This is a genomic window from Bacillus sp. 1A (assembly GCF_052682215.1).
The window spans coordinates 971,199-1,086,541 of the sequence record NZ_JBQYLZ010000001.1 but is presented as its reverse complement, the minus strand read 5'-3'; the positions used below and the strand labels follow the sequence as shown (position 1 = coordinate 1,086,541).

Sequence of the window (115,343 nt, the reverse complement as noted above, 5' to 3'; positions counted from 1 at the left end):
CAGCTTGCGTAACTACGCCTTTACATTCGCCATCTTCAACGATTAAACGCTCAACCATTCCTTGGAACAACGTTAAATTTGGTGTTTCTTCAATTGTTTTCTTTAATTCATGCTGGTAAGAGAACTTATCTGCTTGTGCGCGAAGCGCGCGTACAGCTGGTCCTTTACCTGTATTTAACATACGCATTTGAATATATGTTTTATCAATGTTGCGTCCCATTTCTCCGCCTAATGCATCAATTTCCCGAACAACAATCCCTTTTGCTGGTCCACCAACAGAAGGGTTACATGGCATAAACGCCACCATATCTAAATTAATTGTTAACATTAATGTTTTGGAGCCCATTCGTGCTGCCGCAAGACCAGCTTCACATCCTGCATGACCTGCACCGATTACTATGACATCGTATGAACCGGCATTGTATCCCATTGTTTATTCCTCCTAAAAATCTCTATCTTTCTAAAACATCGCTATATTATTTTCCTAAACAAAATTGAGAGAACAACTGGTCAATTAGGCTTTCATGGACGGTATCACCAGTAATTTCACCAAGTATTTCCCACGTTCTTGTTAAATCAATTTGCACCATATCAATTGGAACACCATTTTCTATTGCCTCAATTGCATCTCCAATTGTTTTTCCTGCTTGTGTTAATAATCCAATATGTCTCGCGTTAGAAACATATGTCACATCTGCAGAATCAATTGTTCCTTCAAAGAATAAATCAGCTATTGCCTTTTCAAGCTCATCTATTCCTTGTTCCTCAATTAACGATGTTGTAATAATACGATTTCCCGCTGCCAATTCTGTAACACGTTCCATATCGATTACTTGCGATAAATCTGTCTTATTTACAATAACAATGAAATCTTTTCCTTGTACGGCACGGAATAGATCTTCATCCTCATGCGTTAAAGCCTCGCTATAATTAACGACAACTAACACTAAATCAGCTTGGCTCATCATTTCTTTTGAACGCTCTACACCAATTCGTTCAACAACATCTTCTGTTTCACGAATCCCGGCTGTATCTATAAGTTTAAGTGGTACACCACGCACATTAACGTACTCTTCAATAACATCACGAGTTGTTCCTGCAATATCAGTTACAATTGCCTTTTTCTCCTGAACAAGACTATTTAATAGCGATGACTTCCCAACGTTAGGTCTACCGATGATTGCAGTAGCAATACCTTCACGTAAAATCTTTCCTTGCTTCGATGTTTCTAATATTTTTGCAATTTCCGTACGAACATGTGTAGCTTTCTCAATTAAAATATTATGTGTCATTTCTTCCACATCATCATATTCCGGGTAATCTATGTTTACCTCAACATGAGCCAACGTTTCTAATATGTCCTGACGCAGACGGCCGATTAATTTAGATAATCGTCCTTCCATTTGATTAATCGCTACGTTCATTGCACGATCTGTTTTTGCACGGATTAAGTCCATAACAGCTTCTGCTTGTGATAAATCAATACGTCCATTTAAAAAAGCACGTTTTGTAAATTCACCAGGCTCCGCTAATCGTACTCCTTGCGCTAAAATAAGCTGCAATACTTTATTTACCGAAACAAGTCCGCCGTGACAGTTAATTTCCACTATATTTTCACGTGTAAAAGTCCTTGGTGCACGCAGAATAGATACCATCACTTCTTCAATAACCTGATTTGTATCTACATCGACAATATGACCATAATGAATCGTGTGAGAAGGAACCTCTGTTAAATCCTTCCCTTTAAAAATACGATTAACTTTTTCAACCGCATCATCCCCACTTACTCGAACAATGGCAATTGCACCCTCTCCAAGCGCTGTGGAAATCGCGGCAATTGTATCAAATTCCATGTCCTTTCACCTCATTTGCTTATTTATCTCTATTTCAACATGATTATTTTCTTCACTAAATTATTAGAATACCATAACGAACCTATCTACAAAAGAATAATAACTCATTTTATTATGTCCTCATGTAAAAAACACTAAACTTATTCACAGTGGATAAGTTTAGTGTTTTTTAGTTATCCACACCTATTTTCCCCTCAAAAAAACCGGCACTCAATTGAGTAACCGGTCACTTGGAAGATATTACAACATGTCGATGTGGTTCTTTTCCTTCAGAAGTTGTAATGATATTTTGATGATTAGATAATGCTTGGTGGATAATCTTTCGTTCAAAAGATGGCATAGGCTCCAACACAACTCTTTTTTTCGTACGTACTACTTGTTTTGCTAATCGATAAGAAAGTGCTTCTAATGTACCTTTTCTTTTACTACGATAATTTTCAGCATCTAGTGTGATGCCAATATACTGCTTCGTACTACGATTCGCCACAAGTTTTGTTAAATACTGCAAAGAATTCAAGGTGTTTCCTCTTTTCCCAATCAAAACACCTATGTTTTCGCCAGAAATTGTAAATTCAACCTCGCGTCCTTTTACAATTTTACTAATCTCAGCTTCCACACCCATATCATGAATAATATTTTTTAAATATTCTTCACATTCTTGAATCGGATCTTTCTTCAATACAACTTCTACTACTGCAGGTCGATTCCCAAATAAACCTAGGAACCCTCTTTTACCCTCATCGATAATATTTATATCTACACGGTCTTTTAGAACATTTAGTTGCCTTAAAGCATCTTGTACTGCCAGCTCGACTGTTTGTCCTTTAGCAGTAATTACACTCACTTGCTTGATCCTTCTGCCTTACTAGCCTTAATTTCTGGCCCCTTGATCAAGTACATTTGAGCGATACCAAAGATATTACCAACAACCCAGTAAAGTGATAATGCAGCTGGGAAGTTAATTGCAAAGACTAAAATCATAATTGGCATAAGCCAAATCATCATTGCCATTTGCGGATTTTGACCAGCTGTTCCTGCCATTGCAAGCTTTTGCTGAATAAATGTCGTAATTGCCGCAACAACCGGTAAGATATAGTACGGATCTGCCTGCCCTAAATCGAACCATAAAAATGTATGCTTACTAATTTCTGCTGTTCTCATAATCGCATGGTAAAACGCGAATAAAATAGGCATCTGAATGAATATTGGTAAACATCCTGCTAATGGGTTTACACCATTTTTTTGATATAACTGCATCATTTCTTGTTGTAGTTTTTGCTGTGTTGCTTGATCTTTAGAACTATATTTCTCTTTTAACTTAACCATTTCTGGTTGTAACGCCTGCATTGCTTTCGTACTCTTCGTTTGTTTAATCATTAATGGTAATAATGCAAAACGAATGATAAGAGTTGTAACAACGATTGCTAAACCGTAATTACTACCAAATAAGTTGGCAAAATACGTAATTAACTGAGAAAGCGGATATACGAAATATTCATTCCAAATTCCAGTACTTTTCGGTGTAATCGGCTGATTCACTTCACTACAGCCAGTAGCAATTGCCATTAATGCAATAACCATGGCTAGTAAACCTATTTTCTTTTTCAAAGCCTGCTCCTCCTTGTTTCGGTATGTATATAGTGTAATTCATTTCCTTACGCTACTTTTTTATTCTTTTCATACCAGAGCGTTTAAAGACATGAATTAAGCTTTTCTTTAATTCTTCATATGTCATCTCTGCACAAGGCTTCCTTGCTATTATAACAAAATCTTTTCCAGAATCTATCTCATCTTTTAATTCTGTGATCGACTGGCGAATCATACGTTTAATTCGGTTACGCACTACTGCATTTCCTATTTTCTTGCTGACAGAAAGGCCAATACGAAAGTTTGGCTGCTCTCCCTTATCTAGTTGATAGACAACAAGCTGACGGTTAGCATTCGATTTTCCTTTTTGAAAAACCGTCTGGAATTCATCATTCTTTTTTATACGATATTTTTTCTTCATATCAATTGACACTCCTGTAGTTCATCAGTGGAAATTCACTATTATTAGAAAAAAAGACCACTGAACGATCAGTGGTCTACGCAGATAATACTTTTCTTCCTTTACGACGACGAGCTGCTAGCACTTTACGTCCGTTCGCTGTGCTCATACGGCTGCGGAAACCATGTACTTTGCTGCGCTTACGTTTATTTGGTTGGTAAGTTCTTTTCATTATATGACACCTCCCTGAGGAATATCTGTTAAAGACAGTCCTATAAATTATAGTTAATCAACTAGGAAAATGTCAATGGTTCTCGAAATTTTCATCAAATATTCATTTTGAACCTATTCACATACTTTTTCACAGACCCTATATTTCCTTGTGGATAAATGTTTTTTCTTGGTTTTTATATCCACAAACCCTTTTCGTACTTTTACACAGTATATCGTGTTGTGGACAAGTTTATTCCACAAGGTATTGATTTTGTGGATAACTTTCTTAAATTCATTGCTATAGCTACTTTTTTTTGATATTATAGTTGTGTTTTCACTTTGAATAAGTTTTCCACACCTTTATCTTATCCACAATTTGTGTATAACATGTGGACAGTTTTAATCACATGTGGGTAAATGCTTATCCACATTTGCTTTTTTTGTCGAAAACCCTATCTCATATACAAACGACGTTTTTAGGTTTTAAAATACGTTTCGTATAAATATACATTTTATATTTATTTAGGTTGTACATTTGTTGCGCAACCTTATTCTTTTACCATCTTAGTAAAGGAGGGACACCTTTGGAAAACATCTCTGATTTATGGAACAGCGCCTTAAAAGAACTAGAAAAAAAGGTCAGTAAACCAAGTTATGAAACATGGTTAAAATCAACAACCGCACATAATTTAAAGAAAGACGTGTTAACAATTACAGCTCCAAATGAATTCGCTCGTGATTGGTTAGAATCTCATTATTCAGAGCTAATTTCGGAAACACTTTATGATTTAACGGGGGCAAAATTAGCTATTCGCTTTATTATTCCCCAAAGTCAAGCTGAAGAGGAGATTGATCTTCCTCCTTCTAAACCAAATTCAGCACAAGATGATTCTAATCATTTACCACAGAGTATGCTAAATCCAAAATATACGTTTGATACATTTGTTATTGGCTCTGGTAACCGTTTTGCTCACGCTGCTTCATTGGCCGTAGCCGAAGCGCCAGCTAAAGCATATAATCCACTCTTTATTTACGGGGGAGTTGGACTCGGAAAGACCCATTTAATGCATGCAATTGGTCATTATGTAATTGAACATAACCCAAACGCAAAGGTTGTATATTTATCATCAGAAAAATTTACAAATGAATTCATTAATTCTATTCGTGATAATAAAGCGGTCGATTTTCGTAATAAATACCGTAATGTAGATGTTTTATTGATAGATGATATTCAATTTCTAGCAGGAAAAGAACAAACTCAAGAAGAGTTTTTCCATACATTCAATGCATTACACGAAGAAAGTAAACAAATTGTAATTTCAAGTGATCGGCCACCAAAAGAAATTCCAACTTTAGAAGATCGTCTTCGTTCTCGCTTTGAATGGGGACTCATTACGGATATTACGCCACCAGATTTAGAAACACGAATTGCAATTTTACGTAAAAAAGCAAAGGCTGAAGGACTCGATATACCAAATGAGGTTATGCTTTATATTGCAAATCAAATTGATTCAAACATTCGTGAACTAGAAGGTGCACTTATCCGAGTTGTAGCTTATTCATCTTTAATTAACAAAGATATTAATGCTGATTTAGCAGCTGAAGCACTTAAAAATATTATTCCAAATTCTAAACCAAAAATTATCTCCATTTATGATATTCAAAAGGCTGTCGGGGACGTTTATCAAATAAAACTGGAAGATTTCAAGGCGAAAAAGCGAACAAAATCAGTTGCCTTCCCTCGCCAAATTGCAATGTATTTATCACGCGAACTTACAGATTACTCCTTACCTAAAATCGGTGAAGAATTTGGTGGACGTGATCATACAACAGTTATCCATGCTCATGAAAAAATTTCTAAGCTGCTTAAAACGGATACGCAATTACAAAAACAAGTTGAAGAAATTAACGATATTTTAAAGTAGTAGCTGAATAGTGTGAATAACTTCCCTTGTTTTACGCACAGTCTATCCACATGTAGATAGACTGTTTTTACATCGTTTAACGGGGTTATCCACATATCCACAGGTCCTATTACTATTACTACTATTTTTTATCTTTATTAATTAAATAAAATATTATACTTACCGGAGGTTTTTCTTTATGCGTTTTACAATACAAAAAGACTATCTTGTAAGAAGTGTACAAGATGTAATGAAGGCTGTTTCTTCTCGTACAACAATTCCGATCCTTACAGGAATTAAAGTTGTCGCTACGGAAGAAGGAGTTACGTTAACAGGAAGCGATGCTGATATTTCTATTGAATCTTTTATCCCAGTTGAAGACAATGGAAAAGAGATCGTAGAAGTAGCACAATCAGGAAGTATTATTTTACAAGCAAAATATTTTAGTGAGATTGTAAAAAAATTACCTAAAGAGACTGTCGAAATTTCTGTGGAAAATCATTTTATGACAAAAATAATTTCTGGAAAATCAGAGTTTAATTTAAATGGTTTAGATTCTGCTGAATATCCATTGTTACCACAAATTGAAGAACACCATGTTTTTAAGATTCCAACAGATTTACTGAAACATATGATCAGACAAACTGTATTTGCAGTTTCCACTTCTGAAACAAGACCGATCTTGACAGGTGTAAACTGGAAAGTATATAACAGCGAATTAACTTGCATTGCTACAGATAGTCACAGGTTAGCTCTTCGAAAAGCAAAAATCGAAGGAATCGCAGATGAATTTCAAGCGAGTGTTGTTATTCCAGGTAAAAGCTTAAATGAATTAAGCAAAATTCTAGATGAGTCTGAAGAAATGGTAGATATCGTTATTACGGAGTATCAAGTATTATTCCGTACAAAGCATTTATTATTCTTCTCAAGATTGTTAGAAGGTAATTATCCGGATACAACTCGTTTAATTCCAGCCGAAAGTAAAACAGATATTTTTGTAAATACAAAAGAATTTTTACAAGCAATTGATCGTGCATCTTTATTAGCAAGGGATGGTCGTAATAATGTTGTAAAATTATCAACTTTAGAACAGGAAATGCTAGAAATTTCTTCGAATTCACCAGAAATTGGGAAAGTAGTAGAAGAAGTTCAATGTGAAAAAGTGGATGGGGAAGAGTTAAAAATATCTTTTAGTGCAAAATATATGATGGATGCACTAAAAGCTTTAGATAGTACTGAAATTAAAATTAGCTTTACTGGTGCGATGAGACCATTCTTAATTCGTACAGTAAATGATGAGTCCATTATTCAATTAATTTTACCGGTTCGTACTTACTAAGTAAGAAGTAAGGGTTGCTAGTTTTCAGATACTAGTAGCCCTTATTTGATTTTTGGGTATTACTTTCCTAATGTTAGTTTATTTAGTACAATGAAAGAATGAACACTTTCAGAAAGTGAGCGATTTTATGAAACGTATTAAAATTTCAACAGAGTATATTACACTAGGACAATTTTTGAAGTTAGCCGATGTAATTGATACAGGTGGCGCTGTAAAATGGTTTTTACAAGAATATGAAGTGTACGTGAATCAAGAACTTGAAAATAGAAGAGGTCGCAAATTATATGCGAACGATATTATTGAAATTCCAGGAAGCGGAAGTTTCCAAGTTCAGGCATAAAGGGGGAGCCCTTTGTTTATTTCAGAAATACAATTAAAAAACTATCGCAATTATGAAAAGTTAGAGCTTTCCTTTGAAGATAAAGTGAATGTGATTATCGGTGAAAACGCACAAGGGAAAACGAATTTGATGGAAGCTATTTATGTTTTAGCGATGGCGAAATCTCATAGAACCTCTAATGATCGCGAGCTTATCCGTTGGGATGAAGACTTCGGTCAAATTAAAGGGAAATTACAAAAGAGAAATAGTTCTTTGTCTTTGGAATTAAATATTTCGAAAAAAGGTAAAAAGGCAAAATTAAATCAACTTGAACAACAAAAATTGAGTCAATATATTGGTATGATGAATGTTGTCATGTTTGCCCCAGAAGATTTAAATCTTGTAAAAGGAAGCCCTCAAGTAAGAAGACGCTTTTTAGATATGGAATTAGGCCAAATAGCTCCAATCTATTTGTATGAATTGAGTCAATATCAAAAGGTGCTCACGCAACGAAATCACTTGCTGAAAAAGATGCAAGGGAATAGTAAGAATGAGGAAACGATGTTGGATGTATTTACACTTCAACTTATTGAGCATGGTGCAAAAATATTGCAAAAACGGTTTGAGTTTTTGCATTTACTACAAGAATGGGCAGCTCCAATTCATCGCGGTATAAGCCGCGGATTAGAAGAATTAGAAATTGTCTATAAACCAAGTGTAGATGTATCAGAATCAATGGATTTGTCGAAAATAAAAGAAGTATACTATGAAAATTTTCAATCTGTGAAACAACGTGAGATTTTCCGTGGTACGACTTTAATTGGTCCTCATCGTGATGATTTACAATTCTTCGTTAATAGTAAAAATGTTCAAGTCTTTGGTTCGCAAGGACAACAACGAACGACCGCACTGTCCCTAAAATTAGCTGAAATTGAATTGATTTACTCAGAAGTTAAGGAATATCCGATTCTTTTATTGGATGATGTATTATCAGAATTAGATGATTATCGTCAATCGCATCTGTTAAATACAATTCAAGGAAAAGTGCAAACATTTGTGACAACGACGAGTGTCGACGGAATTGAACACGAAACATTAAAAGAAGCGAAAACAATTCATGTAACGAACGGCACGGTAGATTGTGAAATAGATAGGGCGTAATCCCTATTTAAATGGAAAAGTAGGTGATCTTTGTGTCAATGGAACAAAAGCAAATGGAAGAAAACTCATATGATGAAAGTCAGATACAGGTACTTGAAGGATTAGAAGCGGTTCGAAAACGCCCTGGGATGTATATTGGATCTACAAGTGGAAAAGGACTTCACCATCTTGTGTGGGAAATCGTCGATAATAGTATTGATGAAGCACTTGCAGGGTATTGTGATGAAATTAACGTTAGTATCGAAGAAGATAATAGTATTCTTGTAACGGATAATGGACGTGGTATTCCAGTTGGTATACAAGAAAAAATGGGACGTCCTGCTGTAGAAGTTATAATGACCGTTCTTCATGCTGGTGGTAAGTTTGGCGGTGGCGGTTATAAAGTTTCTGGTGGTTTGCATGGTGTTGGGGCATCTGTAGTAAATGCTCTATCAACAGAACTAGAGGTATTTGTACATCGTGAAGGCAAAATCCATTATCAAAAATACGAAAGAGGTATCCCGGTTGCGGATTTAAAAGTCATTGGTGACACAGATCAAACAGGGACGATAACTCGATTTAAACCAGATCCAGAAATTTTTCAGGAAACAATAGTATACGAATTTGATACGTTAGCAACTCGTATGCGCGAATTAGCATTTTTAAATCGTAATATTAAATTAACAATTGAAGATAAACGTGAACATAAACAGAAGAAAGAATTCCATTATGAAGGTGGAATTAAATCATATGTTGAACATTTAAATCGTTCAAAACAGCCAATTCATGAAGAACCTGTATATGTAGAGGGTTCAAAAGATGGTATTCAGGTTGAAGTTGCGCTTCAATATAACGAAGGATACACAAATCACATTTACTCATTTACAAATAATATTCATACGTATGAAGGTGGTACACATGAGGTAGGATTTAAAACAGCCTTAACTCGTGTGATCAACGATTATGGTCGTAAAAATAATATTTTAAAAGATGCGGATAGTAATTTAACTGGTGAAGATGTTCGTGAAGGTTTAACAGCGATTGTGTCAATTAAACATCCAAATCCACAATTCGAAGGACAAACGAAGACGAAACTTGGAAATAGTGAAGCAAGAACAATTACAGAGTCAGTATTCTCAGAGGCATTTGAAAAGTTCTTACTGGAAAATCCGAATGTTGCACGTAAGATTATAGATAAAGGGACAATGGCAGCGCGTGCGCGTGTAGCAGCTAAAAAGGCTCGTGAGTTAACTCGCCGAAAGAGTGCTTTAGAAGTTTCAAGTTTACCAGGGAAATTGGCAGACTGTTCTTCTAAAGATCCAGCAATTAGTGAAATCTATATCGTAGAGGGTGACTCTGCGGGTGGGTCTGCAAAACAAGGGCGTGATCGTCATTTTCAAGCAATTTTACCGCTGAAGGGTAAAATTATTAATGTTGAAAAGGCACGCTTAGATAAGATTTTATCAAATGATGAAGTTCGTACAATTATTACGGCGATTGGTACAAATATCGGCGGAGACTTCGCTATTGAAAAAGCACGCTATCATAAAGTTATTATTATGACGGATGCCGATGTTGATGGTGCGCATATTCGTACCCTATTATTAACGTTCTTCTATCGCTATATGCGTCAAATAATTGAGTGCGGTTATATATATATTGCACAGCCACCTTTGTTTAAAGTACAACAAGGTAAGAAAATTCAATATGCTTACAATGATAAGGAACTTGAAAAAATCTTAGCTGAATTACCAGCCCAACCTAAGCCGGGGATTCAGCGTTATAAAGGTCTAGGGGAAATGAATCCAACTCAGTTATGGGAGACGACAATGGACCCAGAAGTACGTTCATTACTTCAAGTTTCACTTCAAGATGCAATTGAAGCGGATGAAACATTTGAAATTTTGATGGGAGATAAAGTAGAGCCACGTCGTAACTTTATCCAAGAAAATGCAAAATACGTGAAAAACCTTGATATTTAAATGGGTAATGACAGGAATCTAAGTATTCCTGTCTTCTACATATAAATCAATGTATGTGTAACGGAAATGTAAGAGGAGGTGCTGGTTGATGTCAGACAATCAACAACAAGCACGAATTCGAGAAATTAATATTAGTCATGAAATGCGTACCTCGTTTTTAGATTACGCAATGAGTGTTATCGTATCTCGTGCATTACCAGATGTTCGTGATGGATTAAAACCTGTGCATCGTAGGGTTTTATATGCGATGAATGATTTAGGAATTACAGCTGATAAAGCGTATAAAAAATCAGCGCGTATTGTCGGTGAAGTAATCGGTAAGTATCACCCTCACGGTGATTCAGCTGTTTACGAGACGATGGTACGTATGGCGCAAGATTTTAGTCAACGTTATATGCTTGTTGATGGGCATGGTAACTTTGGTTCTGTTGATGGTGATTCAGCAGCAGCGATGCGTTATACAGAAGCAAGAATGTCTAAGATTTCTATGGAATTAATACGTGATATTTCAAAAAATACGATTGATTATCAAGATAACTATGATGGTTCTGAAAGAGAGCCAATTGTATTGCCAGCGCGTTTCCCTAATTTATTAGTGAATGGTACGACGGGTATTGCGGTAGGTATGGCAACGAATATTCCACCGCATCAACTCGGTGAAGTAATTGATGGTGTATTGGCACTAAGCCATAATCCCGACATTACGATTGCGGAATTAATGGAGTTTATTCCAGGACCAGATTTTCCAACAGCAGGTTTAATTTTGGGACGAAGTGGGATTCGAAGAGCGTATGAAACAGGTAGAGGCTCTATTATGCTTCGAGCTAAAGTTGAAATTGAAGAGAAGTCAAATGGTAAACAATCTATTCTCGTAACTGAACTACCTTATCAAGTTAATAAGGCGCGATTAATTGAAAAAATTGCAGAATTAGTTCGTGATAAGAAAATTGAAGGTATTACGGATTTACGTGATGAGTCAGATCGAAACGGTATGCGTATTGTTATGGAAGTACGCCGTGATGCCAATGCCAATGTACTATTAAATAATCTATATAAACATACAGCACTTCAAACAAGTTTCGGTATTAATATGTTGTCTCTTGTAAATGGAGAGCCACAAGTACTAAATTTAAAACAAAATTTATATCATTACTTGGAGCATCAGAAGGTAGTAATTCGTCGACGTACTGCTTATGAATTAGAAAAAGCAGAGGCGCGTGCTCATATTTTAGAAGGATTACGAATTGCTCTAGATCATCTAGATGAAGTTATTACGTTAATTCGTAGTTCGAAAACAGCAGATATTGCAAAACAAGGCTTAATGGAACGTTTCGGTTTAAGTGAGAAACAAGCACAAGCAATTTTAGATATGCGTCTGCAACGTTTAACGGGATTAGAACGTGAAAAAATTGAGCAAGAATATCAAGACTTAATGAAGTTAATCGCTGAATTAAAAGCAATCTTAGCAGATGAAGAGAAAGTTCTTGAGATTATTCGTGAAGAATTAACGGAAGTAAAAGAACGCTTCAATGATAAGAGACGAACGGAAATTACAATTGGTGGCATGGAATTTATTGAAGATGAAGATTTGATACCAGAGCAAAACATCGCTATTACGTTAACTCATAATGGTTATATTAAGAGGTTACCGGCTTCTACGTACAAAACACAGAACCGTGGTGGACGTGGTGTACAAGGAATGGGAACAAATGATGATGATTTCGTAGAGCATTTATTAACTACTTCTACGCATGATCACATTTTATTCTTTACTAATAAAGGGAAAGTATACCGTACGAAAGGATATGAAATCCCAGAGTATAGTCGTACAGCAAAAGGTATACCTATTATTAACTTATTAGGTGTAGATAAGGGTGAATGGATTAACGCCATTATTCCAATTCGTGAATTTGGTGATGATGAATTCTTATTCTTCACAACAAAACAAGGTATTTCTAAGAGAACGCCACTTTCATCATTTGCAAATATACGTACGAATGGTTTAATCGCCATCTCTCTTCGTGAAGAGGATGAAGTAATATCTGTACGTTTAACATCTGGTGATAAGGATATTATTGTAGGAACAAGCAATGGTATGTTAATTCGCTTTAACGAGCAAGATGTGCGTTCTATGGGACGTAATGCGGCTGGTGTAAAAGCAATTACATTAGGTGATGAAGATCAAGTTGTAGGCATGGAAATTGTCGAAGAGGATGTAAATGTTCTAATCGTAACGAAAAATGGTTATGGAAAACGTACACCTATTGATGAATACCGTCTACAAAGCCGTGGTGGTAAAGGTCTGAAGACTTGTAATATTACAGATAAAAACGGTAAATTAGTAGCTGTTAAATCTGTAACAGGTGAAGAAGATATCATGTTAATTACGGCAGCAGGTGTTATTATTCGTATGCCAGTTGATCAAATCTCTCAAATGGGACGTAATACACAAGGTGTTCGTCTAATTCGATTAGAGGATGAGCAAGAGGTAGCGACGGTAGCAAAAGCACAGAAAGATGAAGAAGAGGAATCTAATGAAGAGGTTTCTTCTGAAGAATAAGAGGGGGATTTTTCCTCCTCTTATTTTTTTATAATAATACTTGCATAGCAATGGAAAACTCTATATAATAGGCAGAGTCAGCAAATGAGAGATGCAAATTATCTTAAAAAACTTGTTGACGAAAATAATATACTATGATATATTATAAAAGTCGCTGAAACGCGATGTTGAACTTTGAAAACTAAAAACGTGTCGCGCAAATAAGAATTTTATTTATTTTTCTAGTTACTCTGGATTTCCATAAATGCTACCGAAAACTTAAGCCTTCTATCTCATCCTAATCAAATACCGTGTAGCATAGCTCCATGTACTCGTTACATCCTACCTTATAATCCCATTCATCATTTGGACCTTGGAATAGTTGATCACTAAATCACACAATATCTTCCTCATAAACTTCCTTACCATTTTTATTTTTTAAACCTGTGTATCGTAGTATTTCACAGTTATCATATTAATCATGAAGGGATAAAACCGGAAAATGACTTCTAATAGTCCAAGCACTTCATACTGCTACCCCATACAATATAAAATGTTTGGAATTTACTACATTATTAAAAATTATAGTTAGGAGGGTTTAATATGGCAGCATGTAAAGGTTTAGCTTGTGTTATATTCTCTGCATGGCCAGTGGGAACAGTTGTTACAGTTACTACTAGATCAGGTCAAATTATTGGTCCTGCTACTTTTGCACAGTTCATTCCGCAAAATTGTGCGGTGATTTTAGTTGAAGAAGATGTGCTAACCCCCTCTTCAACCAATACTATATTCATAAGTTGTGAAGATATAGAAAGCGTTACATTAACCACCCCTTAAGATGATTCAAATGGTTTTAGTTCGATCTATAATTAAGGCATTCATTAGAATGTCTTTTTTTATTTCAATAATATTCTTTAATTTAAATTCCCCCCCTTCTAAAGGTTACTTGTCTACACATCCTTCTACATACTTTCATATGATACAGTATATTGTTTAAAGGAGGGACAAATTTGTTCTTATGCAATTTATTTCGTTGTTCAGGTGGAGTATGTAGTATTTTTAAAAATTTACAACCAGGCGAAGTGGTTACTGTGACTGGTAAATCTGGAAATATTATTGGACCTGCTGTTTTTACAAATTTTAACCCTAATACTTGTATCGTCACATTAGAAGAGGAAAATTCGATTACTCCTCCTACTATAAGTATTACTAAGATCAGTTGTAAAGAAATAGAAAGTGTTACGTTTAGCTCATAATATATTTTATACCTAAAGCAGGGAGTGAAATATGAAACTCTTATACATTACTTCTGGTTACTCAAAAATCTATCAATATCTAGATCAAAGCATACAGAGAACACTTATCAATCAAAATTTCGAATGGTTAGCAGTACAGCCGAGTGAATTAGTAGAGCAATTGGATTTCATTACAGCAACGTTTCATCCTAATATTGTTTTCACCTTATTAGGTAATTATCTACCGCAAAAAGCAATTCAATATTTTAAAAAAAGGAATATTAAATTAGCTGTCTGGTTAACTGAGGACCCATTTTATATAGATACTTCTCTTCCTCTATTAAATAACTTTGATTTTATATTTACTATTGATAGCGAAGCACTTAAATATTACACAGCTTTAGGATATACCAATGTATATCATTTACCCTTAGCAACTAATATAGATGTATTTAAACCTGGTCTAAAAAATTCAAAATATAAAAGTGAAATATTGTTCATTGGATATCCTTATCCAACCCGAGTGAAATTGATACAGTTTCTTTTGGAAAAAACCCCTTATCACTATACTGTTATCGGTCAACACTGGCGAAATAAGTTAATTAAAAAATGGAAAAATCACCGAAGAATTAAGATTATAGAAGAATGGATTCCACCTCAAGAAGTTGCGTTCTATTATAATAACGCTAGTCTTATATTAAATCCTCATCGTAGTTATCTATTTCCACAGAATAAAAATAAAAATAGAGTAAAAAGTAATACCATTAATAATCGTACATTTGATATCGCAGCTTGCCAAGGCTTTCAAATTATTGAGGAAAAACCCGATCTTTCATCTTTTTTCAATAAAGATGAAATTATATCCTATAACAGCTTTGATGACTGTTTAAATAAGATATCCCTTCATTTGAATGATACGATTTCAAAAAGATTAATGATTGAAAAAATTCACACAAAAGTTATTACACAACATACTTTTCATGAGAGAATCAATTTTATAACGACTATATTACAATCACAACTTTATTGATTTAGTGAACTACCCGCCACTTAACGTCCTAACGGACTGTTTGAATTGGGGGCTTCTCGGTTAATCATTACTTTTGATAGCTAACGAATTTGTCCTTAGACAGCCGAGCTAACTCCCTTGTTCCAAAGGTTATTTTATTGCAATTTATCCTAACGCTAATAGGCGTATTGCTTCATTTTTGATATTGATAGCTGCGTTATAATCTCTATCGAGATTTACACCGCATATACAAGAATAGACTCGTTCAGACAAAGTCATATTTTTCATATTTCCACAATTGCTACATGTTTTGGTGGAAGGAAACCATTTGTCTATTTTCACAAGTTGTTTTCCTTGTTCGTTTAGTTTATAAGCTAAGAAAGAAATGAACATACCCCACCCATTATCAGCGACACTTTTTCCAAAATGAAGTGCTTGCGACATTCCTTTCATATTTAGATCTTCAATAGCTACAACATCAAAATGAGCAGCTAATTTTTTAGACTCATGATGAAGGAAATTCTTACGTTGGTTAGCTACTTTCTCATGTAACTTAGCTACACAAATACGTTGTTTATTCCAACGCTCAGAACCTTTATTGCGCCTTGATAATACTCGTTGTGCCTTTGCTAATTGGTCCAACATGTTACGATAGAAATTAGGATAATTGGCTTTCTCATCCTCAGAACTAACGTATAATCCATCCATCGCAAAATCTAACCCCACAACTGTTTCTACTTCTTTTTGTACAATCTCTTTTTCATATTCAGTCAAGATGGACACATAGTATTTACCAGTAGAGGTCATAGAAATCGTACATGACTTGATTACATGGTCTTGTGGTATCTCTCTATGTTGTTTGATACGTACCATTTTCAGTTTTGGCAATTTGATATGACCATTCAGCAACATAATATTTTCGTTTACTACATTCGTTGTATAAGACTTTCTTTCTTTTTTGCTTTTGAATGCTGGGAAGTCATTTTGACCACGAAAGAAATTCTTATAGGCAGTTTGCAAGTTTAGTTGAGCATTTGCCAAAGCTAATGAATCAACTTCTTTTAACCACTCAAATTGTGCTTTATATTTTGCGGGAGTTGGAGGCTTTTGTTTCTTGAGTAGTTCCTTATCATCTTTATATTTTTCGTACGCTTCTTTTCGTTCAGCTAACATTCTATTATACACGAAACGTACACAACCAAAGGTTTTACGCATAAGATATGCTTGTTCTTCTGTTGGATACAAACGGAATTTATATGCTTTATTATGCTTTGTCATATCATTTCACCTCACTTTTCACCTTGATTTTCAATATATTTCTTTACTAGCTCTATTGACGAACCACCAGTAGTTAATAAGCAAAAACTTCTTGACCAAAACATCTCTTTCCAAAGTTTCGTTTTCACTTGTGGAAAGTCTCTCTTGATGAGTCGAGAACTTGCACTTTTATAAGCATTAATAAATTTTGTCATTTCTGTATTCGGATGAGCCTTGAACAAAATATGAACATGGTCTACATCATGATTCCACTCTACCAATGTTATGTTGTAATTCTCGGATAACCTGACAAACATGTCTTTTGCATAGTCTGATATATCATCATAGAGCACATTTCTTCTGTATTTTACAACCAATACAAGGTGATAATATAGCAAGAATACTGAATGATTATTATTATCTAATTTCATTGAAATACCAACCTTTATTCTTTATAAGACTGATTTTATCAGAGGGAAAATAAAAAGCAAAGCCTTTTGGCTCCGCCAAACCGAAATTCATCTCCCACCTATCGTCGTGCTACGCCCTTCACACGATTGAGGAAGGAGAATTCTTTCGGGAAATACGTTAAATTAAAAATTTATTTTATAATCATTCTAAATAAATTAAAATGCCTTTTCAATTTTATGAAAAGGCATTTTAATTTATCTTTTTCCGCCAGAAGACTCCCTCCTTAATTTTCCTGCAGGTGTACTAACACCAACAAATAGATAGGAGATACATTTCGGTTAGCACAAGCTAACATGTTTGCTACTATATACTTGAAATGAATTCTTATTAGTATTTCAGTATACTCTATCAAATTAAATCCCATGAAATAGGTGTTCCTTTTTTGATATCTTTACTCGCTTTCTTTCCAATAATTTTGGATAGGTGTTTTGGCAATAAGCCATTACCTGGTCTAATAGCTTTAATATTTTCATTCGTGAATACTTCTCCCGCTTTTATGTCTTCTACAACATATAATGACCTTCTAAACTTTAAAGAGTCTTTTTCTAAATTAGTTGGTCCATAATATACATTACCTAAAGATTCCCATGCTTTTTCAGTTTCACTTACTAATAATTTAAATTCAGCAGGTTCCATTGAAAATTCAGCGTCTACACCTCCGTCAGACCTCGAGAGTGTTAAATGTTTCTCAATTACTGTGGCCCCCAAAGCAACACTTGCTACAGATACCCCTACTCCAAGTGTATGATCAGATAAACCTATTTCACATTTAAATAACTCCTTCATATGAGGTATAGTAGCTATGTTTGTAGATTTTGGTGATGCAGGATACGTACTTGTACATTTTAATAGAATTAATTCTTTACATCCCTCTTCTCTCGCAGCCCTTACTGTTTCATCTAATTCAGCAATCGAAGCCATACCTGTCGAAATGATTATTGGTTTTCCTGTTGCGGCTACTTTACGTATGAGGGGAATATCAGTATTTTCAAAAGATGCGATTTTATAACAAGAAACATTTAATGATTCTAGAAAATCTACAGCCGTTTCATCAAATGGCGTACTAAATGGTATCATTCCTAATTCTATACAGCGATCAAAAATGGGTTTATGCCACTCCCATGGTGTATAAGCTTCTTTATATAAATGATAAAGTGATTTACCTTTCCATAAGCTTTTTGTATCTTGAATTAAAAAATCACCATTTTCTATATTTAAAGTCATTGTATCTGGTGTATATGTTTGAATTTTAAATCCTTGTGCCCCAGCCTCCGCAGCTGCCTCTACAATTTGCAACGCCCTATCTAATGATTGATTATGATTCCCCGACATTTCTGCAATTATAAATGGTGGCAAGCTTTCGCCAATCTCTCTACCTCCGATATATACATTACTCATTTTTTTCACCTTCAAGTTCTTTTTTTATGGCTTCTTTTCTTTCCCTCCATTGTTCATGAAACAGGGTCATTGTAATGACATCAATATAATCATTATCCCTGCAAATATAGTTTTCATATCTTCCATCTTCTTGGAAGCCAAGTTTCTGATGGAAGTTTAAACTAATACGGTTTGATTCTATTATTTCTGCACACACTTTGTGTATGCCTTTTGTTTCAAAAATATAGTCTAATGCTAATAAACCTAATACAGTTCCAGCACGTCTTACGCTTTGCTTTTCACCTATATAAAATCCCCAATAACAAGTCTGATTCATTTCATCTATTTTTGTAAAATTAACAAATCCAATTGGCTTTTCTTTATATGTTAATAATCTTGCAACCTTTGTATCATCCATTTCTAGTTTTTCATACCATTTTAAATGTTCGTCTATTGTAATTTCATGATCTTCATACATAATCGTACGTATTTCTTTTGTATTCCTCCACTTTAAAATAAGTTCTAAATCTTTCTTTTCTAAATTTCTCAATTGAAAATCCCCAATATCTAACATACTATCCTCCTAAAATAATTTTTACTATTTCATCTGAATTACTGGCACACTGTATAGAAAGAGCTTTCTTAGACATTTCTTTCACCATATAAGAATTTGATAAAAGTTTGCTTAGACATTTCGTAATCGTTTCATCCGAAACAGTTTCAGCTGTACCAATATTCCATGTAGCTCCAGCGTTTGCCACAGCCCTAGTTACTTCTATTTGATTTTGAGCAGTTGTAATAGTTATAGAAGGTAATCCAAGAAAGCAGCGTTCCCAGGTAGTTGTGCCTCCAGCTCCTATCCCTAAATCCGCTCGTGCGAGAAGCTCTTCCATATTCTCTATTTGACAATAAAATGAAGCGTTAGAAACACTCTTACAATAAGTTTGAATCTCCTCTTTATGCGGATTTTGACTTCCTACCACAACGTCTATTTTTAAGTTATCTTTATTTATATTTTGTAAGGCTCTTAACGTTTTTAATGTCTCATTTGTTGCATCATGTCCACCAAAAAAAATAAAGATTCGCTCAATTTCTCCTGTTCTTTTTCGTGAAAATTTCTTAGCGGCATGAAACTCTGGCCGTAATACGGCGTATTTAGGTCCCAATTTCACTAATGAGTGCTCTGGTATTAAATCTTTATAGCGAACATTAAGGTTATCATATAAATTTTGGTCTAGTAATAAATCACAGTCATGCATTCGATTTGCAAGATCATCGATTACCATAATCTTTCTTACAGTTTTTCTTAAAGCAGTCTCCCACTTATTATCTAATCCATAATGATCAACAATTAACCAATCAAACTTGGGAAGTTGCGACAAAATATCATTGGTCTGTTGTGCATCAACAAACCAATGATATTTTAGCCAATTTAAATAACTCCCGTGTACTGTACTTAAGAAATTCGTATTTTCACCATCTGCATCTAATAAAAACACATGAAATCCTTTATTTAAAATATATTGATACAAATCACCTTGCAGCTTACGACAAATGAAATATACTTGAGCACCTTTATTCCGTAACTCATGGGCAAGTGTTAAACAACGCATAATATGACCTGTACCTATTTCAATAGATGCGTCGGCGCGAAAGGCAATTTTTTTCTCAAGCAAGTTACTCCCTCCTCATGAAAAGTACTACGGTTTATTAATTTACAATTTTGTTTCTTTATTTAACTCATCTACTAATGATTGGTGATTTGCCCATTTCAATTTCACGTGACTATTGATTTTAATGAGTTCAGGATTTTGATGAATATAATCTTTTATTTGCTGAAAAAGTAAAGGTTCGGCTTTTACATCAAGACTTTTATAAAGCTCATTAAACATATCTAAATCTGGTTGTTCATCTAGTGTTAAGCGCCAAGTGGGGTAACTAAATTCAGAAGGTGTTTTTACGATATTAACCGAAAAAAGATGTGGATTATTAATAAAATAAAATGAAAGGTATTCAGTATACATTAATTGTTTAGATTGCTGAACCAGACGATGAAGTGCTTCAACAGTTATTATGTCGCTATTAATTCCTATCGCGTTGTCCTTAGGTTGTGTGAAATCCGCACCACTTTTTAAATGTTGTTGAATTAAATAGCTAGTGAGTTCAGGCGAAACCGCTGGACAGTCTCCTGTTACACGAATAACAATATTTGCATCTGTCAAATTAGCTGCTTGAATCATGCGTTCGGCAACGTTATCTGGATCTCCTCTTACAATTTTCACTCTGCCATCCATTGTGAATTCTTCAAGAGGATTATCTTCTGAGAGGTGTGAAGTAGCTAGCACTACATTATCAACTTCAGGAATAGCCAAACAATTTAACAAACAACGTTTAATAGAAGGTATTCCATTTATTTTGAGTAATGCTTTTTTTGCTAAACGTGTCGATTTTAAGCGGCATATAACAACAAGGGTAATTTTTGGTTTTTCAATCATATTTGCTGTTATAGGTTCATTAAATTGGATTGTATTTTTTGCAATCTGGGGTAGCAATTTTTCAGCATCTAAGGGCATGAGGGCTTTTTCATTATCACATCTTTTGTAAGTTGTTTTTTGAATCGGAATAACCTCTCCTTTATTTATTTCTTTATTAGCAATAAGTCTCAATGAGGCATTTTCTATATATTTTCTTTCTGAATTGCTAATTTCAATCTGTCCCATAACAACTTCACTCTGCCGTATTTTCGTTACCATTCTTTTAAATTCATGAGGCTCTAATGAAGAATAATAATCGTAGCCTTTATCTGACCGTTTCAGAGTAATATGTTTTTCTATGACAGTAGCTCCTGCAAAGTATGCGTAAGAAGGTAACTCTATAGCTAAAGGTTTATCAGCATCTTCATGATCAGCAAAACCAACTTCTAAATTGTAGCGATTCTTCAAATAAATAATTCGTTTTAAGTTGACATCTTCCGTTCTAGTCGGATAGCCTTGAAATCCATGCATCAAAATAAATTTATTATTTAAATGTTTCTCAATAAAAGATAACATTTGATCAATTTCAGTATCGTACCATCCCCCTACACCAATAAGAATTGTTTTATGAAAGTACTTCAATTCTTTTATCAGATCATTTGATTGTAAAACAGTAGATGGAAGTTTAATTCCATCAATTAAATCTTTAAAAGAATGTAAAAGTTCTATTCCCCACGAATCAAATATATCCACCCATACTTCTAACCCTAATTTCTTTGCCATCTCTACACTGTTCTTCCATGTTTTTTTATCTATAAACAATTTAAGATAATCTTTATAGTATGAATAGTCAGGAACAGCCAAATGATCATATTTAAACCATTGAAATTTCACACCGTCAGCTCCACAATCTGCTGCAGCTTGAATTAATTCTTTTAAATATTTTTCATTTCCCTGATGGGCATTAGCAATTTCAGCAATAATCTTTACTTGATTCATACGATCCTCCTATTTTGAATTTTTAGAATAATATTTTAACACCTTCCTCACGGCAGTTATAACATGTTTTACATCATCCTTTGTCATTTTAGGAAATAGGGGAAGCGTAATAATTTCCTCATATAAATTTTCTGCTTGCGGACAAAGACCTTTTCTGTAACCTAATTTTTGATAAAACGGTTGTAGATGTACGGGTATATAGTGCACATTCACACCGATATTTTCTTTTTGTAATGCCTCGTAAATTTCTTTTCGGTTACATTTTAATAACTTAGTATTTAAACGAATAATATAAAGGTGCCAACTTGAGTCGGTTTGGGGCAATTGCTTTGGTATGATGATTTCAGATAAACAACTAAATTCTTTATTATAGATGTCTATATATTCCTTTCGAATCTTAATAAAAGATTCTAATTTACTTAACTGTGATAAGCCAAGAGCAGCTTGTATATCAGTTATTCTGTAGTTGTAACCTAAGAATTGCATTTCATAATACCAAGATCCATGATTTTCAAGAAGTTTTTGAGGGTTCCTTTCAATTCCATGTGTACGGAATTGGACAAGTTTTTCATAAAACAGAGGATTATTTGTGGTAATTACTCCGCCCTCTCCTGTAGTAATATGTTTCACCGGATGGAAACTAAACATTGTCATATCACCAATAGAACCAATCTTTCTATTTTTATATGTGGCTCCTAATGCGTGGGCTGCATCTTCAATAATAATCAAATCATTTTCTTTTGCTATTTTTTGTATTACATCTAACTCTACAGGCTGCCCAGTAAAGTGTACGGGAATGATGGCTTTTGTTTTGTTTGTAATCTTTTCCTCTATAGATTTAGGACTAATGTTATATGTTTCATTGTCAATATCGGCGAATACCGGCTTTCCACCCTGGTATAAAATACAATTTGCACTTGCTACAAATGTCATTGGAGTTGTAATTACTTCATCTCCGTCAGTTATGCCAGCTGCATAGCAGGCAGCATGCAAAGCTGCTGTACCATTTGAAAAGGAAACAGCGTAAGTTGCTCCCACATATTTCGCTATAGCATCCTCAAACTGTTGAATTGTTGGTCCTGTCGTTAAAAAATCTCCTTGTAATACATCTACCACTGCCTGAATGTCATGCTCATCAATTTTTTGCTGACCATATGGCAAATAAGTTTCTCTAACAGGCTTTCCTCCATGTATACCGAGAATTTCCCTGGTCATTATTCTTTCCCCTTAGAGTTAATTTTTAAAGCTTTAATCCACTCTTCTGTTTTAATAATTCCATCTTCTAAAGAAACTTTCGGTTCCCAATTTAATATTGTTTTTGCTTTTTGATAGTTACATAATAGTTTTTGAATTTCACTTTGTGGATGGATATGAGTTACATGTTGAATACTTACTTTATTTCCCGAAATCAATTCTGCTAATTTATTAATAGCTATATCCTGTCCTGTTCCAGCGTTGATAATATGACCATTTGCTTTTGAAGAGTATCCTGCTGCCACAACAAAATCTGCACAATCTTCAACATATAAAAGGTCTCTCGTTTGTTTCCCATCTCCATAAATATTTAGTGGTACATTATCTAATTTATTATTTATAAAAATGGCAACAACCCCACCTTCACCACCAGTTTTCTGGAATGGTCCATACGTATTAAACGGACGAATTACCACAACTGGTAGCTGATAAGCATAATAGTAAGATAAGACCATATTTTCAGCAGCAATTTTTGCTCCTGCATATGGAGAAGCAGGTTTAATTGGATCTGATTCTGATATTCCTTGTATATTAGTAGCTTTATCATATACCATACATGTACTCATAAAGACCATTTTGACATTATACTTGAGACATTGTTCTAATAAATTAAAAGTGCCTATTGTATCATTTTCAAAAGTTGTTCTAGCATCATTTATACTATCTTGAACATTGATACTCGCTGCTAAATGATAACAAAGGTCAAATGAATAATTTTCAAATAATTGAGCAACTAATTTTTTGTCTTTAATATCACCTTGAATACATTGCTTTAAATTTAAATCGTGTGCAAACTCGGTAATATTTGCAGTAGTTGAATTTGCTAAGTTGTCTAATATCCATACTTCATGCTTATCCTGCAATAATTTATTTACAACCCACCTACCAATAAAACCTGCACCACCAGTTACTAATATTTTCATAGTTTCTCCCCTCCTGCTAATAGTTGCTGGTTTATAATCAAATTTCTAAGCTCTTCTTTTGAAATTGCATCTTGATGATCAGAGCGATAAAATCCTGCCTTAGCTTTATTGGCATTTTCATATTGAGCTTCCTTTTTTAATGGACTTGGTATGATAAACATATCTGGTAATTCAAAAGCCTGTAAAGATTCGTCATGTGTCATAAGTTCTTCATACATTTTTTCACCAGGTTTTAACCCAATCTCTTCAATCTTAATATTTTCCTTTGGCAAACCATACAACTTTGTGACTTCTTCTATCATCACTTCACTTAAATCTTTTAATGAAATAACTGGCATTTTTAATATAAAAGTTTCACCACCTTTTGCTATTTTCATTGCTTCAATTGTTAACATAGTTGCTTGCCTCAGTGTCATCATAAATCTACTCATACTAAGATCCGTTACAGTTATTTTTTGATTTTCTTTAATTTGATTTTCAAATAAAGGAATAACAGAACCTCTTGATCCCATAACATTTCCGAAACGGACACTTGCAAATATAGTCTCACTCGAACCTTTTGAATATTCCGCTGACGTAATTAATCTTTCAGCAGTTAATTTTGTTGCACCATAATTATTTGTTGGTGAAATTGCTTTATCAGAGCTTGTGAAAGTTACCCTTTTTACTTTCTGGGCAATTGCTGCTTTTATTACATTTTGTGTTCCAAAGATGTTGGTCAATACCGCTTCAAATGGATTATATTCACAAAATGAAACATGCTTCATCGCCGCAACATGGAACACATAATCAATATTTTCCATTGCAGTATATAATCGATCGTAATTCCGAATATCTCCAATTAAATATCGAATATTATGATTTTTACCTCTGAACTCTTCTTGTAATAAAAATTGATTATATTCACTTCTACTAAAAATCCTTACAACTTTTGGATTGTCTGCTAGAACGTAAGAAAGAATGCTTTTGCCAATTGTTCCTGTTCCACCAATAATTAAAACATTTTTATTTTTAAAGAACATATACATAAATACCTCCTCTTTTTAAAATAATTTTTAAATTTTTCGCATATAGACTTTTATCGTTTTCTGACAGAAGACTCCTTCCTCAAAAATGTGAAGGTGTGAAACACCAATTTTAGTGGGAGATGAATGTGAGTAAGCGTAAGCTTACGTTTTTTGTATACTGTAGATATATTATGAAAAAGTGAGGTGCAACCTATCTTAGTAAATAAAGCATCTAAATTTCGTATCTACCCAAATAAGAAAAAAGAAATATTAATTGCTAAAACGATTGGTTGCAGTCGCTTTGTATTTAACCATTTTCTTGCTCTTTGGAATGATACGTATAAAGAATCAGGAAAAGGATTAACCTATCCTTCTTGCTCTGCCGAGCTTACGCAACTAAAAAACGACAAGATACGCTGTGGTTAAAAGAAGTAGATAGTACCGCTCTTCAATCCTCATTGAAAAACCTCGCAGATTCCTTTTCACGTTTTTTCAAGAAACAAAATGATATGCCACGATCAGACTAAATCCAAGCGGTAGACACTTTGTGTCTATTCTTACAGAAACAGAAGTGCAACCGTTAGAAAAAACAGGTTCTTCTGTTGGTATCGATGTGGGGTTAAAAGATTTTGTCATTCTTTCTGATGGCATAACATACAAGAACCCTAAATTCTTCCGTACATTAGAAGAAAAGTTAGCGAAGGCACAGCGTATCCTTTCTAGAAGAACAAAAGGCTCTTCTAACTGGAATAAACAACGTGTGAAAACTGCACGAATCCATGAACATATTGCAAATGCAAGAGCTGATTACTTACATAAACTTTCTACTGAAATCATCAAAAACCACGATGTTATCGGTATGGAAGACTTACAAATCAGTAACATGCTCAAAAATAGAAAGCTTGCAAAAGCGATTAGTGAAGTATCTTGATCGCAATTTCGGACTATGTTGGAATATAAAGCAAAATGGTATGACAACCAAGTTGTTATGGTATCTAAAACATTTGCTTCTAGTCAATTATGCTCTAATTGTGAATACAAAAACAAAGGTGTTAAAAATCTAACCATTCTTGAGTGGGATTGTCCTTCTTGTGGCACACATCACGATAGAGATCGAAATGCAGCGCTCAATCTTAGAAAAGAAGCAATTCGTCTTTTAACCGTAGGAACTACGGGGATAGCCTACTGAATTAGAAACCGTTAGGTTTCTGTACTTAGGAATCTCCCACTTCAAACAATCCGTAAGGATATTAAGTGGCAAGTAGTTCAATCTTGTATACTTTGAATTAAGCTTTGCAACTTTTTCGTACTTACTTCTTGAGGATAATTTTTGTGAATAAATTGTTTACCTAATTCTTTTGCTAGATCTGACTGCAAAGAATTGTTTAAAACCTTTTCAATCGTGCTCAGCATATCTTCAATAGAGTGATTTACAAGCCAATCTAATTCATCATAATATTTATAATTTCTCTCTTCTAATAACGATTTATAAACAATTACAGGTATATCTAATAACATTGCCTCTAACCCTACTGTTGAATTAGAGATAACCACAAGATTTGCATTAAAAATAACATCATACATGTTCACTTCATTTGTTATATATTTAACATTAGGGTATAAGTTACTTAACCGAACATACTCACTCACTAGGTTACGCGCTTTTTCCCAAGGATGAGGCTTTATAATAACTGTAATATTTTTGTCTTTCACTAATTCTTCTATTAGTTCAATATAAAATGAAGTTTTAAATGGCTGTGTTGCAATAAAAACCACTTTTGTAGAGGGGTCTATTTTTAATTTTTTTAAAAGATTCTTTTTATCCATATATGCTCTATCGAAAATCTCATCATATCGGGGGTGTCCTATTATCTCAATTTGAGATTCGCTGACCCCTTTTTGTAGGTACCAATCTCGCTCATATTTTCCATATACGACCTGCTTTGTTGCAAAAACCGGAAAGTATGCTTCTTCTCCCATTATTGCACCATGCTGCAGACAATAACTTGGTATCCCCTCACTACTAGAAAGAAAAGTAAGAGCTCTACTTGTTATATCTTCCGTAGTACCAACAATCACACCAGAAATCTCTTGTTCTTTAAAAATAAAATAAGCCATATTAAGTTTCTCAATCATGATAGGAAGGTCGCTGAGTAATTTTTTTTGAAAAAACATGTTTGATAATAGTGGGTGTTTATTAAACTTTAAAAAGAGTTCTTTAGCTTTTTCTATGAAAACATGTGCGGTATTAGAGGCTTTATTTATATAATCTGGTGCACAAATTGTAGGAAGACCGTAAAGTTCTGTCTTTTTTGATCTTGTTAATATCTTTGTTTGATTTGGATTAAAGTGGGTAAAGTTACTTACTGAAAAACGGAGATAATCTGAATTTAGGAGGATTGCTCCATTTCGATTTTTTCTTTTTATTTTTGATTGAAATGAAGACATTCTTTTTTCAAACTCTAACTGTAACTGTGTTTCCTCTATGGGTTCAATTGACAATTGCTTATAAAAATTATTTTCTTTCATTTTATTTTTTACATCTGCATCTAAATATTGATAAAAATTACTCAGTAATGGTAAAGGAATGTTATAATGCTTTAACTCGGAAAAAATATTTATATACTCTAGATTTAATAACCAGTAATTTTTCAAATAAATGTCACTCAATTTTTCACCCTCTTTTTCTTCTTAAGTCTTCTCTTAATTCTTTACATGTTCTTTGTGGTGGTAATAATTGTACAAATTCATTTTTTTCTTCGGCAAATAACTGTGCATGTATTGAATAAGGAGTAATATAATTGATATCTAAAATTTCATCTAAAGGATAAAAATCCCAATAGTGATTTAATCTCCAAAAAAAGCGTGCATCTCCTAGCCGATAAAACTGAGGATCTTCATCCCAGTAAGAATTCCACCTTTTTTCAATAATTGGTAAAACAGAGGCTCTATGCATAATAGAACAATGATCAATGGTACATGGGGCATTATTAGTAATTTTTTTAGCAGGTCTTTCAACCGTTTTAATAGGTAAATCTGATTCATCTATATGAATCGTTTTTGATGCAGAGTAAATAATTTGAACATCTTTATTCTCATCAAGATAACTAGACATCTTTTCGAGTCGTTCTTTTTCATATTGATTATCATCTGTAATATAAGTAATATATTCCCCTTTCGCATGCTTAAGTGCCTCATTAATTAAAGCAGCATATCTGACTTTTTTTGTCCGTTCAGAAATATGGGCCACATTACTTTTATAAAAATGTACATTTTTCTTATTTATGAATGGCTGAATTACCTTCTGGGTCATTTCATTAGAATCATCATCCATTATAAAAAGCTCAAAATCTTGAAAACTTTGGTTTAATACACTTAATATCGATTTTTCAACAAACGTAGGCTTATTGTAACTTGTCATTATTACTGAAATTTTAGGCAAATCTCCCTCTCCTCCTTATCAACGAATACAAAAACAGTTACGTTATTATATAAACAGAAAGGACAATCCGTTCCAATAATTTTTAAAAAGATTTATACATCTATTAAAGTCTTTAGCAGTATTTATATTCACCCATGTACCTTTTTCACTCCACTATAGTCCATACCATATCTATGAAAAAGTAATAAACTATTCAAGCACAAAAAAGAGAGTATCAATAAAGGATTTTTATTTATTATTCTCAGAAGAGGTGAAGACTTTGCAACCGCTAATTTCAATTATCCTTACTAGCTATAATAAACCAACATTAATAAATCAAGTTATTGAAAGTGTTCTAATGCAAACTTATAACAAATGGGAACTTTTTATTATGGATGATAACTCCTGTCCAGAAACTATAAATATCATAAAAAATTATTTAGATGATCCTCGAATTAATTATAAGAATAGTTTTATACAAGATAATGAGAGATATAAAACCACAAGATATGCAACACTTATCAATGAGGCACTTCCATTAACCCGTGGGGATTATATTTGCTATTTAACGGATGATACTATGTACCTTCCAAATAGATTAGCTGAAATGTTATCTTTCTTAGAAAAACATCCTGAAATAGATGTAGTGTACTCTTCTCAATACGTAAAATATGTTGATTATAATCTACAACCTATACATGAATTTGTGAGAGAAGCTTCAGAAATTTTATATACAGCTGCAAATATTGTAGATCACTGTTCAGTTATGCATACTAGAAGAATATTATTAAAAGCTTATGAAAAATACTGTGAATATTGGGATACAAATCCTTTATATTGGTTTGTTGGAGATGCAATGTTTTGGAAACGCCTAAATACATTCCAACCTTTTTATCCCATTAGCAAAGTACTCGATATTACTTTTAAAACACCATTTTCTTTCCAAAACCTATATGTTAACCTCCCTTCAAAAGATTTAAATGGTATTTTGTTTAGTAATTCACAAGGTGAAGTGTTTTTAATTGATAATTTAAAACGTAGGCTCATTTCGAAAGACATGCTTTCCTACTTCAAATATAATCAAAATGAAATTGTCTTAATCCCCGATCCATTTATCTACAAATATGCAGAAGGTCCCCCCATAACCCTTACAGAATCAATTCCAAATCTACGGGTTGTGCAAAATGAAAAAAAAGAGTTATTTTATATAGAAAATAATCAAAAACGTCCTTTCATTAACACGATAGCATTTCGCAAATTTAAATTTACAGTTCAAGAAATTATTAAAGTTTCAAAACGTAGTTTAGATCAATTTTCAGATGGGCCACCTATTTATGCAAACTTATCTAATCACACAATTCTACCCGAAGGAAAAATATTTATCTATCATCACAATTATTTCATAATGACAGATGGCATGCTTCATCCCATAGATAAAGACATATTGCAAAAACTGTATTTATTAAAGAACTGTATACCGATTTCAAAGACCAATTTATCCCACTTTAAGATTGGTCCTCCTATTTCGTCATATCCCTCTCACTTAGCTGAAGAATACCGAGAAGAATGACATACGAGGATAGTGCCCATAAGAGATATTGCTTCAAAAAATAAAATGAGTTAATACAGCTAGTGTGCAAAGGTAACCAATCATACGTGGGAATTGGAATCGACGTATAGTTTGTTCAATCAGTTTGTATGTATCTCGTGGTGTTAACGCTGCTTCTGTAACGCCTCCTTTCGAGTTCGTCTAACTTTTTTAGGAATGCCAATTCCGCTTCTAAAAACGCAATACGCGCTTCCGCTTTTTTTAATTTTTCATCAGAATGTTTTACCATTATTCGTTCGGGTTTTATCTTGAGAGTAATAACCACAATATGTCCAAGCATTAGAGAATATGCAACATAATATAGAACAGTGCTATGTATTTGTATGTTGTATCAAATAGAAAATGCCTTTCAAACATGATTATTTTACTAAAAAGCATAGTTTTTTAAATTTTTGTCTTAATACGGTATGTAATCAATTTTATATACCAAATTGATTAGAACATAATATTTGATAAAGGAAGTGAGGTCCATGTTACCTTGCCAAGGTACGTGCAATCAATATGTAGATTTTGAGGTTTTAATTACAGCTCCTGAAGGATATATAATTAATGATACGAATTATACCGGTGCTGTCACCTGGAATACAAACCGATTAAAATGTGCATTTGAACCATGTACGCTGCAAACACCGAACCCTTGCCTTCTTCAAACTGATCTACCAGATGGTTCCTATCCAGTACACAGTGTTCGCATATATGGAGTACTTACAATGCTTGTTAGTATTTCTCCTGTTCAAAATCAATATGGACAAGGAGATGCAGCTTTTTCTAAATGGCATAAATTCTCTATCAATCAGATTGTTTATTATACAACTGATCCGAATTGCTGCTTTGATTTTAGTAGCTTTAAACTTAAGAGTTTAACAGTTACGCCACAAGATGAAAATACATTTATCTTAAATGGCACCCTTTCTGTTTTACCAGTGCCACCAAATCCTCCGGTTTATGCTTTTACAGCAAATAGAGATGATAATACTCTTTCAGTAATTAATACAGCAACAAAGACTGTCCAGCATGTAATCAATCTTCCATATCAGCCAATTAAAGTTGCTGTTAATCCAAACAAAACATACACTTTAGTTTTGCACTCAAATGATAATCGTGTTTCTACAATTAATAATGAAACACTTACCATTATCTCTACTTTCTCAATAAACAATCCAATTGATATTGGGTTTTCTCCGGATAATCAGTTTGCGTATATACTAAATTTTTTAACTGGTTCAATGGGCATTACTGTTATTAACCTCTTAACTCAAACCATTACTAATACCATCTCACTTGGAGGATTTGGATTTTCAAGTATAGCAATTGATCCGAATGGACAATACGCCTACATCGTAAATTATACAACTTGGAGTATTGTAAAGGTTGATCTAAATACAGGAGAAATTATAGTAGATCTTCCTACTTCAATGGATTATCCAAGCATCATAGAAATTAGTTTGCTTGATGGCTTAGCTTATGTTACAGAAGAACTTCCGGGGGCTGGGACCCTACTTGCAGTTATTGACTTGTCCACTTTTCAAGAGATTGGCAGTATTATTACTGGAACGTATTACTACTCGTTCCTTGCTCTTTCACCTAATCAACCTGTAGCTTTGCTAGGAGAAGAAACTATAGATGAAATCAATATTATTGATACAGCACAACACCAATCCACAGGAACTATTTCCATAAACGACCCAAAAAGCGCTGCGTTTACACCTGATGGAGAATTTATCTATATTGCTCAACCAGAACAAAACACGGTTACTATCCTTAACTCCGTTGACTATACCGTAAATACAGTAGTAACAGTTGGTGCATCACCTATAAGTATCGCAATATAAAATTTGATGCTTATTAATATTCAAGAGATACTCAGGATTCCACACTCTACTTATATTAATTTCCTACTCCCCATTATTTCATCTATACAAATAATCGATGCCCTTCTCTCTATTTAATGACTAATCGTTTATTTTGATATGTAATAATTTATACACGCGACTCTTCTTAAATACTAAAAAACATATTATCTAATAACTCCTTAAATATTTCCTATAGTTCTTTCCATTACAATTCTCTTTAATTTTGTTTATCTATCCATTCCCTCCGTCAATCAAATCTCCCTCAAGGAACCCAATTTAAAATTCATTTTACAAGTAAACAACCGTTCCATAAGTAGATTATTTAAGGGAAAGGAGTCAGACTTACTGGCTTCCGCTTTCTTCTCATCCTTTTTTGAAGCTCTTTTAAGTCTAATTCTATTGTATTCCAGCTAAATAACATTCCCACTAACAAATAACATGTTATATAACTATATAAAAACTCTAGCAAATCATTAAAGGAATCTCCTTTCCCCTATCGAATTATTGTAGAGGAAAGGAGAGGAATACATGGAAATTCTAGGATTAGATCCTCGCGCATTAGCGACTCTAGGTGCACTTGAATACACCAATCGTCGCAATAAATTAATTAAAGACTCGAAGAATAACATATACGAGTGTAAAGAAATAAAAGAAATACTTCAATCACTCCCTAAAGAGAAGCAGCTTGAGGTTCTTGAGAATCAAGCTCACTTTGAAGCTGTGGCAAAGATGATTGAACAAAACAATTTAATTCTTTTAGAACAGATGAAAGCTCTACAGCTAATTCAGAAATAACAAACTTATGATTGATTAATTCTACATATGCTTCCATAAATAATGTGTCTTTATTTATACCATCAGCCTCTGTTTTTATAGGGGCTTTTGTTATGCTCTTGTTCATGTTTTGGATTTGTATAGTTTCTTTCACATGTATGAATAGATCTTCTAATAAACCTGGAGTAGACTCTAATTCTTGTTTTTCAATTTCCTCTGTGACAGCACTTATAAATTCCCATAGTACCTTTGCACCTAATAGTTCTGCTAAACGTTTTTCACGCATTTCAAATGTTTTCATATTCATATTGAACACTTCCTCTTCTGTATTTTTTACTATTAATTGGACTATCTAAATTATGATGGAACAGCTATATTGGCAATCAAATTCTCTACCTCTATTATTGTAAACTATAGTTTACAAGAGGAGCTAAAAATAGATTCCACACTTGTTCCTAAAACTTTTGCTATTTTTATAGCTAACTTAACGTTAGGTTGTTTTTTATTATTCTCTATCTCAGAAATATAAGTGCGCGATAAACCAACTTGTGCCGCTAACTTTTCTTGTGATATTAGTTTTTCTTTCCTTAATTCAGCTATCTTATTCATTGCTCTACTCCTCTCCATTTATGTATTCATATGATTACAAAACAATTGTAAACCATAGTTTACTTAAACGTCAACAATGTTTTACATGTTTTTTCTCTATTTTAGTTTCTTTTTGTAAATTATTGTTTACAATTGTACTAGGAGGATTATATATGAAGAAAACTCTTGGTGAAATTATAAAAAATTATCGTTTAACAAATAAACTATCCTTACGCGAGTTTGCTCAAAAATCTGATGTTAGTCATACTTATATAGACAAACTTGAAAAAGGTGTAGATTCAAGAACTGGAAAACCTGTAGAACCCACGCTTTTAGTAATAGAAAAGATATCAAATGCCATGAATATAAGCACAAAATCCTTATTAGAAGAAATAGGATTCATTACAAGAGATAATATTGAGGTAACTGATACAGAATTAGAACAGTGGTTTAAAGCTATTAAAAGTGCCTCTCCTCAAAAGCAGGAGGAATTAAAGAAGTTTTGGGAGTTTTTAATACAAAAGGAAGACTAAATTAGCTAAAAGGCCTCCACCTTGATAGGGTGGAGGTCGTAAGTTCGAGCCTCTCCGGGGTCATAAGTACAGAAACCGTGTCAACTCAACGTTTGATGCGGTTTTTACTTGTTTACTTTCATACTCAAAAACATCAGTGGTCACAGAATTGGTCACATTACCTACAAAATCTCTTCTATTTTGTTAACTGCATCTTCCTGCATCGTTGGCAAAACATGTGAGTAAGTGTCTAATGTAATTTTGATGTTGCTGTGTCCTAACCGCTTAGAAATCACCTTCACATTCACACCTTTAGCCAATAACAAGGTTGCATGTGTATGGCGTAAATCATGGAATCGAATCTTAGGAACAGCTGACTTCTTAATCAAAGCGCTTAAAATTCTTCTTACATTTGCAGGATTAATTGGTGTTCCAGAAGGCGTACACATCACCAAGTCATTGTCTTGGTATTCCTCACCTTGACTCAGCTTCTCTTTCAATACGGCTGATCTATGCTTCTTTAGCTTCGCTAGTGTTGATACAGGTAATAGTATTTTTCTTAAACTTGATTTAGTCTTTCCTCCAAGCAAAAACGTCTTCCCATCATGACTTAACGTTTGGCTAAATCAATATCTTTCCACCGCAATCCCAGCAGTTCACCTTGTCTCATTCCAGTTACAAGAGCCATATGAAAGACAATAGAATACCTGCTATCCTGCGCAGCTTTTAAGAATAACTGTACTTCCTGTTCATTCCAAACAGTTAACTCTTCCTTATCACCTTTAGGCAACTTGGTTTTCGCTGCAACATTTTTAGTAATTAACTCCAAATCTATTGCATGTTCAAGAGAGTTCCGAATGATTTTGGTTATCTTCTCGATTGTCCCTCTCTTTAAACCTTCGTCTCGCAGCGAATTAACGTAGTTTTGCATGTGCAATGATGTTAACTTAGCTATTTTGATATTGCCTAGAGAAGGAATGATGCGACTGTTTAAATATCCTTTCAGTACCTTTGCGGTTTGAATACCAACACTATGCTTCTTCGTATTAAACTAACTCTCAAGATATTCACCATAAAGTAACTTACTAGGTTCTACATATGTTCCAGTATGGACTTCTGACAGCAGCTTTGTTAAAACATTTTTCGCTTATTTTTTAGTAATGAATCCCCTTTTTTTCTTTTGCTTTCGTTTACCTGTTAATAGGGCAATACCAATATCAACAATATAAAGTTTTCTTATCTTTTTTGACGCTTCCATTCATCGTTAAGAGCCTCCTTGGGGTCCTTAACTGTGCTGTATATGGCAATTTTATCATAACTAATAATCTTGGTATTGTGGATTAGAATTTTACTTCATACCAGTATAAAGACACACTAAACGTTGCTTTATATATATTTTCTAACAAACTGAAAGAAGATAACGAGAGCTTCAATCCACTGAATAAGCTACTCTAATACTCATTTAAAAGAAGCATCTCCTCAAATTAAATTTTAGAACTGCAAACAAAGGGGCATACAAAACCATCCATCCCCTATATACTTTTAGAATAATGAATCATTGAAGAATGTGAATTTAAAATACATAAAGTACCACACGCTCTTTACTTTGCAGACCAAATTCAGCTCGCAGAAGGAAAGAATTCATATGTACTATGATAAGTGAAGCCGACATACTTACGTTTTAGAAGGTATTATTTAAGGAGAAGGGTCTAAAATTAACACTATTGAATTTATAAACCTGATACCATTTCCAATATACAACAATCCCAGTGCAATTTATATGATATATAGAATGTTAATAAAAATAGGATACAAATCTTTACTATTACTTAGTTTATAATTTTCCACCAAACGTTATCGTATAAGTACACTCTAACGATAGCAATTATACAAATCAATTTCGCTCCTTTATAAACGTAAAAAAACAGCCATTGATAAGGCTGTTTTTAGAAAGAATCTCGTTAACTAGTTCGCATTTTCGATATGATACAGTGTGTACTTTTTTTAACCATAATATTATATTCAATCTAAGCTGGCAAGATTATGCTTTCTTAATAATTTTAAGTTTTTCTGGATAATATTTAATCTTTATTACATTTTTTATTCTTTCGTCTTATGAATTTATAGTTTCTTGTTCATTATCCTGAACGCTATTAGTACAAATTGATTCATTTTTCTCTGTTACAGGATAACTTTGTTTGAGAAATTGTAGTACGGTAAAAGCATTTTCCCAATTTAATTTTTCAAAGAAAACATCCTTCGAGAATCTTGAATTTAATCGTTCTAGGAAAGAGTCAATCCATCTGAAATACTCTAATCTATGTTTAAGAAAGAAGTTCTTGACCTTGAAACGAATATTTATTACTAATTTAATTTCAAAAACGTTAAAAAAATAGTCCATAGATTCTTTTTGTAAATAATACTTCATAAATCCCTCAGGTAAACTTGCTTGCCCGTCAACAACAGTTTTAATATTTAAATTAAACCTTTCAGTTTCTATACTTATGCTATGCTTATCCAATCTCTTTACCTTGGTATTTAGCGACAGAACAAGGTCAAATCTTTGATATATTGCCCCATTTGAGCCAGAGCTCATTACTGTTTCTCCCCTAGTAAAAGTTACCTTTTTCCCATCAATAATAAACTCTTCTTTATCATTAACCTGTTTTTTTTCATTATTTTCCCTTTGAATATTTCTTTCAAAAGCAGCTCTTTCCTCCATTGGTTTTGAAAACAACTGTAAAAATCTATTTTCATATAAAATTTCTGGAATATCATTTCGTCCGATTTCTCGGATATTATCTTTTTCAAACGTTTCATTATTAAAATACGAAGAAAGGTGTGTTGATAATTCCTCGATAACAAAATATTCCACTGCTTCGTGTACAAGTTGCCTTGACCGATTGTTACTCCACTTCACATGGTCTTCCATTGAACGTATTTTTAACGGTTCTCTCTCCCAAATAGCTTTTATATCTGGACTCTCTGCAAAAGCTGCGTTTAGATATTCTGCTATTTCATTAGAAAATGGATATCTAGCAATTTTTAAGATTGAATTTTCTTTTTCATCCCTCACAATGAACCCTGTTATTACTTTAGTATTTGATAAATTTCTATAAATCTTTAAAATAAAATAAAGCAAAACAATGGCAAATAGAATAAATCCAACATATATTCCCACTGAAGCTTTAAACCCCTGTACTAAGGTAATACTACTCGCTAAGATACTAATGGCAAAAGCGCTCACAAATGTCACTGCAACAAACTCAATTGCATTAGAACGCTTTAGTAATAAAGAAGACAACACTCCTAGGCTTTTTTTATTCATTAAAACACCTCTTCACCCTACAATTTTTAAGTGAACCCCATTACCACTTTCATTTAAAAATGTATATTTTCCTGAAAGTGTTTTTGGAGTTTTGATATAATTAAGCTAATAAAATCAAAATTTCATTACAAAAATATAAAAAACAGAGAGACTTCATTTTTTATTAAAAGTCAACAATATTTTTATAATAATTTAATTAAAAGTGTTTTTATAAGATATCAGACATGTTATAAAGAAAAGAAATAGAAGTATAGAGTAGACTAAAAGATATCAACCTACTCTATACTTTCCCCACTATATAAGACCTCATTATTTCTATTTAATCATTTACATAAAGTCAGATTAAAACAGTTACCTAACTTCTTCTAAAAGATACATTGCTTCGATTCGAGAGGATAATTTTCGGTTCAATTCATACTCGAATTCCCAAACGATTGTATTTGTTTGTGCTACATCAAAATGTCTTTTTTCAAATTCATCTTTCCTACAAGTGAAAATTACCTGTTTACCAATGCCTTTTGCATATCCCGCTTCATAATAAACTCCCGCTTTATGATGAGTTAAATCGGCGATGACAAACTCTGCCCTTTCAATTTCATAGAATATCTCAGGAACAATTTGATTGTTATGTTCTTTAGAATCAATGATAATTGGTTTAAAGCCATTTGCCTCAATAACTTCGCAAAGTTGTTTTCTTAATTCTTTTAACTCGTCATTAAATGACATTGCAACAAATACTCTTTTTCCGTAATTAGGTATTTTGATATTTAGTTGTCTTAAGACCTGTTTAACCCTTAGAGCAATACCACTCCAAACCTCATAATTCTCCATGTTCTGCGCTATATAAACCATAGTTACAAAATATGTGAAATGGTCTAATTCTTTGAACAACTGTAAAACATCTTGATAATCATATAAATACACTGTTTCCTCATATTCTCCGTCTCTATCATATCTCTTATATGGATAAGAAGGTATCTTTTCAATATGTATATTTATACCATTTATTAAAGGTAGGACTTCATCAAATGTGCTTCTATCGCATTCAAATTTATGGTCCTCAAGTGCTTCTTCAACAGTTTTATCATCCTGTATATGTAGACCTGCTAGGATATCAGCTTCAATAGATTTTAGATGAATATTTAAAATCTCTAGTTCATTTTCGACTCCATTATAAAACATTTGTAATAACTCTTTGTTTTCACTGTAATGTAGTAATTTTTCTTTTAATTGAAGCACTTTATAACACTCCTCAAAAATGTGATATTTTAATACTAATGTATAATTAAGGGAATATAAATACTTTCAGATTAATAAATCATTATGTAAAAAAGAATTCTTAACAAGAATAGCTTTCTTTTAACAATATTAGATAGAGTTCGCATTTGTTATTATATCTTAAAATGTAATATTATGGTTGTTTTTTATAAACTTAATTGGTTGAAATTAACCAATCCCCAACATTTAATCATTAAATAAAATCTAAGACAATTATATACAAATAAAAAGAGGTAGCTATTTAGAGTAGCTACTTAGTCTCTTCACTTAATAAAGTTACAAAATGTATGATAACATTTTTTCAAAAAGATTATTTCTTACTGTAGAGAGTTCATCAAAATCAATTTCAATATCAACGGCTCTATATTTAGTCTCCCCTTTTTTCAAACAAACATAGTTCCAAGTTTTATCTGTCTTATCAAGTAGTATCAAACCAATAATATTTTCATCAATGGATATATACCATTCAACTTCAGTTGCGTTAGGAGGAACTGGTAAATATGAAATTAAATTATCAAGTTCTGATTTGTATAATGTTCTTATTTCTTGTGACAGCTGTCCCCTTTCATATTCAGCAGAAATAGTAAGTGTCTCCGAACTATAAGGATGAAAACCTATTATATCCGCAACAGTATTACCATCTACCACATAGTATTGAACAGCATCAACAAAGAAGTCCTGTGGAATTGGATATTTAGCATTTGGATTTAAGCAAACCACTAGTCCTTCACCCCAACTCTCATTCGAACGTTCTGCTAAATTATGAACAAAGTATTCTGGAGTTAACGCATTAGGAGTATAGTCATACGCCATGCCTCTTCGTATTACATTCATATGTGTTGTATATAATCCCTCTTGATAACCCATTCTCTTAAACTTGGCAGTCGTTCCACTATTACTAAATATTATTGCACTTATATTCTCCACATTAGGTTGATAAAAGAAGCCAGAAGGAATTGTCTTTTTCCCGACTTTATGTTCGTAGATTTTTTCTTTCTCAACAACTAAACTCCCTTCTTCGTTAATGTGTCCTTTGTCCTTTTCACCATATAAATATTGAATTAAGGAACTACTTGAGTATCTGAGTGAACCCTTTTCATGAAAAGCTTCAATTGCTAATACAAAGGGAATCTCCTTACAATGTTCAAGCCCCCAATAACGCTTGTTGAGTTTTGAAAATAAAGGACTTCCAAATTTAATTGATAACTCGTGGTCTTGTTTATACTCAAGTTCCTTTTTAGTAAGCATTTCTTGTTTATCTATATTTATTTTTCCTGCAGTAGGATTAATAGTAGTAGCTTCAATTGCAACTCGTAATCCATTTTGTTGAATTATAAAATCTGGTCTATCAAATAATGGCGATGTGATGACTCTTCAAAATATATTAGGACATTCATCAATTGAGATGGTTAGAAAATATATTAATATGACAAGTAAAGATCTTGTAAATCAACACAATAAACATAGTCCGATTAATAATTTGTAAACTAAAAAGTGATTAAAGCGTGTACTCTTTTTCAAGACATTATTGTATATAACGAATAGAATTTTGATTGTCACTTTTTTCGTCACCAAAACAATGATTTGTTTGATAAAAAAATAGAGAAGCAGATGTATTTATATATATTGTTTAACATGCGAATTAAGTAATTTTAAAAAACCTATCAACCTTATAGCTTTTTTATATGAGGATTTCACAAGTGAAAAATAAACTCTATTACTATTGCTTTCCCTTTATCTTATAAAGTAACGATTTTTAATTTAGATTGCAGAAGTAGTAAAACTATTAACACTATTCTCCGCATCAGTTGCTACATTTAATCACACATTACCCTATTTCAAAAGAAAAAGACACCCTTTACTAAAGTGACCCCTGTCAAGTAGACAGTATTCAAAAAACACAACTAAGCAACCTGAGTTCTATATTTATAGGGACTCAGGTTATTTAGTTTCTTCTGGAACCTTTGGTGATTATAAAAGTGTATATATTTGCGCACAGCAAACTTAACCTCATCAGCTGTGCGAAAAGAGTATAAGTGAAAACACTCTGACTTAAAGTGACTGAAGAAGCTTTCTATACAAGCATTGTCCCAACAGTTTCCCTTTCTGGACATACTAGCCTTCATCTGATATTTTTTGAGTAGTTGATGATATTGACGAGATGTGTACTGGAACCCCTGATCACTATGCAGGAGAATCCCTTTCACGTTTCGTTTTTTTCTTGCCTTTTTAAGTGTGTCTAGTACTAGTTTCAGGTCATTTCTACGGCTAATTTCATAGGCAACAATTTCATTGTTGTATAGGTCTTTAATAGCGGATAAGTACAATCTCTGTCCATTGAAAATCAAATAGGTAATATCTGTTACCCATTTTTCGTTTGGTTTGGAAGTTTGAAAATCCCTGTTCAGATGGTTATCTGAAATCACGTAAGCCTCTTTCTTCCCGTAATAAGGTCGTTTTCTCCTAATAATGGCTTTGATACCTAGTTCACCCATCAACCTTTGTATACGTTTGTGATTAAAATGAAGGTTATAAGTGGCTTTCAGCCAAACTTGTACTCTCCTGTATCCATAAATCCCTTTAAGTTTTTTATGACACTCCAATATCTTCTTTTTTATTTCGGTATCCTCCAATTGTTTTTCAGAAGGCGTCAACTGTCGCTTTATCCATTTGTAGTACCCACCTCTAGTTACTCCAGCGATATCACATAGAATGGTAACTGCATAACCTTTTTCTGATAGCCCTTTGATGGCTTCAAACTTCTTCGTTTTTGGTACAGATTCCACTCCTCCTTTTACATCCCTAAGAGCTTTTTTAACATTTCATTCTCCGCTTCTAATCGTTTCATTTTAGCTTCTGGATCTTCTGGATTGGTTTTTGGTCTACCTATACCTGGACCTTTCGTTTTACCACGTTTTTCTTCTAGTCCTTTGATACCTTCAGCTTCAAAGTGTTTCACCCAACGTCTTACTACCGAGTGATCAATTCCTAATTCTTTAGCAACCGTTTTGTATCCCATTCCTTCTTTCAAGTATAAATCTACTGCTTTTTTCTTACATTCTATATCATAAGTTACTCTAATTTTGCCCATAGAAAAATCCCCTCCATAGTAAACAGATTAATGTGCTTTCTTTTTACTGTCTACTATAAGGGGATCATATCAGAATGAAGGTGTTTTTTTCTTATAAGTCAGCGTGTGTTTGTAATAAATAATCTGGTCTTGCTGGTGCACCTCCACCGTCTCCTATATTTACAGCTTGATTTTTAAAAGAGTCGTTTAACCCTAACGATAGGATACTAATTAAAGATATTCCAAGTATAGTTAGATAGATTTTTTTCATTATTTTAACGCTCCTTTTTCTAATTCATTTTTTTGAGCTGTATTGCTCATGTAAAAATATTGACTTGCTTTGTTATGGTTATTTTCTTCATAAAACTTTAGAGCTAAGATATCAGCATATTCTTTTACGCATTCCCATAGTTTTTCTTGTTTGAAATAAGTAATACCTTCTGAAATCGATATTTCTAAAGTTAATGTAGGGACGTTGTTGTTGAGGGCTTTTAAAATTTTAAAACGATGTTGGAATTCTTGATTGTTAAAATCGTTACTAAGTTTTAATCCTTTTTGAATTAGTTGATCGCTGTAATTATGGTCATTTATCTTATAGTATTCATATGCTTCTACGAAAAATGCTTTGAAATGGTTTGGATTGTTCTTTGTTACTTCAGATACATGACGAATCGCGAGTTTAGATAAATTTTGTTTTGAATATAACCAAGCTAAATTATGTCTTACCATAAGGATAGAATTTTTATGGTTATTTTTTTGGAATGTGTCTAGTGCCTTATTAAATGACTCCTCAGCTAATTCGAAATGTTTTAAATCAATACAACACAGACCTATAAAATTGTCACATAGTGCTACATTTATTTTATAATCTTCATGTTTTAAAAATTCTTCTTTAGCTAATTTTATATAATCAAGTGCTATTACTTGTTTATAGATTTGATAATAAAAATATCCCATTCGATAATTAAATTCAGCATGTTCTATTGGATCAGGAATGTGTATTAATAGTTCTTTTGCTTTTTCATAGTGTTCACTTGCTTCAGTGTAATTGGATGTTAAAGTACAATGGAATGCTTTAAAGAAGTGATAATAATAAGCCAGGAAGTCATCTGCTGGAGTTGTGAAATTATCCATTTCATCAAAACTGCTTTCGTTAATACTTATCCAATCTGTTAATGCTTTGTATCTAAAATCTAATAAAGAATAATATAAGAGTAAGTTTTGATTTTCTTTGACATTGTTAATTTCATTGTCTATATACTCTTTTAATTGGTTTGCTTTAACTAATTGTTGTTTTAACATGGATTGATACCAGTCGTTTAATAATTTTGTTATTTGTTCATTTTCTAATTGAACATTCATAGAATCTTCCCCTTTTCCAAAATTATCTATATCTAATGTAAAACAATGGTATCATGGTATTACATTAGATTAACCTTTAAATAAGTTGATATATATAATATTGAATATTCCGTGTATTTCACCTTTAATTTTATTGCGACCCTTATTTAGTATGGTTTTAGCAAAAGAAATACTAATAAATCCAGGGCACATTTATGGACAGGATGAAGGATATTACATACGTTTATCATACACCTATGCTTCAATTTTATATTTATGAAAGTTAATATACGAATTAAAAGAAATTATCCATACACTTTAATGTGAGGTCATTGCCATCAAGTTAAGAAATTCATTATCCTCAAAACGAAAAAAATGTATTCTCATAAATTGGTGTAGAGAGATAAAAATTTTCTTTTTGTGGGTATTTCAAAATTTTAGCTTGATGGACATGTGTCACGCCCCCTATTACTGATTGTTGTTAGAACTGCTGCTCCCACAAGGAGAATATCTGAAAAAAATTATTTTTAAACAAAACCTCTTTATAAAAGAATACAAGTTCGTATATGATAAGAACAAACGTTCTTTTGATTTAGGGAGGAATAACAGTGTATAACTATTCTATCTTACCGAATAGAATCCTCTTATGTGTTGATTTACGTAGCTTTTACGCTTCTGTAAGTTGTATCAAAATGGGGTTAGATCCTATGTATACAAAATTGGCAGTAGTCGGTGATGTAAATAGAAACGGTTCAATTGTTCTAGCTGCCACTCCACCATTACAAGCATTGGGTGTAAAGAAGATGGCAAGATTATACGAGATTCCTCGCAGAAAAGACATTCTTGTTGTAAATCCGATTATGGGAACATACATTAAATGCTCTAATTACATAACAAAGTTAGCTTTGCAGTACGTTCCTATTGAGGATTTTCACCAATATTCCATCGACGAGTTCTTCATGGATATTACGGATAGTATTCATTTGTTTGCTAACAATCCCTATGAATTTGCGTTGAAATTTAAACGTGAAATATATGCAAAAACACGGATCGAATGCACAATAGGAATTGGCCCTAACCCTTTAATGAGCAAAATAGCTTTAGATATTGAAGCCAAGAAGAATAAAAATGGCATTGCTTATTGGAAATATGAAGATGTCCCAACAAAATTATGGAGCATACGTCCACTAAATAAATTTTGGGGCATATCATATAAAACAGAAGAGCAATTAAATAGAAAGGGAATACACTCTATTGGAGATTTAGCAAATTATCCTCTTAAATACTTAAAACAGAACTTCGGAAAAATTGGAGAAGAATTACACTTACATAGCCATGGAATTGACTTTAGTTGCATTTCAGAAAAATATGTTCCTGCCACAACTTCTGTTGGAAAAAGCCAAATACTCATGCGCGATTACACAATAGAAGAATTTCCGATTATTCTACTGGAACATATTGAAGAAGTTTGTTATCGGCTTAGAAGACAAAATAAACTTGCTCAAACTGTTCATTTTTCTGTCGGTTATAGCAAGGTTTACAGCGGTGGTATTAGAAAAACACATACTTTAAGCCGTCCGACTAACTTAACAATGGATATTTATAAGATTTGTACATACTTTTTACATAAGCAATATACTGGCGAACCCATTCGTAGCATAAACATCTCCTTCACAAACCTGCTCCAAGAAGGAGAAGAACAAATTTCTCTTTTTGATAATATAACGCAGCGAGAACAAGAAGTGAAGTTAATAAAAGTAATGGATGAAATACGCACAAAGTTTGGGAAAAACAGTATTTTACGTGGGATTTCCTACACGCATAGCGCTAAAGCTAGATACAGAAACACACTGATAGGAGGACACAAATCATGAGTAACGCCAACATGCCAAAAGGAAGAAAGATGGTAAAATGGACTCCGTTCGCCGCATTAACGTCTCAATTTGATGGGATTCGTGAAATGATTAAGGAACAACACAAAGTACCCCTACCAATCTTAACAACTGAAGAAAAAGAACTGATTGAAAATATGTTGTTATGTTCTTTGTTATCGGAAAAAGAAATACTAATTACATATTATGAAGATGGTTATTTACTCTCTGGATATATGACTGTTGTTGATATTGACCAGCAAAGTAGTTCTGTTATATGTACTGATGCTTTTTATAATAAAATGAAACTACAATTTTCTAATATAATAGATGTAAAATAGAATAAATTTACGTAAACATGTTTAAATCATTATAAAGGAGCATAAAAGAATGCAAGAGTCTCAAATAAGAAAGAATGCAGTAGGAGCAATTATTCATAATGATATAAAAAACTATCTCTATTTAAATATACCTATGGTTATTAAAGAGAAAGATGGACAGATTTATGAAGTTTTAAACACCGGTTTTCACACTAATGATGCAGTAAGAATGATAACAACGGACGATTTTGCTACAACCAGAGTAAATGCACCGATTGTAACTGTAAAAAACAGTGATGGTAATATTCAAGTATATCGTTTGCCTTTAGAATTGGAATCTTGGGTAATTTCTTGTATGCAAGCTGCTTCTGCAGGAAAAATTCCATTTCCATGTAAAGTTTCCTTTGGGATTATAGATACAAAATATTATGTTGAATTCATTTAAAATTGGAATACATTTAACATTTGATGTAAATAAAGAAGGAACACCAACATTTTGCGAATTCTATACGTCAAGACTAAATCCCTTAATCAAACCATATTTTATTATAAGTACCAAAACTCATTACCAACAACAAAGTAGCCTAAAAAATATTAAACATCCTTTATTATCGGTATTATTGATGTCAAATAAAAAAAGAAGAGAGAAAACATTCTCTCTTCACCAATAATATTTTACAGAGTAAGTAGGGTAAAAAACTATTTAGAGATGAACCACGAAAATACTTTACCTAGTGAATTATATCATAAATCACTCTAAAAAAATACATATCACATACAATTTTGTTTTACTTATGACAAAATTGTTAAATATTTGAATACAAAAAGGCTTTATATCTAAATGAATAGAAAGGTGTTGGTGTGGTAATAAAATTTAAGGGGGCTTTCTATTATGTTTTCAAAAAAACAAAAATTATTAACAGTAGTTACAACATTAACATTAGGGTGCGGATTTACTTTTGGCTTAACACCTGCTTCTGCAGATACTGCCAATAACACTTCTCCAATTAAGGAGGAACAGGTACGAATACAAATACCTTTCACGGGCTATGTTATTTCAGCAGACGATAATTACTTAATTGTTGCTGATACTTTTACAAAAGAAGAAGCACTTTATTATCAGAATAATTGGTGGGAGCTAGTTTCCCAAAATAAGATTTTAAGAGTACCTGTATCCCATGGTGAAAACTACAAATTAGGTGAAAAATTAAACGTATACGCTGCTGCTTGGACTTACTCTTTACCACCAATCGCTATAATGCCAATAATTGAAAAAGTAGTTGATTAAATACTGCTTATCTAACAAAAGAAACATTGCCCTAATTAGAGCAATGTTTCTTTTCCTTATTGAACATTAGAGATTGAAATGGAAGAGAACAGATTTGGAATGCTATTCTCAAAAGCTAATGTAAAGGAAGGGATTAATTCATGTATTCTTTCTTGCAGTGATCTCTTATCTACTTCTCCAAGTTCGTTCAAAAGTTCATTCCCTTCCGAAGACTCATCTCCAGTGATTAACATGTTTAACATATCTGAGTTAATGATTTCATGAGGAGAATGAACTAGCCCATTCATCATTATATATTTTTGGAGCATGGTAGAATTACCATCCCTTGCTCGCTTTAAAGCTTGTTTAAGATATAAGTCAAAATATTTCTGTGCAAATTTCACACCTTTTAGTGGAACGGCACCTACATGTTCAACACCTTTCCAACGTAAATCCGCAATTGAACTCAGCCACCATGCCGGCTCAATAGCTTGTTGCATACGTTGCAGCACTTTGCGTTCGAATCCAAGTTTACGAGTAGAATGTTCTTTTAAACAAGTATCTAACATTTCAGCTTCAATGGCGGCTACAGTCATCCCTTGTCCATAAATGGGATCAAAGTTACAAAAAGCATCACCTAACACTAATAATCCAGATGGCCAATTTTCCATTTGTTCAAAATGTTGACGAGTTGACTCATGCGCTCTAAATCCTCTTGGGACACTAATTGGTTCTAACTCTTTAATTAACTCCCTCATCATAGGGGTAACTAATGAATCCAGTTCTTTTTCATATTCTGTTGAATTAGTTGGTGGATAGTGCGTACCTCCAGCAACAAATAGTAGCGCTTGAGCCATGTTATCTTCAATATATAATAGCCCTACAGCTCCAACATTTTTAGCAGGATCTCCTTCAGAAATTGCACTCAATTTCTCTTTGATATGTGACGGTACTTTATAATATCTCGTGCTATATCCAAAATTCACCTTTAAACGTTCTGGTTCTGGAACATCATATCCCATAGATGTAAGCCATTTATTGAGTTTAGATTGACGACCACATGTGTCAACTACCAAATCAGTTAACACAGTTCGCTTTGTTTTTAATTCGTCTCGTTCTTGAATATTAATTCCAATAACACGCTTGTTATCAGACGAAGTTAAAAGACCTGTGACAGCTTGCTTTGAATGAAAATGTACATTAGGAATTTCTTGCACACGTTGGCGGATTGTCCATTCTAACAATGCTCGACTGCTCGCTGCACCTTTTCGTTCTATAACTAGTTCAAGTGCCCCATAAGGAGAAAATCGAATCATTTTATCATTCTTGACATTATGGGCCCCTAAATTTAATAAATCATCAACATATCCAGGAAAGAAACGATTCATAATTATTTCTCCGCGTGGTAATACACGATGAGGATGAAAGTCTTGGGGTGTACCTGGACGTTCAGATGGTTTTTGAGGTAACTCATCTTTTTCAACAACTATCACTGTCTCAAAATAACTAGAAAGCACGCGTGCAGTAAGCAAGCCTGCAATACCAGCTCCAATCACGAGTGCCTTTTCTCTTTTTTGATGTTGATATGGTAATTGACTATCCATTAATAATCTCTCCTCTTTCTAAAAAGTATGTTTGTTCAGCATGAATCTATTAACACTTTTCCAGAAATCAGAATAAACAAATGATGATTCTTCATTATTTTAGTAAGGAGCCCGTTGATAGAATAGTTAATATAGGGAAGCTAAAAGTAGGACAACAACTCCAGATTGAGCCCAAATTTTCATTTCGATTTGTTGAATTCTTTCATCCGAGTGTGTACTAAGTGAAAACCATTTTTTTAGTTTTTCCATATTAAAGTTCCTCCCAAAATAATTTATCTAAAATTTTATCTGATGTTTTAGCTACATGAATACAAAGTTTTAAAGAAAGGTTATATTTATTACTCTCAATAAGACTAATGGTTTATCGCGTAACGTTAACAATATCGGCCAACTCCTGTTGAGTTAGACCTTTTTCAACTCTTGTAATTTTCACTTTACTTACAGACTTTAGATATATCTCATTTGTAAAGATAACTTTATACCTTTAATCTTATATTCTGTATATTAAATTATTTAAAAAATAAATGAAATATATATATATTACTAACATCTGTATTTTTGTATCTAAAACTATCCTACAAATATAAAAATAGGCAATACTTTCTGTAGAATCATAGGAAAATATTGCTTTTTTATGTCTGTTTTTGTGTATGATGAATTAGAACTATTTGCTCAAGAGATTCAAAGTTTTTTATCTCCAAATACCTTACGGGATCTTGCTAGAGATTTTGGTTTTGTACGACGAAACAGTAAATACCAAGAAAAAGATTTAGTAGCTTTATATGTATGGGGTGGCCAAAATATAGCTATGACTTCTTTTACTCAGTTATCTAGCTGTTTAGAAGCATCAACAGAAGTACTCATCAGCCAAGAGGGACTGAATCAACGGTTTAATAAAGGGACCGTACTACTTTTACAACTCCTACTTTTTGACAAAGACCGGCTTATGTTTTGTTTTGCGGATATTTGCTTTTGTTAGTTTGATAGTAATTGGTTATCTTCAACATTTCGAAGAAAACTCATGCTAAGAAATAATGAAATGAGCCGTCCATATGGACAGCTCATTTACATAATTTTTGTTATTGGGAGCTATTGCAAACCACTTCTATTTTGAGTAAGGTCAATCTTTGTTTTGTTTTTCTAAAAGTTGAATAACTTTATCTAACTTTTGCTCAACTGAATCTTGCTTTTTGTAATTACTAGTATGTTGAATTAAACGTATAATCCCCCCAAGCAGTGTACCGATGATCACTAATATAATAGTAACTCCAATGTAATAAATAGAGTTTTCTAAAGGCATTATACAGGACCTCCTTTTCCCTATTTTACCATTTATAAGAAGTGATTTGTTGTTTGATTTTGGTTGTATACTCTATACATGTCAAGTTAGTATAACGTCTCATTATCGGTACCAAGAGCAAAGAGTCCCCCCTACTCTCAGAAAGAAACCTCCTTTTTCTTTTAGTTATTTGCTTATCCCGAATGTAACCACAAGGGATTTATGTATCCGAGTTTTGGTGTACTTTATATTAAATATGCATAATTACATATTTATTCTTTATATAATGATATTAAAATTTACATTTTTAACCTGTAAAATACAGGATGTTAAATAAATACCTAAGGGGTTATTAATATGAAAAAATTTATAAGCATGTTAGCTATGTGTTTTGCACTTACACTAGCATTTTTACCAACTATTTCAAAGGCGGATTCTTCTCCACTACGAAGTGTTAGCATTAGTGCTGTAGGCGATAATAACAAAATGTATAGTGCAAGTTCTTACTTAACTATTCCTGTTCTTAAAGGCGATTACCTTTATGTGAAAGTTAGTGAAGTAGGTACACCGGATTCATATTCTGAGGCTTTAACTGTTAATGGTGTTAGATATGCGGGAAGTTCTTTAGACGAAGTCAGTTCTTACACTGGTCCATTCGGATCTGAAAAAACATTTAGATTACGTATTAAGGATTCTTACATCTTCTCAAACACACCAAATTCAACAAACACTATAGCTTTTGAAGCTAGAGTTCCTTTCTCAATGCAAGTATTATCTAAAAGTATATCGGTTCATGTAGAATAATTTATAACATTTTTATTTAATTGAAGAAAAGACGATGCATACAATATCCAAATTTAATTAACATATCATTTGATTATCGGTAGCAAGATCAAAGATGCCCCCTACTCTCAGAAAGAAACCTCCTTTTTCTTTTAGTTATTTGCTTGTCCCGAATGTAACAGCGAGGAATTTATATATTCGAGTTTTGGTGTACTTTCATTTGAAATGCAAATACCAATACATTGCAACTTCATCGCTTTCTTCATGTATCCCTTTATATACTAAAAAATCCAACCCACCTATTACAAACCCACATTTTTCATAGAACCTACATGCTGCTACATTATTATTTTGTGTTTCGAGCATTATACCTGGCATATTGCTTTCTTTTGCCCACTGCGTTGCTTGCTCAATTAACCTCCTACCAACTCCAAGTGAACGATATTTTTTATCCACCTTTATATCTTCTATGTAAGCATAGTAATTCCAATTCTTTTTCAATACCATTACTCCTATAATTTGGTCATGTAAAATTGCTATGTAAATTACTTGATCAAGCTTATTTATATATTCAGTGTATACTAGTTCATCATCATATTGATCTTGTAAATAACTTTTCTCATAACTTGGAACGTCTTCTACTGTATATTCTATTTGCTTATTTACTTTTGAAAGAGAAAGAATTAACCGAGAGTTTACTATAAAACTATCATCAATCTCCGGTAAATTGTCTAAATCATCTACTTCTAATTCTCTAATTAAAAGGTTCATCGTATTCTCCTTTACGTGGGACCTCCAATTCATATTATTCTCCCTAGTTCTTTCCATGTCCCTTATTAAATTCTAATTTACTAACTGATTAGCGTTATTGCAAATCAAGATAATAAAACCGCATCTCCAATTGTTAGATAACTATCTAATACATTGGAGATGCGGTTCACTTAGGTCATTGAGGATTCATCTATCCTCTTTATTCGAAGATTACATTTATCATACTAATTTAATATTATATTCCTGAAGCCAACTATTAACTTGAAGTAAATAATCTATTATACCTCGTGCATCATTACCTGAAATTACTTCGTCTTTTCCTTCTGCAATAGCACGAACTCTTTCTACATTAATTAATGGCAAAATAGGTGATTGAGGATCGTTCAACACATGTAACATCCAATCACTAATACCTTGTAGATAAGAGGCATCCTTTGTGCTTGGATATGCACTTTTTTTGCGATAACGTACATCCTCTGAAAGTACATTTTCAAAAGCTCGACGTAAAATACCTTTTTCAATATTGTCTATGCTTTTCATTTCGAATGGGACATTCCATAAGTATTCTACAAGCCGATAATCGCAAAATGGAACTCGTACTTCAAAGCCATTCATCATACTTGTGCGATCTTTTCGTTCCAGCATAAATGGCAAGAAACGTGTAATAAACATGTAAGACATTTGACGTTGCTTCCTTTGCAGATCACTTTCACCTTCTAAAAAGGGAACCTCAGCAACCGCATCTTCAAATTTTTGTTTTTGATATTTTTCAGGACTAATCTTCGCTTTAAAATCTTCTGATAAAATTTCTGTACTATACCATAAATTAACACTCCAAGGGAATATTTCTGCATCTAGAAACTTCTCTTGATGGAACCATGGATATCCTGAGAATACTTCATCTGCGGATTCACCTGAAAGTGCAACTGTTGCGTCTTTTTTCATTTCCTTGAATAGCAAATAAAGAGACGTTTCTAGTTCTCCAACTCCAGGTAGATCACGCGCTCGCATTGGAGTTAATAAATACTCTATTAAACTATCTGATCCTAACTCTATAGAATGATGCTTTGTTCCTACATATTCAGCCACACGTTTCACCCAAGGTTCATCACGATCAAAACGAAGGAAGTCTTGCTCAAAGTCTTTTTCATCATTGATGAAATTCAGGGAATATGTATGAAGACGTTCCCCTCTATTCCCAAATTCGTTTCCTGCTAAACCTGTTAAACCACTGGAATCTAAACCTCCGGAAAGCATAGATACCACTGGTTTATCAGCAATTAACTGACGTTTAACCGTATCTTGTAAAATGGAGCGGATTGTCTCGACTGTTGTATCAATATCATCTACATGTTTTTTACTTTCAAGTTTCCAATACTGTGTCGTAGTCGAGCCATTAGGGGTAAACGTCATATAATGGCCAGCACGCACTTCATGTATATCCTTGAAAATAGCATGACCAGGAGTACGTGTTGGTCCAAGACAAAATATTTCAGAAAGTCCTTCTTTATCTACCTCTGCATCTACAAGTGGATGCGAAAGTAAAACTTTTAACTCTGAACCAAAGAGAATTGCGCTTCCCCTTTGAGCGAAAAATAAAGGCTTCACACCTAGATGATCACGACCAAGCATCAATTTTCCAAATCTTTCATCCCAAATACCAAAAGCAAAAATCCCATTTAAGTGTTGAACACAATCTTCTTGCCATTCTAAGTAAGCATGTAGTAATACCTCTGTATCCGACTTGGTCTGAAATTCATGACCTTTCTCCTCAAGTTCTTTACGTAATTCTTGATAGTTATAAATCTCTCCATTGAACGTAAGGCCAATCGTACCATTTCCATCTTTATACAGCATAGGTTGAAGGCCACCTTCAGGATCAATGACGATGAGACGTCGATGACCTAATGCCGCTCGTTTTGAAAACCAATGCCCCTCTGCATCAGGCCCTCGGTGAATGATAGCATCTGTCATTTTTTTTAACGTTTCTTGTTCATTAGACAGGTCTTTAGACCAGTCTATCCACCCTGCAATTCCACACATAGTGTCTACCTTCTCTCAAATAGTATAGAAATCGACCAAAATCATATATCAGTCGGTTTTTCGTAAAAAAAATCCGACTAAAAGCATCTTTTAGTCATGTTTATATAATAAAATGAATTAAATAAAAAATCAAATTATTCAATCAAGAAAGAAATCAATGTCTCCTTTCACTTGAATTCTCATCATCCGATTAAAAAGTTATTACCTTAAACTTTCATTTTTATCCTAAGTTATAAAGCTGCATTCTATTATAGTTATATACTAGAAATAAGAATGGTGTATGTTATTCTATAAGAAGCAAATAGAGGACTTTCTATTAGGAGTTAAAAAATTGCAAATGGACTGATACAGAATGTAATGAAAAAAAACTTTGCTAAATATTTCAAGGATAGGGTGTAGACAATGATCAAATTAGAAAAAGAAAATAAAAAAATGAAAATCATTCAATCTGCCACAATACTGTTCTCTACGCGTGGAGTCCGTAACACAACGGTTGATGAAATTGCAAAGAAAGCTAAAGTTGGTAAAGGTACTATTTATTATTACTATACAGATAAAACTGAAATATTATGTGACTGCTATATGCGTCATATTCAGCTTAAACGCTCACAATTATTTGATTTATATAAAGAGGAAAAAGATGTTTTAGTTCGAATACAAAAAATCCTTCATTATATCAGCCTAGAATATCATCAAGATCCGTTTGTTTCTACACTCTTTCAAGAATATAAAGAGTACCATTCACCTGAAATTACAGCTTGTTTTAAAAAATCTGAAGAAGAAGCAATTAAAATGATAAGTAATTTGCTCGAAAAAGGTTATCAGCAAGGAGCTTTGCATAAGGTACCATTACCGCTAACAGCTTTTATGTTAGTGCGAATGATTTTTAACTATGAACAGGATTATATAAAAAATGATAAAAGTGATAAAGAATTTCTGCAGTTACTAAAGCATATGCTTCTTAAAAACTAGTTTTAACCACATACAAAAAATAATTGTGGTACAAATATATAAAGAAAAGCACGAATAATGGTGTTTTTAATGAGCTCTTTTCAGTCTGGACAAATATAAGAAATATCCAATGTTTATTTAGGAATAACTGATAAAATCCCCATCCGTATGATTGTCCATAGAGTAATAAATTTTGTAAAGGATCTTTTGATAAATTATTGATTTGCTTACCTGAAGAAATTTCTTTAGTTAGGGATTTGCCAACCTTTCTTGTTTACTATCAATCAATTTTAAAAAAATTCTTCGTTTAGGGGCTACTTTAAAGTCTTAAGTTGATGGGCATGTGGTGGACCCCTACTAATATTCTTGCTTTTAAATTATTTTCAGTATATTATATTCATATGTTAATATGGGAATTATGGTATACAGAAAGGGATCTAATCTATTTGTAAGATTTAAATCCTTTTGAAAGATAAAAAAATTCCACCAGAACGTCATATAACTTATGCTTGTCTTTTTAAGATGTATCTAATAAACACACATTTTTTATCAATACAATTGTGTTTTCAATATAAATGGAAACTTTTAAATAGAGGTTTATTTACTTGCAATGATAGGAGTTAGTGTCTAAAACATAGAGAAATAAGGCACCATACATAGTACCTGACAAACTTGAGAGGTTTTGTATATAGTTTGCTCATTACAGATAACAAAAAAGCCTTACCTATCTAGGCAAGACTCTACTAGTTTAGTTATATAATATTTACATAACAACTAAGAAACTAAAAACATATAGCACCAAGTAGCAGAACCCTAATATTCCTCCTACAGCTAATACCTGTTTAGCCCAACTTTTAATTTTCAGATTACTGTAAATCACTTGTACTCTTTCCATATTTCCTCCTATTAGGGCGAACCCTTAAAGACTCTCACCTCCGTATGGTACCATTAAAGAATGACTAGTAGAGATATAATTTTTGTCGAAACGTATAAATATGCAATATTGCATACAAAAATGTATTGTTATAAATGTAAGCGCTTACTATAATAAGGTTATAAAGATTCAACACATCTTAATACAAAAACAGAGGAGAGAATAATATGGAAATCGCAATGGCAGTTTTAAAATTTATAGGTGGAGCAATACCATTAATTCAAGAACTTCTAAAAGCATTTATGTAATTCCATGGTTTAGCAATTCTTTATAAATATTATCATACAAATGATCTGTATATCAAAGATAAATTGATTTACAGATCATTTGCGTGAGCAAGGTCCCTTTAACATTATTGAGGGACCTTTTTAAATTTTTAAGCACTTAAGGTTACATCACATCAACATTGAGTTAGTATAGCAAAATTAAAATACGCCACCCATTCCTATGATTCTCCAAAAAGTTTTGGAGCATTATAAAACTTTAACTTGATGGTGATGGGGTAACAGTTGTGATTTAGAGATATGATCAGATTATACAAAGATACCCCACCGATATGTGGAAGATTAAGAATACACTTGCGAAATTGAAATGATTGAATTAAAAAATTTGATATTTTCATTGTTGCATAGGTTTCCTTTTAAATGATATACGTTGACTTTACCATCGATAAGCAATGACTAATGTCTCCTATTCAATCGTACAGATTACCCATGCCATGTTCTAAAGGAACCCTCTTGGCTAAAACGATAAAAATAAAGAGAGACACTTGTCCCCCTCTCCATAAGTACTTTTATTTTTAAATTTTAAATCATGCCTTTTAATATTAAACCCAAAACCGACATAGTGATTGCGCTAATAATAATTCGTAGAATCCAAGTTGTATTCATACTAATCTTTTCTAATTGCTTATTAATTGTAGCTATGTCTTTCTCATTAATTGTTGTGCGAGTTTCTAAATTACGAATATCTCGCATAATTTCTTTTTGTTCTGCTTTTAAACTGTCAATTTTTACATAAACATCTTCCAATACGTTCACATCCTTTTATAATCTTAATAAAGCAATCTTTACATAATATGAGACAACCCTATTCATGGTGAATTCATTGCAGGAAATTCCATACAAAATCCGTATTTTGTTAAAAATAAAAAAAGAGACAGTTTCGTCTCTTTTAATACATAAAACTTGATTTTATCCAGCTTTATTATTAATACCGTTGATTTGTTGCTTTAATTTCAATCCACTTAACTTGCGTCCTATTTGAATTGAATGTTTCTCAATTGAATAATACGTAATGCTATACACTGCGATTGATATTAAGACTGTTTTTGTGAGGGTTTCGTATAAGTGTGATTTAACTGATTAAGGCTATTTTCAAAGACGACATATCAGCAATAATTTTTGTCTATTCTATATAAGTGTTAGCAAGTTCGTTTGCAAACTTGTTAGCACTTATACATTATTTTTAACTCTAATAAAATAACATGTTCCAAATCATGCAAATTCGACTTTGGTTTGGCATAAATGATTTGAGTAAAACCATATTCATCTGACTCTTGTTTCACCACTTCCTCTACTTCAAGACCAGGTATTATCTTCGTACTTAAACTAGATGTAACAAATTTATCACCTTTTTTAATTTTTTCAGCCTTATCGTTTGGATTTTTTCCATTATAAGAACTTTCTTCTTCTCATCGTACCCTGTAATAAACCCTAGAATAGATTGATCAGTTTGTAATGTTACTGCCAAACGATTCGTTCTTTCACCTTTAGACATCTGGGTGCACCCCTTTTCGAATCCAACCATGCCTTTTTTTCTCAGCCAGTTCCTTGTACTTTATACCTTTCATGAAATCTTCTTGAGCTAACACGTGTTTTTGCTTTACTTCATATCACCCACCACTTTCTATACAACTAGGAAGAAATTCGTTTATTTTCCTCTTCGAATAAATTTTTTACAAAGAAAAAAGACCTTGTAAATTACAAAGCCTTTTTTCTTATATATAAATTTACAACTTTTATTTTAGTATTAGTTAAATCCCCCCACCAAGCTCTGTATTAGCTGGTGCTCCTGTATTTCCATGTGCGTAACTAGGAGACCATGTATCTCCTTTATTATGAGCCGGTGCCCCTCCTGTATTCCCATGTGATTCTAATTTCGGTGCAGGGAAATATCCATGAGTATAAGTTGGCGCTCCCCCATGATCCCCATCAGCTTCTAACTTCGGTGCAGGAGTATCTCCTACATTAAAAGAAGGAATTGGATAGTCTCCATATCCATAAACTGGTGCTCCTGTATGCCCATGAGTATAGGACGGTGCTCCACCTGTATGTCCATGTGCATAACTCGGAGACCAGCCCTCTCCATGAGTATAAGTTGGTGCTCCCCCATGATTTCCATGTGCATATGCAGGCGCTCCTCCTCCATCCCCTACTGAAGCCGCTTGAACAACCCCTCCACCATTTCCATGAGTAAAACCAAAAATTCCAAATCCTAAAACAGATAAACCTACGACTGCTGTACCAATTTTCCTTTTCATAATCGCTCTCCTCTATGTGTATTTCATGTTAATTGAAATGAACATATTATGGATATCAGTCATGATGAAAATTCGACTCATTTCATTATCATATATTTATATTTCTATGTATTTTTTTGTAAAACCTTCTTGAAATCTGAAGAAAATGATTATTTTTTGCAAAAATTAAAATATAGTAACAAATTATTTACTTTAGAATTTAGGCTTTGTTGACTAGTTATACTCACCACCTCACGGTAATTTCTTTTAATCATATTATTACATCCTATCCTTGTTAATTTGTTTATTTAAATATAAAATTATATATAAGTTCTAACATTTTGAATCGAGGTGAAAATTATGAGAAGTTTTAGTTCATTATTGATCTCTACTATCTGTTCAACAATCCTTTTAGTTTGGAATTCCCTTTCTTTTTATACCGAATTCACAACAGGACATACATACTACTGGATTTACGGTATCATAGCCTTGGTTTTCCTTCTATTCTTTGTCTTAAACATGCGGGATATCATCAAGAAAAACTACAGAACCTCATAACAATAGGAGTTGATACATATGTGGAAAAAGATTAATAATTATAAGTTTCAACTAAAAGATTTGAAATTTATGACTTGGCTCTTTCCAATTGTCGGGTTGTTATACGCTTATGAATTCTTCTCTGGACTAATGTACTACCAGGAGTTTCGTTGGCTCAAGTTAATATGCATGGCTATAATGATTATAGGATTTATGGATATTAAAAAGAAGCTTAAAAACAAAGATTATAGAGTGGCTTAAATCAACAAACAATCTTGAACTCATTTTCAAATCATTGTGATATATTTTCGGGTCTTACTTCATAAATCATTACCAGGAGAATCTGCAGGTTTGCAGGTTCTTTTTTGGTAAAATAAAAAAGAACCTGTTAGGCTACTTAAAGTTTGTCTTATCACCAAATAAAATGGTATCTATATTCACCCGTTACACTTTCATCAACTCCAGCAACCCTAGCAAATCTCATCACGTCAGCACCCTGAAGGAAATACATTGTTAGCATAACTGGCACCCGTGACCACATAAACCGATATAGCTCATTCGCAGGTCCATTAATCCACGCAGAGGTTCTAACTGAAGTAAACGGAAGATCTTTCCCATTCGCCACTATTCTCGCCATAATATGTGTTATATCCACATCGATACCCTCATTCCAAGCATCAAATCTGTTTCCCATATTCACATAAGTATTCGATGCTATAAGAAATGTTTAAAATGCTTTTTTATCAAATAAAAAAGCAGCTGATTCGCTACTTTTATTTGCTCCAACCTTCAAAATCTTTATATTGCTTTGGATATTCATTTTTGAACATTTTTTCATGCCATGCATCATCTGCGTCCGACCTTGACTGCTTATTATTGTATTCATTCACATCACCATTTCCATTGAACCACTCAGGATTCCTATGAACGTAACGGTAAATAAACTGTCTTGCTTCTTTTAATGAGTTAAATTCTCCAAGGTATATCTTTTTTTCTATCCCTTTCTCATAACCATGTACAAAGTAAGTCGTTCCCTTTTCTCCATGCGTTTCAAAAAAAGGGCTATTTGACTCATCTATTTTTCTCACATCAACATCCCCTTTTCAATTCACTTTAGATTTATTATACAAAATAAAAATAGCTAATTTTGAAAAGTTTCACATTTTATTTAAAATTAAATGTAATAAAATACAAATCTCATATATCGCAGTTTTTTCGTTCATTGATTTCGTTTATTTTGTTAATCCTTATCTTTCTTTAACAACTAACAAGACGCCCGACAGATCACGGTAGCGCCTACGATAATGGCTATAAACTCAATCAAAATCAGTTATCCTCACATTATTTATTTTTTGCTTCCATTCTCTTTACGATACGTATTCTTGTCATTCATGAAGTTAGCTGTATTACCAGAAACGCTATATTTCTTATAAAAATTTAAATAATTCCTAAAGCAGTAGCTATCAAACCGATAGCTATTTTTTTATTCTCATAAAAACTATCACGTCTCATCATCAATCTGTTATAAACATAGAAATCTTTGACTTTCTTACTTCCCAGATACTTCAACTCAATTATCTAACGCTGATTGTTAGCAAGAGCGTTTTTCAATGTCCGTTCAATTTGTTTAAAACGTATCTCATGATTCTTATCGTCATCTTTCATTTTCGGAAAAAGAACAACATCTCCAGCTTAAGCCTGTTCTTCTTGATTTTTCATTCGGACACACAATGCTTTGTAATTTTTCAGCTCCTTCACCACAAGTTTTCGCATCTCTTTTCCATCGATGTCTTCAAAAAATGACAATTGATTCATCCGATACGGTTCCCCTCCGTTCAATCTATTTACTTATGAATGGGTTATTTTTTTGAGTTCTAATATGCAATAGTGCATATTTCGTACTTTCAATTTTTATACATGCAATAATTTATTTATAAAAATACAAAGTATTAGTAAGGATGATTTATATGAACAAATTCCGAAAGAAGATTATTAACTCGTTACAAACATTTTGGGGAGGCTTAGCATTCGGTATATTAATTTTTGCTATCTTTTTAATTATGGATCTAACAGATACACCTTTAAATACATTAAGCTTGAGAGACTGGATAGGTTCTGCAGTAGGCGCAGCCATTATATCTGTAGGGATATTTACTTTAAGTAAATTGGATTTAAAATAAATTTCCCGTCAATACTGTATATAGGCTGTATGCCATAACTCATTTGAAGTAGTTTTCTTTGTATCTCCTTGTATTGAGCAGTTAGCTTTTGCTTGCTGCTCTTTTATTTACGAAAAAAGATGAGGTTCTTTATAATAATTCTTCTTTATTTCTCAATATAAAGAGCCTTGGATTTTCGTTAACAATCTTTTACTATATGAACAAAGAGTAATTAAAAGACTTACTCTTTGCTATTGAGGGAAGAGCCTGAGAGCCATATCAGGCTCTTCCTTGTTTATATACGCTGTAACCAAATAAAGATTTTATTAAAATTTAATTCACGCCTTATTTTCAATTTCCATATACTTATACGCACTATAAAAAATATACAATATAGTTCTTGGTCAAAGAGCGCCATACGCCCTAACGGTGCCCTTCTTTATTCAAATAATGATTTTGTTAAAAACTTACATGTACATACTTTTCGTTATATAATCAAATTATCAATATATTAGGAGTGTTAATTATGACAGAAACAATTATGATTTTGTTATATATATGTTTCGTAATGAGTGCAGTTTTTAGCTTGATAAAGGAATTTCGAAAACCACAAAAAAAACAATTCTTGATTTTAGTTGATTCTCTAATTTTGCTAGGAGCTTTATTCCTAGTAAGTAGTATTTTCATCTAAATTACATAACGAGAACTCCATTAAGGAGCAAAGCAGCCTAGCGCAAGCTGACTGCTTTTTTTATTAAATTAACTATTTTTTTGAATTTCTCAATTCACAAAGTACTAACTTTATAAATATGTCAAGTCAACCGCTAGTTATAACCCTTCCTCCTATTTCAAAAACCAAAATTACATTCTATTCTTCTTCCGGCCAAGTAATTAACCACACTTTTTTAACAAATAAAACTTTAGAACCTATCATAACGTTTGCATATTGTCCTGTAGACTTTGAAAGACTTGAAACTAAAAGAATGCCAGTCCTTATAAAATAATTTTTCATTCTCATTTAAGAATAATCTTTTTTACTTTACACATACTATCTGCAAGTCAGCTTCCCAGAGCCACTCTCTTTCAAATCGGAGCTCTTTACTCCGTATCGTTTGGTGCATGGCAGGTAACTTAGTCAATTACCTGCCATTTTTACGTATAAGCATAAATCTTTTGTACAACAAGCAGTTAGCTAATTGCTTTGTTGTGCTGAATGAATTTTTAATTTAGTTTTCTTTCCTGCATAATATTTCGATAGTTGTTTAAACTATAGTTGTAACTTTTTGTTACAACATATATCTGTATCCAGTGCAACTTCTAAAATTGTACAACTGAGCAGTTAGCTACTTTGGCTAGCTGCTTTGTTGTGCAAAATGATTTTTTAACTTGTCACCATTTAATTAAACGAGCATATATATTATTAACATAGTTTTCTTTCGCTAATAGGGTCTCCTTTTTAAGAGCACTTGTGTATAGTGCTCTTTTTTGTGCGAAAAACTTTTCTCAACAACTATCGTGTAGAATACAACTCCATTTTTGGTAATATATAGGCAATCTCTATTATGCTTAGTTTTTATAAAAGGACCCACCCCCTCCAATGTGGGTTCTTTTAAATTTTTTCTACAAAATAACGTTTTTGTTTAAAATAATGCTCCCATTAATTTGGACACATTTTCCACTATTTTTACCAAAAAATTCATGATATGGTTAATTAGTCGAGTACGTCATTGCTTGACACTTACCCTTAGAAGCCCCGTAGATAAACGAGGTTTCTTTTATTCAAATAACTATTTTATTGAATTTTCCAACTCATATTCCGCATATCATGCGCTAGGATGCTCCACGATATTATACAGTACTCCATCGTTTTTAAATTCCCCAATTGCATACCACCAATGATCAACTGTAACAACTTTAACTGTTTCTTTAATCCTTACCGTTTCACCATCCTCAAAAAGATGTGTTCTATATCCCATTTTCGCAAATCTTTTTTATCATAAAATTCAAACAATCAGTTTAATCTTTGAACAAGTTAGTGTATTAATGCTAAAGGTGAATTAATAATATTTCTTTATACACTCTCATAAGAGTTCTCAAGGTTCAGCCCCTCGAAGCGTAACGTTAGGGGCTGAACTCTTTAGTTGCGCTAGGTAAGACTTTGAAGTAATCTCCATCTTTTCCCCACTTAGCACTGTACGTGCGACTTTCTTCGCATACAGCACCCCATCTTATTCTTTTATACTAAAGAACTAGATTATAAACTTTACGAAGTTTGTTTATTTTCATCAATTAATTCTTTTCCTATGAGAAATCCTAGCCTTTTTTTATTTGTCTCATATCAGTTGGACCTTTCCAAACACCTGCTTGCATGCATTGTTTTTTTCTTTTTCCCGACATACAGGGGCTAAGATCATACATAATCCCAATATCTTTATCCGGTATACCTTGCATATTTAAATCCCTGACAACCTCAGGTGTTTAACAACACGGCGCTTCCCTTCTAGGTCCACCATTCTTTTTAGGCTGTGTATCAAAATATCTACCCAATTGGCGTAACTCATCACCAGTCGGGCATACCCTTCTTTATTCAAATACTAAATGTATTCTTTCCCTTGCATTGTTTTGCTCACATATGGCTTTAAATCTCCCATAATACTTTTTGCATTTCAGATACTACCCATATCATGAATACTCATTAAATGTCTTCTTGTTGCAAACCTTAACTTTCTAATCGTAGAAGGTATCACCACCTAACGATTGATGTTCATGTTTATCCATCTCATATTCTTTTAGATGTTTCCACATGACCTTGTCGTCAATATACGGCACTTGCAGTACGGTGGAGTTTTCCTTCATATATACCTTCCTTGAATAGATTGCAGTTTCTCTAATCCAAATCGATCTATCACTACTTCTGATGCAGTAAGATTTGGTAAACAAAAACTGAGCTTTGCATTTGCCATCTTTTTTACTATCCTAAGCAAGGTTTCTCCTGTAGGATACTATACTTACAAAAGACAATACGAAATCCAAGTCCTCTTCAACGCGCGTATTATGCAGTGAATAAAAATATTGAGCTCATCGATGTAGATGCTCTTATTAGCATAATGAAGGAATAAATATTAAAGAGCTAATTCTATACAAGGATTAGCTCTTTTCTTACGACCAATCGAATATCCATTATTTTTGTAAAATACCCCTATAACATCTGTTATACTGTATATTGAAATTTAAAATACTTAAGGGGGGGATTAGGATGGCAAAAGCAATTAATGAAAAAGAAGAAAAAAAGCGCAGAGGGTGCGGATGTTTTGGGTGCCTAGGTATTATTATTTTATTAATTATTTTAATTGGCTCGTGCGCTAAAGACTCGGATAACGATAAATCCGACAAAGCCGCTACTACTATTAAACAAGAAGAAACAAAGAAATCTGAGGAATCAAAGGAAGACGAGAAAAAACAACAAGATCTTCAGAAGCAACAAGAGGAACAAAAGAAACAAGAAGAACTTAAAAAACAAGAAGCTGAACAAAAAAAACAGCAGGAACTTCAGAGACAACGTGACGAGCAGCAAAAACAACAAGAATTGAAGAAACAACAAGAGCAACAAAAGAAACAAGAATCTGCTACTCAACCCAAAACAAATCAAGTAACAGAACAAAATGGTACTTGTACTATCAAAGGCAATAAAAATAGTAGGGGCGAGAAAATTTATCATATGCCTGGTCAACAGTTCTATGATAAAACGAAAGCTGAAGAGATGTTTTGTTCAGAAGCCGACGCAAAATCTGCCGGTTATAGGGCATCAAAAAAATAAATTAAAAAACCGGCTCCTTATGAGTCGGTTTTACTATTACTTCACACTCATATACTTCTCACTAGCAGTAAATAAAATGTCTTCCTATTAGAATTATATGTTTGTATTTCTATTTCATTTCCGATTGTCATCCTTTTTCATAATTTTCGTATGGTCAAACAATCCACTTGCTGACAATCCGATAATCATTCCTTGAAATATATTCATTTTGATATCTTGAGACAAAAATAAAACACCTAGCATAATGCCAAGCGTCAAATTTAATATCGGGATATATTTCGTTTGCAATCCATTTGTTTTTGCAATTTGTGATAATCCTACAACAACCCCAATTATGGCCGTGATTTCAATCATTACATACCGCCACCTTTCAAGAGGAAAGTCAGAGCTGCTCCAACCACCAATAATAAGGCGTAAGATCCATGTTGTATTAGCACTAATCTTATCTAATTGCTTATTGATATTAATAATGTCTTTTTCATTACCTGTTGTCCGCATTTCTAAACTTCTAATCTCTAATCGTATGTCCTTAATATCTTGCCTTATTTCCTGAACATCACCTTTCATCTCCTGTATATCATCCATATTGCCACCTCTTTCCCATTTCTTATTTGATTTAAAATAAAAAAGCCTACATTATATATGCTCGACTTTCCGTTTCATTATTTAGTTCCTTCTTTTTTATCTGCCTCATCTATATGTTCCTCGATAGAATTCCCAGCATCAACTTCTACAGGAACTTCTACTACTGGATCCCCAGATTTGACAATGGAAACCGTAATTGGACTACCTCTAAATAGCTCCACGTTAACATTAAAATTGCTAGCGGTAATAATCCCAGCATTCACTAAATTATCTACAACATCATCAATTTCCATGAATTTATTGTAATTACCTGGAATCACATCCTCATTCGGGGCTGGATTTTGAATGAATTGCATTACTAACTTCTCTAAGATTGGAATGATTTGATTGATAATTTGGCTCTGTAATTGATTTTCCTCTGGATGTTTATTTTGGATAGGATTTTTCATCTTGTTCTCTCCCGCTAAAACAAAAATAGAGCAGCTTATAGCCACTCCGTTTGTATTTTCTTTTCAGTTGTTATTTTTGTTAATTCTTCAGTTTTTAATTGTGCTTTAGAGATCTTCTATTTATACCTTTAACATTCTCGTCTGATGTGTTTAATTTATTTGTGATTTCACTATCTTTTTTCTTTATTTTTTCTATAGATTTGTTAAATCCTTCATTTGGCTGTCTCATTTTAGTAACTGCTTTTCTATTTCTACTTGTGTGTTTTTCACTGGAGTAAGAGTTTGTATAATCTCTTTAATATTTTTGAAACTTCATTGTATTACCACGATACTTTTTTAGCACCTTCTACTTTTTAATTTCATTATTTTTTTGTGTATGCAATATCTATATTAGCTAAATCAATTGTTTCTTTACTAATTCTACATCAAGTATAATATGCTCCTAACCTGTGCCACTCATACGAGTGGACCTTAACCTTTTATCGAATATCTACAATGTCAAAATGTTTCTCTGGTGCCCAACGATTCCCACCAATATCAATCCAGCCTTCTTTACGGAAGAATATGTAAGAGGCTCTTTTGAGTTAATACTGCCTTTGTATGCGCCGTTAATTCCATCACAATAGCTTACTTCATATCCTTCTGGAAATTTTGATATTGCTTTGAAGGGTCTCCAATAATAATGCTCTGCTTTTACCCAACGGCTTCTACCTAAATCTAACCAAACATCATTATCTTCTCCCCAGTATAATACTTCTGCTGCTTTCGTAAAGTCCCCCAGATATTTACCGTGTGGTCCATCGTTACAGCATAAGAAATGAAATAGTATCTATTGTTTAAGATTATGTAAGTCTTCTTTTTTGTGCTATACTTTTTTTGAGTCTAGTAATCGTCATTTTACGGTAGCCCTCAAAACATATATAATAAGGGCTGCTATTGTTAGTTAACTGAATTTTCCGACTCTTATTGAGAAATGGTATATGATGGATTTAGTCTTATCTAATTTCTGTTATGATATTTATTAAGATATATCATATATATATGGGATGAGGAGGATACTATGAACGTTTCAGTTAAGGGGAACGATAAGATTACACAGCTTTTAAATGAATGGTATATAGAAATCCGTGCAAGAAGAATTAGTCAAGCGCATAGACTGAAAGAAGAGATTGATAAAAAGATTAACAATATAGAAGAAGATCAGAATCTACTATTATATTACTTCCTTTTAGACTTCCGCTTCCAATACATTGTAGATAACTTAGGTGTCTCTGCAAGTAGCTTTGATAAGGTTGAAGCATTTGAGATTCCAACAAACAACTTTTTAACTTACTACTATCATTTCTTTAAAGCAATACATACTTCGGGTATTGGTAACTATACAATCGCCAAAGAACAGTTTGACAAAGCAGAATCTCTTCTTGAATTAGTACCCGACGAGATTGAAAAGGCGGAGTTTTACTATAAATTAGGTGCTTTTCATTATGATATTTATGAATCACTTAACTCAGTTAAATATACGGCCAAAGCAAAAGAGATTTTTGAACAACACGAGAACTATGAACGTAACGTCGGGTTCTGTGAGAATCTTCTTGGAACTGCATGTACAAAATTAAAAGAATGGGCATTATCAGAAGAACACCTTATCAAAGCTATGGATATATTTCAAAAGCTTGATGAGGAAAAGTATATTCTTATGGTTAGACATAACCTAGGGTATATGTACTCTAGTCAAAACCTCTCTCCTTTGGCGATTAGATATCTTTCAGAAGTAATAAACCATAATCCTAAACATCACAAGGCAATCTTCTTAAAAGCTAGAGAACATTATAAATTGAATGAACTTGATATTGCGAAGGATTTAGTCGATAAAGGTTATAGCATATGCCTCGAATTAGGCAATACAGAGTATATCCATCTATTCTCTATTTTAAACTGCCTCATCTCAAATGTATCTGGAGAAGATTTAGAAAAGACTGCACTTGAAGGAATATCTTACTTTGAAAGCGAATCACTATATGAGTATGTGGAAGATAGCCAAGAGTATTTGGCTGTTAAATTCTATGAAGAAAGAAACCATATTAAATCAAGTGAATACTTCTATCTGGCTACGAAGACACGACAAAAAATCAAAGAAAGGGAGTCCTTAAAATGAAAAAACTAGTATTAGGATTGATGGGCGTTTTAACAGCCTTAACTTTGACAACAGGTATTTCCTCTGACAAGGGTAACAATGAATCTGTTACACCTGTTATTATGATGATGGAACATGGAGATCACGGTGGTTGATATCCTATTTTAATGTACACAGAATAGATACTAATGCAAAGGGAAGAATGTTTTCTTCCCTTTTTATATTGCTCCACTTTGTATATGCTATCAATTCTTTTTAGCGAAAAATTTTTGTGATTTATAAAATAGCCCTCTTCCTGTAACGCGATTTTCATACGTGGATAACCATATTCTTTGTGCTTTACGTGAATCAATCGTAGTACCTTTATTAATCATTTCTCGGATTCTATTCGCATGTTTTTAATACCTTTGGTATGAATACTTATAGTAACTTGAACGATATACACCCGCAAATTTCGTAAACCATATAACTGGATATTTTGTCTTTAATGATTCAATGACATCTCTCTTTATATTTTAGTACGCCTTCATTTAGAGATTTGGATACTACTGTTGTGAACTACCCGCCACTTAACGTCCTAATGGACTGTTTGAAGTGGGGGCTTCTCGGTTAGTCGTTACTTTTGATAGCTAACGAATTCGTCCTAAGACAACCGAGCTAACTCCCTCGTTCCAAGGGTTATTTTATTGCTATCTATGCCAACGCTAATAGGCGTATTGCTTCATTTTTGATATTGATAGCTGCGTTATAATCTCTATCGAGATTTACACCACATATACAAGAATATACTCGCTCAGACAATGACATGTTTTTCACATTTCCACAACTGCTACATGTTTTTGTGGAAGGAAACCATTTGTCTATTTTCACAAGTTGTTTGCCTTGTTCGTGTAGTTTATAAGCTAAAAAAGAAGTGAACATACCCCAACCATTGTCAGCGACACTTTTTCCAAAATGAAGTGCTTGCGACATTCCTTTCATATTTAGATCTTCAATAGCTACAACATCAAAATGAGTAGCTAACTCTTTAGACTTGTGATGAAGGAAGTTCTTACGTTGGTTCGCTACTTTTTCATGTAACTTAGCTACACGGATACGTTGTTTATTGCAACGAATAGAACCTTTTGTTCTTCTTGATAATACTCGTTGTGCCTTTGCTAATCGGTCTAACATTTCACGATAGAACTTAGGATAATTGGCTCTCTCATCCTCAGAACTAACGTATAATCGATCCATCGCAAAGTCTAATCCAACAACTGTTTCTACTTCTTTTTGTACAATCTCTTTTTCGTATTCAGTCAAGATAGACACATAGTATTTACCAGTAGGTGTCATAGAAATCGTACATGACTTGATTACATGGTCTTGTGGTATTTCTCTATGCTGCTTGATACGTACCATTTTCAGTTTTGGCAATTTAATATGACCGTTAAGCAACATAATATTTCCGTTCACTACATTCGTTGTATAAGACTTTCTGTCTTTTTTGCTTTTGAATGTTGGGAATTCATTTTGACCACGAAAGAAATTCTTATAGGCAGTTTGCAAGTTTAGTTGAGCATTTGCCAATGCTAATGAATCCACTTCTTTTAACCACTCAAATTCTGCTTTGTATTTCGCAGGAGTGGGAAGCTTTTGTTTGTTTAGTTGTTCCTTATCATCTTTGTATTTTTCGTACACTTCTTTTCGTTCAGCTAACATTCTATTATACACGAAACGTACACAACCGAAGGTTTTACGCATAAGATATGCTTGTTCTTCTGTTGGATACAAACGGAATTTATATGCTTTATTATGCTTTGTCATATCATTTCACCTCACTTTTCACCTTGATTTTCAATATATTTTTTTACTACGTCTATTGATGAACCACCAGTAGTTAGTAAGCAAAAACTTCTTGACCAAAACATCTCTTTCCATAGTTTCTTTCTCACTTGTGGAAAGTCTCTCTTGATGAGTCGAGAGCTTGCACTTTTATAAGCATTGATGAATTTTGTCATTTCTGTATTAGGGTGTGCCTTGAACAAAATATGAACATGATCTATATCATGATTCCATTCAACTAATGTGATGTTATAGCTTTCAGATAGTCGAACAAACATATCTTTTGCATAGTCTGGCATATCATCATTAAATACATTTCTTCTGTATTTCACGACCAATACAAGGTGATAATACAACGAGAATACTGAGTGGTTATTACTATCTAATTTCATTGATATACCAAAATTTATAATTTATAAGACTGATCATATCAGAGGCAACATAAAATGCAAAACCTTTTGGCTACGCCAAACCGAAATTCATCTCCCACCTACCGTTGGTCTACGCCCTTCACACGCTTGAGGAAGGAGAATTCTTTCGGGGAATTCGTTAAATATTCAACCTTTGCCTTATAGTAGTCACGTTCCTCTTCAATCTTTTTTAGTCATGAAAAATCCCCTCCAGTTAATAGTGTAACATCCATGTGTTTACATGGTCTTTTTTACACTGTCCACCTAAAGGGGATAATATCACAGTAGATCTTTTTCAAAAAATCTCTAAGCTCTAATATTGTCTATACTTTACTGTACGAAAATCTATACACTACTTAAATATTACTTTCCTTGTACAGAAATTCCTAATACATAGTAATCTGGATGTAGAGTAACTACAGACTCTCCAGGGCTCCCCCACTCTAGAGGACTTACATTTAATTCAACGCTATGATTATCTTTTTCAAAACGATTGATATAATCCTTATTATTTTTTATAAAACTATCAATTTCTTTTTTTAATTCTGGATTTGGATTTACTAATTTATCAATCTCTTTATCAAGTGTGAAATTCGGATTTATCATATGCATCCAGTTTTTCGCTAGCTCAACAGTTGATTTGTCAACGACAAACACGAAATCGAAATTATCTTCATCCTTCCCAACAAACGAAAATGAACCATGAGAATCAATCATTCTTGGCAAATTAGGAGTATATAGATCAATTTCTGATGCAACGTATCTATATCTGAAATTTGCATTATATTTCTTATTTACTTCAGTAACAAGATTTTGACCTTGCTTAGAAATAGATTTCTCTCTTACAGGTGAAATTTCAATTGAATATCTATCAAAGAAAAAATCTTCTGTCACTAACGCATTGGGAATACCTATTGGCGTTACTCCTGGTTTTGTCTCTGGCTTCGTTTCTGGCTTTGTTTCTGGTTTTGTCTCTGGCTTTGTTTCTGGTTTTATTTCTGGTTTTGTCTCTGGTTTTGTTTCTGGTTTTGTTTCTGGTTTTGTTTCTGGTTTTGTCTCTGGTTTTGTCTCTGGTTTTGTCTCTGGTTTTGTCTCTGGTTTTGTCTCTGGTTTTGCTTCTGGTTTTGTTTCTGGTTTTGTTTCTGGTTTTGTTTCTGGTTTTGTCTCTGGTTTTGTCTCTGGTTTTGTTTCTGGTTTTGTTTCTGGCTTGTTCACACTTTTAATTCCATTGTATAGAAACTGTGCATATTGCTCACGTGTTACAACTCTTTTTGGCTCGAATAAGTTACTTCCTGTACCAGCAGCAATTTTACTTTCCTGCACTGCACTGATTGCCTTCGTAGCCCAATAATTCTTGTCAACATCTTTGAAAGTTGTGACAGTTGTTGTTTTTAATTGAAATGCTTGTGTTAGAACAGCTGCCAATTGTTCCCGATTTAAGACCTCATTTGGTCCGAACTTTCCATCACCATATCCACTCATAATCCCTGCTTTTGTGATTGCTAAGATTTCTTTTTCGAACATAGAACCTTTTATATCCGTAAATGGATTTTGAAATTTAGCATCTACATCTACTGGTTTCAAGTATACATAAAGCAATCTAGCAACTTGACCACGTGTAATACTATCGCCGAAACCAAAAATGCCATTTCCATAACCAGCTACGATATTTTTCTCTTTTAGATCCATAATTGCTTTATATGACCAATGATCAGTAGGAACATCTTTAAATGTTGTATCTGCCTGTACATTTGTTAAAGATGTTAAAGTTGTTGCTGCAAGTACTGCACCTGTTAAAATCATTTTTTTCATTTTCATGCTATTTCCCCTTCTTATCCTAATTATTTTTACGAACAAAAATATACTTTATTTTCCAACATAAACATAATAACACAAATACATTATATTTATATATAATTATTTATCGTTATTAATGAAAAAAAAACTACTTCCCTCCAGAATGCTATAGACTCACTAAAAAAACTCTTCTTGCCTATAGAAGAGTTTTTACTACGATGTGACTCTTACATCAAGAGTCTTATCAATTTTATTACGTATAAATTAAACCTCATTAAAACAAATGTTGAGTTGAAAAAAAGTATAATCAAAAATGCTCGACAAACCCATATGAAAAATAAGAAGAATCCATTTTGAAAAAAGGTTAATCAAAATGGAGTCTTTTGTTAGAAATCTAAATTTAGTTTATATATATCTTCTACCTAAAACATCGTATTATTATTAGCTGCCTCATTTGGAATCTCTTGAATTACATCCCAATGTTCAACAATCTTTCCATCCTTTATACGAAAAATATCCACTATAGCAACTCCCTTATCTTGAGAATTAGTACGAGAATGTACATGAAGAGCAACTGTATCTCCTTCAGCTACTACACGTTTAATCTCTGCAGAAGAATTTGGATTTTTTACAAAGTCCTCCTTAAAGAAATCCATGAAGGCTTTTCGTCCATCAGCAACAAAAGGATTATGTTGCTTATAATCTTCACTTACATATTGAGGGATAATATCAATATTATGCTTGTTAAAAACTTCATTATAGAAATCAACTACCATCTTTTTATTCTTTTCTTTTTCTGTCACATTATCTTTCGATACTGGTGCAACATTCTCGCTCTTTATTGAATGACCTTTGGTATTACCAGTTGAAGCTTGAAATATCAAAGTCGACACAATTCCTAAAATAAACACAGAAATCATTATTACTATTAAATTTTTCTCTAATTTCATATATATTTACCTCTTCTAACTTTATAATTCGTCTTCGATAATACGCTCGATAAAGGAAAAAACTCTCCTAGAATGTGATGTAAGAAATATTGTTAGGAAAATAAAATCCATCTATCCTAACAATACTCCTTATACGAGGCACATTAGAAATTAATAACTCTAGCTTAATACCTCATTAACAGTTGCACTGTCCACAATTTGAATAAACTTCTTAACCTTATCGTTCTCATCAAACTCATAAAGATGACAAAAATCTGCTATGAATGATTTCCCTGTTACTTTATATGTTCCACTATATTTTCCATACACGATAACAGTATTATTATTAAAAGCATAAATTTCATCTTTAGCGCTATAGTTATCCCATTCAGTTCCAAGACGTTCATGTACGTTTTTCACTACTTCATCGGGCCCTATATAAGTGCCCGCATATGGAAACCCAGCAGCTTCTGTCCAAGATACTTTTTCACTTAAATACGTTTTGAAAACATCCAATTTTCCTTCGCCAGTTAACACATACGTTTCATGTAATAGTTTTTGATATTTATTCATAGCATTAACCCCAAGGCATTTCTTTTGTTACAACTTTTGCACTTAATTCTAATACACCTTTATTTGCATAGCCTGGATATGCTGTTTCAAGTTTTGCTACAAAATCTTTTGAAGTTTTACTTTCCTCAGAAGCTTGAATTGCAGTTCTTAGATAATCCATAGTTGCATGAATTGCTTGATTATCTAATGATTTTTCGATTGATCCATGGCTCGGTACAATAATGTCAGCATTTAACTCCTGTAATACTTTCAAGTTCTCTATCCATGCCTCCATTGCTGCTTTTGAGCTAGTATCTGCTAAGAATAGATGGATTTCGTTAAATACATCTATACCTCCAATTAATGATTTCAGTTCTCTATTAAATAAGCTAGTTCTGTAATGATCTAAACCTACTAGTTCAAATGTTAGTCCCTGAAAATCAATAGATTCTTCCTTAAACACTTGAGGTAATACCACATTACTTGGTGCATTTTCTCCAAGTGCATCTTTCCAAACTTTTAATTTCCCTAATACAGAATGAACAATATGTTCAACCGTAGACTCTGTAGCATACGCTATAGCTTCTGGGTAAGCAGCTTTTATACTTTCTAACCCAAAATAGTAATCAGGATCTCCATGGATAATAAAGATTTTATCTAGAGATAAGTTATTGTTTTTCAAATAATCCACAATTTCTTTCGAATCAGATTGAGTAAATTTTGAGTTTATTAAAAATGCATGTCCCGCTTTCTCAACTAAGGTTGCAGTGACCATAAAACTTTTTTCATCCGAACTAAACACTGTTAATTTCACATCTTTATGATTTGTATCAATTGTTTTAAACATGGATATTATTCTCCTTTTGTTATAGTTATTGAATAGATAACACACTTTTTTTTGCTTCGACAGAAGGCCCCTCCTCAATTCTCTGAAATGCTCATGGCACCAGTAAATAGATGGGAGATGTATGTCGGTTGGCGTAAGCTAACATGTTTACTACTATAGTCTAAACTCTTTTAGTATAAATTTTTAAAACGTGCTTCAATTTTATCTGGCGTCATTACCCCACCACCAATAGGAATAATTTGATTATCCTTTTGTAAAAGTAATGAAGGATAGCTATTAACCCCAAGCTGTCGAACCTTATTAAAATCATTTTGGACATCTATAATTGTTTCTTGCGCATTTAAACGCTCAATTACTTGTTCAGGGTCCAAACCATGCTCAATTGCAATCTTACGATATGTCTCAGGATCACTTAGGCTTTGTCCATCATAATAAAACGCTCTTTGCATAGCAGCCGTGAATTTTAACAAACGGTCTGGCGCTAATGAACGTAAAGCTGAAAAGCCAATTGCAGCATCTTTCGAATTCATTTTAAAAGTTCCTTTTTCCACCAATTTTTGATAGGAAGGACCAAATTCTGCACCTGTAAGTTGATTAATTCTTTTATTTCCCTCTTCTATATATGAGAAATTTTTTATAGGTAGATCATCTAAAAATAATCCTCCACATAAAACTGTTAAGGGCATTTCAGTGTGTTCTTTGTAAAATCCTTTAATACTTTCTGAAAAACCATAGCACCATCCACAATATGCGTCCCATACGTATATAAGGTTATCTTGTTTTTTCTCCATTTAAATCTCCTACCTTTATTTTTATTAGCAAGTCCAGCTATCATTTAAAAATTTCTATCTAGCTTTTGGGTTTGTAAAAGTGCATTTTTTTAGCAACCATATTATTTTCCCCAAAAACTAATCCTTCTAAAAAAAGATCAACTAAAATTTTTCATTAAAGATAACACTGCACATTATTGCTCTAAAGCAGAAAATACCACCGTTCAGAATATGCATAGTTGTTTTCTGCATTGGACGACAACGTATAGACCGCTATCCTCAATTAAGTATATAAATCTTTTTCTTAAAACAGGAAGTTGTTGTAACTAAATAAGTTACATCTTATGTAACCATATTAGTTACAACTAAATTAAAAGTCAATTCTTTTTTACAAAAAACATTAAAATTCTACTTTAACGTTTCCACAACTATGGAATTAAAGTAAATTCCCTTTACCATAAATGTCTATTTTTCAAAGCAATGAATGCTAAAAAACATCTTCCCTTAATATGTTTTCTTTTAGTTCTATCCTAATTTTCATTTTATATTGTCCTAAAGTAACTAAATCAAACATTTTGAGATAGAAATGTAGCACTTTTTTACACAACACAAAAGAAATTCATCTCTTAACCTTAGGAACCACTGGGATAGCATAATCAATTAGAATCCACGAGGTTTCCGTACTTAGAAATTTCCCACTTAACGACCTTATAGCCTATAGGAATTATAAGTAGTTTAATTTTCTAACATGGATTGTGGAACAACTTTTTTTCCTACTACTTTAAATTCAATTTCCCCTTTTTCTCCATACATTAGTTCTATAATTGGAATAGTTACCATTAATTTTCCCTTCTTTTTTCTTTCTGTCTCTAAATCAATTATTTTCATGTCACAATCCCCTTTATTTATTATAAACAAGGAGAAAGCACTCATTTGAGTGCTTTCTCCTTGTTTATAAGTGGACCTTGTAGGACTCGAACCTACGACCGAACGGTTATGAGCCGTTTGCTCTAACCAGCTGAGCTAAAGGTCCAAAGCATAAAATTTATTTCATAAAGCGCATTCATATATATCATTTTACCATATAATGTATCAATTCACTTTACTTTTTATTTAATATGCAAATTTACATCGTGGTAAAAGTGTTTATATTCTGTACTCCTAATATTTTGTAATTAGTATTATCTTTTAATACCTTTACAGAGTTCTGATTAACAGTAAAAAATGTATATATCAATCATATTAAAAATGATATAGTTACAATATTTACTTGTTTATATTACCAAATACTCTTATGCTATATTGTTTAATATCAGAAATAGTAACTAAATTATATGTCCGTTTCATTGTGTTAAAGCAATTATCTATCTCCTCTTTTTCTAAGATAGATTTACACAAATCATTATCTTCTAATTCTAGATCAGCTACTGCCCATGGTAAGTCAAATAGAATCATTTTCTCTAAACTCTTCCCACTATAACACCCTAAAGTATTAGCTACACACTCTAATAGTTCCTTTTCTATTTGAGTTAACTGATTTGTACTATCATAATTAACTTCAAGATTGTCGTACTGATATCCTTTGTATTTATCAAAAATAACTCGATATACCGGGCCGTGACTTCCTACTTCACAATCATCTTCAAATAAATATGTTCCAGTAAACACCCTACAAAATCCTTGCGAGTAGTATAAAAGTTTTTGAAGAGCTAAAGGAGTAACATCATCATTTTTATATAACAAATAGTTAGCAACTTCCTCGATTTTCGTAGCTTGCGTAGAAGTAAAATCCTCGTTTTCTTGTAGCTTTGCAATTGCTTCTTTAGAGACCCTATATGCTTTTTGAGTAATTAAATCTTTATTTCTTTCCAGAATATCTAGCATAAAAGATTGATCCCTACTTAATCTTTTCAATATATCCGAGTACTGCTTTGTCGGAATATCTCCATTTACATACCTTGTTAAGGTAACCTCTCCCCAACCTAAAAGCAAAGATAACGGACGTTTTCCAATCTTATATTTTTCTAAAATCTCTCTTATCTCAGAAATAGTAACTAACTGTTCCTGTTGTCTATATACATGATCTAATTGTTCTAAATTATAATCATGAATGTTAGGAACAAATATTTCAGATTTACACTCTGCGCAATTTGCTTCTTTACCTACGTAATGATATTGCTTCCCTCTAATGACCGTCACTTTTGGAACATCTTTAGTAGAATACTTTACCATATCTCGACAAAACTCACATAAAACCAACATAAAAATCCTCCCTCATTCTAAAACCATTAGTCACTTATCTTTACCTAAAAAGATAAGTGACTGGTTTATTCCTTTTATGAAAAGAAACAACAATCATGTATTTGTTCCTATCCTTATTTTCAATCAGATTCGTCTTAATATATATGTCTACCGACTTCTTTTGTCCCCAATCATCTAGCTCATATTGTGGACAAAAGATATACAATTTTTCATGAGCAAAATTTGGATTTTTATTATCAACCGCATAACAAAAATCACGTACTCCTATATTAAGAAGAATCTCTTTCACTTTACTAGCGTTAATCTTATTAGCCTCTAAAAATTCACTATTCTCTTTCCTTTTTTCATTTCGAGAAACCGTAAATCGATTATTTTTAATTAATTTTTTAAACTCTAATATGTACTGCTCAATCTCCCCGATTGTAAAATTAATGTGCTTTTTTGTCTCCCTATTTTGAAAGCTAATATGCATTAAAATTCTTTCCCCTTTCAAATCGTACCTCATATTTACTAGAAACACAAGAAAAAACGTATCAATTGATACGTTTTTAAGATTAATAGTAGACTTCAATTTATTCTTCTAATAATAAGTACGTTTATGTCTTCTACGAAACTTCTCTATAGTTATTTTGTTGCAATTCGTAAATCTATTGTGTATCTATTCTAGAATCACAGTTTCATATATCCGTGTATACATTTAACGTTAAGAAACTACATATCTCTCCAATTCCCCTGATGTACAAATCAATTACTCATATTTATTCTCCCCTATATAAACTTCCTATTTTAATTTGTTATTATCTACAGAAATATATGTTAATACCTGTTTAAACCCAATCAAAAAAGGCCTCCTTAAGTCGATTAATTGTGCATAGCAAAATAAGCTAAATACACTAATCGGCTCAAAGAAACCCTTTCAAAATTAAAGTAAGAACAAAACTTACTTCTACAACTCAACCACAACACATAAGGTGTGGGAATAAACGGAATCAAATAAACTAACAATATACCTATATATTACAAAATACATAGGTTTATATCAAGATATTTTAAAATATTTCCATATGATGATTTTCATTCCTTATTTTCTTCCAAATAAAAAAGTATATAAATACTTTACTCTTTCCAAAACTGTTCCAATTGAATGACAATCACGGTACCCACGAGTAAGCCATTCCTTAAAACATATTGTAAGGAAGAAGGAATGCCGCTAAATGCGCTTTCTGGAAGAAACATTATTCCTAAACTGATTAATAATGTAATTCCTAATATAGTTAATCGGCGTTGATTTAATTCTTCACGTAAAATCGATTGAAATGAAATGCCTATTACTTGGACAAATGTTGCTAAAAGTGCAGCATTGGCAATAGGGCCCGGAAGCAAAGATATAAAGCTTACGATTGAGGGAATAAAAGAAATTCCTGCTAATATAAGACTTGCTATAAGGAACGAATTCATTTTTCTTTGTCCTGTTAATTGAATAAATCCTGCTGATGCAGGTAATGGTACAATACCAATTGTAGAAAACAACGACGAGATAATATGTGACATACCTCCGACCCATACACCACGGTTCAGTGTTTGCTTATCATTTTTTTTAGATAAGGGAGCAACTTGTTTTACAGCTGAAATAGCCGCAATTGTATTTGCAACTAAAAGAAATGTAAATAAAGTTGCAGTTAGGGTCATTCCAATATCCAATCTAGGTGTGCCCCAAGCAAATATCTCTGGTAACTTAACTAGCGTTGTGTGTGTAGGCATATAAGATGATTTTCCTAAAAGAGCATACAAAAGCCAACCACATGAAATTCCAAGTAACACAGCGTAACTTTTCATCCATCCTTTCCCTTTAATTGATAAGAAAGTAATAAGGGCAAAAACAAAGAGCGCAATAGTAGCTGTTGGATAGTCAGGATGAGTTGCAGATCCTTCTAATCCCATCATTCCTTTTAGTAACACACCACTAAGCTGAAGTGCTAAGATTAAAAGAAAAGTCCCTGTAACTAAAGGGGTAAATAAACGTAAGATTCGATGAACAAGCCCTGTTACACCAAGAACGAAGAGTAATATACCTGCAATAATTAACCCACCTTCTAAAAGTTGCAACACGTCTTTTGCACTTTGTCCCTGATGCATAGCGACATGTCCCAGTATGACAAATATACTTACCCATGAACCAGCAGGACCATCCGCAATGGGATAGTTATGTCCAAACAAAGCTTGTATAAATGAACTTACTCCCACGACTAAAAAAGTGCGCTGCATTAATGTTGAAATATCTTCTATTGATAAATGGAATATGCCGCCAATAATGATAGGTAATGCAATTGCATTTGCTAATAGAAACACAAACCACTGTAGAATACTAAAGCTCGTATTAAAGTATTTTTTATTCATATTATTCTCCTTTACCGAAAAAGAATCTCATAGTAAAAATCCATCCTTTCTATACACTTTGATTAAAAAGGATGGATTTTGTAAATTTATAAGATCATATTAACTATATAGATAGATTTTTAATTAATTACCATGTACGGAATGGTAAGAATTTCCCATTAAGTGTAATAACGATACGAGGATCGCCACCTTTTGGATCTTCTTGTGTATCCACACCTAGATTGAAGTTGATTGCACTCATTACACCTTCGCCAGCTTTTTCTAAGATTAATTCTCTAAGAGTTGGTGCGTATTGTAACATCATTTCATATAATCGATATAAGATTGGGTCAGTAGGAGGCATTTGCATTACTTGACCTCTAAGTGGAACTACTGTTAATGCCTGCACTACTTCTTCATCTAATTCTAATAGTTTACCGATTTTTTCTGCCTCCGGACGTGTCATTGTAGCCTGACCTAATAATGCTGTTACAACCCAAGTCTCTGAGTTTTCACTGACTTTTGAAATTTCTTCCCATGTTAACCCTTTTGCGATTTTTGCTTCCATAATTTTTTGTGTAGCTTCTTGTCTATTCATATCTAATAACTTCCCTTCATATAAGTAATAATTAATGTTTCATACCTTCTAATGTTTTATATCCGTCGACTACTAAATCTAATTTACCTGTGTGAGGATCAATAACTAAACCATGTACAGGAACATCTTTTGGAATAAGTGGATGATTTCTTACTAAATCAACATTAGCTTGAGTCGAATCGCAGACATCATCGAATCCAAATAACCATTTTTCAAGGTCAACACCAGCATATTCAATAGCTGATAAAATTTCTGGTGAAGCTACTCCACGGTCTAATATTTTTTGAAGTGTTCCTTTTGGATTAGTTTGACTCGCACCACATCTATGATGTCCGATAAGAAAGATTTCATCTGCATTTAGATCATATACTGATGCTACAACACTTTGCATAACACTATCGAAAGGAGAAGTAATCTTACCACCTGCATTTCTAATAACTTTTGCATCCCCATCGTGTATATCTAAAGCTTTTGGAAGTAGCTCAATTAAACGAGCATCCATGCAAGAAACAACAACCATACGTTTTTTAGGCATTTTTGTTGCTTCACGGAGAGCGTATTCCTTATTTTCTACAAATTGTTCATTGAACGATAAAATATCTTGTAATAACATATTAGTAACCTCCTTTAAATCTAGATGTATTTTTTTGTTGCGTCCTCTGTGTTATAAGTGAATATAACTAATAAACAATGCGATGTAAGAGGATAAACTAAGTATAGTGAATTGTATTGATAAGCAGAATCAGTTGGCGAAACACTTTCTGGTTTTCTACTTTCACGGTGAAAGGATTGGTTTATATCATTGATCAAACAGATTTTGAGATACTAAAATTATTAGGAGAAAACTCAAGAATACAATGGAAAGAACTAGGTCAAAAAATACATATGACTGGGCAGGCTGTAGGAAATCGAATTAGGAGATTAGAGGATCTAGGGATTATTGAACAATATACAATCGCAATAAACCGAATCAAACTAGGACAAACAGTGACTGCATTTGTTACTTTGTTTGTAACATCAGCTAATCATCAAGAGTTTATGGACTTCTTTCAAAAAGAAGAAGAAATATCTGAAGTACATCGTGTAAGTGGTGAAGGATGTTATTTATTAAAAACACATTTTGCTTCTAATGACGAATTGGATAACTTTCTAGGGCGACTATTAAAATATGGGAATTATCGTGTTAACCTATCAATAGGGAAGTTAAAATAAAGTCTCTTTTCTTCGGAGAGGATAGTAACGTAATTTTCTAATTCTTATTTGTACAGAGATAATAAAGTCGTTAACTTTTTATCTTGAATAGTAAGAGCCTTACTACAATTTGTGTGTAGTAAGGCTTTTTTAAGTTTTTTTGAAAAATGCGAGTCGTTCTATTAATAGTTATTTAGACCATTTTCCTTTAACCGCCACTGTTTCAATAATTTTTGTTTGGTTTGAATTTAAAACATCAGTAATTTTTCTATTTGTTTCTTTATGCGTGTATCCGAATACATACCATTGACAGACTTGTCCTAAGGTATATATATCCATTGATGGTGCAAGAATCACACCTTTTTCTACCTGTTCAGGTGCAAAAAAATCATAATTTTCCAATCCTTCAACTTTAACAGTTTTTACTTTTAGTTGATAGTATTCAGATTTTCAGCTTGATTTTTACTATTACAATTTGGGACATTGTTCTTCAGCCAATTTTCTAATAAATCTAGCTCTTTTAAGACCTCTGTATTCGTCTAAAGTTATATCTCTTACAATCGACCACGAACCAAGCCACATTGCTTCTCTAATATAACCATTCGGGATTTTAATTTGGGAAGTATCGCAAGCATTTCTTCCACACATAACAAATAAAGCTTTATTGTAATCATCTTTATAATCTCTATTGAATTTATGATCTTTCATATATTGTTCAAATCCGCAATTACTACATTTAATTTGCACATTTCTCAGCTCCCTGTCTTTTGTTGTTCCGCGTATCGTTTAATAGGTTTGATTAATAACTTTGGATGTGTTTGTCAGAAGAAAAGGTTTACATTGTTCGGCATTAGATCCAAGCTTACTAAGCCTGCCTTACCACTTCTCCCCTTCATTTATATAGATTTCGTTTACGATTTACATTTGTAATAATTAAATTTATGCAAAAATAAAGGGATGTCCTAGGACATCTCCTTATTTTTGTTCATCTTATACATAACTTATCTAAATTTCCAACGTTTTCACTATTAAGGCTCTGTTTTTATTTATTGACTTACTTTTACTATTTCCTTTAAATATTTTTGCATATTTTGATTTACTGCATAGACATAACATCCATTTATCCCTCGTGATAACAATACATAATAAATACGTTTAATATAGGATGTTAACTCTTCATTATTTAAATCCGTTCCCTTAATCGGAAGGCCGTTTCGATCTTTATACTCTTTTGGATTGACGATGATTTTTGCTTTATTCAAATCATAGTCTCCATTTTCTTCACCTGTGTAATAACAATCAATTTCTGCTCCTAAGATCACTCCAACATAATTTAAATCAGCACCTTGAGTAGTATGAATACACCCTATTTCCTCTACACTGTTTTTAAAATTAATCCAATCTTTTACCTTTGAGTTCCATATAAATGTATTACCTGTAACAGGATCTTTTATATCATATAGATTCTTATCCTTTTGTGTAGCCCATTTCCAAGAATAGCCTGCGACTACACGACATAATTCATATTCTTTATTTAAAGATTTGATAGAATCATTTAATTCTGTAATAGAGTCCATTACTTTAAAGTCATAACCCTTTGACACTCCCACGTCTAAAGCCGCAAGTCCTACACCTTACGGTGTAACGGATGGGATTCTTGAATGACTAAGCATTCGCAGTCCATTTCTGTTTTGAACAGCCTTCAAGATGAGGGTGTGCCATCACCCCTCCTAAGACAGACCATATAGGTTCTTAGGCTGATTGACTATTCGTAGCGAATATTCATCGCCCCAACGATATCACGATGTTTCTCAAATCCACATTGGCACTTGTATTTTCTGTCTTGCGCCTTGTTCTTTTCAGAACATTTCGGACATGTTTGACTTGTATAAGAAGGGTTCACATATTCGACCTTTATGCCAACTAATGTTGCTTTGTACTCGATGAATTGTGCTAAACGATGGAATGACCAAGTGTGTAGATTTTTTTCGTTTTTACGGCTTGTTCGTGCCGTCTGTCTAATGTTCGTTAGTTGCTCTAATCGAATGACAGAAATATTATTATCCGTTGCAAAATCAACGATTTCACGACTTACTTTGTGGTCTTGGTCTTGCATCCATCGTTGTTCCTTATCATCAATTTGACGAAGGGCATTTAGTTTCTTAGCTTCTCCTAACTTCTTGCGAACACTGCGAAACTTACGTTTCATAAATTTGTTTTGCCTACCGTTCCCGAAGAAACGAACTTTATCATCATTTGTGATGACTACCGCAGGAACTTTAAGACCTAAGTCTACTCCTAAAATCTTTGTTCCCGTTTTTTCGTTTGTAGGAATCGTGACAGATATTTGAGCAATCCATTTAGCAGATTTCTTCGTGATACGGAGTGTACCTAACTTGTGCTTCAACAATTCGAAATTGCGATTATATTTGTCGTTTAATAAAGCGCAAACCTTTAAACGAGTTGACTTTCCGTTTACCATAAACGGAATTGAAATGTGCGTGAAGTCAAATGAATAGTTTTGGTTATTCCATACACAAACAGGTCTTTTTAGAATCGTAACGATTTTGTATTTACTCTTTTTCACCTTTGTAGAAAATACACTTTTCGCATCTTTAATTGCTTGATTTTTCACCGCACTTGGGATATTGGCCTCAATATCCTTTGTACTTTTCTTCGTGCTTTTCTTTGCTTCAACCATTTCAGATACAAGGGCATTAATGACTTTTATATACTCGTGGCTACTTTGTTCCAATAGCATGATTTGTTGTTTTGTTGGAAGCAATTTAACTTTAACTGTGATGGTTTGTGGCACAAGTTTCACCCCCTCGTTTTTTGATTTTCAACATAATGTTTTATTGTCTCACTTGATACATTTCCAGCAGTAGAAACAAAATAAGAACGCGTCCATAGGCTCGGCAAGTGTTGAAGATGAGGAAACTCTTCTCTCAAACGTTTTGATGTCACTCCTTTAATTTTTGCCATTGTATCAGCAGGACTAAGTTTTGGTGGTGTGTTTAAGAACAAATGAACGTGGTCTTTGTCGCATTCCATTGCAACAATAGAAATATCCAATTCTCCGCATATTCCTTGAACCAACTCTTTGAAACGTTCTTCTACTTTTGTATTAAGAAAAATCTTTCTTCTGTATCGTGGGCAAAACACAAAATGATAGTTAATTAATGACACGGTTGTTTTGGTTCTTCTATAATCATTCATCACGTTTGCGTTGTATCAGTTAGGTTATAAAACTGCAACGCGAAAGATGAAAAAATAAAAGATACCGACATTTTGGATACTTAGAGTGCCACAAACCTTGCGGTTTTTAGTAGCACTCCTTATCCAACCTCACTTTCATTCCATGCCTAAAGGCGAGGGGCTTTCTCGTTCGGGAAAGGCTGTAATAATCCTTCCTCATAAACACCTACATTATTTGCTATTTGTAGATATTTACGCAGCCATGCTAGATATTGCTCTCCAGATTTTAAACGGAATTGTTTATGTAAGGGATGCCTCTTATAATTCGCTGTCAACCGTTGGAATGCATCTGTATCTATATCTGCAGGTCGAATTGTTTGGTATGGATCATAAACCACAGTTAAGTGATACGCAAATGTTTCTATTAACTCCAACTCAGTTGTATAACCATTATCAGTGACTAAATGTTTTAAATCACGTACTTGTTTACCAAAATATTGTTTCAGACGATGCGCTTCGTCCACAAAAACATATTTATATTTTTTGTCCCTACTTTTTGCTTGCTTAATAAATTGTGAAGGTGACAGTACTGTAATACTTTGTAGACCTAGTTTGTTCATTAAGCCCTTATATAAATTTAATGAATGATTTTGCGGAACAACAAGTGCTATATCTTCAAAATTTAATCCCTCTCGCGCTTTACCAGTTTCATTGTCATAGGCAAGCGCATATAAGATGTTTGTTAATACAATTGTTTTGCCGGTACCCGGGTCCCCTGTAATCAAATGTCTACTATTTGATGTGGTAATCATTGTATTAAAAATGTCTTTACAGACTTCAATTTGATTAGCCGATAGCTCTTTAAATGGTGAATATTTATAAATAAATTTATTATGTATCTCACCTAACTTCTCACTAGCTACCCCTTCTTCAATTAACTGATTCCAAATTTCCTTAAACATACTCTGAACATTTTCAATCCCGTTATAAGAATGAATCTTTTGGCCCCTTACTTTATTCAGTAAATTAAATTTATCATCTGCAGATAAATATTCAATTAACAATGTTTCAATATGCTTAATTGAACTTTCATTAAATAATTCGCTTTTTATTACAATAACTTCATTGAATGTTTTACTTTCATCACATAAATGTGCAACGAAACGCTCATATATATCTGTGGACTTACCTACATATAAATTTTTCTTATCTCGTTGAATATAGACTACTGGTACTGTATCAATTTCAAAATCTTTCGTACAGCCTTTCTCAAAATCTTTTCGCTTCTTCTGAATTATTTCAAATGAAGATAATTTTGCTGCAACTGATATCAATTAAATGCCCCCAATTTTTAAGTTAAAGAATATTTGAGAGTAATGAATATTGTCTACTGTTTAAATCTAATACACACATAATACTCAAAATCCCATCCCTCTTCTTTTACATATTTATTTCAAAAAAACTGTAAAACAATAATCGTTTTACAGTTCATTATATTTTTTATTTTTTCCAAATGCCTTTTCTACTGGATATTTCTCTGCGTTCTTGAGTAACTTAGCATGTACTGCCTCTTCTAAATCAATATTCAATTTATCACTTAACATCAGCAAATAAATCATAACATCAGCTATTTCTTCTTTCATTTCCTGCATTTTAGTTTCTGTTGCTTCTTCACTAGATTTCCATTGAAAAGTTTCAAGTAATTCTGCTGCCTCTAAATTTAATGAAATTGCCAGATCCTTTGCATTATGAAACTGCCCCCAATTTCTCTCATCTCGAAATTTTATTACTGCCTTTTGTAAATCTTGCATCACTATTAATCTCCTCTCTTTTCCATACTACCTTTTCAAAATAACACGCACTTTATATAGAGCCTCAACTAATCCACCTTAATCCAAATATAATCGTCCTCATATTTAACATTTAATTTTAATCGGATTCCCTTCATATATTCCTCTAGTTGCTTTGAAAGGCTCTCATCACCGACTTGCTCATATCTATCTACATCTAAATATAATTTAAATACACTTCCATTCGTTAACTCAAATTCCCACTTTAGAAAGTTATGTAACATACTTTCCCTACTCATGTATTCATTTGCTTCCATATATTCAAGTAGCTCATGTAAATTATAATATACTAAGCTACTTGGCCTGAGTTCATGACATTTTGGACAATATTCTCTATACCTATCTTGCAATTGCATAATCATTTCTGTACCACATTGATTACAGTTATACATGTAGCAATCTCCTTCAATTCTCTTATGTTCTTCATACACTTGAGATGATAAATTCTACTATTTTGTTTTAAAAATGTTCTTCTTATGCCACTTAAAGTATAATTTATTTTCTGAGTGAATTTCTATCTTAGCTTTGGGTGTTAATCCAAATGTTAAATAATCTGTTTCTACTATCAATGGAGAAATATGCAGTCGGCCTTGTCCATCAAATGTAATAAACCCTTTATCATACAAGGCATCATGATTACAGCAAAGTAACACACCATTATAAGAATTTAATCGTTCCATACTTGTGCTATCTTTCCATGGCTTTGAATGACTCGCTCTTAACAACTCTGGCAAATTTATTCCACATAATGCACATTTTCCGTTCCATAGTTCCATTAATGCTTTCCTGAATTTTTGCTGTCCAATTCGAATTGTAGCTTTTACCTCTGATTCCGTTTCAGATATCACAGGGATTAATGTGTTATTATCAGTCCTTCTTACCTCATCAACTGATAATTCTAATTGCTCATTTTTCTTCTCATAAATATTTAAATCACTAATTAGTTCAATTAATTTAAGGGCTAATTCTTCATTACATGGATATAAATATCCTTGATTTCCTTTCGCATCTGATTGAAAAGGTGAATATTTAATTGGCAACAGCTGCGATATCTCCTCAAATTTCTCACGTATGTTAATTGGCTTTTCTAACTCATGATATTTTAAAGATACCAAATAGCCCTCATCATTCCATTGATCATGGCTTTTCATAATCGATGGTTTATTCGATTCCTTACAATCTTCTTCAGCGATACTAATTGCTACAATATTCCCTTTTACATAATGAAAGATTCGATCTCCCTCTTTTACATCCATCATTCTTTTCCATGAATGTGGTACATTACCGCCTCTATCCTTTTTAGGTGACCAAATAATTTCTAATTCTTTTTCCTCTTGATAAGTATGTCCTTGCATAACAATAAAATGATTCATATATTCTCTCCTAAAGCGTTTATTTACTACGCTGTATTCTAATTAATATAATACTAAAAAAACTCTTCTATGATTAGCAAATAGCCTGCTTAAATGTATATTACTCATCTATCATACATTTCTTAATTTATAAGATTTTTTCTACTGTTACACTTCATAATTTAAATCCCCTACACAATGGTGTTAATATGTATCACAGAAATATCTACGAAAGTAGCACATACGCTATTATTAAATCACGTGATATAAGTTCTATTTTAATCCTAAACTATTCACTCCTGTAACCACTATAAAACTTTGTAAATCCCTTTACTCAAAAATTAAGATTTTCAACTAAATACTCACTTATGAAAACAAAAGAGTTGACCTAAAAGGTCAACTCTTTTGTTGCAAATTCTTTATTTCTCTTCTTCCTTTTTTTCCAATTCCCGTTCATTTTTAGCGATTAAATCATGAAAATGCTCTTCTTTGTTTTCTTCTAAATACTTCATAAGTTCTTTAAATTCCATTCATATCGCCTCCTATACTCATTATATCATAAGCTGTCAGGAGAATATAGAATTTAAATCTTATTATTCTTTTATAAAACTTTTTAGATGTAAATCCTCTAAAAAACAAGAGCTGATTTTTCGTAAAATTGATTATTTCGAGGTTCATCAACAATAATTTCTTTTGCCTGTTTTGATTCTTTAAAGGCAAACATTTCTGGTTGCTGACCTGTATTATCATATAAAGTATAACAATCTATCAAATCTTTAATTTTACAAAATGTAATTGCTACTTTCATATGGCTTTCTTCAATAATATGTTCCGGAACCAATCTTCCTGTTAGTTTAAAACGTATGTTTGATCGTTCTAAAGCAACCTTTATTGGAACATCCACAATGATTGCGTTAATACTGAATTCAGCTTGTCTTAATTGTTGAATCAATTTTTTATATTTCTCTACATTTTTCATTGTACCATCATACATAAAGCTTATTCTTCTCTTTATACAGATTTTTAAAAGTTTCATGGTAATATCACTACTTTCATCATGAACCAAAAAAGCTGCTTTTTTTATTAATTCTGTATCCCCGGTTTCCATTAATTGTTGATATTCTGGTATTTTTTCTTTGACCTTATCAGAATCTATCCAAATCAAATGTTTCTTCTTAAGTCTATACCCCTTACTGACTAACTCTCCTATTGAGCTTTTTCCAGCAGCAGAACCACCACCAAGTAATATGGCTTCCGGTTCTTTTTCTTGCTGTGAATGTTTATTTAAAAATGATTCAATAATCTCATTATGTAGAGCCTCACGTTCTATTACATACTCCCCATTAATTACGTATCTTTCTTGAGTTGTTCTCAATTGACCTTCTCCCCTTCTATAAATAAATATTAGGTTCTCTTCAAAGTTAGAGAATTTAATTTCCTATGTACTTATACCTTTTCTCTCTTGTTTCTACTTAAGATCATTCTTACTGTGATTTCATATAGCTCTTTTAGTTAGATGCTATATGTATTAATTCGTCATTACACATTCTTTCTAAACAACCATATTTCTCTTTAACTTAATACCTACTTTATATATCCACTTAAACAAATAAAAAAGGACTCCTTTAAGTCGATTAATTGTGCATGGCAAAATAAGCTATATACACTAATCGGCTCAAAGAAGCCCTTTCAAAATTGAAACAAGAACACAACTTGCTTCTACAACTCAACCACAACACATAAGGTGTGGGAATAAACGGAATCAAATAAACTAACAATATAATTATATATTACATAATAAAATTATAATTCTCAAGAGTATTTCATTCAAACATTCCTACAGTGCTTCTACAGTAGGAATATCAGCTGGTGCCCACTTTAAATGCTTTAAATCTTTAATACTCATCCATTTTAGCTCTGCATGCTCAAGAGCTTTAGGTTCACCTGCCATGATTCTTGCTTTATATGTAGTAAGATGAACAACAATAGTTTCATACTCGTACTCGATCTCCTCCACCTTCTCATCTACAACAATTTTACACCCAAGCTCCTCTTTAATCTCACGAATTAATGCAACTTGTGGCTTTTCTCCCTTGTTTATCTTACCACCCGGAAATTCCCAATAGTTCGGTAACGTCATTTTAGGAGAACGTAATGCACATAAAACTTCATTATTTTCATTAACAATTACCGCACCAACAACTGATATTTTTCTCTTCATACTTACTCACTTCCTTATACAGATTAATTAATACTTACTATCTTATATTAATTCATTTTTTAACACCAAATTTTCCGTCTAATTGATGATTAAACTATCAACTACAAAATCGCTTAAAAACGTTACGAAAAAATATGAAACAAAACAATTTCAATTCTTACATCCTCTCTTCAAAAGGGGATATTTTGTATTTCACAAATATTAAGTATAGCCCTGAGGAACGACCATTTTTTATTATTGTATCGCAAAGTGATCTTTCCATTTTCATTGTACCTAAATTAGAAGTAAAAACGTATTTTCTATTTTTTCTTATAGGATTCATTTACTCTCTTTTCTACATAATGTGAACTGACTGATCTTTTAATTTTAAAAATCAAGCTTTACTTCCGTAAGGCATAAGAAAAATTATTATTTTAGTAATATATCTATTTTTTGTAAGTCACCTATTTAGATACAAATTTTTAACAGTTCCCCTTCACTTTCTTATTTATAATTAAACCGTTTTCATCAAATTAATTATATATGGATAATAAATCCCTTCAAAAAATTTCTTTCTTTTTATAAAAACTTATATACTTCATTTACCTTTCATGCTAATATACAAATATTGCAATTTTATTATTAACAATTTATAACAGGAGATGAAAAGATGAAAGGACTTGAATTTTCGACTAGCTTATTATTCTTTTGGATAAAAGGTAGAGTAGACGTTGATAATAGGTTTATAAAAACTAATTTATCAAACACATTATTAGGATTTATTCCTGCTGGTAAAGACCAACAAAACATTCCTCTAAAAAATATTTCAGGAGCTATGTTATCTACCAAGTATTTTTTCAAACCAATTATTTTAGGAATTCTAATCTTCTTATTTGGATTAGGTACCTTAAGTGATAGTTTTATTGGTGGGTTAATTTTTCTACTAATAGGTATTGGAATTGCAGGTAGTGGCATTCAAACAATATTAAGAATTGAAAAAGCAGGAACACCTTATCATATTAGTGTCCCATTCTTTGAAAAAGAAAAAATGCAATTATTAAATGATATTATACACAACGCTTTAGCAGATGACACAGACAAAACAGATTTAAATTTATTCTTCGATAAAAAATCACAGTAAATATTATTATATTTAAAATAAAACCTTATAATAGAATTATATTAATTAATTCTATTATAAGGTTTTTAAATTTATCTAACTAACAACTTTTTCTCATATGAATAGCATGTACTTGCTCATAATACAAAACGTTTTTTATACGTAACAGTATATAAAAGCTGACACTTTATGTATGTTGAACAATCGCTTCCTGCCATCCCTTGTTCGAAGCCAATTCATCTCCCACCTACTCACTGAGCAGTGCCCCTTCACACTCCTTGACTAAAATGATAAATGTGGACAATTTGTTAAACATACAAGAAAAGTTTCCTGCTTTATGACAGGAAACTTTTCACATACTATTTATCTAAAAACCTAAGATTCCTACAATCTGACGAGCTTTAGCATTATCTATATAATAATGCATCTCTAATCCCTTTCTTTCTGCACGAAGTACGGTTCCCCTTAATTTTGATAGATGCTGTGAAACAGTAGATTGTGGGAGTTTTAATATTTCCGTTAACTGCGTAACATTACATATTTTATGATGCATTAATTCACTTACAATTTGTAATCGTACCGGATGTGCCATTACTTTTAAAACATCTACGTCTTCTTCGCGGATTTCAGCTAGATCTCTATCAGTTACTACTGTTTTCATTACGCATTCTCCTTTATTATTAATTTCTATTTTTCTTATTATCCTTATAAATAGTACTTATAGATGATTACGATTTGTCCTGTTGAGAAAATTTATTCTCTTCTTAAAGCAAAAAGGAAACCTATCCTGAAAACAGTTTTTCACATAACTTTGATCTATGTTTAACACGCTTTGCTAAGCAAAAGTGCTTCTCCTATCCTTTGTTTAAAGCAAATAAAGAATTCTGCTTTTGCCTTCACGTCCTGAAAAATTGATAAGCAATATCCCCCATCTCACACTCTACAAAATAATCATTTTATTTCTCAACAAAGATACCTGGAATTAAAATACCAAAAATGGTAATATGAAGTCACCTTCAGTTGTCAATTGTGTCCCTTTTTGAAAGGCCCTGTCTATAATGACAAGGCCTTTTAAATTTCCCTAACCTAAAATATCCTTTTTATTTCGTCTTTTAGTTAACCCAAATAATACGAACGAATATAGTACGTTTTATCACTTTTACTTCGCCCAATTATCTTATACCTAATTTTAAATGTATAATCCCAAAATAATTATTAGAAACCCCTTTATTTTTCTATAAAATTGGGCTTACGAATGCTAATTTAACCCCATTTAAATCTCTCTTATAGTAAAAATTGACCTTATACACAATCTAATTAATAAACTGTGATATAACGGGAATAGAAATTAAGTTTATTTTTAAATAAAAAGAAGAGTTAACTTTTGATTAACTCTTCTTTTTTGCAATTTCCCGCTCGTTATTAACAATTAATTTACGAAAATGCTCTTCCCTATTTTCTTTTATAAACTTCATCATTGCTATTAGCTTTACTCAAATTAGCTCCTAGAAGTTACATTTTTCATACAATACTGATTCATAACAGGGTTATATGAATCAACTCTACGTTTTTTCATAATTTATTAAAAATCTACGCTACATAGTGAATGTTTGTTTCTATCCAATTACTTGCCTCTTTAATCAAAATACTAACTTCTTCTATCAGTTTAAACTCTTGGAAAATCTTAATTATTCACCAATATAAATGTACCAGCCCTTATAATTAGCCGTTTGTCCCATTTTTATTTTATGTCGGCCTTTATCAAAGGCATATTCTACATTTACATTTTTGACCAATCGATCAATCTCTTTGTCTAGATTTAAATCAGGGTATATCATAGTAACCCATCTTTTCGTCAACTCAATAGATGGGTTATAATTTTCGAAGCTAATAGTAAAATTATTACCGCCCTTTTCATCTATACTCAATGGTCCATACCAATCTTTATTTTCTTTTAACATTTTAGATGAAGCTAAATATAGTACAGCACTTGTCTCCCAATACTTTATATCTAGATTATATTTCTCATTTATCTCCTTAATGAGATTCTGCGCCTCTTTAGATATAGATTTACTATACACGAGAACAATATCCACTAACGATTTATTAAAAGTGAAATCATCTGTTACCATGGATCTCGGTATCCCCAACGGCATTACTTCAGGTTGTCCCGGCTTCTCTAACTTACGCATTGCATTATATAGAAACTGTGCATATTGCTCACGAGTTACTACTTTTTTAGGCTCAAATAAATTGTCACCTGTGCCCACAGCAATTTTGTTTTCTTGTAGGGCACTAATCGCCTCAGTAGCCCAATAATTTTTTTCCACATCATTAAAAGTAGTAATAGATTGTTGCTTTAAATTAAATGTTTTTTGTAAAATGGCCGCCAATTGTTCACGAGTTAATACATCATTTGGACCAAATTCATTATCCCCATATCCATTCATAAGACCAGAACTGACAACAGCATAAATTTCTTTTTCAAACATAGTACCTTTTACATCTTTAAATTGATCTTCAAACCTATCACCTACAAGTAATGGCTGTAGATACACATATAGCAGACGAGCTGCTTGTCCCCGCGTAATATTATCGCCTAATCCAAACATTCCATTTCCATACCCAGCTATCATTTTTTTATCTTTTAGATGCATAATTGCATCATAAGACCAGTGACTTGCAGGAACATCTTTAAATGTTGTGTCTGCTTGTACATTCGTTAAAGATGTTAATGTCGTCGTAGCAAGTGTAGCTCCTATTAATAAAAGCATTTTTGTTAGTTTCATACTGTAATCCCCTTATTTCTAAAATTTATTATTACAAATAATTTTAATCAGCTTATATTATCTCTTCCTAATATATATTAACATAAAATGTAATAATCATTATATATTAATATACAATTATTATTACACTCGTACATGAATAACCTCTGTTCTACTCTTGGAATACTTCAAAAAAGATTCCATTGAGTATGTATGTAAAAGATTTGTTAATAGCAAATAAAGCAGAATTTACTATCAAAATTATTAAATATTTAATAGCATTAAGGCATTACATGAATCACAAAATACTTAAACTTTTTAACTAACTAAAATTATATAGACCAAAAAGAACCCCGTGATAAGAAAAACTATTCAAAGTGGGAATCTGCAACTTTTGTATAAAACATTTTATTTAATGCCTTTATTTCTCGATAATAGCTATATCAAAGTTATTGTCTCTTGTTAGTAGCTTCCAATATTATGTATAATGAAATTATCATTTTACCAATAAACGGTAATGAAGAGGTGATACATGTAAATAAACCAAACGTATCATCGAGATATTAAAGGATCTATTCAATGTACATTAAGATACATATGTAGGATTTAAGATCATCGAATTTTATGTACAGATTGAATTCCTACAAGATGGAAGATTGGTAGCAAATGTACTCAAGAAAAAAGAGCATTCAATTTGCTTAATGTTATAAAACTACTTGATGTGACATCTGTTGAATGAATTAAAAACATACTCAGGGGGAATTTCAAATGAAAACATTTAGTAAAGTATTATTAGCGGGAACATTGGCTCTTGGCAGTTTAGCAGCAATGAATGTGGAAACACCGAAAGCTCATGCTGATGGAGCGAGCGAATATTGTCGTTACATTTGTGGTCCTAAAGAAACATTAAATAATTTTACAATTCAACTTTCAGATACGAAATACAGACTGGGACAAAATATCATTCTACGAGCAACAAATGATAATGCATATGATGTACATTACACAGCATCTTTTGAAAAACAATACAATACTGGTTGGGGTTATTATGACGCTGATTTTCACTTTGGTTCATTATTACCAGCTGGAACAAATGTATATGAAGATTTTGATGCTGAGACTGGCAATGGTGGAGCAATTTCTGAACCAGGAACATATCGCATGAAAATTGAAGTAACACATGCAGATGGACGCGTTGATACAATGTACACAGCGCCAATTACATTAGCAAATTAAATAATAAGGTTGCTTCATATCTTATTGTTTTTATTATCTATTAAATATTTATTCAAAGTACCTAATCTTTTTATTCGTATTAGGTACTTTGAATAATAGTTTTATTAATAGGTTACGTTCCCTATTAATAGGTATTGAAGATGCAGAAATTGATATTCAAACAATATTAAGGGTTAAAAAATAGGAATACCTTCTCTTATAATTGTCCCATTATTTAAACACTAAAGGGATTCACTATTTACAGCATTAGTTTACTTCTTTCCATAATGACAATGCAAAAATCCAATTTGGATCTCCATTCCCTTGATAACTCTGAACTGCCTCATACACCTTATTCTCATGAACTACTCTATCTCCTGCTTTATACGCTTTACGCGCATCCCATTGTTCATAAGAGTTTTCTTGTCCTTTTGTTATAACTGTGATGGCATCACTTTTCATTGATTCATTACCTGATGTATCGACAGCAGATACAACATACTTATATGCTGTATTCGCTTGCAAATCTTTGTCCATAAATGAAGTTGTATTAGCAGTACCTATTTCTTTCATGGTCCCTCCAACTTCTCTGTATACAATATAATGGCTCACATCTACATTATCCTCCGATGGACCCCACATTAAATCAATACTACTCGTAGTGGTTCCCATACTGTGTAATCCTTTAGGCTGGGTCGGTGCTTCTGTATCTGGTTTTTCCTCTGTTGTTTTAATAACTAGTGCTTCACTTTCCTCAGATATATTCCCTGCAGCATCTACTGCTCTTACTGTATACGTATATTCTGTGTTTGGGCTTAATTTTTTATCAATTATACTAGTACCGACTACAGTATTAATTAACTCCCCATTACGTAACACTTGATATTCTTTCACCCCTTCATTGTCTGTTGCAGGTTTCCAATTAAGTTCTACACTATTTGAAGTAGCTTTTATTACTTTTAATTCAGATGGCTGGGTTGGTGCCTCTTTATCTGGTTTTTCATCATTTATTAGATTCACATCAATCACGTTATAGAAAGCGTTTACAGTATCAGCTACATCCCAAACAGCTAAAATAACATGATACCCACTACGATCAGTTGGTACATTGATTTTATGTGATAAGTTATTAGTCGCTTTAGAACCATCGTGTTTTACAGTACCAATTAACTCGAAGTCTGCTCTTGTTAAAGGTTTATTTGGATCCCATCCCTTTTTCGTGATGTAATAGTGCCATTGACTTGTTGAATGAGGAGCTGTGTATTTCCAAGTGAAGGTATTTTCTCCGCCCTTAATCCGTATTCTTAAACCATCGATCAGCCGTTTGTTGATCAAGAATCCCACCATGCTGAAGCAATTTTCCCGTCTGCTGGTCCACCCTGTGGAAACCCTTTAGGAGCTTCTAAACTTTGCGGTTCATACATTATATTTCCACAATTAGAATTCAGCGCTCCATAATTTTGACTGCATAAAGCTGCACGGCTACCTGGCTTTTCAACAAACCCATGTGCATAGGCATTTTGAGGAATAAGAGTTGTACTCATAATTCCCACTGCTACTGCAGCAGCACTTAATCCTTTTTTACTTGTAGCCATTTTTCTAAACTGCCCTAGAATTTTTTTATTCATACTACTAGTCCCCTCCTATTAAGTTTCTTACTATATTAAGAGCATGGATGTAAGTGAAGGCTAAACACGTATAACTAAAATTAACAATTGAATACAAAATCTCATAATTTCATACTCAACTATTCTTTTACCTTCATTACATTTAAATAACCCTATAGTTAAATTATCACATACTAATTTATTAAAATTACACAGAAATTATGACGGTTATTGGACTTTTTTCCTGTAACCCTCTTTTTGTCTTAAAAATTCTTCTTAATGCAATTTTAGAATAAAGCTTTATCAAAAATACTTCTTAGGCCATATGTAATAACTAATAATTTTTCGAAATGAAAACGTGTACTGTCATAGATAATCATCTTTAGATACATTTTTCATTTTTAAATATTCACATTGACATACTGAATCGTGAAAGGAAGGATTCCCCCTTCTCTTTCTTATATTTTAGAATGAAAAACGTATGCCTTCCTACAATTACCTATACGAATTTAAGAAATAAATAATTCAAAAGGAAAAATAAAAATACTACAACAAAGAATTTCCATTTGTTTCTTTTCGTTGATTTTCCAGCATGTTGTATATAAAAAAGCAAGGCAATACCTGCCATGATAATTAAAAATATTTGATAATAATCAATCATCTTTAATACCCCCTCCATACAAAAAATAAGAAGCCTCTTTTTGAGAGACTTCTTATTTTTAATACAAACGACATACATAGGCTAAATATACACAATAAAATTAGGATGCTGAACCTTATTGCACCTTTATTATAACATATAACATCTTATTTTTGTTTAATAATTCCGAATTATACAACTTTATCAACAATTGAGTATTTATTTACATATAATACACAATAAAAAAACAACAAAATATTCACTTATAAAACCAACGTATGTAAAAACCAGCTACCATCCCATTCATAGTTTTGAAAATTTGTCCTCTACTTCTTTTAAGAATACTTTAAACTTCGGATAGATTACCTTATATCGACATCTTATGTATGCAGAATTACATATCATTCCCCATTGAAAATCATTCTCGTTGTAACTATAATGGTTTCAAGGAGTGATATTTTCACTTCCTTTTCAAATCTCACAATATATTAAAGGAGGAACTAGCATTATGAAAAAAGTTATTTTAGCAGGGGCATTAGGAATTGCAGTACTATCAGGTATGAATTTACCAGGAGCAGAGGCACCTAAAGCGAGTGCGGCAACTACTAATTTAGAAATTCAAGAAGTTACAAAATATTACTCTATGAGTTCCTATGAAGTTTCTCAAAAAGAATCATTTAATCTTAATAAAGGGGAAGAACTTACGGTCTTTGTACAAAATTCCGGGTTCCCAATTTCTTATACAGTCTTTGATGCAGATGATCAAGTAATTGGCACATACAATGCTAATTCACCATACGGTCGCGTATTCAAAGCACAAAAAGACGGTAATTTTTCTGTTCAATTTCAAGCAGGAGTAAATTCTTCTTACATGAAAAAGATGAATTTCACAGCCAAATTTGCAGTGTCTAAATTTAACTAGCAATAAAAAATTTCAATAGCCTCTTTAAAAACAAATGAAAAAGGTATATCCCTTCAATGGGATATACCTTTAACTTTAGTGAATTTTATATTGACCTGATAATTGCTCTTGCGCCATACGAACTAAACGTTTCGTAATTTCTCCACCTACTGAACCATTTGCTCTTGCTGTTGAATCCGGTCCAAGTGTAACACCAAACTCCTGAGCAATTTCATATTTCATTTGTTCAATTGCACTTGCTGCAGCTGCTATTAAGATTTCGTTTGAATTATTATTTTCGCGAATTTGCATTTTTTAAACACCTCCGTTGAATTTGGTAATATCATGCTCCATTTCCAACAAAATATGCAAAAAAAATTATTCGTTTAGCCATTTTACATATATACCTAAGCTTTCACTCTTTATTTGGGAATAATTAAAGGCATAGGTCATACCTATACCTTCTCCTATCCTACTTACTTTTGAATTCCCCTATTAACTCCTGTAACTCTTGGGAGAGCCAATTTAAAGAATTCGCCAACTCTGCAATATCTTGTACATACAGTTCTTGCTCTTTCATACTTGTCTCTACATTACTACTGCTATTCACATATGTATTTGCAATGTGTGATAATTCATTTACAATCTGAACAATAGTTTGATTATCTTTTAAAATGTCGCTTGAATTATTCGAAGCCACTTTAATTTGACTGGCAACAGATTGTGCTGATTCTGAAATCTTTTCAAAAAAAGAACGGCCACTTTGAACAAGTGTTATTCCTGATTCTACTTCCTTTGAACTCTTCTGTATGGTTCTTACAGCCTCATCTGCTTCAGCTTGGGTTTCATCAATTAATTTAGCTATATCCCTTGCAGATGCCTCGGTTTTTTCCGCTAATATACGTACCTCATCCGCAATAACTGAAAATCCTTTCCCCACCTCTCCAGCACATGAGGCTTCAGTAGAAGCATTTAAAGCTAATAAACTTGTTTGATTTGACATAGTTGTAATTACATTAAGAATTTCACTAATTTCCTTAGATCGTGCTTCTAATGCATACATACTAGAAGATACATCTTGAACTGTATCTTGGATTCTTTTCATTTGATTCACAATTTGCTTAATCAAATCTTTTCCTTCTCCAGAATGCTGTTCCATGTCTTCCGAAGCAGTCGCAACTTGTTTTGCAGCTCCTTTAATTTCTTCCACCTTACTTTCCATTTCTTGAACAATTCCTAAACATTTTTGCACTACATATTCATGAGAATGTGCTCCTAAATTTAATCCTGTAATAGCACTTGCAATTCCTTTAAAGGCTATGCTATTCTCTTTTGTACTTACCGACAATTCCTGTGAAAATGTCGAAACCTGTTCAGCAGTCTGCCTTACTTTATCTATAATCCTATTAAACTTTTTAATAGTGTTATTAAAATAGATATTAGTTATCCCTATATCATCAGACCTTTCATTCAATTTAATACTTAAATCCCCTTCACCAACTTTACGTAACCCTTCTTGTAAATCCTTTAAAGGCGATAGAGAGTTTCGTGAAATGAATATTTGAATTGTAATTGCGATTGTTAATGAAATTATTATAAATAGTAAACCGTGCACTATAAATTCTTTCTTTGTAAGAGGAATAATAGATGCGTCCAAATCTGCTGCAACAATTGCAATTATATTATTATCTTCATCTGTAATTGGCTCTAAAATTGTTACCCATGTACCTAGTACATCTTCATATACTTCTGTCATTTGTGCCTGTTTCGTTTTCATTACTTTGTCGTATGTCTTCTTCCAATGAGTAGGATGCTCATAATAGTCACCTGTTTTTACAGAACCTAGTTTTACAGAAACTGTATTTGCTAATTCTGTATTCAAAGCTACTAACTGTAATTCAGCTTTATCATTTAGTTTGGCTCCTGTAACATATGTTTGTCCGACACTTTTCATATCTTTTATAGCTTTATCTAATTGCTCTGTCAATTTGTCTTTCTTCACTCTTTGTGCTGTGGGGTCTTTTGCTACATCTCTTACTATTTCTAGGTCTAATTGATTTATTATTGTATCTCCTGTTTCAAAAGACTGCCTTTCAAATATAAACATCATACTATTTTGAAACATGTTAAAACTTAACGCCCCCATACTTCCCACAAGCGTCAGAATTACTAATACCGTTAGTAATACATTTTTCTGAAGCAACGATAGCTTATGCCAATATTTTTTCATTGATTTCACCTTTCTTATTTTCAACAATACAAAAACAAAGTAGTAACATATTAAAAGGTTCTATTTCTTTTATTAACTTAAACATTAAAATAGCATACTTGTCATTCAATCAAACGTTCCAATTTTTTTGTTTGATAGAGTTTCTTTCCTTTTATACTGATAATTTCACTATAATTAAAGCAATAATTTAACGAATCTAAGCATTTGTGTATATAAATACAAAAGCATGATACCCTTGTAATCAGCATTAAAATGCAGCTAATTTTCAACACTCTTTTATATAGCAGCACTAAAGAAATAAAAGTTATGACACTTTTGAATAATAATGCTAAAGTTTAATTTCTATTTTTGAAGCCAATTCTGATCTATTGTACAAATATTAGTTTTCCCATTTGCAATCTCATCTTTTATATATCCAGCTGATTTTGGAAATCTATTAGTAGGAAGACGTTAACCTTCTACTACTTCACCTTTTCCATTTGTACTGATACCTTCTAGATCATTTATGTTAAGAGTTATTTTTAAACAAAGACAAGAATTCCTAAGCCCTTATCTTTGGTTATCTTTATCTTGCACAACAAAAACAAACCGAACGGTTCCGTTCAGTTTCCTATTTTATAACTATTTTCCTTATTTTTCTATAACATTTTAACGTATTCCCCGAAAGAATTCTCCTTCCTCAAGCGTGTGAAGGGCGTAGCCCAACGATAGGTGGGAGATGAATTTCGGTTTGGCATAGCCAAAAACTTTTGATAAACTAGCTATATGAAGTTCTTTGATAACTTGATATAGAAGGTTGCAGGAAGAAAATAGAGTGCGAAAACCAAGCCATTCGGTTCCTGCGTAAAATATCAACCGTACCAAAAGAGCGTCCATGCGTTGGACATCTAGGGGTGGAACACCCCGAAGTAACGCTCAGGGAGACGAAAGGTTACTTTCGTCACGGAACTGAGAAGCTCCCACTTCAAGCTTTGCTAAGTGGTGAGTAGTTCACTATCTACTTGTACAAAGTTAGCCTAAACACTTTTAGCCTAATCCAATATATTTCTTCAATTATCTTAAAGTCATCTGAAATAGCACAATCAGTAAATTCTTATTACGAAACTTATGTATTAATAAATACTAAAGGACATACTCCTAAAATATAAGCCATGGATGTAATTGTAGTACGATTTTCATCAGTAATAAACGTACACATGTTAAACAAAAAAAGACTCAATTATTTATATCTCATTCCTTCTTTTAATATAAATCGACTGCTTTTTTCTTAAATTCTACTTCATCAGTGGTGCTAATTTTACTCATAGAAAACTCCCCTCCATAGTAAACAGGTTAATGTGTTTTCTTTATCCTATCTACTATAAGGGGAGTATAGCATAGCTTCTTTTTTGTAAAAGATCTAAGATTCTAGTGCAGTAATTAATTGCTGACGTTCTTTATCTCTAAAAATTTTAATTTCATGTTTAAACTCATAATTTCCTTCTTTAAATCTAACCCATTCCTTACTTGTCCAATATACAACATCTACATTTGCATCTAAAATTACAGAACATATGTCAACTAACTCTTCCTCGTAAAATGGCGCTTCTTTCGCTAGTTCAAAAGCTATTACTTTTGGATCCTTACTTTTAATTTGAAGTTCCCTTGAAGTTTGTCCTAGATACTGCCATGGAGAATGTAGGGATTGCACATAGAAATTTTGAGTTTCTTTAAACTGTGATGGAGAATGCATTGTAGCAGCAAATGTAGGTTTACTCACTCCTATTGTTGCGCCTAAAGCAATAAAACCAATAATAAGTTTTTTAATCATTTTTTCAGCCCCTTTACTTATTTTGAATATGCTTCCTTTTTATACTACATTCATGTTTGTGTAAATGAAGATGATTTGACATGATTCATCATTTTTCTCAAAAACTGTATATTAATTAATCGCTGTAAATTCACCAAAAACAAAAAAAGTTTCCTTGTGGAAACTTTTTTGTTTTTGGTATACGTTATATGTATAAAAATTAGTTTTAAAAATATTTACTTATTTGTTGATAAAATTGTATATGGATATTGTTCCTACTATTATCTTCATACATTTCATGCAAAGCTTTACTACAACATGAACAAACTTATCTTATGACCGCTTTTCTTCTTACGAAATTAAGTGTTTGTTTCAATAGCTGGTTCGGGAGTCATAGAATTACTTTCTTTCTAAGCTCTATTATTCCGTTCTTTCGCCTAAAATTCCAATATCCCCATTACTTCTTTCGTAAATAGTTTAAAATCAGTTAAATGTTTTTCAATAATTTGACGAACAATATCTAAATTTACACTTTGATAATCATGAACAGCAATATTACGAAATCCAACCATTGCCTTTAACTTATTTGCAAGATCAGCGCTAAGTAATCCTGCTGTAACCAATAAATCAAAGGCCTCTCGACTAGATTGGGGTAGTCCTAATTTTTTCCCTGCAACAATATGCATTGCTAAATCAATACTCGCTTCACAAGCTCTTTGTATGTTCAATATTATTGAATCTTGTTTTGTAAAGTCCTCTAAATTTTCAGGGTCATTTCCATACACATCTTGGATTCTTTTTATACAACGCTCTATTGTAGAAATTTTATTTAAAATAACCTCATTCTTCATATATAGAACCTCTTTTCTTTATATCATCAAATACTATCTGTCGTTCTTCATTCAATTTTGAATACATTTTTAAGGTTTTCATTTCAAAAATGACCTTACGTTTTTCATCCGAACAAAATATTGTCTTTCCTGTATGTATAATCTGAGCTTGAAAAACTGTAGAAGCTTCGGATAAATCAACTAAATCAACATCTCTATGAACAATGTTAGCTAACTCCTGTGCTAATAAAAAACGTTCATAGTTCCCTAAAGTTGTGTCACTTAAATAAGCTATATCAATATCACTATCTTCTCGTTCTCTGTTCTCAGCCATTGATCCAAACACAATTATCCAATAGGGATTCACCGTCTCTTGTAATTTTTCTATAATAGCTGTTATCATGCTTTGAAAAATCATTTAATTAATCCCCCCTTATTGTACTTGAATTTTATTATATCATAACCAATCATAAATCCTTTAAACGACTACAAATACTTAAACAAAATTAGAAGCTTATTTCTGACCTGAAATTATTATAGTTCAGGAGTAGATATATTGTAGCTTTAAATCTTAAATAATTGTTAATAATCCAACACTTGTCTGTTAAATGCCTTTTATATTTTCTTCCTGCAAAAGTAAAAGACTGACAATAACTGTCAGCCTCTTACTTTTACAACTCTAAAGAACTTTAGCCTATTTCACAATGTACATTCTAATAGTTTGAGGATATATTGCTCTAACAAAGAATTATATATTAATTCACCTTTAATTTTTCTTTTACCTTTGTAGGGAGTTCGTCTTTTTTAACTTCTTCCCAAGATTTCACGCCTTTTTTCTCAGAGTAATATATACGTAAAAACGCTTCTTTACGAAGGTTTTTTAACGCTGTAAACTCCATTTCTTTCCCTTTACCATCCTTATCAAATCCAGGTAATTTATATTCGTAAGTCGTATCCCCATTTACATTTTTCTCTTTTAATTTTTCACCATCCTTGGTAATTTGCACATAATATGTATCTGTACCAAGACGATTTAAATTACACCCCGATAACAACACAGTAAACATCACAAAAACACTACACATAAGCACTATTCGTTTCATATTATTCACCTCATATCTTTTCTCACAAAAATTATATCCTAATCTATTGGCTGCCAAAATTCATTTCCATTACGCTAACATTACGTTTTTGTAAGGTAGTAAAAATAGCATAATTAAAAGGATATGAATTCATATTTCTATTGAATTCATATCCTTTGTTCTTATTGAGTAAACTATTTTGCCTCATTCTAAATAGGAGATATTTCTATTATTCTGGGAAAATGAAGTTAGAGTTTCCTTCACTATTATCGGAATCCTCTTTCGGGAACGTAATAGTAGAACCTCCATTCCCTTTATTTATTTCTTGCTCCTCAGGAAATACAATGGAAGAATCATTACCTAAGTTTGGTGAAAAACCAAGTTTAGATAAAATGGCTTTTAAGTCAGGTAAAACACCAATTTTATCAGAGATTGGATCGTTAGATTTCGTTCCAGTACTAGGGTCACTTAAAATATCCCTAAGCTGGCTTGGTGTATATACTTTTCCCTGATTATTTTTTGCAATTCCTTGAATTGATGCAGCAGCACCAGCAATAATAGGCGATGCACTAGATGTTCCAGCAAAACTAGATGTATATAGATTTGTTATAAATTCACTTGGTTTAGCATCTGTTGTATCTACTGCATTCCCCCATCCATACACATCCACCCTACTACCATAATTAGAGAAATATGAACGTTTATGAGGAACCCTTGCAGAAGCTGCCCCAACCATAATTGCCCCTGAATCTTTAAAATCAGGACTATTACGATTTAAAACTTGTTTACCATTACGGTCTCTAAATTGATCTAAATCATTTCCGCCGTTTGCACCTGCTTCAATAATAATAATTCCCTTATTTGTTCCCAGACGAATTGCATCAAATAAATCCGGTTTTACTTCTACAGGAAAATAATTCTTATCTCCATATCCATCGTAAGTTGCTTGGGCTTCTAATAAAAGAATATCTCCAGCTTGCATATTGTTAACTGCACTTAATATAGCATCAGCTGTATTATAATTTCCGTTATCCCTAAACTGAGATACAACCTTTACCTTAGCTTTTGGTGCAATCCCAATTCCACCTATGTTATTATCTTCTGCCGAAACAATACCTAAGACTGAGGTACCATGATCATGGTGTTCACTCCTATTCTGTCCGGATATCAATTCAATCTTTTGATTCACTAAATCCTCATGACTAAATAACCACCCATACTCCATATCTACGAAAGTAGTTCCTTTTCCATCTCCACCTTTTATGCTCCAGGCATAAGGTGCGTTAATTCCTAATGGTGCTGGTTCAAGGTAACCTTGTCTTGTAAGTCTAGGCTCATCATATGGATTAACAGATAAATTTGGTAAACGCTCTTCTGGTGGCGCCTCTTCCTCCTGTAAATACGCGGTTTCAACAAGAGATGATTTTTCAATTTTTGTAAGTAATGCTTGTACATCAATATCATCTTGAGTTTCTACAATATAATAGTTTAGCAAATTAGAAGAAATATGATCGGAATCTTTTATTTCTTTACCTAGATTTTTAATTTCTTTAGGATTTAAAGAACTAAAAAGTCGATTTATAGTTACATTTGGGTATTCAGCTAGAATTCCAATGAATTCAGGATCTTGTTTTTCTTCTTTAATGAATTTTTCTATTCCATCCTGATATGGTAAATTCGCTTCATTTTTAAATTTCAAAATTAATTGTTTAGTAGCTTGCTTATGTATAGTAGAATTTAATTGCTTATTTGAATAATTGTAAGTAGCTGCGTAGGCAACTTCTGATTTTTCACTTGGAAGTAATCCGCCTACTCCATTAAATGCTGTTAATGCAATTGAAGAAACTAGAATTCCCTTAAAAATTTTCAAAACGTGCACCTCTTCTTATCAATAGATAATTATAAAAAAATGTATATTACCTAACTTCTTTTTATCAAAGCGTTTTATATGTAGGACTGTATTTTCAACTCCATTCATTCTTTAATATTTGTTTATACATCATTAATACAACTAATTCATACCAGCAATTTTATTCATTCAGTTGCATAACTGTAATCATTATAGTTACAGCTTTACGAAATAGTCAACCTTAAATGCAATTTTGCATGTAAAATCATACATACTTCTATTAACTTGTCCCCAATTATTTCAAAAGAAGTTGAGCTTCTATCATTTAGAGTAATTGCATATATGTAATATAAAGCATATAAGGAGGTTAAAATGTGGTAATCTCAAGACAAGATTCCTGGACTGATGATAACGATTTACTTCTCGCATCAACAGTACTTCAGAATATTCGTAACGGTGGAACACAGTTAGCTGCATTTAAAGAAGTAGCAAAACTACTAGCTAGAACACCCGCAGCTTGTGGATTTCGTTGGAATTCTTATGTGAGAAAACAATATCAAGAAGAAATACAACAAGCAAAACAAGACCGAAAAGCGGGAAACAACATTCCCTTCTCCCCACCAGAGAAAGAAACAAACTCTTTGCCTATTACATTAGATAACATTATTCTCTTTCTACAAAATTATAAAGATGTGAATGAATTGACAAAGTTACAAAATCAAATTGAAGATTTAGAAGCTGAGAATCAATCCCTTCTACAACGTTTAAATATGTATGAAGAAGAGTATCGTATGTTACTGAATCATATTGATAAGACAAGAAATTTAATGGCAGTGGATTAAACAGCATAACTATATTGATTTTCTAGTAGGACTTTCGCCCTCCAAAATCATCATTAAAAAAGAAAATTCAGACTCTTATATTTGTATATAAGTAAAATACACATACATAATGTATGTGTATTTTTAATTTGACTATTATTAAAAGAAATATTTAGTCTATGTTACATCTTTTCTAATATTTCTTGTCTTTCACACCATTTTGTTAGCTTTTCTAATGCTTTTTTAGATAAACGTTTTGTTTTATAATTACAAAACCTAGATAATGTAGACGGAGAAATACTAATTTCATCTGCTATTTCACGAATGCTTACCTTTTTTTCATTGTGTACTTTCAGTATTTGGTCACGGATCTTTTTCTCTATTTGTTCAACTGATTCTACAGTCTTCTTTACCTCTTCAACAACGGTTACTTCAGGTAATTGTTCTTGAGGTTCTTCTATACTCTTCTTTCCAATTACCCTATCCATTGATTGTAGCATTTCTTCAGGTGGTAAAATCGTTATTCCTAAGTTAGTGTAATAATTTTTAAACCAATTACGTTTCCCAATTTGTTGTTCATCAAGTGGATCACTATACTCCCAATGAGAGATTACTTTTTCATTTTCTAAATCCATTAGAACATTTTCTAACTGTTCTCTAATACGATTCGGCTTCCAATCTTTTGGGATATCCATTACTGCTAGCAGCCCTTTGTCCCCACCTATAGAATATGGCTTTTTCAATGATGAATACATTTGTCTAATTCTCCATTGCCATGTTAAGTATCGAATTAACCTTTTATGATATTTGTGTCTATAACTATTGTATTCAAGTGCTTTTTTAGACAATAATGCTGTTGTATTATTTGATCCATATAAATAATTGGTTAAAAAGCTACCTGGCTTAATACGACAAGATTCAATACCCATATATTCATTAGTAACACTATGTCTCCACAATACAACCGAATCTAATACAAATAATCGCTTAACAACCTCACGCTTTAATTCTAGTCGTTCCCCTTCATCTTCACGATCATTTAATACTACGACTTCATTATCATCATTTAAATAGATAAAAATACTTGCTAAAGCGGCAATTCTTTTTGCTATTTTAATTTTATCTTCAGCTCGATAATATTCTTTATTTTTAACGACTGTCTTTGGAATGTTGCACATCTCTAAAACTTGCTCATATGAAAAATCAATAAACTCATCTGGAGATTTTGCTTCGTTGATCCACTGTATTGTAATTGCATCTAAACAATCTGCTGTTAAATCATCCATATTACTCATTACATCATCAACAAGGGTATTCCATCGGGCAGCTTCTTCAATATTTGTAAGTCTTAAATCCTCGTCTTTATGTGAAGAAAGTTGAGCCATCCCATTAGAAGACTTCGTTTCAATAGGATATTGTAAAACTTTGGTATTATCATCCTCTTCAAATTGATTCTTTGCAATCCCATCTCTTAATTTATAATAAACAGCAGAGTTATTTACCTCGTAATAATCCTCATGGTTCACTATATTTGTCTGATCTATATTTTGATCATTTTCTAATATTTTGGAATTTGAAGGTGCTACATTTTGAAATTCTTTGTCTATAAATCCTTCAATTTCTTTATATATTTCTTCCTTATAGGAATCAATTTTGGCATAAATTTGTACTAATGTAGTACCGGATTCTTGCTTTTTTTCTAGCCAAGACACTAATGCAGTAAATGATGAGGAAGCATGAGGTGAGGTTAATACTTTATTATTATTGTTTTCAACATCTTTAAAGTATGCATTCCACTTATTCCATACTAGATCATTCGTTTTATAAATTGGCTCAGAGATTAACAAGGCATCTCGAAACATTTGTAATAAGTTATCCACTTTATATTCCTCCCTAAACCATGGATCATAACAAAGTAGTTTTTATCATAAAATTCTTTACTACTATTTTATTTAATCTATTGTAACAGATATTCATAAGATTTTGCGTCTTTCTTTCCTTAACCCTTTAACTTGCAACATCGTTGTTCTTTCTTTTACCTACTTTTTTTACTTACATTTCTTTTGCGCTTTGCTTTCCTTAGCTCTTTAACTTGCAACAGTTTGCTCTTTCTTTTCCTTATTTCTCCTTACTTACATTCCTTTTGCGCTTTGCTTTCCCTAACTCTTCAACTTGCAACATCGTTGCTCTTTTTCTTATCTCTTTCTTTCAACTTGCATTCCTTTTGCGCTTTGTTTTCCTTAACTCTTTAGCTTGCAACATCGTTGTTCTTTCTTTTACCTACTTTTTTTACTTACATTTCTTTTGCGCTTTGTTTTCCTTAACTCTTTAGCTTGCAACATCGTTGTTCTTTCTTTTACCTACTTTTTTTACTTACATTTCTTTTGCGCTTTGCTTTCCTTAGCTCTTTAACTTGCAACAGTTTGCTCTTTCTTTTCCTTATTTCTCCTTACTTACATTCCTTTTGCGCTTTGCTTTCCCTAACTCTTCAACTTGCAACATCGTTGCTCTTTTTCTTACCTCTTTCTTTCAACTTGCACACTTTTTGCGCTTTGCTTTCCTTAACTCTTTAACTTGCAACATCGTTGCTCTTTTTCTTATCTCTTTCTTTCAACTTGCATTCCTTTTGCGCTTTGCTTTCCTTAGCTCTTTAACTTGCAACAGTTTGCTCTTTCTTTTCCTTATTTCTCCTTACTTACATTCCTTTTGCGCTTTGCTTTCCCTAACTCTTCAACTTGCAACAGTTTGCTCTTTCTTTTCCTTATTTCTCCTTACTTACATTCCTTTTGCGCTTTGCTTTCCCTAACTCTTCAACTTGCAACATCGTTGCTCTTTTTCTTATCTCTTTCTTTCAACTTGCATTCCTTTTGCGCTTTGTTTTCCTTAACTCTTTAGCTTGCAACATCGTTGTTCTTTCTTTTACCTACTTTTTTTACTTACATTTCTTTTGCGCTTTGCTTTCCTTAGCTCTTTAACTTGCAACAGTTTGCTCTTTCTTTTCCTTATTTCTCCTTACTTACATTCCTTTTGCGCTTTGCTTTTCTTAACTCTCTCACTTGCAACATCGTTGCTCTTTTTCTTATCTCTTTCTTTCAACTTGCATTCCTTTTGCGCTTTGTTTTCCTTAACTCTTTAGCTTGCAACATCGTTGTTCTTTCTTTTACCTACTTTTTTTACTTACATTTCTTTTGCGCTTTGCTTTCCTTAGCTCTTTAACTTGCAACAGTTTGCTCTTTCTTTTCCTTATTTCTCCTTACTTACATTCCTTTTGCGCTTTGCTTTTCTTAACTCTCTCACTTGCAACACGTTTGCGGTATGCATGCCCTATTTCTTTCAACTTGCAACAGTATAATTTATTTCTCAACCAAGTAATGTAAAAAAAATCATGTCATTTTAAAGTTTTTAAGCTATTTTTCTCATATTTTGAATAAGTTACATACATAAAATGCAACATGTTTGCGGTATCCTTTCCCTAACTTCCCTACCATTTTCACTCTAATCCTTTATATACCAAGGGTTTAGGTACTTTTTCACTTACTTTTATACATATTACCCAACTTGCAACACGTTTGCGGTATGCATGCCCTTATTTTTCTCATAAGATGCAACACTGTTTGCGGTATCCTTTCCCTATTTTCAATCTACAAATACCAACAAGTCCTTTTATATCAAGGATAATCATTACAATTCATTTTTAAGGATTGCGTTCATCAACTTGCAACACGTTTGCGGTATCCTTTCCCTAACTTCCCTATCATTTTCACTCTAACCCTTTATATACCAAGGATTTAGGTACCTTTCCACTTACTTTTATACATATCACCCAACTTGCAACACGTTTGCGGTATCCTTAACACAAAAAAAAATCATGAAATTCTCTTATCCCTTGATACAACTAGCTTCATAAGCTGTTGCAAGTTGCTAATTTTCTTCTTAAAGGAGCACCTTTCGCCAATTTTCGGTTTGCTATAATCAAAATTGGTATATTTTATAGTATTCTGGCATACATTTCGAATTTTGCAGAACGGAGGTGAAAAAGATGGGGAAATCATTTGTGATACGTAATCAACGTAGCTTAAATGGGAAAACAACTAATGCAGTGCTAGTAACATTAAAATCTTGGCAAAAATTTGTGGAAACATTTGAGGAGAAGTACTACAGCTATAAAGATACATATTTAGAAGATATTCTGCAGCACATGACATACGAAGAACGTATTGCTGACGTAGAAGGCTTTGTCGAAAAAGCCAAGCCATCTTTTTCACGTCGCGCAATGTCTGCAATTGCAGAAAAAACAGGAAGAAAACATAAATTATACGGTATTACGAATGCTGATCTTGAAGTATTCTTGTACCTACATAAAAAATGCTATACAAATGGTGTCATTCCAAATGTAACAATACATATGATGTGGGAAGATTACAAGCAATATAAAGAAGAATTTGCTTATATCCAACACTCTCAATTCTATATCGCATTAAAAAAATTAAACTTACATAACGTTATCTCCATCGAAAATGGAGTAGATGGCCGTTATACAATCAAACTCACTCATTTTATGAATGAGGAAACAGAAAAAGCAAATCCTTACGTATATATTAGTCCTGTTGTATTTACAAAGGCTTTCTTTAAGCTCTCTGTAGCAGCTAAGAAACTATTCTTAGACATCGCTATGCAACAACATACAGAAACAACTTTAAAACGTTCTTTGGACAAGCAGGATGAAAGAGGCAACAAAACTCACTTTGGTGGGATGTATCGTTTCTTACATAAAAAATATCCGCACCAAATTCATGCGGTTATCGAAGAATTAACAACTTCATTACCATGTACGGGGAATCCCCTATTCAAAATTTGTAAAATGCAAAAAGGTGTAAAGCATACAAAACGATATACAACCTTATATCTATCTATCCATTCAGACTTCTTATGTACGAAAGAATCTGGTGAACAACAACACAGGGATCCCTTTACACCAAGAGCTACCTATGCTCGTAAAGCGAAATTCATCGAATCAGTTCTACAAGAAATGAATATCGGTGAACTGTCTTCAGACATGAATAAGTTCATTCATGTATTAAAGCATACTTGTCATCGTCAAATTCGCAGTGTCATTCGAGGGCTTCGTGACATGGTTGATCGAAAAGAAGGGTATCCAACGAAAATTGTATATACATTGAAAAAACTATTGCATCAAACATCTCAATATCAAATTCTTGATACAGCAGCGAAAGAAGGCATCTACCCTCTTATTGCGCAGCACATACCAAAAGAGAGAAATAGTGACCGTGAGCAAGCTGTCTTTAATTTTGGTCTACATTATTCTATGTACTCTCTTCATAACATTAAGAAGATGTTTAAAAATGTGCATGCACTACTGAAGCAGAAGTTTGCGGTACCAGTGACGGAAGAGTCTTATCACCGTAATTATCTAAAATACCAGGAAGAAACGTTATTTAGAAAATATGCATATGATCAGGGTGTTAATCTCCATGCATATATCGCTTTAGAAATTGAAATGCGTGAAAAGCTAAAAGTTCGTGGTCATAAAGAACGCACAATTCCAAGTGATGTGCGCGAATGGTTTATCGAGGCAATTGATAAGCTGCCACAAGAAAAACTTCGTGTTATTGAGCTACCAAAGCAGTTTAATTTACTAGAGTTTATGCGTACCTTCGAACGTTTAGTACGTGCTGGGGTAACAATAACAGATCCTAATCAGGTGCTAACCGCAATAGAAATAAAATAAAAGCAACAAGCTCTCTATTTTTGAAAAAATTGAAAGTAGAGGGCTATTCGTGTTTGTTTCATTAATACCCCTTCCCCACTACTCTATTTATACATACCAAATCAGAAGGACTGCATGTAAAATGGGGTCTTTTTTTATGCAATTCTATACAAATCTTCTTCTAGCTATACAAGAATCTCCACACTACACATTGGGTATTCTTCACGTGTAGTAAAATATTCGATTTTATACCTACAAAAAATCAGAAGGATATTTATAAAAACAGTGGATATGAGGACAAAAATGTTCAAATGTGAATAATATATTCTCAATATCCTTGATAATACTAGTGTCGTTTATTTCATCTAATAAAAATCATCAATAATAATGTGAATTACGTGTAAATACTGAGTTATGTTAACAAATAGCTACATTTTCTGAACAACATGTGGATAATTGAACATTAGATACTTCCTTATTTACCAAAATAAAGAAGATAAAGCCTATTTCCATAGTTGGATAAATATAAAGTAATTTGTATTAATTTCTTTCCGATTTCATGTAGAAACATATGATTTTCTTTCTGCTTTTTTGTAGAATTAAAAACCTATTAATCATTGAATCTACGGATACATTTTCTACTATTTATGATTTTTTACGTTCTAACATGAAATTTTCCCTTGTGGGAGTAGATCTTTCCCCTATTTTTGATAACCTATAATAGTTTTATCTTTATTTCTTTTTAATATATAAGATATATATTTATAATAGATTTTATTATTACTAGTATGATTGTTAATAAGATGTCAGACCTAATTGAAAATATTTGTTAATTTAGTTATAATAATGGTAATTAAAGATATCATTACCCTCATACAAAAGGACAAACCTACGTATCCCTATCAGGGCCAGGTTTGTCCTTTTTTTATTGTAGTAAACAATTCTTATTGAGAGGATTAAATATGGCTGTACTAAAAGATACAACTTATATAGAAATGAATACGCATAACGAGATTAGATTTTTCAAAGGGATATTTTGGGGAATAGTCTTTGTAGTTCCTTTTTGGAGTATGATGATAGCCTTATTCATTTGGCTCTGTAAATAATAATCAACATATCAAAAAGCAAAAACTTGTTTGTCCGTTTGCTTTTTAATATGCCAGCAACTATGCGCAGCAAAAGACGATAGCAGGTCTTCACCCTACTTTCTGTTATAATACACCTAAAGAAACTAGGTGATTATAATGAAGGTGACAATTAGTTTAGAGAAAATCTTAGAAGCCTTTTCTGCTTATTTGAATGAAGACAAAGAGGTTAACTGAAAGACAGGCTAAATATCGAGCTCCAATTATGGATAGAAACGCTTGTATAATCAATTTAATAGTAAACTATGCTTTATCTTTGAAAGAGCTTGTATCGCTTAATATGAGCCATATACAGTTTGCTAGAAGTACTTAATAGAAAAAACTCACCTATTGTGAAAAAAGTTGATTAAATTTAAGATTACTTGTCAAATGTGAGCAACTAGATGTTTGTTTAATAAAAGGGCTATACTAACGTTGATAAAATTGGTTCTTCTTTTTTAAACATGTGATTATTCTTCATAGATTGAATGAACAGTTGAATAAGTATCTCTTTATGCTATTTACCCCTCTTTCCCCAAGACTCGTAAATCATATTTTCTAATAACCTAGTTGTTTTTTGATGGTTTAAATATTCAGAAGAAAAAATACTTTCAAACTATTAATTGACAAAAGTAATCTTTTATGGAAAAATATACATTGTAATAATCTTCTAATTATAGAAAGGAGTTGAGAGAAATGAAAATTTTTAAACCTTGTGAAAATGAGTACACAAATCGCGTTGATTTAGAACACGGTGAGACTTCTCCATCAAAATAATTAAAAATGCTTAAATGACTGTCCTACTAGGGGCAGTCATTTATCGTTAAAAAAAGAGATACATATTTTTTAAGTTAGGAGACATTGATATGCAGTTAAAAATATCCGAAAATATGATTTATTTTTGGAAAAATGGTCATCTTATGATAGATGATTTTATTAGACACGAACAATATAGCTTAGAGCTTTCGGTTTTCCCTATTTTAGGATTATTTAAAGAATGGAATGATCCTGATAGTGCGTATCTACAGCTACAGAAAGATCGAGCTTCATCTTTAACAAGAAACGAAATGATGGAAATAATTAAAAGCCTTCAAGAAGTTCATATATTAATAGAAAAAGAAAATCTAGAAGATATGAAGCTTGAAAATTGGAGAGAATGGGGAACTCCAGCTAAATATTTTCATTTTAATACAAGGTTACTCCATAAAGATAATTATTTAGATGTAAATCAAGACTATGAAAGATTGGTTAATAAGAAACAAAATATAAAAGCACCATCTATATATAAAATATATGACAATGTAGAAGAAATACCATTACCTACTCCTGATTTTAAAAAAGAAGGAAAATTCCTAGAGACTCTCTTAGAAAGACAAACTATACGTTCTTTCTCAGAAAAACCTATTACCCTAATTGAATTATCTACAATTCTTTATTTTGTTTGGGGGGCACAGTCTTGTAAAAGAGATTTTGGAGTTGGTGCCAATCTTTTTAAAACAAGTCCTTCTGGGGGTGCTAGACATCCTATTGAGGTATACCCTTATATAACTAATGTAACAGGGATAAAAGAAGGGTTATATCACTACAATGTTCAAAATCATTCATTGAATGTAATTAACAAAGAAAAAATTACAGATATTATAGATATGGCCGCAGGTCAAGAATATGTAAAAAATGCATCGGTCCTCTTTTTTTACACAGCATGTTTAGAACGACCTATGTGGAAATACAAGAGTCCAAGGGTATATCGTATTATTATGATGGATGTAGGTCATCTAAGTCAGACTTTCTATTTAGTTGCTTCATGGTTAAAATTAGGTGCTTTTTTCACTGGCCATCTTAAAGACGAATTAGTAGAAGAAAGGCTATTTATAGATAAGGAAAAAGAAATTGTTTGCGGACTATCTGGAATAGGACATATTAGTGTTGGAGCTAAAAATCATGGGAGAGATTTTAGGTTTAGAGGTGAGGACTTAAAATGAAATCCTTTAAAGCCATCATACATAACAAAAATTTATGTATTGTATTAGGAAGTCAACTAGTCTTTCAATTAGGTATATGGTTCGGCACAATTGGGAATTTGCAATTTTTACAAATACATATAAAATCTCATGTTCTTCAGGCTTTTTTTCTTGTTATTGGTGGTGTCCTTGGGGTTATAATAGGTCCTTATGCAGGGCGTTATATAGATTCTACTTCTAAATTAAAAGTATTACAATTAGTCGGACTGATGAGAATTGCATCTGTTTTATCAATGTTAGTTGCTATATATACGGGGTCAATTTATTGGATGGTTATCTATAGCATAGGAATTGGCTGTTCTGCTTCATTTTTTAACCCTACTATACAAACAATATTGCCAACTTTAGTTAAAGAAGATGACTTAATTACGGTTAATGCTA

At 32.6% G+C, this 115,343-nt stretch carries 105 protein-coding genes, 1 tRNA gene and 15 pseudogenes (2 of these 121 cut by a window edge); 36 read left to right on the top strand and 85 right to left on the bottom strand.

All coding sequences use genetic code 11. The annotated features are described in order from the left end of the window. From mnmG to rpmH, 6 genes are all read right to left on the bottom strand, one after another. On the bottom strand, nt 1–430 hold the 5' end (the start) of the coding sequence (gene mnmG / locus ACUN0F_RS05490) for a tRNA uridine-5-carboxymethylaminomethyl(34) synthesis enzyme MnmG (protein ID WP_000541059.1). It extends 1,460 nt beyond the left edge of the window; only the first 430 of its 1,890 coding nucleotides appear in the window; the start codon lies at nt 428–430; its stop codon lies beyond the left edge, outside the window. A gap of 46 nt (nt 431–476) precedes the next feature. Continuing rightward, on the bottom strand, nt 477–1,853 hold the full coding sequence (gene mnmE / locus ACUN0F_RS05485; protein ID WP_046955457.1) for a tRNA uridine-5-carboxymethylaminomethyl(34) synthesis GTPase MnmE: 1,377 nt from the start codon (nt 1,851–1,853) through the stop codon (nt 477–479). A 226-nt stretch (nt 1,854–2,079) separates the two neighbouring features. Beyond that, nucleotides 2,080–2,697, bottom strand: a complete 618-nt coding sequence (jag, locus tag ACUN0F_RS05480; RefSeq protein ID WP_327972633.1) for an RNA-binding cell elongation regulator Jag/EloR — start codon at nt 2,695–2,697, stop codon at nt 2,080–2,082. Beyond that, the gene (gene spoIIIJ / locus ACUN0F_RS05475) at nt 2,694–3,461 is read right to left on the bottom strand and encodes a YidC family membrane integrase SpoIIIJ (protein WP_000726758.1); all 768 of its coding nucleotides are present in this window, start codon (nt 3,459–3,461) and stop codon (nt 2,694–2,696) included. The genes jag and spoIIIJ overlap by 4 nt, the downstream gene beginning before the upstream one ends. A gap of 52 nt (nt 3,462–3,513) precedes the next feature. After that, nucleotides 3,514–3,861 carry a ribonuclease P protein component gene (gene rnpA, locus ACUN0F_RS05470; protein ID WP_000731505.1) on the bottom strand — a complete coding sequence of 116 codons (348 nt, stop codon included), beginning with the start codon at nt 3,859–3,861 and terminating at the stop codon, nt 3,514–3,516. Nucleotides 3,862–3,937: 76 nt separating this feature from the next. Then, nucleotides 3,938–4,072 (bottom strand): 50S ribosomal protein L34, encoded by a 135-nt coding sequence (gene rpmH, locus ACUN0F_RS05465; protein ID WP_000831901.1) that lies wholly within the window; start codon nt 4,070–4,072, stop codon nt 3,938–3,940. A gap of 565 nt (nt 4,073–4,637) precedes the next feature. Here rpmH and dnaA point away from each other — a divergent pair. The 6 genes from dnaA to gyrA all read left to right on the top strand — a co-directional run bounded on the left by dnaA (nt 4,638) and on the right by gyrA (nt 13,297). Continuing rightward, on the top strand, nt 4,638–5,978 hold the full coding sequence (gene dnaA, locus ACUN0F_RS05460) for a chromosomal replication initiator protein DnaA (RefSeq protein ID WP_000428027.1): 1,341 nt from the start codon (nt 4,638–4,640) through the stop codon (nt 5,976–5,978). A 178-nt stretch (nt 5,979–6,156) separates the two neighbouring features. Next, the gene (dnaN, locus tag ACUN0F_RS05455; protein WP_001212890.1) at nt 6,157–7,296 is read left to right on the top strand and encodes a DNA polymerase III subunit beta; all 1,140 of its coding nucleotides are present in this window, start codon (nt 6,157–6,159) and stop codon (nt 7,294–7,296) included. A 127-nt stretch (nt 7,297–7,423) separates the two neighbouring features. Then, a complete protein-coding gene (yaaA, locus tag ACUN0F_RS05450; RefSeq protein WP_000821366.1) occupies nt 7,424–7,636 on the top strand; it encodes a S4 domain-containing protein YaaA in 213 nt (70 codons plus the stop codon). Nucleotides 7,637–7,648: 12 nt separating this feature from the next. Beyond that, entirely contained in the window at nt 7,649–8,776 is a 1,128-nt protein-coding gene (gene recF / locus ACUN0F_RS05445; RefSeq protein ID WP_000470742.1) for a DNA replication/repair protein RecF, read from the top strand. A 38-nt stretch (nt 8,777–8,814) separates the two neighbouring features. Next, entirely contained in the window at nt 8,815–10,737 is a 1,923-nt protein-coding gene (gene gyrB / locus ACUN0F_RS05440; protein ID WP_000435974.1) for a DNA topoisomerase (ATP-hydrolyzing) subunit B, read from the top strand. A gap of 88 nt (nt 10,738–10,825) precedes the next feature. After that, nucleotides 10,826–13,297 (top strand): DNA gyrase subunit A, encoded by a 2,472-nt coding sequence (gene gyrA / locus ACUN0F_RS05435; protein ID WP_001282859.1) that lies wholly within the window; start codon nt 10,826–10,828, stop codon nt 13,295–13,297. A gap of 373 nt (nt 13,298–13,670) precedes the next feature. Here the strand turns inward: gyrA and ACUN0F_RS05430 are convergent, their stop codons facing one another. Continuing rightward, the gene (locus ACUN0F_RS05430; RefSeq protein WP_075313364.1) at nt 13,671–13,736 is read right to left on the bottom strand and encodes a YopX family protein; all 66 of its coding nucleotides are present in this window, start codon (nt 13,734–13,736) and stop codon (nt 13,671–13,673) included. A 143-nt stretch (nt 13,737–13,879) separates the two neighbouring features. On the opposite strand from ACUN0F_RS05430, the gene ACUN0F_RS05425 reads away from it, so the two are divergent. The 3 genes from ACUN0F_RS05425 (at nt 13,880) to ACUN0F_RS05415 (ending at nt 15,541) form a co-directional block, all read left to right on the top strand. Continuing rightward, a complete protein-coding gene (locus ACUN0F_RS05425; RefSeq protein WP_131935269.1) occupies nt 13,880–14,113 on the top strand; it encodes a CGEA protein in 234 nt (77 codons plus the stop codon). 173 nt (nt 14,114–14,286) lie between these two features. Then, nucleotides 14,287–14,532 carry a CGEA protein gene (locus ACUN0F_RS05420; RefSeq protein WP_048524909.1) on the top strand — a complete coding sequence of 82 codons (246 nt, stop codon included), beginning with the start codon at nt 14,287–14,289 and terminating at the stop codon, nt 14,530–14,532. A 31-nt stretch (nt 14,533–14,563) separates the two neighbouring features. After that, the gene (locus ACUN0F_RS05415; protein ID WP_327961333.1) at nt 14,564–15,541 is read left to right on the top strand and encodes a CgeB family protein; all 978 of its coding nucleotides are present in this window, start codon (nt 14,564–14,566) and stop codon (nt 15,539–15,541) included. Between the two features lie 144 nt (nt 15,542–15,685). On the opposite strand, the gene ACUN0F_RS05410 is transcribed toward ACUN0F_RS05415, so the two are convergent. The 9 genes from ACUN0F_RS05410 to ACUN0F_RS05370 all read right to left on the bottom strand — a co-directional run bounded on the left by ACUN0F_RS05410 (nt 15,686) and on the right by ACUN0F_RS05370 (nt 25,297). Then, nucleotides 15,686–16,798, bottom strand: a complete 1,113-nt coding sequence (locus ACUN0F_RS05410) for an RNA-guided endonuclease TnpB family protein (protein WP_445539233.1) — start codon at nt 16,796–16,798, stop codon at nt 15,686–15,688. An 11-nt stretch (nt 16,799–16,809) separates the two neighbouring features. Next, on the bottom strand, nt 16,810–17,208 hold the full coding sequence (tnpA, locus tag ACUN0F_RS05405) for an IS200/IS605 family transposase (RefSeq protein WP_445539232.1): 399 nt from the start codon (nt 17,206–17,208) through the stop codon (nt 16,810–16,812). Nucleotides 17,209–17,596: 388 nt separating this feature from the next. Next, entirely contained in the window at nt 17,597–18,646 is a 1,050-nt protein-coding gene (pseI, locus tag ACUN0F_RS05400) for a pseudaminic acid synthase (RefSeq protein WP_327988634.1), read from the bottom strand. Further along, nucleotides 18,639–19,199, bottom strand: coding sequence for a UDP-4-amino-4,6-dideoxy-N-acetyl-beta-L-altrosamine N-acetyltransferase (pseH, locus tag ACUN0F_RS05395; RefSeq protein WP_327988633.1), 561 nt, complete (start codon nt 19,197–19,199; stop codon nt 18,639–18,641). The genes pseI and pseH overlap by 8 nt, the downstream gene beginning before the upstream one ends. A 1-nt stretch (nt 19,200) precedes the next feature. Further along, complete coding sequence (gene pseG / locus ACUN0F_RS05390) at nt 19,201–20,301, bottom strand: UDP-2,4-diacetamido-2,4,6-trideoxy-beta-L-altropyranose hydrolase (RefSeq protein WP_327988631.1); 1,101 nt, start codon at nt 20,299–20,301, stop codon at nt 19,201–19,203. A 39-nt stretch (nt 20,302–20,340) separates the two neighbouring features. Further along, a complete protein-coding gene (locus ACUN0F_RS05385; protein ID WP_327988630.1) occupies nt 20,341–22,098 on the bottom strand; it encodes an N-acetylneuraminate synthase family protein in 1,758 nt (585 codons plus the stop codon). Nucleotides 22,099–22,107: 9 nt separating this feature from the next. Continuing rightward, complete coding sequence (gene pseC, locus ACUN0F_RS05380; RefSeq protein ID WP_327988629.1) at nt 22,108–23,313, bottom strand: UDP-4-amino-4,6-dideoxy-N-acetyl-beta-L-altrosamine transaminase; 1,206 nt, start codon at nt 23,311–23,313, stop codon at nt 22,108–22,110. Continuing rightward, nucleotides 23,313–24,275: a GDP-mannose 4,6-dehydratase gene (locus ACUN0F_RS05375; RefSeq protein ID WP_327988627.1), complete on the bottom strand. Its 963-nt coding sequence runs from the start codon at nt 24,273–24,275 to the stop codon at nt 23,313–23,315. The genes pseC and ACUN0F_RS05375 overlap by 1 nt, the downstream gene beginning before the upstream one ends. After that, on the bottom strand, nt 24,272–25,297 hold the full coding sequence (locus ACUN0F_RS05370; RefSeq protein WP_003306013.1) for a polysaccharide biosynthesis protein: 1,026 nt from the start codon (nt 25,295–25,297) through the stop codon (nt 24,272–24,274). The genes ACUN0F_RS05375 and ACUN0F_RS05370 overlap by 4 nt, the downstream gene beginning before the upstream one ends. 198 nt (nt 25,298–25,495) lie before the next feature. On the opposite strand from ACUN0F_RS05370, the pseudogene ACUN0F_RS05365 reads away from it, so the two are divergent. Then, nucleotides 25,496–26,471, top strand: a pseudogene (locus ACUN0F_RS05365) (RNA-guided endonuclease TnpB family protein). A gap of 77 nt (nt 26,472–26,548) precedes the next feature. Here ACUN0F_RS05365 and ACUN0F_RS05360 read toward each other — a convergent pair. Both ACUN0F_RS05360 and ACUN0F_RS05355 read right to left on the bottom strand, forming a co-directional pair. Next, nucleotides 26,549–27,952 carry a CDP-glycerol glycerophosphotransferase family protein gene (locus ACUN0F_RS05360; RefSeq protein ID WP_445539231.1) on the bottom strand — a complete coding sequence of 468 codons (1,404 nt, stop codon included), beginning with the start codon at nt 27,950–27,952 and terminating at the stop codon, nt 26,549–26,551. A 4-nt stretch (nt 27,953–27,956) separates the two neighbouring features. Beyond that, nucleotides 27,957–28,724, bottom strand: coding sequence for a glycosyltransferase family 2 protein (locus ACUN0F_RS05355; RefSeq protein ID WP_033704264.1), 768 nt, complete (start codon nt 28,722–28,724; stop codon nt 27,957–27,959). Between the two features lie 259 nt (nt 28,725–28,983). Between ACUN0F_RS05355 and ACUN0F_RS05350 the strand changes: the two genes are divergently transcribed. After that, nucleotides 28,984–30,273 (top strand): glycosyltransferase family 2 protein, encoded by a 1,290-nt coding sequence (locus ACUN0F_RS05350; RefSeq protein ID WP_327989206.1) that lies wholly within the window; start codon nt 28,984–28,986, stop codon nt 30,271–30,273. A gap of 509 nt (nt 30,274–30,782) precedes the next feature. Beyond that, nucleotides 30,783–32,144 (top strand): YncE family protein, encoded by a 1,362-nt coding sequence (locus ACUN0F_RS05345; RefSeq protein WP_327989207.1) that lies wholly within the window; start codon nt 30,783–30,785, stop codon nt 32,142–32,144. 691 nt (nt 32,145–32,835) lie between these two features. Here ACUN0F_RS05345 and ACUN0F_RS05340 read toward each other — a convergent pair. Both ACUN0F_RS05340 and ACUN0F_RS05335 read right to left on the bottom strand, forming a co-directional pair. Then, nucleotides 32,836–33,246: a hypothetical protein gene (locus tag ACUN0F_RS05340; protein WP_445539230.1), complete on the bottom strand. Its 411-nt coding sequence runs from the start codon at nt 33,244–33,246 to the stop codon at nt 32,836–32,838. A gap of 104 nt (nt 33,247–33,350) precedes the next feature. Continuing rightward, the gene (locus ACUN0F_RS05335; RefSeq protein ID WP_001033049.1) at nt 33,351–33,548 is read right to left on the bottom strand and encodes a helix-turn-helix transcriptional regulator; all 198 of its coding nucleotides are present in this window, start codon (nt 33,546–33,548) and stop codon (nt 33,351–33,353) included. Nucleotides 33,549–33,700: 152 nt separating this feature from the next. On the opposite strand from ACUN0F_RS05335, the gene ACUN0F_RS05330 reads away from it, so the two are divergent. Next, nucleotides 33,701–34,060: a helix-turn-helix domain-containing protein gene (locus ACUN0F_RS05330; protein WP_445539229.1), complete on the top strand. Its 360-nt coding sequence runs from the start codon at nt 33,701–33,703 to the stop codon at nt 34,058–34,060. A 161-nt stretch (nt 34,061–34,221) separates the two neighbouring features. Here the strand turns inward: ACUN0F_RS05330 and ACUN0F_RS05325 are convergent. From ACUN0F_RS05325 to ACUN0F_RS05290, 8 genes and pseudogenes are all read right to left on the bottom strand, one after another. Further along, nucleotides 34,222–35,301: pseudogene (locus tag ACUN0F_RS05325) on the bottom strand (tyrosine-type recombinase/integrase). An 851-nt stretch (nt 35,302–36,152) separates the two neighbouring features. Then, entirely contained in the window at nt 36,153–37,367 is a 1,215-nt protein-coding gene (locus ACUN0F_RS05320; protein WP_445539228.1) for a hypothetical protein, read from the bottom strand. A 351-nt stretch (nt 37,368–37,718) separates the two neighbouring features. Then, on the bottom strand, nt 37,719–38,606 hold the full coding sequence (locus ACUN0F_RS05315) for a nucleoside 2-deoxyribosyltransferase (protein ID WP_445539227.1): 888 nt from the start codon (nt 38,604–38,606) through the stop codon (nt 37,719–37,721). A 315-nt stretch (nt 38,607–38,921) separates the two neighbouring features. Continuing rightward, nucleotides 38,922–39,893 (bottom strand): hypothetical protein, encoded by a 972-nt coding sequence (locus tag ACUN0F_RS05310; protein WP_445539226.1) that lies wholly within the window; start codon nt 39,891–39,893, stop codon nt 38,922–38,924. A gap of 656 nt (nt 39,894–40,549) precedes the next feature. Next, nucleotides 40,550–41,431, bottom strand: coding sequence for an IS3 family transposase (locus tag ACUN0F_RS05305; protein WP_445539225.1), 882 nt, complete (start codon nt 41,429–41,431; stop codon nt 40,550–40,552). Between the two features lie 8 nt (nt 41,432–41,439). Beyond that, complete coding sequence (locus ACUN0F_RS05300; RefSeq protein WP_445539224.1) at nt 41,440–41,736, bottom strand: transposase; 297 nt, start codon at nt 41,734–41,736, stop codon at nt 41,440–41,442. Nucleotides 41,737–41,827: 91 nt separating this feature from the next. Beyond that, nucleotides 41,828–41,986 carry a Phr family secreted Rap phosphatase inhibitor gene (locus ACUN0F_RS05295; protein WP_000725639.1) on the bottom strand — a complete coding sequence of 53 codons (159 nt, stop codon included), beginning with the start codon at nt 41,984–41,986 and terminating at the stop codon, nt 41,828–41,830. Then, the gene (locus tag ACUN0F_RS05290) at nt 41,986–43,077 is read right to left on the bottom strand and encodes a response regulator aspartate phosphatase (protein WP_327988098.1); all 1,092 of its coding nucleotides are present in this window, start codon (nt 43,075–43,077) and stop codon (nt 41,986–41,988) included. Before ACUN0F_RS05290 ends, ACUN0F_RS05295 begins: the two co-directional genes overlap by 1 nt. Nucleotides 43,078–43,664: 587 nt before the next feature. Between ACUN0F_RS05290 and ACUN0F_RS05285 the strand changes: the two genes are divergently transcribed. The 4 genes from ACUN0F_RS05285 to ACUN0F_RS05270 all read left to right on the top strand — a co-directional run bounded on the left by ACUN0F_RS05285 (nt 43,665) and on the right by ACUN0F_RS05270 (nt 46,535). After that, nucleotides 43,665–44,930, top strand: coding sequence for a Y-family DNA polymerase (locus ACUN0F_RS05285; RefSeq protein WP_327988099.1), 1,266 nt, complete (start codon nt 43,665–43,667; stop codon nt 44,928–44,930). Then, nucleotides 44,927–45,268 carry a YolD-like family protein gene (locus ACUN0F_RS05280; RefSeq protein WP_327988100.1) on the top strand — a complete coding sequence of 114 codons (342 nt, stop codon included), beginning with the start codon at nt 44,927–44,929 and terminating at the stop codon, nt 45,266–45,268. Before ACUN0F_RS05285 ends, ACUN0F_RS05280 begins: the two co-directional genes overlap by 4 nt. 49 nt (nt 45,269–45,317) lie before the next feature. Further along, nucleotides 45,318–45,692: a hypothetical protein gene (locus tag ACUN0F_RS05275; RefSeq protein ID WP_327988101.1), complete on the top strand. Its 375-nt coding sequence runs from the start codon at nt 45,318–45,320 to the stop codon at nt 45,690–45,692. 447 nt (nt 45,693–46,139) lie between these two features. After that, entirely contained in the window at nt 46,140–46,535 is a 396-nt protein-coding gene (locus ACUN0F_RS05270; protein WP_327988102.1) for a DUF3221 domain-containing protein, read from the top strand. A gap of 56 nt (nt 46,536–46,591) precedes the next feature. On the opposite strand, the gene ACUN0F_RS05265 is transcribed toward ACUN0F_RS05270, so the two are convergent. The 3 genes and pseudogenes from ACUN0F_RS05265 to ACUN0F_RS05255 all read right to left on the bottom strand — a co-directional run bounded on the left by ACUN0F_RS05265 (nt 46,592) and on the right by ACUN0F_RS05255 (nt 48,590). Further along, entirely contained in the window at nt 46,592–48,118 is a 1,527-nt protein-coding gene (locus tag ACUN0F_RS05265) for an FAD-dependent oxidoreductase (RefSeq protein ID WP_327988103.1), read from the bottom strand. 126 nt (nt 48,119–48,244) lie between these two features. Then, on the bottom strand, nt 48,245–48,367 hold the full coding sequence (locus ACUN0F_RS05260; RefSeq protein ID WP_327988118.1) for a hypothetical protein: 123 nt from the start codon (nt 48,365–48,367) through the stop codon (nt 48,245–48,247). 1 nt (nt 48,368) lies between these two features. Continuing rightward, nucleotides 48,369–48,590, bottom strand: a pseudogene (locus ACUN0F_RS05255) (helix-turn-helix transcriptional regulator). 162 nt (nt 48,591–48,752) lie between these two features. Here ACUN0F_RS05255 and ACUN0F_RS05250 point away from each other — a divergent pair. Beyond that, a pseudogene (locus ACUN0F_RS05250) lies at nt 48,753–49,046 on the top strand (IS4 family transposase); the annotation flags it as partial. Nucleotides 49,047–49,238: 192 nt separating this feature from the next. Here ACUN0F_RS05250 and ACUN0F_RS05245 read toward each other — a convergent pair. Then, a complete protein-coding gene (locus ACUN0F_RS05245; protein WP_327988104.1) occupies nt 49,239–49,418 on the bottom strand; it encodes a DUF4083 family protein in 180 nt (59 codons plus the stop codon). 336 nt (nt 49,419–49,754) lie between these two features. On the opposite strand from ACUN0F_RS05245, the gene ACUN0F_RS05240 reads away from it, so the two are divergent. Next, nucleotides 49,755–50,201 (top strand): hypothetical protein, encoded by a 447-nt coding sequence (locus tag ACUN0F_RS05240; protein WP_327988105.1) that lies wholly within the window; start codon nt 49,755–49,757, stop codon nt 50,199–50,201. A gap of 195 nt (nt 50,202–50,396) precedes the next feature. Here the strand turns inward: ACUN0F_RS05240 and satA are convergent, their stop codons facing one another. Next, nucleotides 50,397–50,951 carry a streptothricin N-acetyltransferase SatA gene (satA, locus tag ACUN0F_RS05235; protein ID WP_327988106.1) on the bottom strand — a complete coding sequence of 185 codons (555 nt, stop codon included), beginning with the start codon at nt 50,949–50,951 and terminating at the stop codon, nt 50,397–50,399. Nucleotides 50,952–51,170: 219 nt separating this feature from the next. Continuing rightward, the gene (gene asnB, locus ACUN0F_RS05230) at nt 51,171–52,994 is read right to left on the bottom strand and encodes an asparagine synthase (glutamine-hydrolyzing) (protein WP_445539223.1); all 1,824 of its coding nucleotides are present in this window, start codon (nt 52,992–52,994) and stop codon (nt 51,171–51,173) included. Between the two features lie 402 nt (nt 52,995–53,396). On the opposite strand from asnB, the gene ACUN0F_RS05225 reads away from it, so the two are divergent. Then, complete coding sequence (locus tag ACUN0F_RS05225) at nt 53,397–53,966, top strand: TetR/AcrR family transcriptional regulator (protein WP_327988108.1); 570 nt, start codon at nt 53,397–53,399, stop codon at nt 53,964–53,966. A gap of 974 nt (nt 53,967–54,940) precedes the next feature. Beyond that, nucleotides 54,941–55,127, top strand: a pseudogene (locus ACUN0F_RS05220) (hypothetical protein). A gap of 558 nt (nt 55,128–55,685) precedes the next feature. On the opposite strand, the gene ACUN0F_RS05215 reads toward ACUN0F_RS05220, so the two are convergent. From ACUN0F_RS05215 to ACUN0F_RS05205, 3 genes and pseudogenes are all read right to left on the bottom strand, one after another. Further along, the gene (locus ACUN0F_RS05215; protein WP_000390479.1) at nt 55,686–55,910 is read right to left on the bottom strand and encodes a hypothetical protein; all 225 of its coding nucleotides are present in this window, start codon (nt 55,908–55,910) and stop codon (nt 55,686–55,688) included. A 416-nt stretch (nt 55,911–56,326) separates the two neighbouring features. Next, a pseudogene (locus tag ACUN0F_RS05210) lies at nt 56,327–56,658 on the bottom strand (rod shape-determining protein MreC); the annotation flags it as partial. A gap of 256 nt (nt 56,659–56,914) precedes the next feature. Next, a complete protein-coding gene (locus tag ACUN0F_RS05205) occupies nt 56,915–57,421 on the bottom strand; it encodes a hypothetical protein (RefSeq protein ID WP_327988109.1) in 507 nt (168 codons plus the stop codon). 339 nt (nt 57,422–57,760) lie between these two features. Here ACUN0F_RS05205 and ACUN0F_RS05200 point away from each other — a divergent pair, with 339 nt between their 5' ends. Together ACUN0F_RS05200 and ACUN0F_RS05195 are read left to right on the top strand one after the other, a co-directional pair. Beyond that, entirely contained in the window at nt 57,761–57,958 is a 198-nt protein-coding gene (locus tag ACUN0F_RS05200; protein WP_088058137.1) for a hypothetical protein, read from the top strand. A gap of 18 nt (nt 57,959–57,976) precedes the next feature. Further along, entirely contained in the window at nt 57,977–58,198 is a 222-nt protein-coding gene (locus tag ACUN0F_RS05195; protein ID WP_088058135.1) for a hypothetical protein, read from the top strand. Nucleotides 58,199–58,349: 151 nt separating this feature from the next. On the opposite strand, the gene ACUN0F_RS05190 is transcribed toward ACUN0F_RS05195, so the two are convergent. The 4 genes and pseudogenes from ACUN0F_RS05190 to ACUN0F_RS05175 all read right to left on the bottom strand — a co-directional run bounded on the left by ACUN0F_RS05190 (nt 58,350) and on the right by ACUN0F_RS05175 (nt 59,752). Beyond that, nucleotides 58,350–58,631 (bottom strand): hypothetical protein, encoded by a 282-nt coding sequence (locus ACUN0F_RS05190; protein ID WP_327988110.1) that lies wholly within the window; start codon nt 58,629–58,631, stop codon nt 58,350–58,352. Between the two features lie 79 nt (nt 58,632–58,710). Further along, a complete protein-coding gene (locus ACUN0F_RS05185) occupies nt 58,711–59,025 on the bottom strand; it encodes a hypothetical protein (RefSeq protein ID WP_445539222.1) in 315 nt (104 codons plus the stop codon). Between the two features lie 490 nt (nt 59,026–59,515). Beyond that, nucleotides 59,516–59,617, bottom strand: a pseudogene (locus ACUN0F_RS05180) (ArpU family transcriptional regulator); the annotation flags it as partial. Nucleotides 59,618–59,629: 12 nt separating this feature from the next. After that, complete coding sequence (locus ACUN0F_RS05175) at nt 59,630–59,752, bottom strand: hypothetical protein (protein ID WP_327988112.1); 123 nt, start codon at nt 59,750–59,752, stop codon at nt 59,630–59,632. Nucleotides 59,753–59,904: 152 nt separating this feature from the next. Here ACUN0F_RS05175 and ACUN0F_RS05170 point away from each other — a divergent pair, with 152 nt between their 5' ends. After that, on the top strand, nt 59,905–60,117 hold the full coding sequence (locus tag ACUN0F_RS05170) for a hypothetical protein (RefSeq protein ID WP_327988113.1): 213 nt from the start codon (nt 59,905–59,907) through the stop codon (nt 60,115–60,117). Nucleotides 60,118–61,919: 1,802 nt separating this feature from the next. Here the strand turns inward: ACUN0F_RS05170 and ACUN0F_RS05165 are convergent. From ACUN0F_RS05165 to ACUN0F_RS05155, 3 genes and pseudogenes are all read right to left on the bottom strand, one after another. Next, nucleotides 61,920–62,072 carry a hypothetical protein gene (locus ACUN0F_RS05165; RefSeq protein WP_176373199.1) on the bottom strand — a complete coding sequence of 51 codons (153 nt, stop codon included), beginning with the start codon at nt 62,070–62,072 and terminating at the stop codon, nt 61,920–61,922. Between the two features lie 621 nt (nt 62,073–62,693). Further along, nucleotides 62,694–62,846, bottom strand: a pseudogene (locus ACUN0F_RS05160) (replication-relaxation family protein); the annotation flags it as partial. Further along, a pseudogene (locus ACUN0F_RS05155) lies at nt 62,824–63,130 on the bottom strand (FtsK/SpoIIIE domain-containing protein); the annotation flags it as partial. The pseudogenes ACUN0F_RS05155 and ACUN0F_RS05160, both read right to left, overlap by 23 nt. Nucleotides 63,131–63,352: 222 nt before the next feature. Between ACUN0F_RS05155 and ACUN0F_RS05150 the strand changes: the two are divergent. After that, nucleotides 63,353–63,913, top strand: coding sequence for a sunset domain-containing protein (locus tag ACUN0F_RS05150; RefSeq protein ID WP_327988114.1), 561 nt, complete (start codon nt 63,353–63,355; stop codon nt 63,911–63,913). Between the two features lie 114 nt (nt 63,914–64,027). Here ACUN0F_RS05150 and ACUN0F_RS05145 read toward each other — a convergent pair whose 3' ends face one another. From ACUN0F_RS05145 to ACUN0F_RS05130, 4 genes and pseudogenes are all read right to left on the bottom strand, one after another. After that, nucleotides 64,028–64,267, bottom strand: a complete 240-nt coding sequence (locus tag ACUN0F_RS05145) for a holin (protein ID WP_149173893.1) — start codon at nt 64,265–64,267, stop codon at nt 64,028–64,030. Then, nucleotides 64,267–64,498: pseudogene (locus tag ACUN0F_RS05140) on the bottom strand (hemolysin XhlA family protein). The gene ACUN0F_RS05145 and the pseudogene ACUN0F_RS05140 overlap by 1 nt, the downstream one beginning before the upstream one ends. Nucleotides 64,499–64,575: 77 nt before the next feature. Further along, nucleotides 64,576–64,947, bottom strand: coding sequence for a hypothetical protein (locus ACUN0F_RS05135; protein ID WP_327988116.1), 372 nt, complete (start codon nt 64,945–64,947; stop codon nt 64,576–64,578). Nucleotides 64,948–65,426: 479 nt separating this feature from the next. Next, nucleotides 65,427–65,749, bottom strand: a pseudogene (locus ACUN0F_RS05130) (N-acetylmuramoyl-L-alanine amidase); the annotation flags it as partial. A 258-nt stretch (nt 65,750–66,007) separates the two neighbouring features. Here ACUN0F_RS05130 and ACUN0F_RS05125 point away from each other — a divergent pair. Continuing rightward, on the top strand, nt 66,008–67,102 hold the full coding sequence (locus ACUN0F_RS05125; protein ID WP_327988117.1) for a response regulator aspartate phosphatase: 1,095 nt from the start codon (nt 66,008–66,010) through the stop codon (nt 67,100–67,102). After that, nucleotides 67,099–67,236, top strand: coding sequence for a hypothetical protein (locus ACUN0F_RS05120; RefSeq protein WP_000737575.1), 138 nt, complete (start codon nt 67,099–67,101; stop codon nt 67,234–67,236). Before ACUN0F_RS05125 ends, ACUN0F_RS05120 begins: the two co-directional genes overlap by 4 nt. Nucleotides 67,237–67,774: 538 nt before the next feature. On the opposite strand, the gene ACUN0F_RS05115 is transcribed toward ACUN0F_RS05120, so the two are convergent. The 14 genes from ACUN0F_RS05115 to ACUN0F_RS05050 form a co-directional block, all read right to left on the bottom strand. Further along, on the bottom strand, nt 67,775–68,887 hold the full coding sequence (locus ACUN0F_RS05115) for an RNA-guided endonuclease TnpB family protein (protein WP_445539221.1): 1,113 nt from the start codon (nt 68,885–68,887) through the stop codon (nt 67,775–67,777). A gap of 11 nt (nt 68,888–68,898) precedes the next feature. Then, the gene (gene tnpA, locus ACUN0F_RS05110) at nt 68,899–69,297 is read right to left on the bottom strand and encodes an IS200/IS605 family transposase (RefSeq protein ID WP_445539220.1); all 399 of its coding nucleotides are present in this window, start codon (nt 69,295–69,297) and stop codon (nt 68,899–68,901) included. A gap of 381 nt (nt 69,298–69,678) precedes the next feature. After that, nucleotides 69,679–71,133 (bottom strand): S-layer homology domain-containing protein, encoded by a 1,455-nt coding sequence (locus tag ACUN0F_RS05105; RefSeq protein WP_445539219.1) that lies wholly within the window; start codon nt 71,131–71,133, stop codon nt 69,679–69,681. A gap of 401 nt (nt 71,134–71,534) precedes the next feature. Beyond that, entirely contained in the window at nt 71,535–72,062 is a 528-nt protein-coding gene (locus ACUN0F_RS05100; RefSeq protein ID WP_327988951.1) for a nuclear transport factor 2 family protein, read from the bottom strand. A gap of 159 nt (nt 72,063–72,221) precedes the next feature. Continuing rightward, complete coding sequence (locus tag ACUN0F_RS05095; protein WP_001046382.1) at nt 72,222–72,614, bottom strand: nuclear transport factor 2 family protein; 393 nt, start codon at nt 72,612–72,614, stop codon at nt 72,222–72,224. Between the two features lie 4 nt (nt 72,615–72,618). Beyond that, complete coding sequence (locus tag ACUN0F_RS05090; RefSeq protein WP_327989181.1) at nt 72,619–73,440, bottom strand: cytoplasmic protein; 822 nt, start codon at nt 73,438–73,440, stop codon at nt 72,619–72,621. 170 nt (nt 73,441–73,610) lie between these two features. Next, entirely contained in the window at nt 73,611–74,231 is a 621-nt protein-coding gene (locus ACUN0F_RS05085; RefSeq protein WP_327989180.1) for a DsbA family protein, read from the bottom strand. Between the two features lie 714 nt (nt 74,232–74,945). Beyond that, on the bottom strand, nt 74,946–75,098 hold the full coding sequence (locus tag ACUN0F_RS05080; protein ID WP_327989179.1) for a hypothetical protein: 153 nt from the start codon (nt 75,096–75,098) through the stop codon (nt 74,946–74,948). 71 nt (nt 75,099–75,169) lie between these two features. Further along, nucleotides 75,170–75,243, bottom strand: a tRNA-Ile gene (locus ACUN0F_RS05075). 233 nt (nt 75,244–75,476) lie between these two features. Then, complete coding sequence (locus ACUN0F_RS05070; RefSeq protein WP_445539218.1) at nt 75,477–76,472, bottom strand: type II toxin-antitoxin system antitoxin SocA domain-containing protein; 996 nt, start codon at nt 76,470–76,472, stop codon at nt 75,477–75,479. 40 nt (nt 76,473–76,512) lie between these two features. Further along, on the bottom strand, nt 76,513–76,944 hold the full coding sequence (locus ACUN0F_RS05065) for a hypothetical protein (RefSeq protein WP_445540805.1): 432 nt from the start codon (nt 76,942–76,944) through the stop codon (nt 76,513–76,515). Between the two features lie 644 nt (nt 76,945–77,588). Next, complete coding sequence (locus tag ACUN0F_RS05060; RefSeq protein ID WP_445539217.1) at nt 77,589–78,869, bottom strand: purine/pyrimidine permease; 1,281 nt, start codon at nt 78,867–78,869, stop codon at nt 77,589–77,591. Nucleotides 78,870–78,996: 127 nt separating this feature from the next. After that, a complete protein-coding gene (gene cynS, locus ACUN0F_RS05055; RefSeq protein WP_001081567.1) occupies nt 78,997–79,446 on the bottom strand; it encodes a cyanase in 450 nt (149 codons plus the stop codon). 31 nt (nt 79,447–79,477) lie between these two features. Beyond that, nucleotides 79,478–80,059, bottom strand: a complete 582-nt coding sequence (locus ACUN0F_RS05050; protein WP_327989250.1) for a beta-class carbonic anhydrase — start codon at nt 80,057–80,059, stop codon at nt 79,478–79,480. Between the two features lie 167 nt (nt 80,060–80,226). On the opposite strand from ACUN0F_RS05050, the gene ACUN0F_RS05045 reads away from it, so the two are divergent. After that, entirely contained in the window at nt 80,227–80,658 is a 432-nt protein-coding gene (locus ACUN0F_RS05045) for an Lrp/AsnC family transcriptional regulator (RefSeq protein WP_327989249.1), read from the top strand. Nucleotides 80,659–80,826: 168 nt separating this feature from the next. Here ACUN0F_RS05045 and ACUN0F_RS05040 read toward each other — a convergent pair whose 3' ends face one another. The 11 genes and pseudogenes from ACUN0F_RS05040 to ACUN0F_RS04990 all read right to left on the bottom strand — a co-directional run bounded on the left by ACUN0F_RS05040 (nt 80,827) and on the right by ACUN0F_RS04990 (nt 89,258). After that, nucleotides 80,827–81,039, bottom strand: coding sequence for a hypothetical protein (locus tag ACUN0F_RS05040; RefSeq protein WP_445539216.1), 213 nt, complete (start codon nt 81,037–81,039; stop codon nt 80,827–80,829). Nucleotides 81,040–81,105: 66 nt separating this feature from the next. Beyond that, nucleotides 81,106–81,384, bottom strand: a complete 279-nt coding sequence (locus ACUN0F_RS05035; protein WP_445539215.1) for a hypothetical protein — start codon at nt 81,382–81,384, stop codon at nt 81,106–81,108. Between the two features lie 299 nt (nt 81,385–81,683). Beyond that, nucleotides 81,684–82,244: pseudogene (locus tag ACUN0F_RS05030) on the bottom strand (DNA/RNA helicase domain-containing protein); the annotation flags it as partial. A 158-nt stretch (nt 82,245–82,402) separates the two neighbouring features. After that, nucleotides 82,403–83,452: an RNA-guided endonuclease InsQ/TnpB family protein gene (locus ACUN0F_RS05025; RefSeq protein ID WP_445539214.1), complete on the bottom strand. Its 1,050-nt coding sequence runs from the start codon at nt 83,450–83,452 to the stop codon at nt 82,403–82,405. 5 nt (nt 83,453–83,457) lie between these two features. Continuing rightward, nucleotides 83,458–83,859 (bottom strand): IS200/IS605 family transposase, encoded by a 402-nt coding sequence (gene tnpA, locus ACUN0F_RS05020; RefSeq protein WP_445539213.1) that lies wholly within the window; start codon nt 83,857–83,859, stop codon nt 83,458–83,460. Nucleotides 83,860–84,029: 170 nt separating this feature from the next. Beyond that, a pseudogene (locus ACUN0F_RS05015) lies at nt 84,030–85,169 on the bottom strand (DNA/RNA helicase domain-containing protein); the annotation flags it as partial. 147 nt (nt 85,170–85,316) lie between these two features. Further along, nucleotides 85,317–85,646, bottom strand: a complete 330-nt coding sequence (locus tag ACUN0F_RS05010; protein ID WP_087983708.1) for a nucleotide pyrophosphohydrolase — start codon at nt 85,644–85,646, stop codon at nt 85,317–85,319. Between the two features lie 68 nt (nt 85,647–85,714). Further along, entirely contained in the window at nt 85,715–86,077 is a 363-nt protein-coding gene (locus ACUN0F_RS05005; protein WP_149214117.1) for a hypothetical protein, read from the bottom strand. A 57-nt stretch (nt 86,078–86,134) separates the two neighbouring features. Next, on the bottom strand, nt 86,135–87,058 hold the full coding sequence (locus ACUN0F_RS05000) for an HNH endonuclease (RefSeq protein WP_087983706.1): 924 nt from the start codon (nt 87,056–87,058) through the stop codon (nt 86,135–86,137). Nucleotides 87,059–87,665: 607 nt separating this feature from the next. Further along, nucleotides 87,666–88,412 carry a zeta toxin family protein gene (locus ACUN0F_RS04995; RefSeq protein WP_327989274.1) on the bottom strand — a complete coding sequence of 249 codons (747 nt, stop codon included), beginning with the start codon at nt 88,410–88,412 and terminating at the stop codon, nt 87,666–87,668. A gap of 462 nt (nt 88,413–88,874) precedes the next feature. After that, nucleotides 88,875–89,258, bottom strand: coding sequence for a (deoxy)nucleoside triphosphate pyrophosphohydrolase (locus ACUN0F_RS04990; protein WP_087983704.1), 384 nt, complete (start codon nt 89,256–89,258; stop codon nt 88,875–88,877). A 122-nt stretch (nt 89,259–89,380) separates the two neighbouring features. On the opposite strand from ACUN0F_RS04990, the pseudogene ACUN0F_RS04985 reads away from it, so the two are divergent. Both ACUN0F_RS04985 and ACUN0F_RS04980 read left to right on the top strand, forming a co-directional pair. Further along, nucleotides 89,381–89,605, top strand: a pseudogene (locus ACUN0F_RS04985) (aminopeptidase P family N-terminal domain-containing protein); the annotation flags it as partial. A 302-nt stretch (nt 89,606–89,907) separates the two neighbouring features. Then, nucleotides 89,908–90,378: a hypothetical protein gene (locus ACUN0F_RS04980; RefSeq protein WP_087983702.1), complete on the top strand. Its 471-nt coding sequence runs from the start codon at nt 89,908–89,910 to the stop codon at nt 90,376–90,378. Nucleotides 90,379–90,724: 346 nt separating this feature from the next. On the opposite strand, the gene ACUN0F_RS04975 is transcribed toward ACUN0F_RS04980, so the two are convergent. Both ACUN0F_RS04975 and ACUN0F_RS04970 read right to left on the bottom strand, forming a co-directional pair. Then, the gene (locus ACUN0F_RS04975) at nt 90,725–91,018 is read right to left on the bottom strand and encodes an ArsR/SmtB family transcription factor (RefSeq protein WP_087983701.1); all 294 of its coding nucleotides are present in this window, start codon (nt 91,016–91,018) and stop codon (nt 90,725–90,727) included. A gap of 1,027 nt (nt 91,019–92,045) precedes the next feature. Then, nucleotides 92,046–93,146, bottom strand: a complete 1,101-nt coding sequence (locus ACUN0F_RS04970) for an S-layer homology domain-containing protein (protein ID WP_445539212.1) — start codon at nt 93,144–93,146, stop codon at nt 92,046–92,048. Between the two features lie 747 nt (nt 93,147–93,893). Here ACUN0F_RS04970 and ACUN0F_RS04965 point away from each other — a divergent pair. Next, the gene (locus ACUN0F_RS04965; RefSeq protein WP_149214112.1) at nt 93,894–94,361 is read left to right on the top strand and encodes a hypothetical protein; all 468 of its coding nucleotides are present in this window, start codon (nt 93,894–93,896) and stop codon (nt 94,359–94,361) included. A gap of 246 nt (nt 94,362–94,607) precedes the next feature. Here the strand turns inward: ACUN0F_RS04965 and ACUN0F_RS04960 are convergent. Together ACUN0F_RS04960 and ACUN0F_RS04955 are read right to left on the bottom strand one after the other, a co-directional pair. Next, nucleotides 94,608–95,968: pseudogene (locus ACUN0F_RS04960) on the bottom strand (lytic polysaccharide monooxygenase). A 478-nt stretch (nt 95,969–96,446) separates the two neighbouring features. Further along, entirely contained in the window at nt 96,447–96,608 is a 162-nt protein-coding gene (locus tag ACUN0F_RS04955) for a hypothetical protein (RefSeq protein ID WP_445539211.1), read from the bottom strand. A gap of 487 nt (nt 96,609–97,095) precedes the next feature. Here ACUN0F_RS04955 and ACUN0F_RS04950 point away from each other — a divergent pair, with 487 nt between their 5' ends. Continuing rightward, complete coding sequence (locus tag ACUN0F_RS04950; RefSeq protein ID WP_445539210.1) at nt 97,096–97,509, top strand: hypothetical protein; 414 nt, start codon at nt 97,096–97,098, stop codon at nt 97,507–97,509. A 75-nt stretch (nt 97,510–97,584) separates the two neighbouring features. Here ACUN0F_RS04950 and ACUN0F_RS04945 read toward each other — a convergent pair whose 3' ends face one another. From ACUN0F_RS04945 to ACUN0F_RS04915, 7 genes are all read right to left on the bottom strand, one after another. After that, nucleotides 97,585–97,800: an alpha/beta-type small acid-soluble spore protein gene (locus tag ACUN0F_RS04945; RefSeq protein ID WP_001167047.1), complete on the bottom strand. Its 216-nt coding sequence runs from the start codon at nt 97,798–97,800 to the stop codon at nt 97,585–97,587. A gap of 160 nt (nt 97,801–97,960) precedes the next feature. Next, nucleotides 97,961–99,718: a methyl-accepting chemotaxis protein gene (locus ACUN0F_RS04940; RefSeq protein ID WP_445539209.1), complete on the bottom strand. Its 1,758-nt coding sequence runs from the start codon at nt 99,716–99,718 to the stop codon at nt 97,961–97,963. 1,399 nt (nt 99,719–101,117) lie between these two features. Continuing rightward, nucleotides 101,118–101,528: a hypothetical protein gene (locus ACUN0F_RS04935; protein WP_445539208.1), complete on the bottom strand. Its 411-nt coding sequence runs from the start codon at nt 101,526–101,528 to the stop codon at nt 101,118–101,120. 416 nt (nt 101,529–101,944) lie between these two features. Continuing rightward, on the bottom strand, nt 101,945–102,358 hold the full coding sequence (hepT, locus tag ACUN0F_RS04930; protein WP_000787540.1) for a type VII toxin-antitoxin system HepT family RNase toxin: 414 nt from the start codon (nt 102,356–102,358) through the stop codon (nt 101,945–101,947). After that, the gene (gene mntA / locus ACUN0F_RS04925; RefSeq protein WP_061139845.1) at nt 102,348–102,755 is read right to left on the bottom strand and encodes a type VII toxin-antitoxin system MntA family adenylyltransferase antitoxin; all 408 of its coding nucleotides are present in this window, start codon (nt 102,753–102,755) and stop codon (nt 102,348–102,350) included. Before mntA ends, hepT begins: the two co-directional genes overlap by 11 nt. Nucleotides 102,756–103,092: 337 nt before the next feature. Then, nucleotides 103,093–103,440 (bottom strand): YxeA family protein, encoded by a 348-nt coding sequence (locus tag ACUN0F_RS04920; RefSeq protein WP_445539207.1) that lies wholly within the window; start codon nt 103,438–103,440, stop codon nt 103,093–103,095. A gap of 208 nt (nt 103,441–103,648) precedes the next feature. Beyond that, a complete protein-coding gene (locus ACUN0F_RS04915) occupies nt 103,649–105,289 on the bottom strand; it encodes a S8 family peptidase (RefSeq protein ID WP_445539206.1) in 1,641 nt (546 codons plus the stop codon). A gap of 353 nt (nt 105,290–105,642) precedes the next feature. Between ACUN0F_RS04915 and ACUN0F_RS04910 the strand changes: the two genes are divergently transcribed. Beyond that, nucleotides 105,643–106,110 (top strand): RsfA family transcriptional regulator, encoded by a 468-nt coding sequence (locus ACUN0F_RS04910; RefSeq protein ID WP_445539205.1) that lies wholly within the window; start codon nt 105,643–105,645, stop codon nt 106,108–106,110. A gap of 161 nt (nt 106,111–106,271) precedes the next feature. On the opposite strand, the gene ACUN0F_RS04905 is transcribed toward ACUN0F_RS04910, so the two are convergent. Continuing rightward, on the bottom strand, nt 106,272–107,969 hold the full coding sequence (locus tag ACUN0F_RS04905) for a helix-turn-helix domain-containing protein (protein WP_445539204.1): 1,698 nt from the start codon (nt 107,967–107,969) through the stop codon (nt 106,272–106,274). 2,159 nt (nt 107,970–110,128) lie between these two features. Between ACUN0F_RS04905 and ACUN0F_RS04900 the strand changes: the two genes are divergently transcribed. From ACUN0F_RS04900 to ACUN0F_RS04890, 3 genes are all read left to right on the top strand, one after another. Beyond that, entirely contained in the window at nt 110,129–111,838 is a 1,710-nt protein-coding gene (locus ACUN0F_RS04900; RefSeq protein WP_445539203.1) for a hypothetical protein, read from the top strand. 1,969 nt (nt 111,839–113,807) lie between these two features. Next, complete coding sequence (locus ACUN0F_RS04895; RefSeq protein ID WP_445539202.1) at nt 113,808–114,923, top strand: SagB/ThcOx family dehydrogenase; 1,116 nt, start codon at nt 113,808–113,810, stop codon at nt 114,921–114,923. Then, nucleotides 114,920–115,343, top strand: the 5' portion of a protein-coding gene (locus tag ACUN0F_RS04890) for an MFS transporter (RefSeq protein ID WP_445539201.1). Its footprint extends 800 nt past the window's final position; 424 of the gene's 1,224 nt are visible here — the first part of the coding sequence; its start codon is at nt 114,920–114,922; its stop codon lies off the right edge, out of view. The genes ACUN0F_RS04895 and ACUN0F_RS04890 overlap by 4 nt, the downstream gene beginning before the upstream one ends.

Coding starts and splice junctions, on each gene's coding strand:
- ACUN0F_RS05070 (WP_445539218.1), bottom strand. CDS start 76,472: ATGTTGGTTTTATGTGAGTTTTGTCGAGATATGGTAAAGTATTCTACT.
- ACUN0F_RS05095 (WP_001046382.1), bottom strand. CDS start 72,614: ATGAATAAATATCAAAAACTATTACATGAAACGTATGTGTTAACTGGC.
- ACUN0F_RS05205 (WP_327988109.1), bottom strand. CDS start 57,421: ATGAAAAGGAAAATTGGTACAGCAGTCGTAGGTTTATCTGTTTTAGGA.
- ACUN0F_RS05260 (WP_327988118.1), bottom strand. CDS start 48,367: ATGGAAAAACTAAAAAAATGGTTTTCACTTAGTACACACTCGGATGAA.
- ACUN0F_RS04945 (WP_001167047.1), bottom strand. CDS start 97,800: ATGCAAATTCGCGAAAATAATAATTCAAACGAAATCTTAATAGCAGCT.
- ACUN0F_RS05415 (WP_327961333.1), top strand. CDS start 14,564: ATGAAACTCTTATACATTACTTCTGGTTACTCAAAAATCTATCAATAT.
- ACUN0F_RS05385 (WP_327988630.1), bottom strand. CDS start 22,098: ATGAATCAAGTAAAGATTATTGCTGAAATTGCTAATGCCCATCAGGGA.
- ACUN0F_RS04980 (WP_087983702.1), top strand. CDS start 89,908: ATGAAAGGACTTGAATTTTCGACTAGCTTATTATTCTTTTGGATAAAA.
- ACUN0F_RS05330 (WP_445539229.1), top strand. CDS start 33,701: ATGAAGAAAACTCTTGGTGAAATTATAAAAAATTATCGTTTAACAAAT.
- hepT (WP_000787540.1), bottom strand. CDS start 102,358: ATGAAGAATGAGGTTATTTTAAATAAAATTTCTACAATAGAGCGTTGT.
- ACUN0F_RS04940 (WP_445539209.1), bottom strand. CDS start 99,718: ATGAAAAAATATTGGCATAAGCTATCGTTGCTTCAGAAAAATGTATTA.
- cynS (WP_001081567.1), bottom strand. CDS start 79,446: ATGAATAGACAAGAAGCTACACAAAAAATTATGGAAGCAAAAATCGCA.
- mnmE (WP_046955457.1), bottom strand. CDS start 1,853: ATGGAATTTGATACAATTGCCGCGATTTCCACAGCGCTTGGAGAGGGT.
- asnB (WP_445539223.1), bottom strand. CDS start 52,994: ATGTGTGGAATTGCAGGGTGGATAGACTGGTCTAAAGACCTGTCTAAT.
- ACUN0F_RS05335 (WP_001033049.1), bottom strand. CDS start 33,548: ATGAATAAGATAGCTGAATTAAGGAAAGAAAAACTAATATCACAAGAA.
- ACUN0F_RS05115 (WP_445539221.1), bottom strand. CDS start 68,887: ATGACAAAGCATAATAAAGCATATAAATTCCGTTTGTATCCAACAGAA.
- ACUN0F_RS05195 (WP_088058135.1), top strand. CDS start 57,977: ATGTGGAAAAAGATTAATAATTATAAGTTTCAACTAAAAGATTTGAAA.
- ACUN0F_RS05320 (WP_445539228.1), bottom strand. CDS start 37,367: ATGAATAAAAAAAGCCTAGGAGTGTTGTCTTCTTTATTACTAAAGCGT.
- ACUN0F_RS05120 (WP_000737575.1), top strand. CDS start 67,099: ATGAAAAAACTAGTATTAGGATTGATGGGCGTTTTAACAGCCTTAACT.
- ACUN0F_RS04965 (WP_149214112.1), top strand. CDS start 93,894: ATGAAAACATTTAGTAAAGTATTATTAGCGGGAACATTGGCTCTTGGC.
- ACUN0F_RS05410 (WP_445539233.1), bottom strand. CDS start 16,798: ATGACAAAGCATAATAAAGCATATAAATTCCGTTTGTATCCAACAGAA.
- ACUN0F_RS05300 (WP_445539224.1), bottom strand. CDS start 41,736: ATGGGCAAAATTAGAGTAACTTATGATATAGAATGTAAGAAAAAAGCA.
- ACUN0F_RS05000 (WP_087983706.1), bottom strand. CDS start 87,058: ATGAATCATTTTATTGTTATGCAAGGACATACTTATCAAGAGGAAAAA.
- rnpA (WP_000731505.1), bottom strand. CDS start 3,861: ATGAAGAAAAAATATCGTATAAAAAAGAATGATGAATTCCAGACGGTT.
- tnpA (WP_445539232.1), bottom strand. CDS start 17,208: ATGAAATTAGATAATAATAATCATTCAGTATTCTTGCTATATTATCAC.
- rpmH (WP_000831901.1), bottom strand. CDS start 4,072: ATGAAAAGAACTTACCAACCAAATAAACGTAAGCGCAGCAAAGTACAT.
- ACUN0F_RS05175 (WP_327988112.1), bottom strand. CDS start 59,752: ATGAATCAATTGTCATTTTTTGAAGACATCGATGGAAAAGAGATGCGA.
- ACUN0F_RS05125 (WP_327988117.1), top strand. CDS start 66,008: ATGAACGTTTCAGTTAAGGGGAACGATAAGATTACACAGCTTTTAAAT.
- ACUN0F_RS05100 (WP_327988951.1), bottom strand. CDS start 72,062: ATGAAATTAGAGAAAAATTTAATAGTAATAATGATTTCTGTGTTTATT.
- satA (WP_327988106.1), bottom strand. CDS start 50,951: ATGAACCTTTTAATTAGAGAATTAGAAGTAGATGATTTAGACAATTTA.
- ACUN0F_RS05240 (WP_327988105.1), top strand. CDS start 49,755: ATGAAAAAATTTATAAGCATGTTAGCTATGTGTTTTGCACTTACACTA.
- ACUN0F_RS05085 (WP_327989180.1), bottom strand. CDS start 74,231: ATGGAGAAAAAACAAGATAACCTTATATACGTATGGGACGCATATTGT.
- ACUN0F_RS05150 (WP_327988114.1), top strand. CDS start 63,353: ATGGCAAAAGCAATTAATGAAAAAGAAGAAAAAAAGCGCAGAGGGTGC.
- ACUN0F_RS04955 (WP_445539211.1), bottom strand. CDS start 96,608: ATGATTGATTATTATCAAATATTTTTAATTATCATGGCAGGTATTGCC.
- ACUN0F_RS04895 (WP_445539202.1), top strand. CDS start 113,808: ATGCAGTTAAAAATATCCGAAAATATGATTTATTTTTGGAAAAATGGT.
- ACUN0F_RS05290 (WP_327988098.1), bottom strand. CDS start 43,077: ATGAATGTTCAATTAGAAAATGAACAAATAACAAAATTATTAAACGAC.
- ACUN0F_RS05105 (WP_445539219.1), bottom strand. CDS start 71,133: ATGAAAATGAAAAAAATGATTTTAACAGGTGCAGTACTTGCAGCAACA.
- yaaA (WP_000821366.1), top strand. CDS start 7,424: ATGAAACGTATTAAAATTTCAACAGAGTATATTACACTAGGACAATTT.
- ACUN0F_RS05270 (WP_327988102.1), top strand. CDS start 46,140: ATGTTTTCAAAAAAACAAAAATTATTAACAGTAGTTACAACATTAACA.
- ACUN0F_RS05190 (WP_327988110.1), bottom strand. CDS start 58,631: ATGGGAAACAGATTTGATGCTTGGAATGAGGGTATCGATGTGGATATA.
- ACUN0F_RS05425 (WP_131935269.1), top strand. CDS start 13,880: ATGGCAGCATGTAAAGGTTTAGCTTGTGTTATATTCTCTGCATGGCCA.
- ACUN0F_RS05065 (WP_445540805.1), bottom strand. CDS start 76,944: ATGCATATTAGCTTTCAAAATAGGGAGACAAAAAAGCACATTAATTTT.
- ACUN0F_RS05265 (WP_327988103.1), bottom strand. CDS start 48,118: ATGGATAGTCAATTACCATATCAACATCAAAAAAGAGAAAAGGCACTC.
- ACUN0F_RS05135 (WP_327988116.1), bottom strand. CDS start 64,947: ATGAAAAATCCTATCCAAAATAAACATCCAGAGGAAAATCAATTACAG.
- ACUN0F_RS05170 (WP_327988113.1), top strand. CDS start 59,905: ATGAACAAATTCCGAAAGAAGATTATTAACTCGTTACAAACATTTTGG.
- gyrA (WP_001282859.1), top strand. CDS start 10,826: ATGTCAGACAATCAACAACAAGCACGAATTCGAGAAATTAATATTAGT.
- ACUN0F_RS05275 (WP_327988101.1), top strand. CDS start 45,318: ATGCAAGAGTCTCAAATAAGAAAGAATGCAGTAGGAGCAATTATTCAT.
- ACUN0F_RS05340 (WP_445539230.1), bottom strand. CDS start 33,246: ATGAATATGAAAACATTTGAAATGCGTGAAAAACGTTTAGCAGAACTA.
- ACUN0F_RS05345 (WP_327989207.1), top strand. CDS start 30,783: ATGTTACCTTGCCAAGGTACGTGCAATCAATATGTAGATTTTGAGGTT.
- ACUN0F_RS04975 (WP_087983701.1), bottom strand. CDS start 91,018: ATGAAAACAGTAGTAACTGATAGAGATCTAGCTGAAATCCGCGAAGAA.
- dnaN (WP_001212890.1), top strand. CDS start 6,157: ATGCGTTTTACAATACAAAAAGACTATCTTGTAAGAAGTGTACAAGAT.
- ACUN0F_RS04935 (WP_445539208.1), bottom strand. CDS start 101,528: ATGATTAAAAAACTTATTATTGGTTTTATTGCTTTAGGCGCAACAATA.
- ACUN0F_RS05295 (WP_000725639.1), bottom strand. CDS start 41,986: ATGAAAAAAATCTATCTAACTATACTTGGAATATCTTTAATTAGTATC.
- pseI (WP_327988634.1), bottom strand. CDS start 18,646: ATGAGTAATGTATATATCGGAGGTAGAGAGATTGGCGAAAGCTTGCCA.
- ACUN0F_RS05200 (WP_088058137.1), top strand. CDS start 57,761: ATGAGAAGTTTTAGTTCATTATTGATCTCTACTATCTGTTCAACAATC.
- gyrB (WP_000435974.1), top strand. CDS start 8,815: ATGGAACAAAAGCAAATGGAAGAAAACTCATATGATGAAAGTCAGATA.
- ACUN0F_RS05370 (WP_003306013.1), bottom strand. CDS start 25,297: ATGTTCTTTAAAAATAAAAATGTTTTAATTATTGGTGGAACAGGAACA.
- ACUN0F_RS04970 (WP_445539212.1), bottom strand. CDS start 93,146: ATGAAACTAACAAAAATGCTTTTATTAATAGGAGCTACACTTGCTACG.
- ACUN0F_RS05310 (WP_445539226.1), bottom strand. CDS start 39,893: ATGCTTACTAAAAAGGAACTTGAGTATAAACAAGACCACGAGTTATCA.
- ACUN0F_RS05060 (WP_445539217.1), bottom strand. CDS start 78,869: ATGAATAAAAAATACTTTAATACGAGCTTTAGTATTCTACAGTGGTTT.
- mntA (WP_061139845.1), bottom strand. CDS start 102,755: ATGATTTTTCAAAGCATGATAACAGCTATTATAGAAAAATTACAAGAG.
- ACUN0F_RS04950 (WP_445539210.1), top strand. CDS start 97,096: ATGAAAAAAGTTATTTTAGCAGGGGCATTAGGAATTGCAGTACTATCA.
- ACUN0F_RS05165 (WP_176373199.1), bottom strand. CDS start 62,072: ATGGGATATAGAACACATCTTTTTGAGGATGGTGAAACGGTAAGGATT.
- ACUN0F_RS05080 (WP_327989179.1), bottom strand. CDS start 75,098: ATGAAAATAATTGATTTAGAGACAGAAAGAAAAAAGAAGGGAAAATTA.
- ACUN0F_RS05050 (WP_327989250.1), bottom strand. CDS start 80,059: ATGTTATTACAAGATATTTTATCGTTCAATGAACAATTTGTAGAAAAT.
- ACUN0F_RS05375 (WP_327988627.1), bottom strand. CDS start 24,275: ATGAAAATATTAGTAACTGGTGGTGCAGGTTTTATTGGTAGGTGGGTT.
- ACUN0F_RS04990 (WP_087983704.1), bottom strand. CDS start 89,258: ATGAAGAGAAAAATATCAGTTGTTGGTGCGGTAATTGTTAATGAAAAT.
- pseH (WP_327988633.1), bottom strand. CDS start 19,199: ATGTTAGATATTGGGGATTTTCAATTGAGAAATTTAGAAAAGAAAGAT.
- ACUN0F_RS05245 (WP_327988104.1), bottom strand. CDS start 49,418: ATGCCTTTAGAAAACTCTATTTATTACATTGGAGTTACTATTATATTA.
- ACUN0F_RS04920 (WP_445539207.1), bottom strand. CDS start 103,440: ATGAAACGAATAGTGCTTATGTGTAGTGTTTTTGTGATGTTTACTGTG.
- ACUN0F_RS05010 (WP_087983708.1), bottom strand. CDS start 85,646: ATGCAAGATTTACAAAAGGCAGTAATAAAATTTCGAGATGAGAGAAAT.
- ACUN0F_RS05005 (WP_149214117.1), bottom strand. CDS start 86,077: ATGTATAACTGTAATCAATGTGGTACAGAAATGATTATGCAATTGCAA.
- ACUN0F_RS05280 (WP_327988100.1), top strand. CDS start 44,927: ATGAGTAACGCCAACATGCCAAAAGGAAGAAAGATGGTAAAATGGACT.
- ACUN0F_RS05145 (WP_149173893.1), bottom strand. CDS start 64,267: ATGATTGAAATCACGGCCATAATTGGGGTTGTTGTAGGATTATCACAA.
- tnpA (WP_445539220.1), bottom strand. CDS start 69,297: ATGAAATTAGATAGTAATAACCACTCAGTATTCTCGTTGTATTATCAC.
- pseC (WP_327988629.1), bottom strand. CDS start 23,313: ATGACCAGGGAAATTCTCGGTATACATGGAGGAAAGCCTGTTAGAGAA.
- ACUN0F_RS04900 (WP_445539203.1), top strand. CDS start 110,129: ATGGGGAAATCATTTGTGATACGTAATCAACGTAGCTTAAATGGGAAA.
- ACUN0F_RS05090 (WP_327989181.1), bottom strand. CDS start 73,440: ATGTTTAAAACAATTGATACAAATCATAAAGATGTGAAATTAACAGTG.
- ACUN0F_RS05225 (WP_327988108.1), top strand. CDS start 53,397: ATGATCAAATTAGAAAAAGAAAATAAAAAAATGAAAATCATTCAATCT.